The 83403-nt window shown below is 41.3% G+C and carries 66 protein-coding genes; 55 read left to right on the plus strand and 11 right to left on the minus strand.

The features are described from left to right. Positions 1–122: 122 nt before the first annotated feature. Positions 123–743, minus strand: a complete 621-nt coding sequence (locus ACFQ38_RS06780; RefSeq protein ID WP_336822416.1) for a cupin domain-containing protein — start codon at positions 741–743, stop codon at positions 123–125. Positions 744–1308: 565 nt separating this feature from the next. Between ACFQ38_RS06780 and ACFQ38_RS06785 the strand changes: the two genes are divergently transcribed. The 3 genes from ACFQ38_RS06785 (at position 1309) to ACFQ38_RS06795 (ending at position 8466) form a co-directional block, all read left to right on the plus strand. Beyond that, the gene (locus ACFQ38_RS06785; RefSeq protein ID WP_336822415.1) at positions 1309–1785 is read left to right on the plus strand and encodes a GyrI-like domain-containing protein; all 477 of its coding nucleotides are present in this window, start codon (positions 1309–1311) and stop codon (positions 1783–1785) included. Positions 1786–2763: 978 nt separating this feature from the next. Beyond that, positions 2764–6363 carry a lamin tail domain-containing protein gene (locus ACFQ38_RS06790; RefSeq protein WP_381480157.1) on the plus strand — a complete coding sequence of 1200 codons (3600 nt, stop codon included), beginning with the start codon at positions 2764–2766 and terminating at the stop codon, positions 6361–6363. Positions 6364–6780: 417 nt separating this feature from the next. Further along, positions 6781–8466 (plus strand): methyl-accepting chemotaxis protein, encoded by a 1686-nt coding sequence (locus tag ACFQ38_RS06795; protein ID WP_381480158.1) that lies wholly within the window; start codon positions 6781–6783, stop codon positions 8464–8466. A 67-nt stretch (positions 8467–8533) separates the two neighbouring features. On the opposite strand, the gene ACFQ38_RS06800 is transcribed toward ACFQ38_RS06795, so the two are convergent. Further along, positions 8534–9769 (minus strand): cytochrome P450, encoded by a 1236-nt coding sequence (locus ACFQ38_RS06800; RefSeq protein WP_336822412.1) that lies wholly within the window; start codon positions 9767–9769, stop codon positions 8534–8536. Between the two features lie 203 nt (positions 9770–9972). Between ACFQ38_RS06800 and ACFQ38_RS06805 the strand changes: the two genes are divergently transcribed. The 6 genes from ACFQ38_RS06805 to ACFQ38_RS06830 all read left to right on the plus strand — a co-directional run bounded on the left by ACFQ38_RS06805 (position 9973) and on the right by ACFQ38_RS06830 (position 16735). Then, entirely contained in the window at positions 9973–11535 is a 1563-nt protein-coding gene (locus ACFQ38_RS06805) for an ABC transporter substrate-binding protein (protein WP_381480159.1), read from the plus strand. Positions 11536–11700: 165 nt separating this feature from the next. Beyond that, entirely contained in the window at positions 11701–12618 is a 918-nt protein-coding gene (locus ACFQ38_RS06810) for an ABC transporter permease (protein WP_336822410.1), read from the plus strand. A gap of 12 nt (positions 12619–12630) precedes the next feature. After that, the gene (locus ACFQ38_RS06815) at positions 12631–13554 is read left to right on the plus strand and encodes an ABC transporter permease (RefSeq protein WP_381480160.1); all 924 of its coding nucleotides are present in this window, start codon (positions 12631–12633) and stop codon (positions 13552–13554) included. Positions 13555–13567: 13 nt separating this feature from the next. Next, positions 13568–14557, plus strand: a complete 990-nt coding sequence (locus tag ACFQ38_RS06820) for an ABC transporter ATP-binding protein (RefSeq protein WP_336822408.1) — start codon at positions 13568–13570, stop codon at positions 14555–14557. Continuing rightward, a complete protein-coding gene (locus tag ACFQ38_RS06825) occupies positions 14554–15609 on the plus strand; it encodes an ABC transporter ATP-binding protein (protein WP_381480161.1) in 1056 nt (351 codons plus the stop codon). The genes ACFQ38_RS06820 and ACFQ38_RS06825 overlap by 4 nt, the downstream gene beginning before the upstream one ends. Continuing rightward, positions 15584–16735: a M20 family metallopeptidase gene (locus ACFQ38_RS06830; RefSeq protein ID WP_336822406.1), complete on the plus strand. Its 1152-nt coding sequence runs from the start codon at positions 15584–15586 to the stop codon at positions 16733–16735. Before ACFQ38_RS06825 ends, ACFQ38_RS06830 begins: the two co-directional genes overlap by 26 nt. Positions 16736–16763: 28 nt before the next feature. Here the strand turns inward: ACFQ38_RS06830 and ACFQ38_RS06835 are convergent, their stop codons facing one another. Then, the gene (locus ACFQ38_RS06835; RefSeq protein WP_381480162.1) at positions 16764–17702 is read right to left on the minus strand and encodes an LCP family glycopolymer transferase; all 939 of its coding nucleotides are present in this window, start codon (positions 17700–17702) and stop codon (positions 16764–16766) included. Positions 17703–17896: 194 nt separating this feature from the next. On the opposite strand from ACFQ38_RS06835, the gene ACFQ38_RS06840 reads away from it, so the two are divergent. Further along, a complete protein-coding gene (locus ACFQ38_RS06840; protein WP_336822443.1) occupies positions 17897–19390 on the plus strand; it encodes a class I adenylate-forming enzyme family protein in 1494 nt (497 codons plus the stop codon). Between the two features lie 265 nt (positions 19391–19655). On the opposite strand, the gene ACFQ38_RS06845 is transcribed toward ACFQ38_RS06840, so the two are convergent. Next, positions 19656–20702, minus strand: a complete 1047-nt coding sequence (locus ACFQ38_RS06845; protein WP_336822404.1) for a 2,3-butanediol dehydrogenase — start codon at positions 20700–20702, stop codon at positions 19656–19658. A 599-nt stretch (positions 20703–21301) separates the two neighbouring features. Next, positions 21302–22450 (minus strand): polysaccharide deacetylase family protein, encoded by a 1149-nt coding sequence (locus tag ACFQ38_RS06850; protein ID WP_336822403.1) that lies wholly within the window; start codon positions 22448–22450, stop codon positions 21302–21304. A gap of 238 nt (positions 22451–22688) precedes the next feature. On the opposite strand from ACFQ38_RS06850, the gene ACFQ38_RS06855 reads away from it, so the two are divergent. From ACFQ38_RS06855 to ACFQ38_RS06870, 4 genes are all read left to right on the plus strand, one after another. Then, entirely contained in the window at positions 22689–23681 is a 993-nt protein-coding gene (locus tag ACFQ38_RS06855) for a TAXI family TRAP transporter solute-binding subunit (protein ID WP_381480163.1), read from the plus strand. A 31-nt stretch (positions 23682–23712) separates the two neighbouring features. Next, positions 23713–24171: a DUF1850 domain-containing protein gene (locus ACFQ38_RS06860; protein WP_381480193.1), complete on the plus strand. Its 459-nt coding sequence runs from the start codon at positions 23713–23715 to the stop codon at positions 24169–24171. A 10-nt stretch (positions 24172–24181) separates the two neighbouring features. Further along, entirely contained in the window at positions 24182–26158 is a 1977-nt protein-coding gene (locus ACFQ38_RS06865) for a TRAP transporter permease (RefSeq protein WP_381480194.1), read from the plus strand. 130 nt (positions 26159–26288) lie between these two features. Then, positions 26289–27668, plus strand: a complete 1380-nt coding sequence (locus ACFQ38_RS06870; protein ID WP_381480164.1) for a S41 family peptidase — start codon at positions 26289–26291, stop codon at positions 27666–27668. 48 nt (positions 27669–27716) lie between these two features. Here the strand turns inward: ACFQ38_RS06870 and sda are convergent, their stop codons facing one another. Then, entirely contained in the window at positions 27717–27854 is a 138-nt protein-coding gene (gene sda, locus ACFQ38_RS06875; protein WP_381480195.1) for a sporulation histidine kinase inhibitor Sda, read from the minus strand. Between the two features lie 397 nt (positions 27855–28251). On the opposite strand from sda, the gene ACFQ38_RS06880 reads away from it, so the two are divergent. The 25 genes from ACFQ38_RS06880 to ACFQ38_RS07000 all read left to right on the plus strand — a co-directional run bounded on the left by ACFQ38_RS06880 (position 28252) and on the right by ACFQ38_RS07000 (position 56390). Beyond that, the gene (locus tag ACFQ38_RS06880) at positions 28252–28614 is read left to right on the plus strand and encodes a sugar diacid recognition domain-containing protein (protein ID WP_381480165.1); all 363 of its coding nucleotides are present in this window, start codon (positions 28252–28254) and stop codon (positions 28612–28614) included. A gap of 53 nt (positions 28615–28667) precedes the next feature. Continuing rightward, entirely contained in the window at positions 28668–29561 is an 894-nt protein-coding gene (locus ACFQ38_RS06885; protein ID WP_381480196.1) for a helix-turn-helix domain-containing protein, read from the plus strand. A gap of 274 nt (positions 29562–29835) precedes the next feature. After that, positions 29836–31248, plus strand: coding sequence for an FAD-linked oxidase C-terminal domain-containing protein (locus ACFQ38_RS06890; RefSeq protein WP_381480166.1), 1413 nt, complete (start codon positions 29836–29838; stop codon positions 31246–31248). Next, on the plus strand, positions 31241–32563 hold the full coding sequence (locus ACFQ38_RS06895) for a (Fe-S)-binding protein (protein ID WP_381480167.1): 1323 nt from the start codon (positions 31241–31243) through the stop codon (positions 32561–32563). The genes ACFQ38_RS06890 and ACFQ38_RS06895 overlap by 8 nt, the downstream gene beginning before the upstream one ends. 1 nt (position 32564) lies before the next feature. After that, a complete protein-coding gene (locus ACFQ38_RS06900) occupies positions 32565–33590 on the plus strand; it encodes a DctP family TRAP transporter solute-binding subunit (protein ID WP_336822393.1) in 1026 nt (341 codons plus the stop codon). Between the two features lie 21 nt (positions 33591–33611). After that, entirely contained in the window at positions 33612–34097 is a 486-nt protein-coding gene (locus tag ACFQ38_RS06905) for a TRAP transporter small permease (protein WP_336822392.1), read from the plus strand. After that, entirely contained in the window at positions 34094–35416 is a 1323-nt protein-coding gene (locus tag ACFQ38_RS06910; RefSeq protein ID WP_336822391.1) for a TRAP transporter large permease, read from the plus strand. The genes ACFQ38_RS06905 and ACFQ38_RS06910 overlap by 4 nt, the downstream gene beginning before the upstream one ends. Positions 35417–35428: 12 nt before the next feature. Beyond that, positions 35429–36190, plus strand: coding sequence for an SDR family NAD(P)-dependent oxidoreductase (locus ACFQ38_RS06915; RefSeq protein ID WP_336822390.1), 762 nt, complete (start codon positions 35429–35431; stop codon positions 36188–36190). After that, positions 36183–36647 carry a PPC domain-containing DNA-binding protein gene (locus ACFQ38_RS06920; protein WP_336822389.1) on the plus strand — a complete coding sequence of 155 codons (465 nt, stop codon included), beginning with the start codon at positions 36183–36185 and terminating at the stop codon, positions 36645–36647. The genes ACFQ38_RS06915 and ACFQ38_RS06920 overlap by 8 nt, the downstream gene beginning before the upstream one ends. A 15-nt stretch (positions 36648–36662) precedes the next feature. Then, on the plus strand, positions 36663–38144 hold the full coding sequence (locus ACFQ38_RS06925; protein ID WP_381480168.1) for a class I adenylate-forming enzyme family protein: 1482 nt from the start codon (positions 36663–36665) through the stop codon (positions 38142–38144). Then, on the plus strand, positions 38141–39274 hold the full coding sequence (locus ACFQ38_RS06930) for a thiolase C-terminal domain-containing protein (RefSeq protein WP_381480169.1): 1134 nt from the start codon (positions 38141–38143) through the stop codon (positions 39272–39274). Before ACFQ38_RS06925 ends, ACFQ38_RS06930 begins: the two co-directional genes overlap by 4 nt. Positions 39275–39279: 5 nt before the next feature. Continuing rightward, positions 39280–39588, plus strand: a complete 309-nt coding sequence (locus ACFQ38_RS06935; protein ID WP_336822386.1) for a Zn-ribbon domain-containing OB-fold protein — start codon at positions 39280–39282, stop codon at positions 39586–39588. 96 nt (positions 39589–39684) lie between these two features. Beyond that, positions 39685–40656, plus strand: a complete 972-nt coding sequence (locus ACFQ38_RS06940; RefSeq protein WP_381480170.1) for a bile acid:sodium symporter family protein — start codon at positions 39685–39687, stop codon at positions 40654–40656. A 78-nt stretch (positions 40657–40734) separates the two neighbouring features. After that, positions 40735–41271 carry a DL-endopeptidase inhibitor IseA family protein gene (locus ACFQ38_RS06945; protein ID WP_381480171.1) on the plus strand — a complete coding sequence of 179 codons (537 nt, stop codon included), beginning with the start codon at positions 40735–40737 and terminating at the stop codon, positions 41269–41271. A gap of 281 nt (positions 41272–41552) precedes the next feature. After that, on the plus strand, positions 41553–43220 hold the full coding sequence (gene ilvD / locus ACFQ38_RS06950) for a dihydroxy-acid dehydratase (protein WP_336822383.1): 1668 nt from the start codon (positions 41553–41555) through the stop codon (positions 43218–43220). Between the two features lie 359 nt (positions 43221–43579). After that, a complete protein-coding gene (gene ilvB / locus ACFQ38_RS06955) occupies positions 43580–45337 on the plus strand; it encodes an acetolactate synthase large subunit (protein ID WP_381480172.1) in 1758 nt (585 codons plus the stop codon). Next, positions 45334–45849 carry an acetolactate synthase small subunit gene (ilvN, locus tag ACFQ38_RS06960; RefSeq protein ID WP_336822382.1) on the plus strand — a complete coding sequence of 172 codons (516 nt, stop codon included), beginning with the start codon at positions 45334–45336 and terminating at the stop codon, positions 45847–45849. The genes ilvB and ilvN overlap by 4 nt, the downstream gene beginning before the upstream one ends. Before the next feature lie 128 nt (positions 45850–45977). Further along, the gene (gene ilvC, locus ACFQ38_RS06965) at positions 45978–47012 is read left to right on the plus strand and encodes a ketol-acid reductoisomerase (RefSeq protein WP_381480173.1); all 1035 of its coding nucleotides are present in this window, start codon (positions 45978–45980) and stop codon (positions 47010–47012) included. Continuing rightward, positions 46999–48543: a 2-isopropylmalate synthase gene (locus ACFQ38_RS06970; protein ID WP_381480175.1), complete on the plus strand. Its 1545-nt coding sequence runs from the start codon at positions 46999–47001 to the stop codon at positions 48541–48543. The genes ilvC and ACFQ38_RS06970 overlap by 14 nt, the downstream gene beginning before the upstream one ends. Before the next feature lie 191 nt (positions 48544–48734). Then, positions 48735–49835 (plus strand): 3-isopropylmalate dehydrogenase, encoded by a 1101-nt coding sequence (gene leuB, locus ACFQ38_RS06975; protein WP_381480176.1) that lies wholly within the window; start codon positions 48735–48737, stop codon positions 49833–49835. A gap of 131 nt (positions 49836–49966) precedes the next feature. Further along, positions 49967–51376 (plus strand): 3-isopropylmalate dehydratase large subunit, encoded by a 1410-nt coding sequence (gene leuC, locus ACFQ38_RS06980; RefSeq protein ID WP_381480177.1) that lies wholly within the window; start codon positions 49967–49969, stop codon positions 51374–51376. A gap of 18 nt (positions 51377–51394) precedes the next feature. Further along, entirely contained in the window at positions 51395–51979 is a 585-nt protein-coding gene (leuD, locus tag ACFQ38_RS06985; RefSeq protein WP_381480178.1) for a 3-isopropylmalate dehydratase small subunit, read from the plus strand. 810 nt (positions 51980–52789) lie between these two features. Then, positions 52790–53068 carry a DUF4870 domain-containing protein gene (locus ACFQ38_RS06990; protein ID WP_381480197.1) on the plus strand — a complete coding sequence of 93 codons (279 nt, stop codon included), beginning with the start codon at positions 52790–52792 and terminating at the stop codon, positions 53066–53068. Positions 53069–53083: 15 nt separating this feature from the next. Beyond that, positions 53084–53821 carry a MerR family transcriptional regulator gene (locus tag ACFQ38_RS06995; protein ID WP_381480179.1) on the plus strand — a complete coding sequence of 246 codons (738 nt, stop codon included), beginning with the start codon at positions 53084–53086 and terminating at the stop codon, positions 53819–53821. A 304-nt stretch (positions 53822–54125) separates the two neighbouring features. Next, on the plus strand, positions 54126–56390 hold the full coding sequence (locus ACFQ38_RS07000) for an S-layer homology domain-containing protein (RefSeq protein WP_381480181.1): 2265 nt from the start codon (positions 54126–54128) through the stop codon (positions 56388–56390). Positions 56391–56440: 50 nt separating this feature from the next. Here the strand turns inward: ACFQ38_RS07000 and ACFQ38_RS07005 are convergent, their stop codons facing one another. Continuing rightward, positions 56441–58441, minus strand: a complete 2001-nt coding sequence (locus ACFQ38_RS07005) for an S-layer homology domain-containing protein (RefSeq protein ID WP_336822373.1) — start codon at positions 58439–58441, stop codon at positions 56441–56443. Between the two features lie 294 nt (positions 58442–58735). Between ACFQ38_RS07005 and ACFQ38_RS07010 the strand changes: the two genes are divergently transcribed. From ACFQ38_RS07010 to ACFQ38_RS07020, 3 genes are all read left to right on the plus strand, one after another. Further along, the gene (locus tag ACFQ38_RS07010) at positions 58736–60199 is read left to right on the plus strand and encodes an O-antigen ligase family protein (RefSeq protein WP_336822372.1); all 1464 of its coding nucleotides are present in this window, start codon (positions 58736–58738) and stop codon (positions 60197–60199) included. Positions 60200–60372: 173 nt separating this feature from the next. Next, positions 60373–62631, plus strand: coding sequence for an S-layer homology domain-containing protein (locus tag ACFQ38_RS07015; RefSeq protein ID WP_381480183.1), 2259 nt, complete (start codon positions 60373–60375; stop codon positions 62629–62631). Positions 62632–62896: 265 nt separating this feature from the next. Beyond that, positions 62897–64048, plus strand: coding sequence for a polysaccharide pyruvyl transferase family protein (locus ACFQ38_RS07020; protein WP_336822370.1), 1152 nt, complete (start codon positions 62897–62899; stop codon positions 64046–64048). Positions 64049–64100: 52 nt separating this feature from the next. On the opposite strand, the gene ACFQ38_RS07025 is transcribed toward ACFQ38_RS07020, so the two are convergent. Next, entirely contained in the window at positions 64101–64772 is a 672-nt protein-coding gene (locus ACFQ38_RS07025) for a LytTR family DNA-binding domain-containing protein (protein WP_336822369.1), read from the minus strand. Positions 64773–64986: 214 nt separating this feature from the next. Here ACFQ38_RS07025 and aceA point away from each other — a divergent pair, with 214 nt between their 5' ends. The 3 genes from aceA (at position 64987) to ACFQ38_RS07040 (ending at position 68468) form a co-directional block, all read left to right on the plus strand. After that, positions 64987–66270 (plus strand): isocitrate lyase, encoded by a 1284-nt coding sequence (gene aceA / locus ACFQ38_RS07030; RefSeq protein ID WP_336822368.1) that lies wholly within the window; start codon positions 64987–64989, stop codon positions 66268–66270. A 442-nt stretch (positions 66271–66712) separates the two neighbouring features. Beyond that, positions 66713–68323, plus strand: coding sequence for a malate synthase A (gene aceB, locus ACFQ38_RS07035; protein ID WP_381480184.1), 1611 nt, complete (start codon positions 66713–66715; stop codon positions 68321–68323). A gap of 16 nt (positions 68324–68339) precedes the next feature. Then, entirely contained in the window at positions 68340–68468 is a 129-nt protein-coding gene (locus ACFQ38_RS07040; RefSeq protein ID WP_336822366.1) for a YhfH family protein, read from the plus strand. Between the two features lie 183 nt (positions 68469–68651). Here ACFQ38_RS07040 and ACFQ38_RS07045 read toward each other — a convergent pair whose 3' ends face one another. Continuing rightward, positions 68652–69347 carry an exosporium glycoprotein BclB-related protein gene (locus ACFQ38_RS07045; RefSeq protein ID WP_336822365.1) on the minus strand — a complete coding sequence of 232 codons (696 nt, stop codon included), beginning with the start codon at positions 69345–69347 and terminating at the stop codon, positions 68652–68654. Positions 69348–70062: 715 nt separating this feature from the next. After that, positions 70063–70968 (minus strand): hypothetical protein, encoded by a 906-nt coding sequence (locus tag ACFQ38_RS07050; RefSeq protein WP_336822364.1) that lies wholly within the window; start codon positions 70966–70968, stop codon positions 70063–70065. Between the two features lie 199 nt (positions 70969–71167). On the opposite strand from ACFQ38_RS07050, the gene ACFQ38_RS07055 reads away from it, so the two are divergent. From ACFQ38_RS07055 to ACFQ38_RS07075, 5 genes are all read left to right on the plus strand, one after another. Then, a complete protein-coding gene (locus ACFQ38_RS07055) occupies positions 71168–71818 on the plus strand; it encodes a BMQ_0737 family morphogenetic spore coat protein (RefSeq protein ID WP_336822363.1) in 651 nt (216 codons plus the stop codon). Positions 71819–71904: 86 nt separating this feature from the next. Then, a complete protein-coding gene (locus ACFQ38_RS07060; protein WP_336822362.1) occupies positions 71905–72477 on the plus strand; it encodes a hypothetical protein in 573 nt (190 codons plus the stop codon). Then, positions 72467–72751: a hypothetical protein gene (locus tag ACFQ38_RS07065; RefSeq protein WP_381480185.1), complete on the plus strand. Its 285-nt coding sequence runs from the start codon at positions 72467–72469 to the stop codon at positions 72749–72751. Before ACFQ38_RS07060 ends, ACFQ38_RS07065 begins: the two co-directional genes overlap by 11 nt. A 24-nt stretch (positions 72752–72775) precedes the next feature. Continuing rightward, complete coding sequence (locus ACFQ38_RS07070; protein WP_381480186.1) at positions 72776–73522, plus strand: hypothetical protein; 747 nt, start codon at positions 72776–72778, stop codon at positions 73520–73522. Between the two features lie 182 nt (positions 73523–73704). Continuing rightward, complete coding sequence (locus ACFQ38_RS07075) at positions 73705–74874, plus strand: pyridoxal-phosphate-dependent aminotransferase family protein (RefSeq protein WP_381480187.1); 1170 nt, start codon at positions 73705–73707, stop codon at positions 74872–74874. A gap of 41 nt (positions 74875–74915) precedes the next feature. Here the strand turns inward: ACFQ38_RS07075 and ACFQ38_RS07080 are convergent, their stop codons facing one another. Further along, a complete protein-coding gene (locus tag ACFQ38_RS07080; RefSeq protein WP_381480188.1) occupies positions 74916–75752 on the minus strand; it encodes a glycerophosphodiester phosphodiesterase in 837 nt (278 codons plus the stop codon). A 392-nt stretch (positions 75753–76144) separates the two neighbouring features. Here ACFQ38_RS07080 and ACFQ38_RS07085 point away from each other — a divergent pair, with 392 nt between their 5' ends. The 5 genes from ACFQ38_RS07085 to ACFQ38_RS07105 all read left to right on the plus strand — a co-directional run bounded on the left by ACFQ38_RS07085 (position 76145) and on the right by ACFQ38_RS07105 (position 83234). Next, positions 76145–77278, plus strand: a complete 1134-nt coding sequence (locus ACFQ38_RS07085) for an ABC transporter ATP-binding protein (protein WP_381480189.1) — start codon at positions 76145–76147, stop codon at positions 77276–77278. Further along, positions 77275–78171 (plus strand): carbohydrate ABC transporter permease, encoded by an 897-nt coding sequence (locus ACFQ38_RS07090; RefSeq protein ID WP_381480190.1) that lies wholly within the window; start codon positions 77275–77277, stop codon positions 78169–78171. The genes ACFQ38_RS07085 and ACFQ38_RS07090 overlap by 4 nt, the downstream gene beginning before the upstream one ends. Continuing rightward, entirely contained in the window at positions 78168–78986 is an 819-nt protein-coding gene (locus ACFQ38_RS07095) for a carbohydrate ABC transporter permease (protein ID WP_336822355.1), read from the plus strand. Before ACFQ38_RS07090 ends, ACFQ38_RS07095 begins: the two co-directional genes overlap by 4 nt. Positions 78987–79020: 34 nt before the next feature. Further along, a complete protein-coding gene (locus ACFQ38_RS07100) occupies positions 79021–80403 on the plus strand; it encodes an ABC transporter substrate-binding protein (RefSeq protein ID WP_381480191.1) in 1383 nt (460 codons plus the stop codon). Positions 80404–80849: 446 nt separating this feature from the next. Continuing rightward, complete coding sequence (locus ACFQ38_RS07105) at positions 80850–83234, plus strand: bifunctional 2',3'-cyclic-nucleotide 2'-phosphodiesterase/3'-nucleotidase (protein WP_381480192.1); 2385 nt, start codon at positions 80850–80852, stop codon at positions 83232–83234. Positions 83235–83403: the final 169 nt, after the last annotated feature.

An 83403-nucleotide genomic window follows, 5' to 3' on the forward strand; every position in this document is an offset into this window, starting at 1 on the left:
TGGGTCCTTATTTTTATTCAAATATTAATCAAAGCCGGTGAACTTTTACTCGTCGTAAAAGTTCACCGGCTTTTTCAATTAGAGGTGGGTTTTGTCCCAGCCTCTTTATCACCGCACTTTTTTTACCTTTGCGCTCCATAGTAATTTTGGTATGGATATTGATATTGGTATGGATGAGGGTATGGATATTGATTTTGAGAGGGAACCGTTTTACGGCAGTCTTTAGGCGGTCCGATGATGACGGAAGATTTGATTGGCGAGATTGTTCTTTTCCATTGGTTTTCATCCAAACAATACGTATGAGCCATTATTTCAGGTGGCGTTAATGATAGTAGATCAGACCCAAGAATGATTTCCGGAGTTGGTGCATCGAAAATAGCAAATAGGTGGGTACTGTCAGCTGTTGCAACTTCATAATGCCACCAGCCTCGTGGAATATTGACGAGCTTTCCGGGAGTTAGTGAATAATGCTGAAGTTGTTTGGTGAACGGATTGAGTATAGAGACTAATGCACTGCCGGAAATGCAAAAGACGATCTCTTCGGCATTTTGATGATAATGCGGTTCAATGACATTATCTTTACTAAGGTGAATATCAAGAAATGAGACGTTTTTTAACGTGTTCAGCTGTTCAACGCCCGTGACATTTATATAATTCCGATTATCCTTCTTGAAAAAAAGACTATCCTTCATGTCAAAAACAAACTGCGCCGTAGGCAATGAATAATCGATTGAAGAACTCAATGCTACATCCTTTCTATTAAATATTGACTTCATTCTATACAGGATATGTAGGCGGATGGAAGGGAGTGAGGAAAAAGCTTTCCAAAAAGTTTTAGTGCTCTTTGAAACGGTCAGTATTCTTTTGACAATACTATTAATTATTTCCGATATAAAAGTACTATGGATTTTATAAATTCTACTATAGGACAAATTTATTTGAGTTATCCATACATTTAGTATAATCCAATATAATCCGACAATTTCTTGTTTTGAGAGATGAGTTGGTTATTAAGAGTCCCTGAACTTATTATTCTAAAAGGAGGAAGTGATCGTTATGAAATAACATGAATCCACACACACTGTCGTGAATCAGAAAGAAAAGGGTTTGTGATTCAACAACGACCTCTCAACAAGCGAACTAATTGTAATGAGCTGGAAAACCTTCTGCAGACTACTGACGAGGTAGTGCAGTACAGCGAAATGACAGGCAACATTGGTATAATCAGTCGTATAGATTCAAAAAACGTTATGAATAATGAAAAATGGAAGCATATGAATGATTAAAATGACTATGAAGGAGAGATAAATGATGGAAGTAACGTCAATTGCTACTTTTGAGTGTGAGATTGTTTCGAAGGAATTTAAATTGATTGGGCAAAGCATTACAGCGAATTATCCACAATCATTTCCGAATGCGGCGATCGAAGTCCAAGTAGAGTTCTTGAAAAAAGTGGACGAGATAAAGAATTGCAAAAACAAAAAAGTATTATTGAGTCCATATATGTGTAACGATATTATGGCAACTTATTTCGCATGCCTCGAAGTTGAAGAAATTGCTGATGTACCTGAAGACATGGTCGGTTTTGCAATTCCTTTAATGAAATACGCAAAAGTGAGCTGTTCGAATAAGACGATTGACAAAGGATATTCAAAGATCTTCGAATGGATGGGTGAAAACGGTTATAGCCAAAAATGGTATGACAAATCATTTCCAATAGAGATTTATTACTTGGAAGGTGCTGAGGAAGAAATTGTTGAAATTTTAATACCGATCAATGAATAAAAATGGACGGTCTTCTATCGATCTTGTAATACGACTAAAAAACGTTCGTTTTTAATTAGATAGGTGCACTGAAAATAAAAAAGACATCAATTCATTCTTTATTTGAATTGGTGTCTCAGCTTGTTGACAAACGCTCGCATACTGCGTTGCTCGTCTCGCTCGTCCCCTCATGAACCTAAGTTCTATTCGGGTCTTCGCTCGACTTCGCGCCTTGTCTGACAAGCGTTTTCAAGCCAAGCTGGGCAAACACCTATCTCATGACTACAAACCTTAAAAGGACTGTAGACAAAGTAAAAAGATACTTTGTCTACAGTCTGAGACATCAATTCATTCTTTATTTGAATTGATGTCTTTTTCTTTGGTAATTCAATCATGTTTTGAGTCCATATCATAGTGTAAATGGGAAAAGGCCATTTCCATCTTTCTGTTAAAATGTTATCAACCACGATAAAAGGCTATCATGTCCGCTACTCCAAGTAAAGTTGTGCTTAGCGTGTTTTATGCGAATCCATATCCAATTTTGTTTTCGTTTGATCAAGTTTCTTCAGAAGGATCAACTTGGCGGGATATTGCAATAATATTGAAAACAGGCAAAAAGGAAATTACACAAGATGAAGGACTTGAATGGATTATGCATTGTTGACGGTGCTTATGCGACCGAATTGAGAGGTTTATACGTTATTGTATGATCTTTTGCGTATTGAAAGTAAGTTTTCATGCATAGGTGCTGAGTGGAAGCTCCTATTTTATTAAAAGGTAATAAAATGTTGTCCCCATTATGCTGCTGTATGCTACTATTCTCACCTTTTTCCATTTTTAGATTGTGTCCAAAGCTATACTTGGAAGTGAAAAAATATTACAAAAAGTCTCATAGGCTAACGATTGTGAGAATGTTACGATGAAGATGATTAATAGCCTATCACTATATGTATGTAGTGGGAGTGTTTCAAAACATCCTTTTGGGAGGAGAATAGGGACATGACGAGGAGAAAATGGAAAAGACGATTAAATGGATTGTTGTCGATCGGGCTTGTGGCAAGCTTACTGTTGCCTGCCGTACTTGCGTTGGCGGAGGAAGCAGATAATGAGCGTCTGGCAAATGACTTGCTCATTTCGGAGTATGTTGAGGGAAGTGGCTTTAACAAGGCAATTGAGCTCTATAACGGAACAGGAGCAGAAATTGATTTAAGCGCGTATACGTTGGAGCTGTATGCGAACGGAGCTGTCTCGGCAAATTCCAAATACGCATTATCAGGTATGTTGGCAAATGACGAAACTATTGTACTTTATCATCGAGATGCAGTGCCTGAATTGAAAAGCAAAGGGGATGTTGAAAATTCGACGGTAACGAATTTCAACGGCGATGATGCGATTGTCTTAAAAAAATTTGGCTCTGTTATCGATTCTTTTGGACAAGTCGGTGAAAGGCAAAATTGGGGAACTGACGTAACGCTTGTTCGGAAACCGGGTGTATTGTCTGGCGATACAATTGAAGATGACCCGTTTAATCGCGATGATGAGTGGATCGTTTATCCAAAAGATACATTTGATTATTTAGGGTTCCATAAGCTATATGGAGACGGTGGCGGCGAGGAGATAGAACAACCTGAGCCAGCCGAAGTGGTGCCAATCGGAGAGGCACGTAATATGGAATTAGGTGCAACAGTGACCGTCAAAGGGATTGTCGCGGCAAATTTGAAAAATACAATTTCTGTTCAAGATGCAACGGGAGGAATTGCAGTCCGGCCTACGAGTCTTGCCATTGCAGTCGGGGATGAAGTAACGCTAACTGGCAAGTTGGCTGATTACCGCGGGCTATTGCAACTGGAACAAGCAAAAGTTGTTGAGAATGCCGGTAATGTAGGCAATCCTACATCAAAAACAGTTACTGGGGCAGAACTTGGGGAAGCGATAGAATCACAATTAGTGACGATTCATAACGTCGTTCTCTCCGATGTAGAAGTAGGTGGCGGATGGGCAAATTATCTAGCAACAGATGGCCATGAATTCATCGTTCGAGATGAAACAGCGACTTTGGATTTAACGGTAGGGACAACTTACGATTCCATTACGGGGATTGTTCAGCAATTTGATGATGCTTATCAGATTATTCCACGTTCTGCACAAGATATTGTCATCGACAGTACGGTCGTTCAGCCGGTTGTCGCAAGTCCGGACAGCGGCACATTTGTTGGCGGTGTAACGGTTTCATTGGAAACCTATACGCCGAATGCTTCTATTTTGTATACGTTAGATGGACTGGACCCAATCGAAAACGGTGCAACGTATGCTGAACCTATTTTTATTTCTGAAGATACTGCGATCAAAGCTGTTGTAAAGACAGAAGATGGCCGTTATAGCGATGTACGAACTTTTACGTATCGCATAACGGAAAGCTTGAAAATCCATGATATTCAAGGGAGTGGCCATGTCTCTCCATTTAACAATCAGATGGTAGAGGGCATTGAAGGAATTGTCACGTACAAATATGAGTTGAATGGCTCAACGTACTATCACATTCAAACGCCCGATGACGAGCGGGATGGTGACTTGAATACTTCAGAAGCCGTTGTGTTGTACAGTGGGAAAGATGTTTGGAAATTATCTATTGGGGATTTGGTTTCAGTCACTGGACAAGTGAGCGAATATGCTATAGACGGTTATGATGATCGGCAGCAAACCGATTTGAAGACGACTCAAATTAATATCCGGGATGATCGTGGAGGAAAAGTCGAAATCGTAAAACGCAATGTACCTTTGCCGAAGCCGTTTATTATTAATGAGGAGAATTTGCCAAGTCAATTTATTGCAAGCCATCAATTTGCTGAGTTTGATCGGGAAAAATATGCAGCAGACTTTTGGGAAAGCCGGGAAGCAATGATTGTACAAGTCGGCGATGTAAAAGCGGTTGGACCGCAACAGCATGGAGATCTTGTAACCGTTTTCGCAAATGAACCGACAGATACTCGAAACGGCGGCATTTTATTAGAAGAGGACGATGCCAATGCGAATCGGGTGCAGTTCAGATTAGAACCGAATAGACCGGCACGTGATTTTGAAGTCGCAACAGGAGATTATTTCAATGGACCGATTCAAGGAGTTGTCGGATATTCATATCAAAACTATAAAATCTACACATCGTTAGATGAAATGAAAAAAGTCCATGTAAAAGGCGAAGCTGCTCCTGAAACGACAACAATTGTTAAAGCGGACGATAAGCTGACAATTGCATCGTATAATTTGGAAAACTTTTCAAACAATCGGAAGACGACTACGGATGATAAAGCAAGGAAATTGGCGAGAGCTTTTGCGGTAGATATGCAAAGTCCTGACATTGTCGGAGTTACGGAAGTACAAGACAATAATGGGCCCGATGCTGGGAATTCAAGCGCAAACGAAAGTTATGAGCGACTCATAAAAGCGATTGCAGATGCCGGAGGAGCAAATTATGAGTACGTGAATATTGATCCGGTCAATAATGCGGATGGCGGTCAACCGAATGCGAATATTCGCGTTGGATTTTTATACAATCCTGACCGTGTAAAGTTATCAGAAGGAATGCCTCATGGCGATGCGACGACATCTGTCGGCTATGAAAACGGCAAGTTAACATTGAATCCGGGACGTATTGATCCGAATCATAAAGCATTCAATAATAGTAGAAAGCCTTTAGCTGCACAATTTGAGTTTCAAGGAGAATCTGTAGTGGTCATTGTCAACCATTGGAATTCGAAAAATGGCGACACACCACTGTTTGGAGCAGTGCAGCCGCCTATTAATGGCAGCGAGGTGCAACGCAAGCAAATCGCAGAAATTGTCTATCGTTTTATTCGTGACATTAAAACCGATAATCCAAATGCGAATATTGTATCTCTTGGGGACTTCAATGACTTTCAGTTTTCAGACAGCTTGAAAATCCATGAAGGGGACCTTATGACAAATCTTATTAACCATGTTGAGAAGAAAGATCGTTATTCTTACGTGTTCCAAGGCAATTCGCAAGTGTTGGACCATATTTTAGTGTCCAATAATCTTGTCGATCAAGCTTTGATTGATATTTTGCATATTAATGCCGACTTCACGGACATGGCAGGCCGTGCGAGCGACCATGACCCAGTTATGGTGCAAATCAGCTTTGAGGAACCGGTAGTGTGGGAGCCAGTGCCGATTAAAAAAACCTATACGCTCATTGGAGAACATAAGAAGAAGCTGAATATTGCTGAACCGAGTGTAGCGATCTATATGGATGGTGCTTCCTCGTTGAAAGAAGGAGTCTATTTAAAAGGAGATTATGCTGAATTGACCGGTGAAGGATTCAAAACGAATCTTGTCATCATGCAGCCGAAGAAGAAAGGCTTAATTGTTGATTTAAAAGGAACGGAAATGGGGCATATTATCGTGAAAGGCGACCATCCACTTGAAATTAGAGGCGCAGAAAACATTCATAAAATCGACTTTGTCAAAGGAGCAGATTCTTCGAAAGTGTTGTTTTATAATTCAAAAGGCAAGCAAATTGAACTACCAGTAAATGGAGTATCGAATGTTAAAGGTTCACTCGAAGAGTATCAGAACATATAAGATGATGGGGAGGAAACCAAGGGTCTAGTCCCTTGATTCAGACTGTAGACAAAGTATCTTTTTACTTTGTCTACAGTCCTTTTAAGGTTTGTAGCCACTATATAAGTGTTTGCCTATCTTGGCTTGAAAACGCTTATCAAATAAGGCAACCTAAGAACGCCACGTCCTAGAGGTGCCTTAATTTCTGCAAAGAACGCAGAAATACGGCAAATCGAACCCTTCGCTGTTCGATTCGCAGTATGCGAGCGTTTGTCAACAAGCTGGGTTTTCTATTTATATCAGTACTGCAAAGTAATGGAAATGATAGCGTTTTTAATAAATTTTTTTTACAAATATATTAATAATCTTATTGACCTAAGACCAATCTACTATTATATTAAAATTAATCGTTTAATCTGAATCCCAAGGAGAATGGTCATGTCAATAGGAAAGAAAATTTATGCGGGTTTTGGGGCTGTTTTAGTAATTTTAATTGTAATTTCAGCTTTTAGTATTTACGAGTCGCGCAATATTACGTCATCGTACGAAAAGATGCTCAACAACCGGATGAAACAATCAGAGTTATCTGAGAGAATTCAGAAGGAGATGGGAATGCAAGGCTTGTATATACGTGCTTATATCCTGCAAAATGATGAAAATCTATTACCGATGTTGCAAAATCATCAGCAAAGGTTAAAATCGGCGGTTGATGAATTATCTACATACACTCACTCGGATGAAATGAAAAGCTTAACGGCAATTGTGAAGGAAAACATATCATTGTTCGACGAAGCAGCTACCGAAGTCATTGATCTTGCCAAAGCGGGAAAGACGATGGAAGCTTTGAAAGTATTAAACGGAGAAGCTAGTGAGGCTAATATAAACATCGAAGCTGCAAGCGTTGAGATTATAGCTTATCAAGAGAATCAATTGAAGCAGGAAAGAGCAGAAGTTGAACATACCGTAAGAATAGCGGAAATTGTTCTATGGAGTGCGATCATTATTGGGCTTATATTAGGAGCATTGATTGCTGTGACGATCGCTAATGCAGTATCAAAACCAGTTCGCAGCTTAGCAAATGCAGCAGTAAGAATTGCGGAAGGGGATTTAACCGTTCCAAATATTGAAGTAAAGTCGAAAGATGAAATAAAGGAATTGGCTGTTTCTTTTAATATGATGAAAGATAATTTGCAAAAGCTTATCAGTGAAGTGAATGGAAGTGCTTTACACGTAACAGCTTCGGCGGAGCAACTTTCTGCCAGCATGGATGAGGTTGCAAGAGCTTCACAGGAACTAAGCGGCAATATGGATTTTTTATCGAACGGCTCGAAAACTGCTGCAGCCTCTGCACAAGAGAGTTCAGTTGCAATGGAAGAGACGTCCGGTGGATTACAAAAAATTGCCGAGTCTACGCAGCTTCTGAAATCTACTGCTGCTGATACAATGGTCATCGCTGAAAATAGCGAAGAGTCCATCGAGACGGCGAAGGGGCAAATGGCACTCATTTATAATTCATCCAACAAGATGAGTGAACTCATTAGAAGATTGAGCAGGCAATCAGTGGAAATCGAAAAGATTACGAAAGTGATTACAGAAATAACAGAACAGACGAATCTCCTATCGTTAAATGCTGCGATTGAGGCAGCTAGGGCGGGAGAGCATGGCAAAGGTTTTGCTGTTGTAGCAGACGAGGTCAGAAAATTAGCGGAAGAATCAAAGCAATCGGCTAGCCAAATTGTTTCGTTGATTGCAGAAATACAAAAAGATACAAAAGATGTAGAAATGGCAGTAGATGAGAGCTTGAAAAATGTTGGATCAGGTGTGGAGACGATTGAAGTAGCAGGCGAAGCATTTACTAGAATCATTGCTTCGGTTAACACGATGTCCGACCAGATTGAAGAAATTTCATCCGCTACAGAAGAAATTTCTGCAAGTGCGGAAGAAGTTGCAGCTTCAGTCCAAGAAATTTCTTCACAAGCAACCGATTCATCGAATACGACGGAACAGAACGCAGCCGCCATTGAAGAACAAATGGCAACGATTGAAGAAGTGAACGCTGTAGCTCATGATCTAAGCAAACAAGCGATGGAACTGCAGCATATGGTTCAAAGATTTACCATTTAATAAATAAAGGAAGGACTGCCAACTGCGCATTCAGCCGCTTGACAGTCCTTTTTTAAAGTTTAAAGACTTATCGGATTTCTAAAACCATCCTGCTTGCGGGCAATGTTGGCATCCGTACAAAGTTGATCGATAAGTCTTGATCTTTTACAACTACATAATCCAAGTCATTCACAAGGAATGATAATGTAGCTTTCATAATTGAAAGCGTTAAACCTTCACCAGGGCATCGGTGCCCGCGTGCTGGATCACCTCCTCCTTGAGGAACAAAATTGTAAAGATCAATTTTTTCATCTATAAATCTTTCCGGCTTAAATTCATTTGGACTTTGCCAAATAGTAGGATCGTGATTTGTACCATATAAGTCAATTAATACCGTGTCTCCCTCATGAAATGAATAACCTTTCCATTCAAAATCAGTACGTGCCTTCGCTCCTAAAAATGGAGCGAACGGATAATAACGGCGTACTTCCTGTGCGAACATCTCCAACTCACTATCTGTTGCATTTGAAAGTTTGTCTTCATATTCCGGATGATCGTGCAAGGCAAGCGCGCTGAAAACGACAAAACGGGCAACTGCTACTATGGGGCGTAGTACATTGATCAATTCTACAGCGGCGCTCTGAAGATCGAGTAATTTTCCATTTGCATCTTTGTATGTTGCAATTTTCTCAATGGCTTTGCCGACACTTTTGAATTGTCCATTGCGAAATTCAGAAAGTATATTTTTGATCCAATCCTCAGTGCGCTTCCTAGCTTTTCTGCCTTCTTGATAACGTGGGCCGACACCGCCTAAGGCGTCAATCAAAGCTCCTAAATCATATGCGCGTTTCGATACTTCGCATTCTTTAAGAGGTACGCCAGCCCATATACATGCTACTCGGCATAACACCTCTTCCGCTTCATCGAATAATATGATACGCTCTCCTTTATTCCATTTTGATGCTTGAGCATTCCATTGTTCTACAGTCAGTTTATGGATGTACTGTAGTCCTTCTTCACTCATCATAGATAGAAATAAATGTTTCAGAGCGCTATGTTGCTTTCCCTCCATCGTTTGAATTCCATTTTCTCCGAACAACGTCTTTTGCACCCTTTTCGGGATTGCCCCAATTCGTGTAAAACGGGAAGAGTCATAAAATAATTCGACAGCATCGCGTCCGACCATACAAATCATCTTTTTCCCCAATAACGTCGTTTCAATAATCTCGGAATTATATTTATCGAATCTATTGTGTAAAAAACAATAGCCTTCCGTTAACAATTGAAAAGTATGATCCAGTCCTTTATCAGCAGGTATTTGCATGATATGCCAACTCCTATTTATATGATGATACTGTAATATTCCCTAAATAATTGCTCAGTAACATCAAATTACAAGGAATTTCGATGAAATTATTTATATAAAAATAATATACAAAAATGTTGAAAAATATATTGTTTATCGAATCTTCTTAGTATACTATTAATCTAATAAATATTCATGAATTGGAATAAGGGGGAGAAATGATGAGCAAAAAGGGGTTTTTGCTATGTTTTGTCATGTTGCTATCTGCTGCATTACTTGCTGCATGCAGCGGTGACGGGTCATCGGATAGTGGATCTGCTGGCAATAAAAACAGCGAAGGAGATAACCGCACACTGACGATCGCAATGGGATCGGATATTGTTAGCTTCGATATTCATAATCATAACAATACTTCTACGGAGGCTGTCCACGACAATATGTTCAATTATCTTTTCAAAAGAGATGATAACAATGAAATCCAGCCAGAGCTTGTTGATACGTTTGAACAATTGGATGATGTGACAGTGCAGATGAAATTGAAAGAAGGCGTGAAATTCCATAATGGGGATCCACTCACTTCAGAAGATGTCAAATTTACGCTTGAGCGTGTAGCGACAGATGACACTTTAAAAGAGTTCCCGAACTATAAACAAATTAAGCAAGTAGATATTGTCGATGACCTTACATTCAATGTCGTGACGCATGCACCAGAGCCTTCATTGTTCCATAGACTGTCTCGGTTAGGTTCAGGTATGCTCCCGAAAAATTATATTGAAGAGAATGGATGGGATCATTTCCTGTCGAATCCTGTTGGAACAGGTCCATACAAATTTAAAGAATGGATTCGTGATGATCGGATTGTTTTAGTTCCATTTGAAGACTATTTCGAAGGTAAAGAAGAGGAGTGGGATGAAGTCGTATTCCGTGTTATTCCTGAAAATTCAACTCGAGTTTCAGAGTTGCTGACAGGCGGTGTAGATATTGCAGTAAACGTGCCGCCTAGTGATTGGGATCGTGTCGATAAAAATGAGGGAACGTCAATGAAGAAACAAACTTCAAATCGTACGATTATGTTGATTTTGCGTGCAACTGAAGGGTATCCAACAGCAGATGTCCGCGTTCGCCAAGCAATTGATTATGCAATTGACGATGGCTCATTGGCAGAGCATGCATTAAAAGGCGGCGGAATCCCGACACGCACACGGGTGGGGCCAGGGAACTTCGGGCATAATCCGGACTTGTACGACACATATAATTTTGACCTTGAAAAAGCGAAGGAGCTATTAACCGAAGCAGGTTATCCGGATGGATTTGAAATGACGTTGCACTCACCTAAAGGCCGCTATTTGCAAGATGCAGAAGTGACAGAAATGATCGCGGGTATGCTTGCACAAGTCGGTATTAAAGTGAATATCGAATTCATGGAGTGGAGCAATTTTGTAGAAATGCGTACTGCGAAAAAGAATAAGGATGCATATTTATTAGGTCTGGGTAATTCCATGTTTGACGGTGCTTATTCTGTTGACTGGTATCGCGCGGAACGTTTCGAAGGAGAAACGGATTATAAGAATGATGAAATCGAAGAGTTGTTGAATGCGTCTGCTACGAATATGAACCCCGAAGAGCGTGAAAAACAAATACAGCAAATAGAAGAAATTGCGGCTGAAGATGTTCCACATGTCCAGCTTTACCAAGAAACCATTAATACAGGGGTAAACGATCGAATTGAATTCAACCCGCCTCAAGATGAAATGATCTACGTCCCGAAAATCAAACGAAAATAATTGAAGCAGCCGTGGGCCGGGGTTCTTTCCTGGCCTTGCTGTTTTTCTTGAATGATTAGGGCTATAAAAAATTAGTAGCGCACGCAGAGCTTGATTCGGTGTTGATACAGCATTTCACATCATATAAAGACTTCGTAAACAAGTTGTAAGGGAGGTATCATTTGGATGCTGAAATTCCTATTAAAAAGACTGTTGGAATTCATTCCGGTGCTATTGATCATTTCATTTATCGTTTTTTCGCTCGTGTTTGTTGCAGGAAATCCAGTTGCACTAATGTTGCCAGAGGATGCGAGCCAAGAAGATATTGAACGGTTAACTGCTGCGCTCGGACTTGACCAGCCATTTATCGTGCAATATGGAAAGTATATGTTAGGGCTATTGCAAGGAGATTTTGGAAACTCATTTCGATACAACACAGAAGCATTGCCGTTAGTCCTTGAACGGTTACCTGCCACTTTGGAATTGGCTGCGGCAGCTATGCTGATTGCAATAATAATTAGCATACCGTTCGGAATTTGGTCAGCGACGAAAAAGAATACTTCAATGGATCTTTTGGCAACTGGTGGAGCGGTTCTTGGCAAAGCGATGCCGAATTTCTGGCTTGGAATAATGCTAATTTTGCTATTTTCTGTCACATTAGGATGGTTTCCAGTATCAGGAAGAGGCACTGTTGCCCATTTAATATTACCTGCTATTACATTGGGGACGGGCATTGCTGCGGAAATGACAAGGCTCATCCGCTCGAGCATGGTCGAAATCTTAAGTCAGGATTACGTCAGAACTGCGAAGAGTAAAGGAATTCGTGACTTTTTCGTTGTTTATAAACATGCTTTCCGAAATTCTCTTATACCTGTAGTAACGATTACAGCACTCCAAACTTCAACGCTTGTCGGTGGTGCTTTAATTACAGAAACGGTATTTTCATGGCCTGGATTGGGCCAGCTTCTCATTCAAGCAGTCAATACGAGGGACATGGCGATTGTACAGGCGAGTGTATTCATCATTGCTATTTTAGTCATTTTGATGAACTTATTGGCAGATGTCATTTACCGAATTTTGGACCCGCGTATTAAATACAGTTAAGGGGGGATCGAAATGTCAGCAAATATTCAACATACAGCCGATCCTATCGGAATAAAAAGCGAGAAGAAAAAAAGGAATGCGTTCGTCAGCTTGTCCAAATCGCTTTTAAAAAGCAAGACTGGAACATTCGGTTTTTTGATCATCATAATTGTGTTTTTCATAGCTGTTTTCGCTCCTCTTTTGGCACCTCATGATCCGAACGCAATTAATCCAGTCAAAATGCTGCAGCCTCCTTCCTGGTTAGATGGAGGAGAATCTGGATACTTTTTAGGAACCGACAACTTAGGACGTGATATTTTAAGCAGAATCATTTACGGATCAAGAGTGTCCTTGCTTGTTGGAATTTCATCCGTCATTTTAGCTGGCATAATTGGTATTCTCATTGGTCTTGTATCGGGATATTACGGCAAATGGATTGATGCGATTCTCATGCGACTTGTCGATTCATTTTTATCAATCCCCAATATTTTATTTGCGTTAGTTTTTTTAGCGGTATTTGGACCGAGCGTGCCAACATTAATCATCGTATTAGGCGTTACGAATTGGACTGCGTACGCGAGAATTGTAAGAGGGGAAACGCTTTCCATTAAAGAACGTGAATATGTACGGGCGGCTCGTTCATTAGGCGTTAAAAATGTAAAGATTATTGTCCGCCACATATTGCCGAATGTCATTTCATCTTTTATTGTCATTTCGACTTTAAGCGTTGCGACTACGATTATTTTGGAAGCCTCACTAAGCTTTTTAGGATTAGGCGTACAACCGCCGACCGTTTCTTGGGGCGGAATTTTGAGCGATGGCCGTGATTACTTAGCGACAAGCTGGTGGTTGGCAACATTCCCAGGCTTGGCGATTACGATTACAGTTTTGGGCATCATCTTCTTAGGAGATTGGCTGCGTGATGTCTTAGACCCTCGTTCACAAAGCCGGAGTTAAGGAGGATGGCGACATGAATACAGAAACGATCTTGAAAGTGGATAATTTGCATACGTACTTTAAGACAGAACATGGCAAGGTGCCTTCGGTAAATGGTGTTTCCTTTGAAGTGAAGGAAGGAGAGACACTTGCGATCGTAGGTGAATCGGGCTCGGGGAAAAGCGTCACATCGCTATCTATTATGGGGTTGATTGAGGCCCCGGGCAAGGTAGAAAAGGGCAGTATCCTTTTTGAGAAAACAGATTTGACAAAAATAGATAAGAAAGCGTATCGCAAATTAAGAGGGAATGAAATTGCGATGATTTTCCAAGAACCGCTTACGTCACTTAACCCTTTATTTACAATTGGCAATCAATTATCTGAAGCAATTAAATTGCATCAGAAAGTAGATAAGCGGGTTGCAAGAGTAAAAGGAATTGAAATGCTAAAGCATGTTGGAATACCAAGGGCAGAAAAAGTTTTTGATTCGTATCCGCATGTGTTGAGCGGAGGCATGCGCCAGCGGGTCATGATTGCGATGGCGTTATCATGCAATCCGAAGCTGCTCATCGCCGACGAACCGACAACAGCTTTGGACGTAACGATTCAAGCACAGATTTTAGAGTTAATGAAGAAATTATCTACTGAAAATAATACTGCGATTTTATTGATCACCCATGATTTAGGTGTAGTGGCAGAAATGGCGGATAAAGTCGTTGTCATGTATGCCGGGCAAGTAGTTGAGCATACAGACGTTTTCACGTTGTTCAGTAACCCGAAGCATCCGTATACGAAAGGGCTCTTGGACAGTACGCCGAAATTTCATGAAGCGGAAGAAGAGCTATCGTCCATTCGGGGTACGGTGCCTACGCCAGCCACAATGCCAGTCGGATGCAAGTTTCATCCGCGCTGTCCTTTTGCTACGGAACAATGTATTGTTCAAGAACCCGTTTTAGAGGAAATTTCGGATGATCATCAAGTGAGATGTTGGCTTTATGCAGAAAAGGAGGCTGTCGTTTCATGAAAGACAATTTATCTGTTCAAGAAATGGACAAACGGCCTTTATTGGAAGTGCAAAATCTAAAAAAACACTTTGAAGTGTCAGATGGGTTTAGGAAAAAGAAATTGCTGAAAGCTGTTGATGGAATCAATTTTTATCTAAATGAAGGAGAAACGTTAGGAATCGTTGGAGAATCAGGCTGCGGCAAATCGACAACAGGTAATCTATTAATTCATTTGCTTGAGAAAACCGATGGTAAAATTATTTTCAATGGAAAAGATTTAGATCAGCTGACGAAAGAGGAAATGCGAAAATCCCGTGCGGATATTCAAATGATTTTTCAGGATCCGTTTTCATCCTTAAATCCTCGTATGCGAGTCGTTGACATTATTGGCGAGCCGTTGAAAACGCATACGAAGATGAAAAAGAATGAAATTCGTGAAAAGGTTTATCAATTGATGGATGCAGTAGGCTTAGATCGTTCTTACGGCAGCCGTTATCCGCATGAATTTAGCGGTGGGCAACGCCAGCGAATTGGCATTGCAAGAGCAATAGCGTTACGGCCTAAGCTCATTATTTGCGATGAACCAGTATCCGCATTAGACGTTTCCATTCAAGCCCAAATACTGAATTTGCTTATTAAGCTGCAAAAAGAGTTTTCTTTGACGTTCATTTTTATTGCGCATGGCTTGCCAGCTGTGAAATATATTAGTGATCGGATTGCAGTTATGTACTTAGGGAAAATTGTAGAAATTACAACGAAGAATCAATTATTCAATCAACCGATGCATCCGTATACAGTAAGCTTGGTGTCAGCGGTGCCCTTGCCAGATCCTTTCATTCGAGATACGAGAGAACGGATCATTTTGGAAGGCGATATACCAAGCAACGTCGATATCCCTTCAGGATGCAGGTTTCGGACGCGTTGTCCGTATGCGCAAGAACGATGCAAGTTAGAGGAACCGGATTTAGTTGAGCTGGAAAAAGGCCATTCTGTCGCTTGCCATTTTCCGTTTAGAACGATTCAAAACAAGAAAGGGGAAGATGAGCTTGAAGGAATTTCTGCAAGCAAATGAACAAGAAATGCTGAACCTATTGGAAAGGTTAGTGAACATTGATTCGGGTTCAACAAATAAAGAGGGAATCGATGAAGTCGGAACAATTTTGAAAGCTTGCTATGAGGAAATCGGTTTTACAACAGAAGTTTTTAAGAACGATCAAAATGGAAACAATTTATTGTTCACTTATAAAGGTGCAGAGAAACCTTCACTTGTTTTTGTCGCGCATATGGATACCGTCTTCAAAAAGGGAACTGCTCAAAAGCGTCCTTTTAAAATTGAAGGGAACCGCGCCTATGGACCAGGGGTCATTGATATGAAAGCGAGCCAAGTTGCACTTTTATACGCAATGAAAGCATTGAAGGAGAACAATGAAGATGCTTTAAAATCCGTTCAAATCATCTTGAATGGAGACGAGGAAATTGGTTCGCCGACTTCAAGAGGATTAATTGAATCAACGGCGAAAGGAAAGAGCTATGCCCTAATAATGGAGCCTGCACGCAAAGATGGCTCTTTAGTAACAGCCCGACGTGGAGGAGGGCGATATTCCATATATGTGAAAGGGAAAGCAGCCCATTCGGGCATTGAACCGCAAGCTGGAATTAGTGCGATAGAGGAGCTAGCCCATAAAATTGTCAAACTGCATGCTTTAACAAATCATGAGGAAGGAATTAGCGTCAGCGTCGGTTTGATTGAAGGAGGAGAGTCGGTCAATACGATTGCTCCATCTGCGGTCGGGCATGTGGATGTTCGCATTACTTTAACAGAACAAGCAGCCATTTTGGACCGGCAAATTCGGGAAATATGTGCAACGCCGGACGTTTCAGGCACTTCTATTACATTGGAAGGCGGCATTAATCGTCCTCCAATGGTGAAAAACGACATGACAATTATGCTCTTGAATATCATTAAGGAAAAAGGCCGCGAGTTGGGGATTGACATTACCGATGTCGCAACGGGTGGGGGATCAGATGCATCGTTCACTTCGGCAGTTGGTGTACCAACAATCGACGGGTTAGGACCTGTCGGCGGCGGAGCCCATAGTGAAGAAGAATATTTGGAAGTCCCCTCTTTAATTGAAAGAACAAATTTATTGGCAGAACTATGTGTCGAATTATCGAAAAAAACAAGTGTAACTGTATAAAGAATGCAGTAGAGGCCCCGATCGCAAATCATTCGGAGCCTCTTTCTTTTTCAATCGATAAATGAAGGCGGAGATCATTACTTACATGAGCCAATTCTTCATCGTCCACTACGTAATACCAAATGCCGTCAATCCACTTGCCATGACCTTGTGTCAGCATCAATTGTTCCACGTCCTTTGCCGCTTCACGATAGTTTTTCTGAATATCGATCATATCGTCTAATGTCATATTTGTGCGTACATTCGTTTTAATTGCATCGAAAATTTCTTTCACATTTAATAGGCTGTTTAATGACGCGCTCCGGCGTAAAACCGCTTGAATGACTTCTTTTTGACGATCTTGACGGCCAAAATCGCCCCGAGGATCATGATAGCGCATCCTGACATATGCCAATGCTTCTTCACCATTCATTTGAATTAAACCTTTAGGGAATGAAAACCCTTCCTCGCTAAAAGCCATCGTATTTTCAACAGTAATGCCATCTAATGCATTAATAATCTGTTGAAAGCTTTCCATATTCACTTGTACAACATAATCGATCGGCAAATCCAATAAATGCTCCACGCTATTTAAAGACATTTCAATACCACCATATGCATAAGCGTGATTCAATTTATCTTCAATATTTTTTCCGACAATCAGTGTGTATGTATCTCTCGGAATGCTAAGCATTTTTGTCGACTTCAGTGTAGGATTCACTGTTAAGACGATCATTGTGTCGGATCGTCCTCTATCTCCATCCCGCTCATCAACGCCTAATAATAGAACAGAAAAAGGGTCTTTCTTTTGAAAAACAATAGGTTCCTCTCTTTTTTCAGAAACCTGCCGTTCCATAGGCACATGTATTTCTTTCGCTGTTTCTGTAACCTGTTTTAAGAAAAAGAGACTATAAATTGTAAGTGCCATTAGGGAAATGCCGATGATCCCGATCGCCAATCGAATTGTGAACTTAAGTTTATTGCTCATAATTACGCCCCCACTTTGAGTATGAAACATTCGTTGGTAATAGTTTACGCAATTGACTAAAAAAGTAGTCGGCGTGCTCCTTAAAATATAGTTACAGAATGTTCAATATATAACTTGTACTCTGAAATTTTGATTGATAATATGATAGTGAATGGGAGACGAATCGAAAAAAGGAGTGGTGAGGATTGGGGTTTATGACGGATGTTTTGCGCAAACATGTTGAGGAACAACCTGAAAAAATATTTACTTCTTTTAATGGCCGTAATTGGACGTACAAAGACTTTTTTGGAAAGGCAGAAAAGGTAGCAGCATATTTTCAGGAAAAGGGATATGAGAAAGAGGATATCATTGCCCTTTATACATTAAATTCGGATCTCTTTTTAGTATGTTATTTCGGAATCCAGCTAGGCGGATTTACAGTTATGCCCGTCAATACAAAGTTGACTGCCCCAGAAGTGGAATATATCTTCAACCATTCTGAAGCAAAAGCGATCATTTATGATGAGCGTTTAAATGAGATTGTTCATAAAATAAATCATTCATTCAATGAAAAGATATCACTATCTGATTTGGATAGCATATTTGAGAATGATGATCTCCTTTTCGAGCCGAAAAAACAATTTGGGGATGATGTAGCTGTTGTGATGTATACATCAGGGACGACGGGCAAGCCAAAAGGTGTCATGCTGACAAATCAAAATATCCTTTCGACAGCAACGATTTGGGCTGAAGCAATGGAGATTACTAAATCGGATCGCATGTTAATCTCCACACCACTTTTCCACTGTGCAGCAAGCCATGTTTTTGCCGTACCTGTTACGTTGAAAGGCGGAACGATCATTATCGAAGAGTCCTTCTCTCCAAAGGAAACGCTGAATTTATTGCAAGCTTCCGAAGCGACCATGTTTTTCGGTGTTCCGTCCATGTATACGATCCTATTGAATATGCCAGAAATTAAAGACGTAGAGCTGCAAGCCTTGCGCCTATTCTGTTACGGAGCGGCTCCAATGCCATATGAAATATTAAAAAAGCTGAAGGCTGCGTTCCCTCAAGTGAAAGTTCAAAATTTGTACGGTCAAACAGAAAATACGCCCGCCGCATCGACTTTGAAAGATCATTTGGCACTAAAAAAAATCGGTTCTGTCGGAGAAGCTTTGCCTCAAACTGAATTGCGCATTGTAGATGAATACGGCAACTTCCTACCTGTTGGCCAAGTAGGTGAAATTGTAATGAAAGGGCCGCAAGTGATGAAAGGCTATTTGAAAAATGAAGAGGAAACCAAAAGAGCGATTCGAGATGGGTGGCTGTACACGGGTGATCTTGGCAGAATGGATGATGACGGTTTGCTTTATATAGTTGATCGTAAAAAAGATATGATTATCCGGGGCGGTGAAAATGTCTATCCGGTTGAAGTGGAAGAAGTGCTGTATCAACTTCCGGAATTGATGGAAGCAGCGGTAATTGGAATTCCACATGAGGTATTTGGGGAAGTGCCGAAAGCGTATATCGTCGTCAAGAAGGGTCAAACATTGACAGAGCAGGATGTCTTTGCACATTGCGCAAAAAACCTTGCAAAGTATAAAATTCCTCATGAAATTGAATTTCTTGATGAGCTTCCGAGAAACGCTTCTGGCAAAGTGCTAAAGCATACGTTGAGGAAAGAGGTAAAGTCTATCGTAAATGAATGACAAATGGCTGTCGAATTAGTCCACACCAGTCCTGTTGTTTTTCACATCCAATACTGAAAGAAGTTTCAAGAATGGCACCATTTTTCAAACCAACAAAAAAAGGGCTAACACAGAAAGTCAGTTTTCACTGAGCTTCTGGATAGCCCATTTTGTGGATTTAATGATAGATCCAAATCAAACTAAATGCAACTGACCTCTAAAAGTGATACTTGAGGGGTTACGATGATACGGATTTACCTATATTTCGTTATCCAACAGACGATTTTTAATTTAAATCAATAAGTATTTTGGCATGACTTTTATCTTTTTCCAGTAATTCGAGTCCATTTTCAACTAAGTCATCTAAAGCAATTTTTTTAGTGATTACTTTCTTAACATCCATTCTTCCCGAAGCTATTAAATGAATGACTTCAGGGAAGATATTACAGTATGAAAAAGAAGCTGTAATGTTAATTTCCTTCATCATTAGATGTTGCGTTACATCGATTGATACTGGTTTTCCGAAAGCGGCTATAACCATCAGTTGACCGCGTTTCTTCAAAACAGTTAGAGCTGTATTAAATGTAATTTCAGCACCAGCCGCTTCATATGCAATGTCCACACCATGTTCGTGAAGTGATAAGATTTTTTCAGTTGGATTTTCCTCCATGCTATTGATGGTGATAGTTGCTCCAACTTCTTTTGCCAATGCTAGGCGTTCGTTTGAGATATCAACTGCAATGATTTCAGCAGCCCCTGCCGTTTTAGCAGAAATGATCGTTAATAGACCAATAGGGCCAACGCCAAAAACGACAACGGTTTGACCAACTTTTAATTGACTTTCTCGAACTGCTTGCAAAGCAACAGCTGTTGGTTCTATAAGGGCCCCTTCTTCCAAGGAGACATTTTCAGGAAGTTTGTGGACCATTCTTTCATTCATGACAGCATATTCTGCAAAGCCGCCATTCGATTGAACGCCCAAAAATGCAAATTTATTTGCCAAGTTATATCGACCTTGTCGAACGTAGACATCATCATCGGGATATATTAAGGGCTCAATTGCTACGCGATCACCAACTGCTACGTCTGTTACATCTTCGCCTATTTCAACAACGGTACCAGCGAATTCATGCCCAAGAACTAAAGGAGCTTGTACACCGGTTAACTCATTTGGTTCGGTTGGTATTCCTAACCCATAATGATACGCATGCAAGTCGCTGCCGCATATACCGGCCCAACTTACTTTTACCTTTACATCTTTTTTGGATACAGAAGGTTCGTTAACTTCCTCAATTTTCACATCTTTGACTCCATAAATAACAGCTGCTTTCATTATACTTTCCTCCTTGATGTACCTATATTGTTTAATTGCTCCGCCATCATAACAAGCCATGTCATTTCATCCGCTTGTATAGTTGCAAACTTCACAAGTCCATCTACCTCGCGAATGATCAGAACGTGTCGCCTGCATTGTATCTCATCTTGTCCATCTAAATGTTTACCTTATCTATTCGAATTTGCTCTAAAGTTAGTTCTTTCAGCGAGTCACCCTCTCTTTTTTCGAGAAATGTTCGAAAAGCTAAACGCCGTTTCATTTGTATGTACAAACGTTTATGATAAATATTGTATTCATGTAATTCTTTGTTGTAAATAAATATGCTTCAGCTCAGTCCTATTTACTTCATAATCAATGAAGAACCGAAACACAGTTGGATTGGGTATGAGGTAAAACACGCTTACGTACCGATACTAACTCCTGTATAAATATTTCCCTTTTTATAAATTCAGTGATTGCTGCTACGCTAATTGTTTTAAATACGATTAAATGTAGCGATTAAAAAACCCAGCTAATCCTCTCATGAAGATTGCTGGGTTCAGCTTGTTGCTTTACAAAATGACAGAATGGTTGCTTTGAGATGAAGTGCAACTATTTTATTTGCCATTCAATTTATTTGCAAAATCGGTCAAAGACATCGATGAGTGAACGCGTTGGCGCTGGAGAGACATAATCGGATCGCCCCGATGGACATTACCTTCATCTATTGTAAAGGCAATGGAAATTCCTACATCTTGTAATGCGTTAATAGCGTCAATACTATATTTACCATATGGATAGGCATGCGCTGTCACTTTATAGGGAGAACCTAAAATGTCTTCAATTGTATCATTCGCTTCTTTTAAATCCATCATTATTGCGAAATAAGATTCGGATTGCAAAAAGCTTAAGTTGGTAAGCGAATTGAACATATGGAATCGATGTGTGTGACTTTGATATTCGAATACATCGGCGGTTGCTTGTATGGATTCTGCTGATACCATTCCGGGTCGACCGATACGGCTCGTAATTAGGAATGAAGTCGCTTGAAAACCATTTTGTTTTAAAATTGGATAAGCGAATTCAGTTATAGATTCGTACCCATCATCGAATGTAATTAACACTGATTTTTTAGGCAGTTCCAATTGTCTACGCAGCCATAATTCTAATTGCTCCGTAGTAATCGTTGTCCAGCCATTTTTCTTTAAATAGCGCATTTGCTCTTCGAATTTTGAGATTTCAAGCACTGATACATTGTCGTCCGTTTTCACTTTTGTTAGGTCATGATACATAAGTACTGGGATACCCGCATCGACATGAACATCATTTTTATGTATATAACCCGTTTTCCCCCCAAAATTGATTGGGTAATAATCTCCTTTTGCCCGCTGTAAATCAATTGTCGTATTCGGCTGTAGCTGACCGATTTCTTTTCCTTGTTTGGAAGGAGAATGGAGAATGGAAACTCGTTTTATCGTTGTCGCTTTTACTGGATGAGCACCTTTCAATGAACCGGGAGTGTCCTTTTTTACTTTTGCTCGTTTTTTCGAAAATTTCACTTCTTCATTTCCGATTACAGTGTGATAATACCTGTCGGACTCTTTCAATATAGTATGAGATGTTCCTTTATTAAAAACAGCGACCTTTTGTGCTTCTTTATAGACAGGCGTTGTTTCTGTAATGCTAACGGTCAATGGGCTCTTCGCCTGTATTGTTGCTGGTGCTATAAATAGTAGTAGCACTATGAAATAAATGACTTTTTTCAAAATGATTGCTTCCCTTCGGCTAAATAAGTTCCAATTACTATATCGACAGGAGGCTATAAATTGTTAATGCATTTATGTATTACAAAGTGATACCAATGTAAGATGCTCATTTATTAGTTACGAAAAAAAGAAAAAAATATAATACTTTAATTTAACAGAAAAGCAGTCTTGTATTTTTAATTCAGATAATGTAAGCTTATACAAGCCAATAGATAAAAAGTAGGAAGGATGATTGGTTATGAAGTTAAGGAAATATGGTCTATTATTCGCAAGCGCTTTCATGAGCGCGTCCATTCTTTCGGCTTGTGGAGATGGAGATAAAAACGAAAGCTCTGAAGGTGGAAATGAAAGCGGTAACAGCCTTGATACAAAAATTGTTACGATTGCGACTGGTGGTTCTTCAGGTCCATACAATATCATTGGAACTACATTAGCAAATGAGTACTCGAAGGAATTTGGCGTTAACTCGAAGCCGCAGTCAACAGGAGCTTCCGTAGAAAATATCAACTTAATTAAAGAAGGAAAAGTTGAAATGGCTTTTGTCATGAGTGATGTACTCACTGAGGCAGTTGAAGGGATCGGTAACTTTTCTTCAAAAGTAGGGGAAGTTCAGCAAATCGCAGCTCTTTACCCGAACTACGTACAAATTGTTACAACAGCAGATTCAGGAATTAAATCGATTGAAGATCTGAAAGGGAAACGCGTTGCAGTAGGTGACCAAAACTCCGGGGTTGAAGTGAATGCTCGCAACTTACTGAATGGTTTCGGTATCACTTACGATGATTTGAAAGTCGACTATTTAGGCTACGCTGAAGCTGCAGATGGCTTAAAATCCGGAAGCATCGATGCAGCATTTTTGACGAGTGGTCTACCAAACTCCTCGGTGATGGAGTTGGCTGCAAGCATTGATTTGAGCCTCGTTTCAGTAGATCCAGCCAAAATCGAGGAAATTGCAAAGGATCAACCTTATTTCGTAGCATTGGATATTCCTGCTGATACATACGGCAATGCGGAAGCAGTTCCGACAGCTGCAATTATGAATGCTCTCGTCGTGAGCAGCGAATTGAGCGAGGATGATGTCTATAAAATGACAAAGAAATTCTTCGAAAGCTTAGATGCGCTTGGCAATTCTCACCAAGCAGCGACAGAAATTACACTTGATGGTGCACAGCAAGGCATGGTAGCACCTGTTCATCCTGGTGCACAAAAGTACTACGATGAGCAAAAGTAAGAAATACCTTGGCGGGGGCATGCTCTTGATCATGCTCCTGCTTGCTATTTTTGCCATCAAGATTCCTACCATTCAAATGACGTATATGGATGGTAGTTTTTATTTGACTGACAAGTCTTTTGAAATCGGATGGATACATTCAGTTGAAAAAGAGCCTTGGTATGAAACATATGGAATCGAAAAGGGCGACCTCCATTTAACGGAAACAAAATTCAAAACATTCGGAGCGGGAGTTCCTTCGGATAAAGAAGTGATCCGATCGGAAGATGGGTTTATCCATATGAGCATTCATGAAAAATTTGAGGAACTCCGTCTCACTGTATCGGAAAACACGAAAACGACATTATACACAGAAAAGAATACAATTCCGCTATATGAGTTTATCGATAATCACGAAACAGTCATCTTCCGTGTCGAAAAAACACCGTTGTGGAAGATTATAAGAGGTGAAAAAATTGACGAAATTAAAAAACAAGGAAAGTCAACTTGAAAATACAGAAATATTATCGGAAGAGCAGCAAGCTGAGCTTTTAGAGAAATTTGATACCGAATCAAAGGTAAGAAAGCTTACAGGGAAAAAGGTTGCCTTTTTTGTATCAATTGTAGCGATTCTATATTCGATTTTCCATTTATATATTACCTTTAATCCAATGCCGACACTCCAGCAGAGAGCTGTTCACGTAGCGGTAGGGATTGGGTTAATTTATCTCATTTATCCAACGTATAGTAAGCAAAACAGAAGCAAAATTGCTATTTACGACTGGGTGCTCTTCCTTTTAGGGTTAGCAACTGCCGGCTATTTAATCGTGGAATATACGGCTATCGTCACGACACGTGGCGGGATTCCAAATACATTCGATATTGTCATGGCTATTGTAACCGTTGTGCTTATTCTTGAAGCTGCAAGGAGAGTAACTGGATGGATACTCCCTCTGTTAGCTCTTCTATTTTTGGCCTATCCTTTTTTCAGCCATATGGATTGGATGCCAACGAAAATGATGACCCGCCAATATGATTTGGGCGATATTTTTGGGCAAATGTATTTGAAGACAGAAGGGCTGTATTCTACAGCAATCGGTGCTTCCGTATCGTTCATTTTTTTATTCATTTTGTTTGGTGCTTTTTTAGCCAAATCAGGAATGGGGCAGTTTTTTAACGACTTAGCTTTGGCACTAGCAGGTCATAAGCAAGGAGGACCTGCGAAAGTTGCGGTTATTTCAAGTGGATTCATGGGAAGTATTAACGGTGCCGCAGTGGCGAACGTAGTAGGTACCGGGGCATTTACAATTCCGATGATGAAACGTGTCGGCTACTCGAAAAACTTTGCAGGCGCCGTTGAAGCAAGCGCTTCCGTTGGGGGGCAAATATTGCCGCCGATCATGGGTGCAAGTGCGTTTATTATGGCGGAAACGACAGGTGTTAAATACGGAACAATTGCTCTTGCAGCTTTGATTCCTGCGGTGCTCTATTTTTTGGCTGTTATTATGCAAGTTCATTTCCGGGCAGGAAAAGAGAATTTGAAGGGAATACCGAAACCGGATCTACCACGAGTAAAAGAAGTAATGAAAGAGCGCGGGCATTTGCTGTTGCCGATTGTTTTTCTTATTTTTCTTTTGTACCGCAATGTCCCGATCGGGCATGCGGCATTCTATACGATTGTTGCAACAGTCATAGTGGCGGCATTTAGGAAATCTACCCGCATGTCCGTAAAAGATATTTTAGGAGCATTGGATAGCGGTGCACGCCAATCATTATCTGTCATGGTTGCTTGTGCTGTAGTCGGTATCATTATCGGTGTTGTTAGTTTGACGAGCTTCGGAAATGTGATGACTTCCTCGATTGCTAGCCTTGGTGCTGGTTCATTGTTCTTAACATTGTTCTTTACGATGATTGCTTCAATGGTTTTAGGTATGGGGCTTCCTTCCATCCCGGCATATATTATTACAGCGACGATGGCTGCACCTGCATTAGCAGTGTTTGACGTTCCGATCTTAGTTGCTCATATGTTTGTATTCTATTTCGGTATATTTGCGAACATTACACCTCCTGTTGCCCTCGCTGCGTTTGCAGGAGCAGGAATTTCTGGCGGAGATCCAATGAAAACTGGATTTACAGCCTTGAAGCTATCGGCTGCAGGCTTTCTAATACCGTTTATGTTCGTGTATAATCCAGCGATGTTGATGATCGACACGACAGGCGTCGCTATGAATGCTCGTGAATTTCCGATGGCTTCATTTATTGCCATTACAATGATTACTGTTACCGCCATCATCGGAATTATCGCATTAAGTGCCTCTATAGAAGGCTATTTTAAAACGCATCTTAATCCGCTTTGGCGCATAGTTCTTGGTGCGGGAGCGTTGATGTTGATCATCCCTGAAACAATTACTGATATTGTCGGCATTATCATTGTCGTTGCTATGTTTGCGTTGAATTACGCAAAAAATAAAAAAGAAGAACAGAGCTTATCTGCTTAATAATATAAAAATGGAAGTCCTGTTGCGATTGCAATGGGGCTTTTTTTTGAATTGATATACGATTACTCTATCGGAATTGTCCATGAAATCGTATAATAGAAGAAACGTATAAAGACAGGGGCTTGATGTAATGAAAAGACGCTTGTATCCATTGATTGCTTGGCTTGCACTCCTATTTGTCATATTGCCATTCACAACGACTGCTACCGCTGAGCCTCTTGAAGAAATCCGCCAGTTAGTGAAAGATCATTATGTAGATGAAGTATCGGATACGGTTCTCATGAGGGGGAGCGGCAGGCAAATTACTGACGGCCTTGATCCTTATTCCGTCTATATGTCAGCGAAAGAATTCAATACATTTTTGAATGAAATTGAGCAAAGGATTGTCGGGATCGGCGTCGTATTAGCAGAGAGCAATGAAGGAATAGTGGTCACGTCTGTCATTTTAGGAGGTCCGGCCGACAAAGGCGGCATTGTTGCTGGAGATATCATTACGCATGTGAATGGCATATCACTGCATGCTAAGCCTGTTTCAGCTGCCATTTCTTTAATTGGTGGAATTGAAGGGACTCCTGTCAAGTTATCTATTATTCATCAACAAGAAAAGAGAGACGTCACGATAAAACGTGCTGAAATCCATTTGCCGACCGTAGAAGCTGAAAAATTGGGTGGAAATGTAGGCTATATTCGACTCAATAGCTTCGCGACAGATTCTGCAAGAGAAATGTCGCGAGTCATTCAAGCAATGCAAGATGCAGAAAGTTTTATTATTGATTTGCGGGACAATGGCGGTGGCTATATCATAGCCGCCCAAGAAGTGACGGGGTTTTTTCCAAATGTACCAAATGCTTTTCAATTGAGAGAGCGGAATAAGGAACCGGAAGTGTACACTGCCATTAAGCAGAAAGTGAATTTGAAAGGCAGAATCTCTTTGCTCATCAATCAGAATAGCGCAAGTGCGTCTGAAATGTTAGCCGTGAACGTAAAAGAAATGGGTGCCGCAAAATTATATGGGCAAACGACCTATGGCAAAGGAACAATGCAGTCCATGTATAGTTTTCAGGATGGAAGTGCTTTAAAACTGACGACAGCCCGTTTTTATTCGCCAAAAGGCCAAGCGGTTGACGCGTTAGGCGTAAAACCTGATGTTCTAACGGATATTGGTAAAGAGGTAGAAAGAGCACATTATGACCATCTTAAGGAAAAATATAAGACATATAAAGAACTGCCGACATTGAAAGAAGTGTCTTCGGACAAAGTATTTACCGTAAATTTGACTACAATGATGGATCAGAAGACGATGGATGCGTCCGCTATAGAACTTATCCAATTAGGTGGACAAGAAGTGAGTGTGCATGTAGAAGTAGTTGATGGGCAAACGGTGAAAATTATTCCGGATGAACTTTTGGAGTCAGAGCAATCTTATTTGCTTGTCATTCATCCACAATGGAAAGATCTTAAAGGAAAGCAAGTGAAAGATGGAATTCAATTGAAAGTCACGATAAAATAAAGAAGGAGTGAGAGCCAAGCTGCCGATGTTGTGGTAGGATGGCTCTCATTATTTATTTCCGACAAGGTCAATGTGAAGAGGCAAATTACGTCGCTGGATTTCAAGTTCTAATAGTTTAATGAACTGAGGACAAAGGTTTAGACTGACAGCCTTTTTATAGGCATCTAATAGCAAATCATCCGGCATTTCTAACAATGGCGGGGCACCTCCATACATAGTAATAATGATTAAGATCGATGCATATACTAGGCGTTTCGAATTCTTACTCTCACCGTACCAAAATTTTTCACATGGAACAACCGTTCTTTTATCCACATGATTTCGTGGATAACTTGTGGTTAACTTGTTTGTAAATGTAGAAAGTCAATTGCTTCAATGGGGGTAATGTGGAAAAGGTTATCCACAGTCATGAGAAACTCGAAATTTGTCGAACGATTTTCTTGATTTTTGGAATAATCGGGGCCATTCTTCTTCTGATTGAATAGAAATCTAAAGTCTTTTCAGTATGAATTAAATATTGTGACTATTATGTAATTAAGGTAGTATAGTAGGAACAAATTTTCATTCATTCGGGGGGATGGTCATGTTCAAATTTGATAGGTTAGGAGAGGAAATTGTAAGTGAAATAGCAGAGCTCATCAAAGAAGATGTCATTTTAACTGACCGTAGAGGATTTATTCAAGCAAGTACAGATAAAGAGCGGATTAACCAGTTTCATGAGGGTGCATTAATTAGTTTGAGAGAGAAAAAGATCTTGCACATGTCTGATAAGGAAGTAAAGACATTACAAGGGGTGCGTAATGGGGTCGTTATGCCAATTGTCATTGATGGCCAAGCGATTGCGGGATTGGGGATTACAGGAGATCCACAAGTTATTCATCCACAAGCTCAATTAATAACAATAGATAAAGATTTCATTTTGATTGAACTTGCGATGTGCTATTAAGAAGATTCGCAACTTCTATCAAAAATCTTGATGATTCATTCGCTATAATCATGATGACAAAGGAGGGGAGTTTCTTGGAAGATGAACAGACAATTCAACGCGCAGTCGAATGGATTGAAGAGAATTTGGATAAGGAAATCCAACTAACAGACGTTGCCAATTTTTCGGGTTATTCGAAGTACCATTTCCATAGATTGTTTCAGTCGGTTTTGAATATGACTGTGGATCAATACATTCGTACACGGAGACTTGCAGCAGCTGCGGTATTATTACTGCATTCGAATGAGCGAATCATAGACATTGCTTTCCATGCTCTGTTCAACTCCCAAGAAGCATTCAGCCGGGCCTTTAAGAAAGCATATCATCTGTCGCCGGGGGAGTATCGACGGATTATGAGAAGCATTATTTTGAGAAAGGAGGAATGTTTTATGCAGGAAATAAAAGGCTGGTTTTTAAGTGGCAGTCACCCACAAAATTATCGAATGGGAATTGACAGACAAATTGTCCATATAGGAAAAGCTTCAGGGTTTCTGCATTCTGAATTCGTAACTGGGGCAGATGAGTTTGCAACGATGATGCAACAATTTAAAGCGGATCAATTTATTGGCAAACGCGTGAAATTATCGTGTTTTATCAAATGTGAAGAAGTACAACAATTTGCAGGGGCTTGGATGCGCGTAGACAATCAAATAGGAGATGTGCTGCAGTTTGATAATATGAGCAATCGACCTATAAGCGGTACAATGGATTGGAATTTTTATTCACTTGTATTAGATGTACCAGCTAATAGTAGTGTCATTTCGTTCGGGGTTCTATTGCAAGGAAAGGGAAAGCTATGGGTAAATCAATTTCATTTTGAAGAGGTGGCGGAAACGACTGCCACTACAAATTTGGAGCTTGTGCCTAAGTTATTGGACGAGCCTGTAAATTTATCATTTGAGGAATAGCATTGTATCGACCAAACGGGTCTTGGTATTTATTATGCCAAGATCCGTTTGTTTTTCACATTTTACGACAGTGATCTTCTTACTGATTGGAGCGCAGTTTCAAGTGAGACAAAAATCAAAGAGTTTTGCGGTTTTATTGTTGTTTTGTGATAGTAAACAAAAAAACATGCCGAAAAGTATGTAAACATTGTTCATATAGCTATATATTCGGAGTTATTGAACTATTACAATGTGATAGTAAATATAGAATTATTTGATAGAAGGAGGCTGTTGAATGGATGCGCATATAAAGGAACAATTGATTGCCATAACAGGCAGTGCGCATGTCAGGACAACGGTAGCACAAAAATTAGCCTATTCGTATGATGCAACTGCTAATTTTCAAGCGCTTCCGGACCTGATCATATCGCCTGCTTCCATAAATGAAATACAAGCGATTGTCAAAGTGTGCGCAGAGCACAATGTTCCGATCATTTCAAGAGGGTCAGGGACGAACCTTGCTGCAGGCACAACTCCAACAGCTGGAGGGGTTGTACTGTTGTTCAACCGAATGAATAACATATTGGAATTGGACACTGAGAATTTGACATTGACTGTGCAACCCGGCGTTATCACTCAAGAAATCAATGAATATGTAGCCGATGCAGGATTGTTTTATCCTCCTGATCCAAGCTCGATGAGTGTGTCTACGATAGGTGGAAACGTAAGCGAAAATTCAGGCGGACTTCGCGGATTGAAATATGGAGTGACGAGAGATTATGTAAAGGCATTAAAGATTGTGTTACCGAATGGGGAATTGTTGACGACGGGTGGCAAATTGGCGAAAGATGTGGCGGGCTATGATTTAACGAGCCTGTTTGTCGGGGCTGAGGGCACATTAGGTATCGTTGTCGAAATTACACTCAGTTTAATTCCCGCTCCAGAATCGAAAAAAACATTATTGGTCTCTTACGACACACTTGAAAAAGCTGCACTAACTGTTTCCTCAATCATTGCAGCAAAAATTGTGCCTGCAGCACTTGAATTCATGGATAAAGGGACAATTGAAGCGGTGGAGGAATTCATGAAAATAGGACTGCCAACGAATTGCGAGGCAATGTTGCTTATAGAGCAGGACGGAGATCCGGCAGTTGTTGAGAAAGATATGGAACTTGTACATAAGCTTTGCATGGAACACGGCGCGACGTCTACTCAAATGGCACAATCCGTGGAGGAAGCCGCTAATTTAAGTGTTGCACGTCGGGTTGCCTTGTCGGCATTGGCAAGAAAACGTCCATCAACCATTTTGGAAGACGCTACTGTTCCGAGGTCAGAGATTGCCAAAATGGTAAAGGCAGTGCAGGAAATTGCCCAAAAATATGATTTGCTCATTTGTACGTTTGGTCATGCAGGAGATGGAAATTTACATCCTACAATATTGACTGACGTTAGAGACGAGGAGGAGATGGCAAGGGTTGAAATGGCCTTTGCGGAAATATTTCACTATGCAATCCAATTGGGAGGCACGATCACAGGCGAACACGGTGTCGGGGAAATGAAAGCGCCCTATCTCGAATGGAAAATAGGCAAAGCAGGAATTGATGTTATGAAAAGGCTTAAACAAGCAATTGATCCTTTCAATATTATGAATCCAAATAAAATTTTTGCGAAATCCACGAAAAAGAGAGTTGTGGTACATCATGGTTAGCCATGCGGAAACGATGAGGAAGTCTTTCATTGAGCATGTTGATGAAGATCGGATTATGGATTGCATGCGTTGTGGTTTTTGTCTTCTATCTTGTCCTACTTATATTCATTCAGATTTTGATGAGACGCAATCGCCACGCGGAAGAATTGCGCTCATGAAAGCTGTTCGAGATGGCGTCGTAGAATGGGACGGCTCTATAGAAGAGGCGTTCGACTTATGTTTAGGTTGTCGGGCGTGTGAACCTGTCTGTCCGGCAGGGGTGCAATACGGCACTTTGATCGAAGAAACGAGAGAAGCGATCGTATCTGTAAAAAAACAGTCGCTGAAAGAAAAGACGATTCGCAAAGGGGCATTTGATCATTTATTTGCAGATCATCAAAAAATGAAGAAAGCCGTTGGACTTGTCCATTTTTATCAGCGTTCAGGATTGCAGAAGGTGGTACGGAAAATTGGTTTTTTAGAATTATTTCCTCCCTTTATTAAAGAAATGGAGAAAGCGCTTCCGAAGCCTCCGTCAAAAGAGATAAATACTGTCCAGAATGTACCGGTCAAAACGAAAGTTGCATTTTTCACAGGCTGCCTAATGGATACGATATTCAAAGAGACGAACCGACATACAATCGAGCTTTTGAACTCCTTAGGCTGTGAAGTGATTATTCCTGAAAATCAGCAATGCTGCGGTGCGCTGCAAGGGCATAGTGGAGAGATGGAACGTGCAACAAGAAATGCAAAGGTGAATATTGAAGCGTTTGATTTAGAGGCAATTGACTACATCGTCAATAATGCTGGTGGCTGCGGTGCATTTCTATCGGAATATGATCGGTTGTTTGCAGACGATCCAGCTTATTCAATTAAGGCAAGGCAATTTGTGGACAAGCAAATTGATATATCCTCCCTGCTTTTGAAACTTGGGATGGCTGAGAAATTGAAATTGATGCCCAATTTGCCACAAAACGAAATTGTAACGTACCAAGATTCTTGCCATTTGAGAAACGTAAATGGCGTCAAGGAAGAGCCAAGGAATCTTTTAAAATCCGTGAAGGGTAGTGTCTTTGTTGAATTACCCGGTGCGCATCAATGCTGCGGTTCTGCCGGTATTTATAATTTATTGCAACCCGAAATGGCATCCAGAATTTTGAGAACGAAAATGGAAGAGGTGAAACGGATTCGCGCAAGTACCATTGTCACGACAAATCCAGGCTGTTTGCTTCAAATGCAAGTCGGAGTAGAGAAAGAAGGCTTTACTAACATCCGGGCTGTCCACTTAGTAGATTATATTCACGAAAAAATATGGAGAGAAGATGGAGGGGATTGAAATGAAGTTGAAAAGAGGAAGGATCTTAGGAGCAATTGGGCTAACCGCAATGCTTATGTTAGGTGCTTGTTCAGATGCGAAAGGCGATACGAAGGATGGGGCAGATGGAAAAACATATAATTTGAAAATGTCTGTCACAGTAAATGACTCCTCAACTTGGTATAAAGCAGCTGAAAAGTTAGCGAACGATCTGAAAGAAGAAACCGATGGGCGTATCAATATTGAAGTGTATCCAAACGAACAGCTGTCCGGAGGAGACCAAGGAAAAGGGGTCGAGCTTCTAGCGAAAGGGCAAACCGATTTGAGCTTCCACTCGACGATCATTTACTCAATTTTGGATGACCGTTTCGGTGTTCCAAGTGCACCGTTCCTGTTCAAAGATAAAGAAGGAGTGGACAAGGTATTTAATGGAGCAGGAGGAGAAATGATCGCCGACATTTTGAATGAAAAAGGCGTTGAGCTGTTAGGGTATGGGGAAAACGGCTTTCGCCAAATTACAAATAGTAAAAAGACGATTCAAACGCCTACAGATATGGCAGGGATGAAAGTTCGCATTCCGGGCATTACGATGTATACCGATTTGTATCGTGCATTAGGCGCTGATCCGACAACAATGGCCTTTTCAGAAGTATTCACATCATTGCAGCAAGGCACGATCCATGGACAAGAAAACCCAATCGATGTCATTCATTCTTCCAAGCTGAACGAAGTGCAGGATTATTTGACGTCTTGGAACTATTCTTACGATCCGTTAGTATTGGGCATTAACAAAAAATTATTCGATTCAATGAGCGCAGAAGATCAGGAATTAATTAAGAAATTAGGTAAAGAAGCTGCTGACTATCAAGTGGAATTGGCTCGTGAAAAAGAGGCTCAGCAAATTGAGGAATTGAAAGCGGCTGGTATGGAATTCTATGAACCGACGGAGGATGAAATGGAGCAATTCAGAGAAGCTGTTCAACCTGTTTACGATAAATATACGGATATTTGGGGCGAGGACTTGCTCAAAGCATTTCAAGATCAATGATAGTAGACGGAGGTTACATGAATGGAAAAGGTGATTAGCAGATTAGAAGAGTGGATAGTTGCGATCGTTTTATCCATCATGTCCACCATTGCATTTGTCAATATTGTTTCAAGAGGGGTAGCGAACTATTCATTTTCATTTACTGAGGAAATTACAGTGAATTTATTTGTTGCTTTAACATTTGTCGGTACTGCCATAGGTGTGCGTCAACACGCACATCTTGGCTTTACATTGATTTATGACCGTTCGAATAAAGTGATTAAAAATATGATTACCGTTCTTGTCGGTTTAATGATGTCCTTGCTCTTTGTCATTTTGATCTATTTCGGTATTCAAATGGTGCTGTTCCAAGTTCAAATGGGGCAGAAGACACCTTCCTTAGGATGGCCTCAATGGTATTTTTCCATAATGATGCCGATTGGAGCTTGTCTATGCTTGCTTAGAACGATTCAAGTGACGGTTAAGGAATTACTTGAACAGAACAGGAAAGGGGAGCGAACGGTATGATGGCATTTATTTTATTCGGATTATTCATCGTGCTCGTAATGCTCAGACTGCCGATTGCGGTAGCGCTTGCTATATCTTCCATAGCCGTCCTCTTTACGGGTAGCGGGATGTTCGGGCTGGAATTGGTTGCGGATATTATGTATTCAAGCGTATCCAAATTTACACTTTTAGCCATTCCGTTTTTTATTTTAGCTGGTGTCATTTTGGAACAGGCAGGTATTTCAAAGAGATTGATTGACTTTGCCCAATCCCTCGTTGGGCACCGGAAAAGTGGCATTGTCTTCGTAACGGTGATGACCGCTATCTTTTTTGCGGCGATTTCCGGTTCAGGGCCAGCAACTGTCGCTGCGATCGGCGGAATCTTAATACCGGCGATGGTGAAAAACGGCTATAAAAAAGAGACAGCCGGAGGACTTGTTGCAAGTTCGGGTGCAATCGGCATTATCATTCCGCCAAGCATTGCTTTTATCGTCTTTGCGGTCGTTGCGGGCGATCAAATCCCGGTATCAATCGGCAGAATGTTTATTGCAGGTGTAATTCCAGGTCTATTATTGGGCGTTGGATTTATTGTAGCCGCCATGTATGTCCGATGGAAGCAAGAAAGGACGGCAGGGCCACTACTATCGGTAGCTGTACGAAAACGTGCAACATTGATGGAACAGTTAAAAGCATTTTTAGGCGCTTTTTGGGGGCTGTTAATACCGATCATCATTTTAGGCGGTATTTATGGCGGTTTTTTCACACCTACTGAGGCAGCTGTTGTTGCAGTATTTTATGGGTTATTTGTAGGGTTTTTCGTCTATCGTGAATTGAATATGAAAAAGCTTTTTGACATTTTAGTGTCAGCATCTGTACAAACTGCGGTCGTCATGTTCATTGTCAGTGCGGCATCCGTCTATGCGTATATTATTACGACCGAGCAGATTGCGCGGCAAATTTCGACTGCCATGCTTAGTATTTCAGATAATCCGATTATCATTCTATTATTGGTGAATATTTTATTGCTTATTGCAGGAATGTTCATCGATGCGATTTCAGCTTATTACATTTTCATTCCGATTTTATTGCCAATCATGATTTCATTTGACGTGGATCCGACAGTTTTCGGGGTTTTTATGACAGTCAACTTGGCAATCGGTTTATTTACACCTCCGGTCGGACTGAATTTATTTGTTGCGGCGGGCATTTCGGGTAATTCCATCGGAGAAATTTCAAAAGGAGTATTTCCGTTTGTCGTATCATCCGTTATTATCCTCTTGCTCATTACGTATATACCGCAGCTATCGACATTTTTACCAGACCTACTCAAAGTTAAATAAGGGGATGAGGAAGTGAGATTGAAAGAGCAGACTGCCATTATTACCGGTGCAGCAAGCGGAATTGGGGCAAGTGCGGCTTGCAGGTTGGCAAATGAAGGTGCCAATGTCGTTTTAGTAGATATAAATTCATGCAGTAAAACGATTGAATCTATTCGGCAGCTTCAGCCAGATGCCAATGTTTTAGAATGCTTAGGGGATATAAGGGATCCTGAATTTGTAAAAGCGGCAGTGGCACGTGCTTCGGATACATTTGGGGAGCTGCATATTTTAGTGAACAATGCGGGCACATGTGGCAGGGTAGGGATTAAAGATATGGTGTTAGATGTGTGGGATCGTGATTTAGATACGAATGTGAAGGCGACATTTCTATTTATACAATCAGTTGTCTATCCACATATGCTTGAGCAGCAATACGGAAGGATTATTAATATAAGCTCCATTTCCGGCATTAACGGAGGGGCGGTTTCAGGAGAAGATGGCAAACATAATCGATCGGGCCCTGCTTATGCCGCTTCTAAAGGCGCTGTAATTGCTTTAACGAAATGGGTCGCAAAAGAGTTGGGTCCAATGGGAATTACGTGTAATTCGGTTGCGCCAGGCGCCACTGAGACAGCTATCACAGCAAATGTTGCTTATGATTTGAAGAGACAAGTGATCAAAAGAATGGGCACGCCGGATGATATTGCAGAAGCGATCAATTATTTTGCTCTTCCTGAGTCGGGTTATACAACGGGGCAAGTGCTCAGGGTAGATGGGGGCTACAACTTTGGATAATCGAATTCAAGCGGTGCGCGACGAAAAGTCGAATCGAATTATTGGCAGGCTTATGAAGGACGTTGACTTTTTCCAAGGCATTAAAGAAGTATGCCGATTATTCAGCGTGCAAGCGGCCCAATTTCAATGTATCGGTTCGCTCCAATACGCTACATACGTGCAATTGGATCAACAATCAGACGGGTCTCTTGTCTATTCAGAGAAGGTAAAAACGGATACGCCGGTAGAACTCTTGTCTGGGACGGGGTTTGTCGGATTGGATATGGAGGAGGAGCTTGAAGTTCATTTCCACGGAATGTTTGTTGATTGTAATAAGAACTTGAATGGCGGCCATTTTTTAGATGGGGAAAATCCGGTCGCAGTTACAGTTGAGTTCTTATTACTTCCACTCAATAATGTACGGATGCAACGTGAAGTGGATGAGATTTGGGGCATTCCTGTTTTTCAATTTAGGTAGAAGGGGTGTTGAAGAATGGAAACGATCGGGAAATTAGTCATTAAATCTGCGAATGCCTATCCCACCAAAATTGCAGTGAAAGATCGACATAGGACATTGACTTATGCAGAGTTAATGGAAAGAGCTTATGCGCTGACAGCTTTTTTTCAAAAGGTTGGTTTGAGAAAAGGAGACCGTCTCGGCATCCTGATGTCCAATCGCTTCGAACATATCGAGTTGGATGTAGCCGTTGCTCTGTCAGGTATTATTAAAGTTCCTTTGAATTATCGTCTTCATCCGAAAGAACACGAATATATGCTTAAAGACGCGGGTGTCAATTTAGTGATTGGGGAAGCAGTTTTAATTGAAGCGATTGATCTGAAAATGAACGTCTTGCCTGTTGGAGAGCAATATGAACGGGTGATTCAACAGTATAGAGGCATGAGAAATAATGAAGATATCGGGGAAGACGATCTTTTCGCCATTATGTATACATCTGGAACAACCGGCAATCCGAAAGGGGTTATGCTGACGCATCGCAATATTCTTGCTGGCGCATTATCATTGGCCGTTGCTTGTGATGCAAACTATGGCGATGTCATTGGACATGTTGCCCCTTTGACACACGGGAGCAATTTCCTATCGCATGTTGCATGGCTTTACGGACTGACACAAGTCGTTTTTGATAAGTTCGAGCCGGAAGAATTCGTCAATGATTTGGAGAGGGAGCAAGTCTCCATCATTTTCTTAGTGCCAACGATGGTGAATTTGATGATCCAGCATCCCAATTTCGATCCTTCCAAACTATCGACGTTAAAATCCATCAATATGGCTGGCTCGCCGATCGCTGCAAGCAAATTGAAGCAAGCGATCTCCCTGACAGGCCCAATTTATGCACAAACGTACGGACAAGTTGAGGCGCCCATGTGCATTACGATGATGCCAAAGGACGAAATGGCAGACAAGCTGGAGTCTTGTGGCCGAACGGGTCTATTTGTTGATGTGAAAATTGTTGACGGTGCGAACGTTGAATTAGCGGATGGGGAAGTTGGAGAGATCATTTGCAAAGGTTCGCTCGTCATGAAAGGCTACTGGAATAATAAGCAGACGACAGCGGACACATTGAAGGACGGTTGGCTTCATACGGGGGATTTAGGATGGAAATCTCCGGAAGGCTATATACACATTGTTGACCGCAAAAAAGACGTCATTATTTCTGGAGGAGTCAATATTTATCCACGTGAAGTGGAAGAGGTTCTCAATTTGCATGCCGGCGTGAAAGAAACATGTGTGATCGGCGTTCCGGATGATAAATGGGGCGAGAATGTCGTTGCATATGTTGTGCCAAATGGAACGGTGCCTGTGACATCGGAAGAATTGTTGGCGCTTTGTTTGGAGAATATGGCAAGCTTTAAAAAACCGAAAGAGATTCATATTGTGAATGCGCTTCCAAAAAGCTCTTACGGAAAAATATTGAAGAGGGAGCTTCGCGAGCAGCATGAGGAGGTCCAAGCATGACAAATGTATATATTCATGGAATCGGCATGACCCGTTTCGGAACGTTCATCGAGAAATCGATGAAAGAACTGCTGATTGCAGCTTGCCTTGAAGCGTTGAAAGATGCAGGCAATCCGAAAGTGGACGCGGTCTATGTCGGAAATTTCATGGGTGGTTCGATTTGCAATCAAGAAATTTTAGGTGCGATTGTGGCAAATGAATTGGGCCTTGGTCCTGTCCCGACCGCAAAGGTTGAAGGCGCATGCGCTTCCGGGGGCATTGCGATTAGACAAGGGATCATGGGCATTTTAAGTGGTGAATATGACACGGTGTTAGTAGCTGGTGTGGAAAAGATGAAACATGCTTCGACTGCTGATGTAACCCATGCAATTAATGCTGCGATGGACAATGACTCTAATGAAAAGCTTGCCGGATTGACTTTTCCTGGTTTTTTCGGCGTTCTTGCTAATCGGTATTTTCATGAAACGGGAGCTTCGAAAGAGCATTTGGCAATGGTTGCTTTGAAAAATCGTGAACATGCTGTAAACAACCCGTTAGCTCAATTCCAAAAGGCAGCGACATTCGAAGAAATTATGAATGCTCGCATGATTACGAGCCCATTAGGTTTATTCGACTGCTCGCCTATGACGGATGGAGCGGCAGCACTGGTCATTTCGAAGAATAAATCTAATGTCCATATTCGGTCTTCAGCTCAAAGTTCGGGGCCAACACAAATGCAGGATGCTGACGATCTACTGTCTATCCCGGCAATTCGCGAGTCTGGAAAGCTTGCTTATGAAAAAGCCGGTGTTGGGCCAGAAGATATTGATGTTGTGGAAATTCATGATTGTTTTTCGATGACTGAAATAATCGCAATTGAGGAACTATGTTTTTTCGAGAAACGCCAAGGATGGATAGCGGTACAAGAGGGCAAGACGAAATCTACAGGAATTAGGCCCGTAAACCCAAGCGGTGGGCTATTATCACGGGGCCACCCGATTGGGGCGACCGGCATCGCACAAATATATGAGCTTGTTCGACAATTGAGAGGAACTGCATCGAACCAAGTCGCTGGCGCGAGGTTAGCATTATCGCAAAACTTAGGCGGAACGGGCTCCTATTCAACTGTGCATATTTTGGAAAGGGTGTGACCGGAATGATCGTTTTTCAGTGCGATGTATGCGATTATGCGAGCGTATCTAAGAAATATACTTGTCCGAAGTGCATGAAAGGTAAATTAGCGGAAATAGAAGTTTCCTCGAAAGGAAAAGTGTATAGTTTTACGAATATTCATATCGCACCTGTTGAATTTACGAACCTTGCACCTTACACAATTGCACTCATCCAACTTGACGAAGCAAATGCAAAAGTGACAGTTCGAATGGAGCAATCTGCGCAGATTGGAGATGCGGTTGATATGGAACGCATTGAGGATGGGGCATTCATTTATCAGAAAGCAAAATAAATCGAAAGCTTGTGCATGAAGGCAATCTGCGTCCGTGCACAGGTTTATTTTTTTACGATTTCGTATCAGCATGTAACAAGTTCGAGGGGGATATTGATGAAACTATTACAAGCAGCAACGAAAATCATATCAAAATATTTGGCGATTTGGATTGTGCTGCTTTCAGTGATCGCTTATTTACTGCCAGAGCTATTTATTCCAATCCAAAGTTTAACGGGAGCGGGGTTAGGTACGATCTTTTTATTGATGGGAATGTCCTTGTCAACGGACAAATTGCTCCAAGTAATCCGCCGTCCGAAGTTTGCTTTAATCGGTGTCGGCTTAAAATGGACGATGACCGTCTTCGTTTCAATCGTTATTGCCTATTTATTTTTCAGCAAGGAAGCAGAAATTGCAACAGGCATCATATTGGCGGGAACTGTTCCAAGTGGAACATCTGCCAATATTTATACATTTATCGCCGGAGGAGAAGTAGCGCTTAGCATTACGATGGCGACAATGGATACATTCATATCTCCTCTATTGACGCCCACATTCGTGCAGATGTTCGCAGGTCAATTCATTCCCATAGCTTTTTTGCCATTGTTTTTAAACATTTTATACATTGTATTTCTACCTTTGCTGGTCGGCCTTTTCCTACAATGGAAATGGACTGAAAAAGTAGAGGGCATTAAGCCTTATACTTCCGTCTTATCGCAATTGGCTTTGTTCGTAGTTATTCTTTCTGTTATTTCAAATGCCCAGCAGTCGCTTGCAGCAAATATTGCTGTTTTGCCTACTATTTTTCTTGCGGTAACTTTACAAGTTTGCATTCCAATGGCAGGAGGTTATGCAGTTGCTAAAGCGTTAAAGGTTCGTGAAGTCAATGCACGTGCCATTCTATTCCATACCGGCATTTGCAACACCGCCTTAGCGGCGACACTTGCAATGGAACATGTCAGTTCACTTGCGGCTGTCCCAGCTGTTGCCAATATGGTCGTCAATTTGACTGTTGGTGCTGCGGTCGCAAGTCTTTTCGAAAATAAGTTCAAGTTGGGTGATGAAAAAGCGAGCCTTCATGAAAAATAATTCGAATTTCAAAAGCGCAGGATTTTCATTTTGCATTTCTCATATCTTTAATTATTAGACAATCAGGAGGATTGCAAAATGAAAAGACTATGTTTGCTCACTTTGTTTACATTTATGGTGTTGTTCTTGGTCTCTTGTTCAAACGGTTCAACCGAAATAGAGGAATTGACACCAGTAGAGTCCGTTGAACTCACGATCCAAATGTTTGAAACAGAAAGGATTATATTGAACGGCGGCATGTATGAAGAAGGGGAGTATGAGACGTTTACTTACAAAGGCGGAAGGTATCGATATCTTGCAGCTCATTTGAATACGAAAAAGAAACTGATGGCAACTCTTCAAGAAACAATGACGAAAAAAGCTGCGAAACGGTTTATTAAAGAAAACGGCATTATAAAGCATAAACGGAAAATGGCTCAGCTGGACACAGTTATTCGTTCAGAGGACCCTTTATACCGTTATGATTCAGCTACCGCTAAAGAATTGAAAGCGAAAAAGAAAAAAAAGACGGTACAACTAACAGTGCCGATTGGAGAGACGAGAACTGCAGCAACTTTAACCGTTTTTTTTAAGTATGATGGAAATGGATGGCGGATTGATAAGATTGAAAGTTAAAGGGCGGGGAGGAAGTTTTATCCAAAGAAATAAAATGATGAAAAGTAGTAAAGAAAATATTTTTAAAAAATCATGTTTTTTAGGAATTGCAACATGGCGCGAATGTAAGCGTATACAATTTAAATTATAATTCATAATTGATAAATAATTAGAAAAAGACTGTTGACGTTCGCAGTTTTCCGATATATGATTACAATCAATCTATTAGGAAATGCGATTGTTCGGACAATTGCAGTGCAAGAGAATAATTCCTTATAGATATTTGATTAGGAGAGATTGCCATGAGAAGTGACATGATTAAAAAAGGGATTGACCGTGCCCCGCATAGAAGTTTGCTATACGCGACAGGGGTTAAGACGAAAGATCTTGAGAAACCATTCATCGGAGTGTGCAACTCTTATATAGACATTATTCCAGGTCATAAGCATTTAAACGTCTTTGCAGAAATTGTCAAAGATGCGATCCGAGAAGCTGGAGGCATTCCGTTTGAATTCAATACGATCGGTGTCGATGACGGCATTGCAATGGGGCATATCGGAATGCGCTATTCGCTTCCAAGCAGGGAACTTATCGCCGACTCAGCTGAAACGGTCATTAACGCTCACTGGTTCGATGGTGTGTTTTACATACCGAACTGTGACAAAATTACGCCAGGCATGTTGATGGCAGCAGTTCGAACGAATGTGCCATCTGTATTCGTTTCGGGTGGACCGATGGAAGCCGGTGTTTCCTCAAGTGGTGCACCATTATCCTTAACGTCTGTTTTTGAAGGGGTCGGTGCTTATAAATCGGGGAAAATGACGGCAGAGGAATTGTTAGATATTGAAAATAACGCCTGTCCGACATGCGGTTCCTGTTCAGGAATGTTCACTGCGAACTCGATGAACTGCTTAATGGAAATGATTGGCTTAGCTCTTCCGGGCAACGGAACGATCGTTGCCACATCGGATGAACGCCATAAACTGATCAAAGATGCTGCCAAACATCTTATCCGAATGGTAAAAGAAGACGTAAAACCGCGAGATATCGTAACGAAAGAAGCGATCGATGATGCTTTCGCACTGGATATGGCAATGGGCGGTTCCACAAATACAGTTTTACATACGTTGGCAATTGCGCATGAAGCTGAAATCGAATATAGCGTACAAGACATTAATAAAGTAGCCGAACGAGTTCCATATTTGGCGAAAATTATGCCGGCGTCAGACATTTCAATGGACGATATATTTAAAGCTGGCGGTGTAAGTGCCATTATTAATGAATTGACGAAAATTCCTGGAGCAATCCATCCGGAAAGGATTACTGTGACAGGTAAAACGATCGGTGAAGATGTGAAGGATTATCACATTACAAATGAGCAAGTGATCCGGACAAAAGACAATCCATACAGTCCGGTTGGAGGCCTATCTGTTTTATTTGGTAATATAGCGCCCGACGGTGGAGTGATTAAGGTTGGAGCGGTTGATCCGTCCATTAAAAAATTTGTTGGAGAGGCAATCGTCTTTGATTCCCAAGAAGATGCACAAGCGAACATCGACAATGGAACAGTGAAAGAAGGCCATGTCGTTGTCATCCGCTACGAAGGTCCGAAAGGCGGACCGGGGATGCCTGAAATGTTAGCACCAACTTCAGCGATCCAAGGGCGGGGCTTAGGAACAAAGGTCGCTTTAATTACAGATGGACGGTTTTCGGGAGCTTCGCGAGGGATATCCATCGGCCATATTTCCCCGGAAGCGGCTGAAGGAGGACCAATCGCGTTAGTCGAAAACGGCGATACAATTTCGATCGACTTAACGAACCGTACAATTGAGCTGTTCGTTTCCGATGAACAATTGGCAGAGCGTAGGCTAAAGCTCAAGCCGTTTGAACCCAAAATTAAAAAAGGCTATTTAGCAAGGTATTCGAAATTAGTAACTTCTGCCAGTACAGGCGGAGTTATGAAAATATAATTATATAATGAACTCGATGATGAGGTAAAAGTGAATGGACTTCTGCATTTACAGAGAGCCGGTCGTGCTGGAAGCCGGCAATGCAGCCATTCGCGACATCCCCTCGGAGTGGAATGCTGAAAAGGAAACTGTTTAGGCATTTCCGGGCGCAACAGAATGTGCTCGTTATAAGCGAATGGACAGTTGTTTCTGTCCGTTCAAGAGGCGGCATATATTGTCGTGAACAAGGGTGGTACCATGAAAAGCATTTTCATCCCTTACATAAGGAACAGTGTTCTTTGTGTGGGGTGGAAATGCTTTTCTTTTTATTTATAAACAGCAATGAATGAAATGATTATTCAGTTAGGAGGAGTTTGCAAATGAGTGCTGAAGTTCAAACGAAGCAAGCAGTAATGGAATTGGCGCCAAAGCCGGTTGAACAATCGAACCAACAACCTTGTAATGGGTCGGCTGTTCTGATTAAGGCGTTAAAGGATTTAGGTGTCGAAGTGATTTTCGGTTACCCGGGTGGAGCAGTCTTGCCGATTTACGACGCATTGTACAAAGATCCGATTCCGCATGTGCTTGCGCGTCATGAACAAGGAGCGATCCATGCAGCGGAAGGTTATGCGCGTGTATCGGGTAAGCCGGGGGTTGTCATTGCGACGTCTGGACCTGGCGCAACGAATTTGGTGACGGGGATCACGGATGCCATGATGGATTCATTGCCACTAGTTGTCTTTACGGGACAGGTGGCAAGTCAAGTCATAGGGACGGATGCTTTCCAAGAGGCAGACGTCATCGGCATTACACAACCGATTACGAAGCATAATTATCAAGTGCAAGATGTGGCGGATTTACCTCGCATTATAAAAGAAGCATTCCACATTGCTTCTACGGGCCGCAGAGGGCCGGTCGTCGTCGACATTCCGAAAAACGTGTCGACCGAAATCTTTGTCAATGCGGATGCGTTCGATGCCGAGGTAAATTTACCAGGCTATCAGCCAACGACGACTCCAAACTTTTTACAAATACAAAAAGCAGTTCAAGCAATCTCACATGCAAAAAGACCGATCATCTTAGCTGGAGCAGGAATATTGCATGCACAGGCGATGGACCAGTTGAAAGCTTTTGCGGAATCCCATCGTATCCCGATTACAAACACTTTATTGGGGTTAGGTAGCATTCCGGGAGATCATGAATTGTTCTTAGGAATGGCAGGTATGCACGGAACTTATGCGGCAAACATGGCACTTAGCGAATGTGATGTGCTACTTAATATCGGAGCTCGCTTTGATGACCGGCTTACCGGAAATCTATCGACTTTTGCACCGCATGCAAAGGTGATCCATATTGACATCGACCCAGCAGAGATCGGAAAAAATGTACCAACCGAAATTCCGATAGTAGCAGATGCAAAAGAAGCATTGTCCGCTTTGTTGGATCAACAATTTGATTCGCCTGATACAGCTGAATGGATTACATCGCTCCAATATAAATCAGAAAATTATCCATTGTGGTACAAAACTGACAATAACGAGCTATTGCCACAGCAGGCGCTTGAAATCATCCATCGAGTGACAAAAGGAGATGCCATTGTTACGACAGATGTCGGGCAACACCAAATGTGGGCTGCTCAATATTATTCATTAAACAAACCGGATCATTGGGTCACTTCCGGAGGACTTGGAACGATGGGCTTCGGATTCCCGGCAGCAATCGGAGCGCAAATTGCAAAACCGGACGCCCGTGTTGTAGCCATTGTAGGTGATGGTGGATTCCAAATGACAGCGCAAGAGTTATCTCTGTTGCAAGAAATGAGAATACCGGTGAAAGTCGTTATTTTGAACAATGGCGCACTCGGCATGGTCCGTCAATGGCAAGAGACATTCTATGAAGAAAGGTATTCCCAATCATTAATTCCCGTGCAGCCCGATTTCGTGAAATTGGCAGAGGCATACAACATTAAAGGATACCGGATTAAGACTATGGAAGAAGCGGAACAAGTTTTCCAAGAAGCGCTCCTTTCAGATGAGCCAGTCTTAATTGATTGTCGAGTGAAAATGCAGGAAAACGTCTATCCGATGGTAGCGCCAGGCACAGGATTACATGAAATGATCGGGGTGAAGCCGGAATGAAACGAGTTATTACAGTAACCGTTATTAATCAAAGTGGAGTGCTCAACCGAGTGACCGGCTTGCTAATGAAAAGGCAATTCAATATTGAAAGCATAACAGTCGGTCATTCAGAGCAAATAGGCATGTCGAAGATGACTTTCATTGTTCATGTGGAGGATGAAAGAAAGATCGAGCAATTAGTAAAACAGCTGCAAAAGCAAATAGATGTCATTAAGGTGAATGACATTACAGACAAGTCGATCGTCATGAGGGAACTGGCTTTAGTAAAAGTTGTATCCCCACCTCAAGTACGCAGTGAAATTAATAGCATCGTCGAACCGTTCAGAGCTACGATTATCGACTCCGGCAAAAACGTTGTTACCTATCAAGTGACAGGAGATCCGGATAAAATTGAAGCTTTCATCGATTTAGTAAAGCCCTATGGCATTAAAGAACTATCAAGAACAGGCGCTACAGCGTTCGTTCGAGAAATCCAGAAGCTTCAAACACCTCATCTATCAATTTTAAAATGATGGAAAAAGCATATTTCAGTATAGGGAAAACCTTGGCTAAATTCAGTTATTCTTTCGGTTGGGGCTTACAGATCCTTCACCGAATTGAAGTCAAATAAATGAAAACAAAATTAGGGAGGAATTTTACAATGGCTAAAATGTATTACAATCAGGACATCAATGAAGGACGATTACAAGGAAAAACAATCGCAGTTATCGGATATGGTTCACAAGGTCATGCACATGCACAAAACTTGAAGGATTCAGGATTCAATGTAGTAGTTGGCGTACGTCCGGGGAAATCATTCGATCAAGCGAAAGAAGATGGCATGGAAGTGGCGACTGTGCGGGAAGCGTCTGAAAAAGCAGATGTTATCATGATTTTACTGCCGGATGAAAGGCAAAAGAAAGTTTACGAAGAAGAAATCAAACCAGCATTGACAGCAGGCAAATCACTCGTTTTCGCACACGGATTCAATGTTCATTTCAATGAAATCGTACCCCCATCGGACGTAGACGTATTCTTAGTCGCTCCGAAAGGACCGGGACATTTAGTGCGCCGCACGTATGAAGCTGGCGCTGGCGTACCTGCATTATTCGCAGTTCACCAAGATGTTTCTGGCCAAGCGAAAGATGTTGCATTGGCTTATGCGAAAGGAATCGGTGCTGCGCGTGCTGGTGTCTTGGAAACATCCTTCAAAGAAGAGACCGAAACAGATTTGTTCGGCGAGCAGGCAGTGCTTTGCGGAGGATTGACTTCTCTTGTAAAAGCCGGTTTCGAAACGCTAACAGAGGCAGGATACCAACCTGAATTGGCATATTTTGAAACGATGCATGAATTGAAACTAATTGTCGACCTAATGTACGATGGTGGAATGTCCGGAATGCGCTATTCTATTTCCGATACAGCAGAGTGGGGAGACTTCGTATCTGGTCCTCGTGTAGTTGACGCAAATACAAAAGCGCGAATGAAAGACATCTTGACAGAAATTCAGGAAGGTAAGTTTGCAAAAGGGTGGATCGAGGAGAATGAAAATGGCCGTCCGAACTTTAATGCAATTGAAAAGGCGGAAGCCGAACATCAAATCGAAGTTGTTGGTAAAAAACTCCGTGCGATGATGCCGTTTGTAAACGAAGGATCAAAAACAAAAGAGGAAGAAGTGGTGGGTAGTGCGAACAATTGACATCTTTGATACGACGCTACGCGATGGAGAGCAATCAGCGGGCATCAATTTAAATACAGCAGAGAAATTGGAGATCGCACGCCAACTTGAACGTTTTGGCGCAACCGTGATTGAAGCAGGATTCCCTGCTTCTTCACCGGGCGATTTCGAAGCAGTGGAGAAAATTGCTTCTATAGTAAAAAATTCTACAGTGACCGGGCTTGCGAGGGCGATGAAAAGCGATATCGATACTTCATGGGAAGCGCTCCGGGTTGCACAGCAGCCACATATCCATATTTTCTTGGCAACTTCACCGATCCATATGGAATATAAGTTGAAAAAATCACCTGAACAAGTAGTGGATATTGCAGTGGAGGCCGTAAAATATGCCAAAAAATATTTTCCACTCGTCCAATGGTCAGCTGAAGATGCATTTCGATCGGACCCTGAATTCCTTGTCCAAATCATTAATAAAGTTATTCAGGCTGGCGCAACGACAATCAATATTCCAGATACGGTAGGCTATGCAACTCCGCAAGAATACGGCGCACTCTTTAAATTTTTGAAAGAAAATGTGACGGGTATTGATCGAGTGAAGCTCTCTGCGCATTGCCATAACGATTTGGGCATGGCTGTGGCGAATTCCATTGCTGCCATTGAAAATGGAGCGGACCAAGTGGAAGGAACAATTAACGGCATCGGAGAGCGGGCAGGGAATGCAGCACTTGAGGAAATCGCGGTTGCTCTTCATATACGTAAGGATTTTTACAAGATCGACACAGGAGTGAATTTGCAGGAAATTAAACGCACAAGTCAGCTTGTGAGCCGTTTGACAGGTGTAGCAATCCAACCAAATAAAGCTGTTGTCGGAAAGAATGCATTTGCGCATGAATCTGGAATTCACCAGGACGGAATGCTGAAAAACCGTGAAACTTATGAAATCATCACACCTGAATTGATCGGAGAAACGGTTGCTCCTCTATCATTAGGTAAGCATTCCGGGCGTCATGCATTCAAAGATCGTGCAATCTCTATGGGCTTTGATTTGACGGATGAACAAATCAATGAGGCATTCGCACAGTTTAAGAAGTTAGCTGACCGGAAAAAAGAGATTACTGAAGAAGATCTTTTCGTTCTCTTTACAGGAAAACAAATCGAATCTGCTGATGTTCCGATTTATGACCTGCAAAACGTTCAAGTGCAGTATGGCACGTCCAATATTCCAACTGCCACAGTCTCCGCAGTCGTCCCGACAGGAGAAGAGGTTACTGTTGCTACTACAGGCTCAGGTTCCGTTGAAGCAATTTTTAATACGTTGGAACTGTTAGTAAAAGGTGAAGTTCATATTTTAGACTACCGAGTAACTTCAATCGGCAAAGGTCGCGATGCATTGGGTGAAGCATTAGTCAATTTAAGCTTTAATGGTGAAGTATTTGCAGGTCGCGATGTTTCACAGGATGTATTGGAAGCTTCAGCGAAAGCTTATTTGAACGCAATCAATCGAAAGCTGTTAAAGGAAAAGTTGAAAATAAAAGAGCCGGCAATCGGTTAAAGGATTTTTACAATCCGCTTGTATCAGAATATTCAATTTTATTAACGATTGTTTGTAAGCTGTCAATGCAATGAGTGAAGTAGCAGGCGGCAATCATTGCAGGAGTGTCTTGAAGCAGCAGTAAAATTACAAGTCAAATTTATTTAAAAGTATTTTTAAGCATCAAAGACCAATAGAGGAGGAGAAGTTCGATGGAAAAAAGAGTGGCAGTACTACCTGGCGATGGAATTGGACCTGAAGTGATGGAAGCGGCTGTGAAAGTGTTAGAAGTAGTAGGAAGAAGATTCAATCATACTTTCGAGTTCAGTTATGGATCGATCGGAGGGGATGCAATTGATCGGCACCGCAATCCGTTGCCTGACGAAACGATCGCACTTTGTGAGTCAAGTGATGCTGTCCTTTTAGGAGCAGTCGGCGGACCGAAATGGGATAACAATCCATCTGAATTGCGTCCGGAAAAAGGGTTGTTAGCCATCCGTAAGCATTTTGATCTGTTTGCCAATTTACGACCAGTGAAAGCAGTGCCTTCCTTGCTCCAAGCTTCTCCTCTGAAGGAAGAAGTTGTACGGGAAGTAGATATGATAATTGTTCGTGAATTGACTGGCGGCCTTTATTTCGGAGAACCGAGCAATCATACAAATCAGTCAGGTGTCGATACATTGATCTACACTCGAGAAGAGATTGAGCGGATTGTAGAAAAAGCATTTGAGCTAGCACGTCTCAGAAAAGGCAAATTAACTTCTGTTGATAAAGCAAATGTTTTAGAGTCAAGCAAGCTGTGGAGAAAAATCGTAGATGAGAAGAGAAAAATGTTTCCAGATGTTGAAGTAGAGCATCAGCTTGTCGATTCCGCGGCGATGAAAATCATTACGAATCCTGCTGCATTCGATGTTATTGTAACAGAAAATATGTTTGGCGACATTTTAAGCGATGAAGCATCTGTCATTACAGGTTCGTTAGGCCTATTGCCATCCGCAAGTGTTCGCTCAGACCGTTTCGGTTTATATGAGCCAGTGCACGGATCAGCCCCTGATGTTGCAGGAAAAGGCATTGCCAACCCGGCAGCGGCCATTCTATCTGCAGCGATGATGCTGCGATATTCATTCGGAATGGAAGATGAAGCTGCTGCAGTAGAGAAGGCAGTCAATACAGTGTTCGAGGATGGCTGCTTCACGAAGGATTTGGCATCTAATCAAGAAAGGGCTCTTACTACAACCGAGTGGACAGATAAAGTCGTAGATGAGTTGGATTTGCAATTCGTTTCGAACAGCATCATGTTCTCGTACGTTTAATGAAATAAAATCAATCAATGGAGGGATATCCTGCCTCCATTGATTGTTCGTTAAATAATGCATGTAAACAAAATATAAATCATTATTGGCATCCTTTCGTTGTAATTGGATGTCTGAAAGGAGAAAGTCGAATGGCAAAAACGATTATAGAGAAAATCTGGGACCGACATGTAGTATACGAAGAGCAGGGGAAGCCTGATTTATTGTATATCGACCTCCATTTATTGCATGAAGTCACTTCACCACAAGCATTTGAAGGTCTTCGTCTTGCGGGTCGCAAAGTACGCCGTCCAGATCTTTGCTACGCCACAATGGATCATAATGTGCCGACAAAAAATTTACCTACGATCCACGATCCGATTGCGAAAAAGCAAATTACCACTTTGGAAAAGAACTGTGAAGAGTTTGGCATTCCGTTAGCCCATATGGAACATCCCGATCAAGGAATTGTCCATATTATCGGACCTGAATTGGGACTTACACAGCCTGGAAAAACGATTGTTTGCGGAGATAGCCATACATCGACACATGGCGCTTTTGGCGCGATTGCTTTCGGAATCGGAACGAGTGAAGTTGAGCATGTCCTTTCTACTCAAACGCTTTGGCAATCCAAGCCGAAAACGATGGAAATCAAAATCGAAGGCAAGTTAGGATTCGGCGTCACTTCAAAAGATGTCATTTTGGCGATTATAGCTAAATTTGGCATTGATGTTGGAACTGGTCACATCATCGAATATACAGGGGAAGCCATTCGTAACATGACGATGGAGGAACGTATGACGATTTGCAATATGTCAATCGAAGCAGGCGCGAAAGCGGGTTTGATCAGTCCTGATGAGACGACGATAAATTATTTGAGAAACCGCCGCTATGTACCGGAAGGAGAAGCTTTTGATGAAGCTGCGGCGGAGTGGCTTGCCCTATCTTCTGACGAAGGAGCGGTGTATGACAAAACATTGACAATCAATGCAACTGAAATTGAGCCATTCGTTACATGGGGAACAAATCCATCTATGGGTGCGGGCATTAGTTCAACAGTTCCTACAGTAAATGACTTTGAAAAAGAATCCGACAAGGAAGCGCTGAAAAAAGCACTAACATATATGGGATTGGAAGAAGGAACTCCGTTAACTTCAATTGCGATTCAACACGTATTTATCGGTTCTTGCACAAACGCCCGATTAAGCGATTTGCGCAATGCAGCAGAAGTGATTAAAGGAAGAAAAGTTCATCCATCTGTTACCGCGATTGTCGTTCCAGGATCAAGAACGGTCAAGCAGAAGGCCGAGCAAGAAGGGCTTGATCAAATTTTCAAAGATGCAGGCTTTGAATGGAGAGAGTCTGGCTGCAGCATGTGTTTGGCTATGAATGATGATGTCGTTCCGGCAGGAGAACGTTGCGCTTCAACTTCTAACCGGAATTTTGAAGGCAGGCAAGGAGCCGGCTCAAGAACTCATCTCATGAGTCCAGCTATGGCAGCGGCAGCGGCAATCGCAGGCCATTTCGTAGATGTACGTAAGGAACAGGTCGCTATTGCATAATAGAAAGGATGGGAAAGTATGAAGCCAATTAATGAAGTAACAAGCGTTTTAACTCCCTTGGATCGCAAAAATGTTGATACGGATCAAATTATATCGAAAGAATTTTTAAAACGGATTGAACGTACTGGATTTGGAAAATATTTATTTTATCATTGGCGATACCTTCCGGATGGTTCAATCAATGAAGATTTTGTACTGAATGATAAGCGCTATGAACGCTCTACAATTTTAGTAGCTCACGAAAACTTCGGCTGTGGATCATCAAGAGAGCACGCGCCTTGGGCAATTATGGATTATGGATTTCAAGTTGTCATTGCGCCATCATTTGCAGATATCTTCCATAATAACTGCTTTAAAAATGGCATTTTGCCGATTCGTTTGCAAGTAGATGAAGTAGAGGAGCTGTTGCGAAAAGGGCAGCAATCGGCATACACATTAACGGTTAATTTGGAACAGCAAACGATCAACGGAGAAGACGGCAGCAAATATACTTTTGACATCGATCCGTATTATAAACAAATGCTTCTCAATGGATGGGATGAAATTTCTTTAACCTTCCAATATGAAGAGCATATTGCGGCTTATGAAAAAAAGCATGCTTAAGTTTCTTCTATTATATAGATGTGGGCTATAGCATTCAAAAATAGTATTTGCACTTAATTAACGGAAGTTCTTCGGTTGCTTCACTGCAAAATGGATAGCGAGTTTAATTCAAAATTTAATTTTATATATAGAAGCAGGGGCTGTCGAGAAAGTCAGTGAAAATTGACTATCTACGACAGTTCCTTTTTTATGTGAAAATTTTATTGCTGTCGCTTTCTGTTTTAGGCGTACGTTTTCCATGAAAGGCGGGTGAGCCTCGAACAAGAAGAGTTCAATTTGCCGTATTTCTCGTTTTTTCGGAAACTAAGGTATCTTTTACTCGCAAAGCCTGTATTGTGTGACAGGCTTCGCAGGACATTGAATAGCATCACCGATATCACATCCCACGAAGGAAATGCACAGCAATTTCGTGGAATCTCCATCATCCACTATAGAACATCATATGAAAATCTTTATGTTAAAAGAAATTGTATGTCATGCTCTTTATTCACTTGATACTCTCCTTACGTCACCTATTAAACTGTTAATTGAATCTTGATCATCATTCGGTTACACACTCCCGGCCGCATTAAATTCTGTTCTAGACGGATGCTTTTTAAGGGCTTGTCGGAAAGTCTACCTGTCGATCGCTCCTTTAAAATTCGCGTTTCAGGAGCGCCGCCATCCTCTTCAATAAACAAATTACCTTTGTTTAGGAGAGATATTAAAATGATAAACTAACCGATTATGAAATTGACTCAGTGAAAAACAGAAAGAAAGGTGTTAAAGATGAACAAACCGTTGAAAAAAGAAGTTGTAATTGTTGAGCTAATGCTTGGAATTTCACTAATACTTGGTGTCATTCCGCCCTTAATTATGTATTTCATTACAAAAAGGAAAAACATGTTTTACAATGAGTCGAGTCGCAAGGCACTGAATTTCCACTTAACGATATTTCCCTTTTTTATAATAAGTAGATTTTTCCCCATTTGGTTTATGTTTGCTGTATTGGCAATCGAAACAGTTATTATCATGTATGCTATGAGTAGAATAGCTTTTCAGAAGCCATATAGTTATCCGGCGATTCCCTATATTAAAAGCGGAAAATAGAGAGGAGGCATTCAAATGTCAGGCAATATGTTGACGATTGGGCAGTTAGCTAAACGAGCAGGCGTTACGATCAGGACACTTCGATATTATGATAAAATCGGATTAATAGTGCCATCTGACTATAAAGAAGGTGGCCATCGGCTCTATAGTATTGATGATCTTATACGTTTACAGCAAATTCAATCTCTAAAATTCATTGGATTTTCACTTAAAGATATTAATAATTTATTAGAACTATCTGTTATAGAAGAACACGATCTCACCCGCTCGATCGCTTTCAAAAAAAGAGAGCTTATTGCTGAACAAGAGAGAATTCTACAAATGATTGATCAGTTAGACCATATGACAAAGATTATTACAGGATATGAAAAAATAGATGTAAAATTATTTTGTTTTATCATTCATTCGATCCTTTTTGAAGAGGAAAATCTTAATGAGGCTCAGGAGAAAGGTTCTATTCATAATTTTAGAAGCGAAGCAAGAGTGAAAATAGATAAAGCGTTTTTTTCAATGTTTATGCAGTTGAAAAAGCTTGTAGAAAACGATATAAGCCCAGAGTCTGAAGAAGCATTCCATTTTTGCAGCCAGTTGACGAACCTTACGAATGAAATGTTATCAACTGTGGAAATGGCAGACTTAAAATCTGCACTTCCATTTGACGAATTCAATATACTCAATCCTCTTACGGATGAAGAAAGTACTTTTCTTAGAGATGCTTTTGCTTATATGTCGAAGAAGTTCGGTTCTCAATAGAAAGTAAATACAAACTCAGTTAGGAATCAATTATAAGCTATTCGTTAATTTTAATGTTGACAATTCCATGAAAGATTAGATAACAGAAGAATTGGGACAAATTATTGACGAAAATAGAAGAAAAATATCCGTGATATAAAATTGGTATTCAAGCTCATAAAAAAGGTGAATTAATTGTACAAAAATCAAAAAACGAATCATAGAAAGATTCATTTGAAAGCCTCTCTTATATGGGAGGTTTTTTTGTCGATTTGTATGTTATTATAAGAAAAGATAAGGACAAGAAACTACAGGAGGACATGAAATGCCGAATAGGAAAGTAATGAATGGTATGATTTGCAGTTTTTTGGTAATTGTCTTGTCGCTATTCGGATGCAGCTCGACGGATGCACAAACAAATGCAATCTATCAAAACTTTACAGATGTACATAACCAATTTTGGGCGAAAGATGAAGTGACTCAGTTAGTAGATATGGGAATTATTAACGGCTATCCTGACAAGCAATTTCGCCCTTCGGTTGAAGTGAATCGGGGCCAAGCAGCCAATCTGCTTGCGGGCGCGTTAAAATTGCCGGAACCTGCTTATGAACCGGTTTTTAAAGACATAAGCAACAAATCATCTTTTGTCAAAGGTGCCATGGCTACTTTCAAGGCAGGGATTTTCATCGGTAAGGAAGATGGCACGTTTGGCGCCGGTGATTCATTGACGAGAGAACAAATGGCGACTGTTCTTGTTAGAGCGTTTAACCTTGAGGATACAGGAGAACATATTGAATTCAAGGACGAGGCGCGCATTAGCGAATCCCATAAAGAGGGCGTTAAAATTTTAGCGCAGCATGGCATTACAACAGGGAAAGAAGACGGTACATTCGATCCTAAGACACCTGTAAATCGGGCGACATACGCGGTATTCCTACACCGCGCGATGGTGAAGGAAGGTTTGATCGAAGAAGTGCCGGAAGTGACGTTCATTGAGCCGAAAGTATTTGGCTCCTATCAAGACACTCGTTTCGATCAAAATTTTGTCGAAGTGCCAGTATCCAATAAAGCAAAAACATATTTACGTTCGACTGTCCATTTGCAATATGCTGGCAATAAAACTGTCAACCACCGACATGCTAAAGATATTATCTATACGTATAAAGTTGGAGGATTGTCACCGGCGGTTGTAAATGTAACGAAGAGAGAACTTGAAAACGGGGACTACTTCCTATTTACGGAAATACGCAATCCACAGCGGATGCCAATCAGAGTCGATGTCATCCAAACGGAAGGCGAGTTAGAGAAAGGAATTTTACGTGAATATAGTCGATTCCCAATTAAGAAAGAAACGGATGACACTTTCGGTTTCGATGGGACAACATATCCTACCGGCGTGTTTGAAATTACATCAAAAGAGGGAACGAAAGCGCAAAAAATGATCGGGAAAGCATATCGCTCAAAAGAGTTAGAACTAAAGTATCCTAACGGCGAAAGTAGCCATACGAGAGAGCTGTTGGATGAGAGCGAAGCATTTAGCGGTGTTACTTTGGGTGATATACAATTATCCGTCTATACACTTAGCTCGAGAGGGTATGACATCGTCGATCAATGGATCTTACATTCCGATCAGCAACTATTTTCGACAAACGAAAGAATGGATGCGTGGATGTTAGAATCCGCTACTTATTATAAAAAAAGGAACAAATGGTATACGGCAAACGGACCGTACAATAAAATGGCAACAACGATTGAGCCGATGCCAAAGTCCGGTCGTGGCTACGGTAGGAATCTTCTTTTAGTAAAAGAAGATCGGGTCATGGCGCTTTATAATGAAACGCAAGAGCGATATTACGAAAGCTTGCTCTATAATTCATTTGCCAACCTTGATATTTTCAGAGGGAAAAAAACCTATTGGGAAACTGAAGTGACAAGCACGTATTTGAAAGGTCTTTTCGGCATAACAGCGCCATTTGTCGATACGAGATTCAATGAGCAGATTGCATTGTTCCTGTATAATGGCGGTAAAGCGTTCGGTCATGCAGACTATAATTTAGGTCTGAAAAATTATGCGGATTTGTTAGCATCGCAAAAGGACAAAGGGAATATTATAAAAGTCGATGCCACTTCCTATTATGTGCAAGACTATTTCCCAACCAAGCAGAAAGTGAATACACATACGTCCATGAACCATCTTTTAGGCGGCATGAACATTCTGCTCCTTGCATATGAAGAGTTTGGCGATGAAAAATACTTGAAAACTGCTAATGCACAGTTTTCTGCAATTGAAAAAGATGTAAACCGTTGGATCCGTCCTGATGGCGATATTTGGTATAAAACATCTCCAGACCGCACGTTCGTTGGTCGCGATTATACACATTTGACATTGGAAGATTTAATTCATTCCTATGAAATGTGGACGAATATTGATCCTTCAAAACTGCCATTGTTTGAAAAATTGATCCGATCAAAAGCAGGTTATCTGAATGCGAATCAATTAGGCTATACTACGAAAATTAAAAAGGGACTTGAGCGAATCGGAATGCCGGAACTTTTGCCGGCGGGCGAGGAGCATACAGACGCTTTATAAAAAAAATCCCCATGGAGGAGGCATACGCCGTATCCATGGGGATTTTTACGTTAATCTATTTTCCGGACAAGGTCTGAACGGATCCAGCCATAGTCCGATGGCGGGTTTATATCTGCCAATACTTTGTACCAAACATATCCATCGCTGCCAGTCGTTTCGTCAACGATGACGAGTGGATAGCCGAAAGCAGCGTTCGCTCCGGGATCTTTCGGTTTGTAAGTGAACAATTTGTTGGAGGCAGTCACTTCAGGGCTTGTCCGAACATTAACGCCGGTGGACCCTTCATAAATGATGCTTCCTAACTGTACTTGTTTATAGTCGCGTTTGCCTAAGAACTTATCGATTCTCCACATATGTCCGGCTACTTTGCTGCCCCAATGTGGATCTGATGCATATTTTACGTTGAATCCAACAGATTTATTTCCAGGCACAGCGCCGTTTGAGTGTGCACCTAACGGGTTCGCATAATTCAAGTTCATATAACGTTGAATAAATGCCGTAATGCTGTTTTCTGGTGTTGCATAAATCTCACCTAATTCTGGAGAAGAGTCAAATACTTGAATGCCGAATAAGTTGTTTTTCGTCTGTGCATTCGTGCTCATGCCGTAATCACTTTCGTGGATGGCAGTGGCTAATATGTACATAGCATTGACACGATATGTTTCTTCGACAGATTTAATAAATTCTCCAAGACCAATAAGTTTAGACTTTGTCGTAGCGTCTTTATAGCGGGCAATGCCTGTATTTTGACGCTCTACTAAAGCTTTTTGAATATAAGACTCAAGCTCTGCTCCTGTGTAGGAAGTCGGTTGGCGAACAGAAAGAAACTGGAAGTACGGATAATAAGTAATGACATTTTTTGTTCCTACTTCGCTGAAATGAACGCCATCAAAACTCGTATACCGTTGGCCGATCCGCATGGAAGATGATGCAGGTCCGACTGTATAGACGGCAGATGTTTTGCTTATATTATCGTACGTATGATGAGCCAAAGTTCCGTCTGTAGCTACTTCATAATAGTCATAGCCTGTGACAAGCTCGGTAGGGACAAGGTCCACTTCGTTATGTTTTGCATAAAATGTTTTTCCAGCAATCTCTAAAATGACATGATCTGCACTGCTGCCGATGTATTTCATTTCTCTTCCTTTTTGCACATACGTCACTTCGTTACGTAGTGAAGAGTCGCTGTAAAGGGAAGTGTATTGCTTCGGATTTTGCGCTCCAAAAGCACGTCCAGATTTCATTTTCACAACTTTATTATTCTTTTGGATCACTCTGATAGATGAAGATGCATTGTAGGCTATCAACGCATCTTCAAAGTTTTTGTATAGAGCTGTCGTCGGTATTACTTGGCCGTTTGAAATCGTGCTCACTTTATAAATTTCAGGATCTACATCCGGCACCGGTGGAGTGGACGGATTTGTTGGTTCGTCTGGCTTGAGCAATTTGGCAGCTGCCTCCATGCGATAAAGGAAAGCTGCTGCATGAGCAATTGTCGCGCTGTCTAATGGCTTAAAATAAACTCCTTTTTTCTGATGATCACCGCGGATAATGTTCAAGTTTGCGGCCGCAGCGACTGCGTCATGGAAATTCGGTGAAATCAAATGATTATCTTTAAAATTCAAACTTGATTTTTGAACCGGTAAATCCATATATCTGAACGCTTTATAAATCATCCCGGCCATTTGTTGACGAGTGATTTTTTGATCAGGCTTGAAGGTGCCATCAGGATATCCGCCTAAAATACCGGCACCGGCAGCATTTTGGATTTCGATTGTTAGTCTTGAATTTGGTTTCAAATCTTTGAATGTATATTTTGTTGAATCAGGCAGTTGGAGCGCTCGAGTTAAATACGATGCAAACTCTCCACGTGTCACTGCTTTGTCCGGATTGAACTTGCTATCCGTCAAAATGACATTCTTTTGAATCCAATACGTCAATTCTGTTTCCATTTGATGTCCTTTGACACCGGTAGCTGCTTGGGCAGTGCCTTGGAAAAGAGAGGTGGACATAAGGATCAAGACTAAAGCGAAAGATAGTAGTTTTTTCAACTGAAAACCTCCTTTTATCTATCTTCTATGATAGTAACAGATTCTTTATAGAATAATAACCCATTTACGAGAAAAAGAGATTGTTCAATTGAAAAGTTTTAGAAAATGGTTCAAGAATTCATTTGGTGGAGGAGGTATAATTAAATTGGCACTCGGTGGGCATATTGAAAGAGAAACAGTTTTTTTGAAAATGAAACTAAACAGTCCTCCGCAACGTCGTATAAGATGCTATAATGTCAGAGGGTCTACCGAACTTAAAAATGGCTTTTAGTCGTGGAAAGGGAAACGTTTTGAATGACTACAATTCTTAGTAAATTGAAAGAAAAAGATACACTGCTTTTATTGATTTCCTTATTGGTTGTCATCGTATCATTGTTTTTGCCGACAAAAATAACACTTGTCATCACATCATTGGTTTTCGCAGCATTTGCGTTTTTTAGAACGCAGCATAGCTTGCTCTTCCTAATCATCTATGTCAGCATACGGCCTTTGTTAGTGGAAGTGAATTCCGGTGTGAAACTAATCGGAGATTTAATCACTTTCATTGCATTTATCAAAATTGTGCTTTCAAGCAGGAAAGACTGGAAAACATTATTTCATTTCAAATGGTTTGAATGGGCATTTTTTGCCCTTATGATCGCAGGTTCTATTAGTGGCTTATATCACGGAGTGCTACCTGCAGCCGTGCTGTTCCAAGTAAGGACGTTCTTGATTATGTACCTTCTTTATTATGTCATTTCAAGAATGTTCTTGCCGGAAGGCTGGCTGAAGCAAATTGCATGGGTGACCGTTATAACTGGCATGATTTCATCCATTCATGGGCTCATTGAAAAACTCTCGATGAGGCAATGGCTGTTGCCAGATGTTTGGAAATATAAGACATTGTCTGCGACGAATGCTGTTCGGATCTACGGGCTACCTGGAAATCCGAACTCTCTCGCATTGCTGTTGTTTTTTGGCATTATGTCAATCCTCTTTCTGCAGTCGATCTACAAAGGTGAAAAGTATAAATGGTTTTTGAATATTAACTTAGTGCTGTTCACAGGTGTGTTTATTTTGACGTACTCGCGAGGAACGTGGATCTCTGCAATTGTATTCGGTGCGATTTTTATCGTGCTTACAAAAAATTGGAAAATGTTGAAGAGGCTAGTGATAGCTGGAATTGCGGCTATATTGCTCATTTACTATCCGGTGAATCTCAGCGTTAAGTTTTTAGCGTCACTTGGATTCCAAACTCCGACTGAAGAACCAGGCAGTATCGGTGGTCGGTTTGGTGAAACGTTTGATGAGAAGAATTTAGCACTTATGTCTGAGAGCGGACGCTTTTTCTATATTAAAAAAGGGTTTGAAATCTTTAAAGTATATCCGGTTGCTGGATCAGGATTTGGTTCATTCGGGGGCTCGGCAACGTTGTCGTATGGTTCGCCGATTTATGACCATTACGGCATTCGATCCGATATTTACGGCGGAAAATACTTCTACTCGGACAACCAATATATTCAAATCATTACCGAGACCGGCGTTATCGGCGTCATCTTATTTGCCGCTTTCCTACTATGCATGTTGGCGATTTTCTGGAAAGAACGGAAAACGACGTTCGGTAAATTTATGATTGCGCTCTGGTTCGCAACCGGATTCTCAGGATTTTATTACAATATTTGGGAACTGAAGTTTTATACGATGTTCTATTTCATCCTGTTCGGCACATTCGCCTCTATGACAGGGCAATATACAAAGTTCAAAATGAAAAATTTGTAAAGAAGTGTAAAAAGCGAAGGAAGCTTCATTTCCTTCGCTTTTTCTATTGCTCAATTTATATAAATATATTATTTCCTTCTTATGTATGATGGTAATTTTTCGACACCTCTGTTAAGCTAAACATTGATTCATAGAAAGGAAGGTGTCGACTTATCAATAAGCAAGTAGAATCAGTGAGAAAAATCGGTAAAAAAGTTGCTATGACTGCTGTCGCTTTCTCACTGCTGTTAACTGTCCCAACAGGTGTTTCGGCAAAAACAAATACGGTTGAAAGTTACCCGGTATCTTCAGGTGTAACGTATTCTCATTATACGCATTCAGGAACAAATCATATTAATCATCTGAGTGTCAATTTGAATGATCCTCATACGCAGCTATCAGTAGGATTGCCTTCTCCACTCGCAAAGAGGGAAGCAACGACAACGTTAGCAAATCGGGATTCCAAAGATGGCCATCGGGTGGTCGGCGCTGTGAATGCATCTTTCTTTGACATGAAATCAGGCTTGCCGATGTATTTAATTTCCCAAGGAAACGAAATCATCAATGGCGGTGTTATTTCAAGTTCACCAGATTACTATGTTAGCAAACCAATTGCTTTTGGTGTAATGAGAGACGGGCGAGCTGAAATCGATGAGTTTAATTTTGATGTACGCATTAATGCCAATGGCAATGATTATAAAATGACAGGACTTAACCGTGAACGTCAAGCAGGGGAAACGATCGTCTTCACGCCACAACATATATCGAAAACGACAGGGTCGAACGAATTCGGCATTGAAATTGTCGTCGATACAAAATCTCCAATTACGTCTACATATTACGGACAACAGCTTAAAGGCAACGTTGTAAAAGTACGTGGTTACGGTTCAAAGGAGAAAGTGGAGATTCCTTCAACGGGGTTCGTCATTTCTGCACACGGTGAAAAAGCATTGGAACGTTTGAAAGGGATCAATGTTGGCGATGCCGTGTCACTCTCAATTACGATCGATGATAAGTGGAAAGATTCTTCTTTCATGTTAGCGAGTGGACCAATGCTTTTGAAAGATGGTAAACCGCATATAACAATGAACACAAACAATTGGCGCGCAAAAGCGATGACAGCTCGTACAGCTGTAGCAATCAGCAAAGATAAGAAAAAAGTAGATTTGGTTACAGTAGATAGTAAAAAAGGATACAGCAACGGCATGACGCTAACCCAATTCGCTAACTATTTGGCTTCCCAAGGATATGATCGTGCCATCAACTTCGACGGTGGCGGTTCTACGACTATGGGATTAAGAAAGTATGGTAGCAATACGGTTGTTCTTGGAAATCGTACAACTGATTCAAGCCAGCGTAAAGTATCCGCAATTATTGAAGCGATTAGTACTGCTCCGTTAGGCGATCCAGCTCACATAAGTGTTTCACGTGGACAAGTTGGTGATATGTTGGTAGGTGCAAGTGTTCCATTGACAGTGAACTATGTTTTGGATTCATCTTACAACCCATTGAAAGTGGATACATCACTCATCTCTGTCACTTCTGAAAACGGCAAAGTGACCGGCTCAGGAGCGTCATTCAAGGCAGTGGCGGCAGGTACGGACCGCGTTACGATTCATTATGGAGGAGCGAAACAATCGTTCCCGATCACAGTTGTAGAGGCTCCTGCGAAGTTAACGATCCAACCTCCAACGACATCGATTAAACCGAACGCATCCGTGACATTTAAAGCGAATGCAACAGATGCACAAGGAAAACCGATCATTTATTCTCCAGAACAATTGAAGTGGAGTGTTACAGGAAATATTGGAACGATTACACAATCGGGTACTTTCAAAGCTTCATCTGTTTTAGGTAAAGGTTCGATCAATGTGACGTTAGGCAATAAAACTACTTCATTGCCGATAGAATTGTCTGATGGAACTCCGGCATTCACGGACATTCCGGCGGATCATGCTTATTATAATGAAATCCGCTTCTTGAAAGATTTAGGCTATATTAAAGGTGATATTGACGGTAAATTCAATCCTGGCCAAACATTGTCAAGAGAACATGCTGCTGTGATTTTAAGCCGTGTATTCAATTTGGACACTTCCGTTAACAGCGGTCAGAAATTCAGCGATGTACCGAAATCCCATCGCTATTACAATGAAATCAATGCAATCGCCAGTGCAAACTTAGTAGGCGGCAAAGGGGACGGCACATTCGATCCTACCGGCCAATTAACACGTGCTCAAATGGCGGCAATTCTTGTAAAAGCTTATGATCTAAAAGGAGAATCTGCAAAAAAATTCAAAGACGTTCCTTCAGATCATTGGGCATACAAGCAAGTGCATATTTTAGCAAATCATGGCATTACAACAGGAAATGAAAAAGGCAATTTTGAACCGAACAAACCGGTAAATCGTGCCCAATTCAGTGCTTTCCTATATAGAAGCATTAACAATAAGTAATAGAAGAAAAGATGGAGAGACAGCAGTTGTTTCTTCATCTTTTTTATTTAATGAACTCTCAAATGATCCGCTTAAGTATGCGTACAACTGCTCAATATAGCTTTAAACTACCTGAACCAGCCGGACAACTGCTTGTGAAAAAGGTATTTCTCTACTAGCAATCGCCTTATTCCAACCTGTGATCATTCGGAGCAGTGTATGGATGGTTGTCGCATATTGTAACATGTTATACTATAAGTATTATTTTGGAGAAGGAAGTTGGGAAATGAAAATAGGAATTGTCGGTAACTATGGAAATAATAATAATGGGGATGAAGCAATTCTCTTAGGTTTAATTAAGCAAGTTACCTCTACTTTGCATATTGATACGAACCAAATTACCGTTTTCAGCAATAACCCGGAACAGACATCAAAACGATATGGTGTTGAAAGTTATCCGCTATACTACAGAACAGGAAATCCAGCAACGACATTTTTAAAGACGTATAAAATGAATAAGAAAATTGTACAAACATTTGATATGCTCATCATCGGTGGCGGTGGTATCTTAATGGATCTCTATAAAAGAGAGGCGCCTTTGTATGGATCGTATGCGATGATGGCGCAACGTTCCAATGTACCTTATGCGATTTATGCATGTGGAGCTGGTCCGTTACATACTAAATTAGGTAAATGGTTCATTCGCCAAATGAGTATGAAAGCAAATTATGTTTCCGTTCGTGATCCTGAATCTGCTGCATTGCTCTACAGTCTTGGCATAGAAAAAAACATTCGTGTTTTCGGAGATCCCGCTTTTTATTTAAGAAGGGAGAACACGCCACAGAAGTCAGACAAGCCAAAGAAAATTGGTGTTACAGCTGTTCCTTATTACAATAAAGATTACTGGCCGGAAGGGAACGAGGAACTGTACCAAAATTATATTGAAGGAATGGCACGAAACTTAGATGCACTTGCTGAAGAAAACGAAGATGTGGAGATTACATTTTTTGCGACGAAGTTTCCGCAAGATGCCAATGTAACGAAGGACATTCAGCGGTTGATGCAGCATCGTGATAAGACGATGATCATCGATGAAAATCTTTTGCCGGAAGATATTTTGGATGTCGTAGAGAAGCAAGATGTTGTAATTGGAACGAGATTGCATTCATTGATTTTATCTTTATGCACTTCAACGCCAATTATCGCAATCTCTTATCACCACAAAGTGAAGGACTTCATGGATCATGTTGGATTGTCGGCATTCAATGTACCGATGGAACAGCTGCATGAGAACAACGAATTTTTTGCAGAAGCGTTTGGTGAAATGAAGTTAAATTGGCAATCGACAGTGTTAGAGACAGAAGAGCTGTCCAAGAAACTATATAGTGAATCTGAAAAGGCGACTTTGCAATTAACAGGCGAAATCGCTGAATCTTAATTGACACATGCCGTAGAAAGGGTGAAAATCATCCGATCTACGGCCTTTTTCATTAAAAACATAGAGTGCTTTTCACATCGTTCAAGTACGTTTGGCTAATCGGCAGCTCTGCTCCATCCTTCATTTTCATAAGCAGGTTGGAGGAGAAGTCACGTGAAATTTTATCGATGCAAGAAAGATTAATAATATAAGAACGGTGAATTCGCAAGAAAGAGCTTGGCAATTTCAGATGGAGTTCTTTGAGGGTGCAGTTCGTGGTGTATTGTTCTCCTTCCGTATAAAAGAACGTCTTTTTTTGATAGCTTTCGATATGAGTAATTTGCTCAAGTGGTACAGGATACCATTCATCATGTAGCTTGCCTGTAAGCATACGGATTGGTTCATTTTTCAAGACATGATAATTAGGCGGCAAAATAATGATAAGTGCGCCTGCTTTCCCACGTATTTCGATTGGATAGCCAATGCCATAATACGGTTTTCCAAACAACGTACGATCTACAATTAAATCGACTTTTTTTCTTGTTTGCAGCACTGTATCGGCGATGCTGCCTTTTTTTATTGGCTGGCCTTCCTTCAATTGAATATCATGCAAACCTGACATGTAGTACACGTAATGATTGTCGAGTGCGATGGCCATTGAAGCATCCTTTGGTATCCAATCTTCCAACAGACAAGTGTACTGCTGTAAAAACCCTCTTTCGACTTCCACATTTTCGATCGACATTCATATGCCTCCTTCAGTTTGCTTCCCTATTAAAAAACCATTTCGTCTTGCTATTTTGCTATTCATCCGATAAAAACTGCTTTTTATCGGAATGCACAGACAATTAAAATATTCTGTTATATAGTAATGTATAACAAGTTCGACTGTTATGGAACAGTAATAAAGTATCATTTACACAATCAGTTGAACAAAACAATAGAAAGGTGTGGACGAAATGACAACGCGTACAGAGCAGGCGGCATTATTAGAAAAGAAGTGGCAGGAGGATGAAAGATGGAAAGGGATTGAACGTGGGTATTCCGCAGAAGAAGTTATTAAATTGCAAGGCTCTGTTGTGATCGAGCAAACATTAGCAAAACGCGGGGCAAATCGGTTATGGAAATCACTACATGAAGAAGACTTCGTCAATGCATTAGGGGCTTTGACAGGGAATCAGGCGGTGCAGCAAGTAAAAGCGGGATTGAAAGCCATTTATTTAAGCGGTTGGCAAGTTGCAGCAGATGCGAACTTAGCGGGACAAATGTATCCGGATCAAAGCTTGTATCCAGTGAATAGCGTGCCTTCTGTTGTAAAGCGCATTAATCAAGCATTGCAACGGGCAGACCAAATTGATCATGCAGAAGGAAGAAATGATGGGTTTGATTGGTTCGCTCCAATCGTTGCAGATGCCGAAGCAGGTTTTGGAGGTCCATTAAACGTTTTTGAATTAATGAAAGCGATGATTGAAGCAGGTGCTGCAGCCGTTCATTTTGAAGATCAATTGGCGTCCGAGAAAAAATGTGGCCATCTTGGCGGTAAAGTGTTGCTCCCTACACAAAATGCAGTGCGCAACTTGATTTCAGCTCGTTTGGCAGCGGATGTATTGGATGTGCCAACAATCATCATTGCACGGACAGACGCAGACGCAGCAGATTTAATTACAAGTGATATCGATCCACGAGATCAAGAATTCATTACGGGAGAGCGAACTCCAGAAGGATTTTTCCGTACGAGAGCAGGAATTGACCAGGCAATTGCTCGCGGTCTTGCTTACGCACCATATGCCGATTTGATTTGGTGTGAAACATCAACGCCTGATTTAGAGGAAGCGAAGCGTTTTGCTGAGGCGATTCACGAAAAGTATCCAGGGAAAATGTTGGCTTACAATTGTTCACCCTCCTTCAACTGGAAAGCAAACTTGGATGATGAAACGATCGCTGAATTTCAGCGTGAGTTAGGAAAGATGGGCTATAAATTCCAATTTGTTACGCTTGCGGGCTTCCACTCATTGAATCATAGCATGTTCGAGCTTGCATATGGCTATAAAGATCATGGCATGGCTGCTTATTCAAAACTACAAGAAGCGGAATTTGCAAATGAATCGAAAGGCTATACGGCAACGCGCCATCAGCGTGAAGTCGGCACAGGCTATTTTGATGAAGTTGCACAAGTGATTTCTGGCGGCACTTCATCTACAACAGCTATGAAAGGTTCGACGGAAGTCGCACAATTCGTTTGATTGGCGGTAATCGGAAATGCTCCCCGTTTAGTAATGGGGAGGTTTCCCGCCATGAACCGGTCCGCGCGGGGCAGGCCGGTTAGTGGCGGGAAGCCTCTCTATAAGGGGAGCAAGTGTTGCAACGAGGAAGAATGTGTGAACCTAAAGCAGGTTATGCGCATCTTAGGAGGGAATGCATGTGGGGCGGCTTTATAAGCGCTTTAGCAAGCATCTATGAGTTGCTGTAAACAGTTATGTGTGTTGTGAGGGATTTATGCGTAGAAGTAGCAGCTTCTGCGTCTATTGGGAGCTTTATCCTTGGAATGAGGCAGTTAAGCTCACGCAAAAAAAAGGTTATGCTTGAAATTAGATTTTGTCAGCTATTATGTGTTATTCACAGCTTTATGCTAAGAAGGCATCCTGCAAGCTGCGATGTCATAAAGGAAAGTTAAAAAAAGAAAGGATGATTCAACTGACTACTCAACAAATGCGATTCAATTTAGAGATTGTTGGTGAGCTGACGGCTGGGACAGAGGAGATATTAACGCCGGAAGCATTGGAGTTTCTATATAGTTTGCATGAACAATTTAATGGCAGAAGATTGCAATTGATGGAAGAGCGGATACAGCGGCAAGAGCGTCTTGATCGAGGAGAGAAACTATGTTTTTTGGAAGAGACAAAACCTATTCGCGAAAGTGATTGGACAGTTGCCCCGGCTCCGGCAGATTTACAAGATCGGCGCGTAGAAATTACCGGGCCAGTAGATCGGAAAATGATCATTAACGCGTTAAATTCTGGAGCAAAAGCGTTCATGGCGGATTTTGAAGACGCGACTTCACCGACATGGTCCAATATGATTGATGGCCAGGTGAATTTAAAAGATGCAGTACGCCGGACGATTGAGTTTGAACAGGCTTCAAATGGCAAGACGTACAAGTTGAATGATAGGACAGCGGTATTAATCGTCAGGACACGCGGGCTGCATTTAGATGAAAAGCATATTCAAATAGACGGAGAGCCAATGGCGGGTGGGCTGTTCGATTTCGGGCTTTACTTTTTCCATAATGCACAGGAATTGATCGACCGAGGAACTGGTCCATATTTCTACTTGCCAAAGCTTGAAAGTCATTTGGAAGCGCGCTTTTGGAATGATGTATTTCTTTTTGCGCAGGAAAGGTTAGGCATTCCAAGAGGGACGATTCGAGCGACGATTTTAATTGAAACGATTACGGCTGCTTTTGAAATGGATGAGATTTTATATGAATTACGTGAGCATGCGGCAGGGTTGAATTGCGGCAGATGGGATTATATTTTCAGTTTCTTGAAAAGGCTGCGAAATGACCCCAATGTTATTTTGCCAGATCGAGAACAGGTGACAATGACTTCGCCGTTCATGCGTGCTTATACCCAACTATGCGTTCAAACATGCCATAAGCGAAATGCTTTTGCGATGGGAGGGATGGCAGCACAAATTCCGATCCGTAACAATCCTGAGGCAAATGATGAAGCTTTCAGGAAAGTAGCGGATGATAAGCGGAGAGAGGTAATGGATGGCCATGATGGCACGTGGGTTGCGCATCCAGGGCTAGTATCAGTAGCGCTTGCAGAGTTCGATGAGCATATGCAGACGCCAAATCAAGTTCACCGTAAGCGGGAAGATGTCCGCGTGACTGAAGAAGACTTACTTCAAGTGCCGACTGGTACGATTACAGAAAAGGGCTTGAGGATGAACTGTAGTGTTGGAGTGCAATATATTGCTTCTTGGCTCAGTGGCAACGGGGCTGCGCCAATCAATAATTTAATGGAAGATGCGGCTACAGCAGAAATTTCACGTTCGCAAGTATGGCAATGGATCCGACATCCGGAAGGTAAATTTGAAGATGGAAGAAAGATTACAGTTGATCTTTTCAAACAAATCTTTGATGACGAGATGGAAAAGCTGAAGCAGTCTATTGGAGAGAGGAATTTTCAAAAAGGGAAGTTTAATGAAGCTGCACAGCTTTTTGCAGATTTGACACTGTCTGATGAGTTTGAGGAGTTTCTAACATTGCCTGCATATGAACAATTACAATGAACTGGAGGAGATTCAAATGGAAATGATGAATAACCAACAAAGTGAATCGAAAAAGTATTGCCAAGAGTGTGGTTGCGAAATCATAGAGAAAGTCGAATCTCTTCTTTATGAATGCGAGCGCTGTATTGGAAAATATAAAGAATGAAAACATGCGGCCTATTCCTTATTGGGGAATACGCCGCATGTTTTGTTTCGAGAATAGGGTCTTTCGCATACATATAAGGAAAGAGGGTGAATGGTTGGTAAAAAAAGACGGCGAGAGGAAGGGATGGAACTCTCTCACCGACAAAGGAATATATTTTATTTATTGAAATGGGAGGTGTTCGAATTATTCGATTGTAATACCAGCGCTTGCAGCACCAGTGACAGTTGCAGCCAAATCGCCAAGACCTGTTGCTGTAATTGAGTAAACCATCAATAGACGGTCTCCAGCAGCAACTGGAACTGGTGGAACTGTTGTTGTACCGCTCACTAAGTCTCCAATCGCAATTAGGCCCGTCAATGTAGGTGTTAAATCGACAGTTGCGGCTGTTGCTGTAAATGTATTGCTTCCAGCAGGTGCTCTGAAAACAGTTGCATGGACAGTGACTGTACCTAATAAAGTAACAGCAGCCAAAATTCTTAATGATGCAGAGATAGAAGTAATATTTCCTGCCCGAGGAACAGAGAATGCCTCAGTAGTGAGAAGTGCAGTCGTGTCAATTGTATTCCCTAATAGCGTTACGCCGGGAACAGCTGTACCGAATCCAACGAGGGAAGTCGTTCCTACTAAACCTCCAGCAAGCGAAGTCAAAACAACATCTGTTATACCAGAGGAGAATGGAATAATGGAACCAGTAGCAGCTGCAGGAGGTACAATTGGTAGGCACGCTGCATCAACTGCACGGAATGGACCTAAAATACCGCAAGGATTTGGTTCACCCATAACTGGTGCACATCCTTCTCCAACTTGTGCGATTCTGTTCCCACCTTTTCTTCCGCTGCATCCGGCACATCCCCGATCTCGATAATTACTTAACAGCATATTTACACCTCCTTTCTCCAATAGCTTATTCAAATGTTTACTGTTCTGACGGGCTAGCAACTATTGCTTTTATTGGTTTTTCATCATGATTTATAGTGAGGATAGGTGATTGTCCCAAACCTTTCTTCAAAATTAGAACTACTCTCAATTTAAGTGTAGCGACCAATTCGCTAACAATAGCTCGCATTTTTTAAAATGAACAGCGAATCGAACAACAAAGAGTTCGATTCGCCGTATTTCTGCGTCTTCTGCAGTCAAGTCCTTAATCTTGAGTAATTTCCTTTTGCCTGTTTTTAATAGAAACTATTCATAAAATTGAAATCGCAATATCCCGCTAAGTTGATTTCCGTTTCAGTCGGAAGCTTCCGCGGCATGGCTTGAGACTCCTCGTCCGCTGCGCTCTCTGTAGTGTCTCAAGGCTCATGCTCCTAACGCTTCGCTTTTACTCGCAGAAAAACATTTGCTTTTCCCGCAGGAGTCGGCGCCTGCACTCCAATCAACGTTGATCCTTTTGAAGAAACTTGATCAAACGAAGACAAAATTGGGTATAGATTCGCATGAAACACACTAAGCACAACTTTACTTGGAGTAGCGGGCATGATAGCCTTGTCGGAACAAGCCAGTCCAATTGGCTGGGTTTCCTGGCATGGGACTCATCCCCGCGAAGGCCCCATGCCAAGTTGTTAACTTCATTATAAGGAAGCATCCACTACTTTCATTCGTTTTTTCTTTTGAACCAATTTCGGATAGAGAATCCCCCTTTTTTCTCCTTATCGTCAGGATTATCTTCTTGCGCTTGACTTTCAAATGTTGGCATTGGCGCCGGAACTGGGACTGGAACAGTCATTTCTTTATTTTCACTTTGTTGAATAGGCGGCTCGAGTTGTTCTATGCTTGGTGACGGTTCTTTTTCCACTTTTGCCTCCGTCTCTACTTTGATTTCCAAATGATCTTGGTCTAGTGAAGAACGGGGGATGATGCCATCTATGTTTTCATTAAACGGAATTGGAACGGATGAATTTGAGTTTTTATAATGGAATGTTGATCTTTTATTCATATTTCGGTGAAAATGTTCAGGCAATTTGCTTGTAGATGGGAAGTTCTGTTTTGTTGGAAATTCATTAATTTGAGGCTGATGGCGTGAAAGACTGTTGTGCTGACCAGATGTTGCTTCTTGTGGATCATTTGCTTGATTGATAAGATTTCGAAGGACGTGATAGGAAGGGGGAGCAGAAACGGAAAAATTGATCGGTAAAGGTGAAGCTATGCTTTTGCGTTTATTCGCTTTTTCAATTATGAGCTTCTCCTTTACAGAAGCAATCTCTTGATCCATTTCTTCTATCGTTCTATTTAAAAAGCGAAATTGCATTGCAACATGCTTCATGAGCTTATCGTATTCCTCTGAGATGGTATGTTGCTTGTCAGTCGTTTGCTTTATGACCTCCTCCAAGTTAGCGATTTGTTCTTGAAGCGCTGTGAGATCGTGAAATCCGATTGGAGGTTCGATTGTTGTTTTATCCGATTTTAAGGCTATTAGCAAGTTTTTATAGCCTTCGATCTTCTCTTTGAGAGATTCGATATCATCGGTTTGCAGTTGATTCGTTTCATGGTTGTTCTTCATTGCGATTCACTCCTTTGTATACACTACTATTCTATTAAAAAAAATTTCATTACGTGACATCAGTTTATAGACCATTTGGCAAATAACAGTATAAAAAAATGGACGAAAGAACAGTTCTGTCAAGCGATTCTTGCCTATGCAATGCGTGTATTGTTACATATGATACGGTTGACAGAAAAAATTGGAGGTGTCTACAAACATGAAAGAAAATAAGCTTGTGCAGCAAGAAGAAGTAATCTGTATTAACGTAGATAAGGTGTATGACTGGATTGTTAAAGAAAACAATTTTGATATTTCACCGACTGGGGCAATCCCTTTCACAGGCGTAACAGCTACAACTGATTTTACTGGCGCTGTTGTCACTTGCGAAGTAACTCCTGCAGCGGATAATCCAGTTGTCATTTTATCACGTGAAAATCGTCCATTTTGCTTCGATGGCACAAATGTCATGCTTCAACAGCTTACAATCCAAAAGAACTTTGATGTCACGCTCATTGTCACATTACCGGGTGGAGTCGTCTTTACAAGTGCAGTAATTCCGGTTACACGTTGCGAACAAGTTACACTATGTGCTCCAGATAATACGAGCGTAGATGTTACGTATACAGATTTGGATTGCTTCGTTTGCACAACTGGTATTCTTACACCGGGTGCTGGAACGATTACTTTTTCAGCTTTAACAATTTCTGTAGCAACTTGCCAAAGCATCCAATCAACGTTCCCGGTCACAGTCGAGTTCGTTGCAAACTTCTGCGAACCGAGACCAGAATTGCCGACATCATGCCCTGCACCGATCCGTCCGCTGCAATGTCCGGCAGTTTTTCCGGATTTTACTGGCGGCTGCCAATAATTCATTAATAGTAGGGCATGCGCAAACATATGGTTAAAGAGAGGGATAAGGCTCCTCTCTTTATTTTTTTGGAAAAGAGGGATGATTTGGGCAAGGAAGCAGTAGAGCGTAAGTTGAAAGAGCTTCGGGTGCAAACAAAAGCGTATATAAGTGAAATAGAAACGTTGATTGCTGGAATAGCAAAGGGCAATGCATATAATATGGTCTGCTATTTCACACATGCTTTCAGAATTGATCATGCGGAAGGTGGAGAATGCCTTTGCTTAGCATCTTTTCATTTATTGAACTTAGGAAGCGAGCAAATCACGAATCCATCGATTTGTATCCAAATGCCGCCAGATTCACTTTTTGAATTCTCTGGGAGATACGTTGTGGAAGGTAATAATAGCACTTTAAAAATTCCTAACAGCTGGGAACGGTTCAACAACGATAGAAGCCCAAATGAGATATGGCTGAGACCGATTGAACAGAATAGCATCCAGCCAAATGAATCCATTGCATTTACCAATTTTCAAGTGAAATGGTCTCCTGCTTCAGACTATGCTGGAAGCATTATTGGAGTTGTGTATTGCGATCAAAATGAAAAAGGAAGCAGAGTGTTAAACCCGATTAATTTGAACGGCAGTATTCCAAAACAGGAGGATAAAATTGACAAATAGCAATGAAAATGGCTCGGACATTTCTGTGAAAAAGATATTGCAGGATTTTATGGCCAAGCAATTAAACGAGGTGAAAGAAGAAAACAATAGCTATCTATTTTTGGAAAAAGGTTCGCTAAATATGTTGTTAAGCTATTTCATGCTGAATGAGAAAAAAACGACCGCCATAGAACCGATAGAATACTTTCAATCATTATGCAATGAATTAGATGAAATGGCGGAAGAGAATAAACAAAACTTTGAGCATCTGATAGCACAATTGAAAGCAAAATAGTAATTGTGTGAAAGAGGTGTCATGATGAATGATGAACCAATGAAAAATAACGATCCGATCCAATTGCAGCAAATTATCCTTTCATTGAGATCGGAAATAGCAAAATATAAAAGAGAATTGTATGAAAAAGAAATAGAATACGATTATATCATGCGCTTGGAGCTTGAAAGGGAAAATGGAAAGCTTAAAATGGAACGAAAAGAATTGAAGTGGCAGCTGTATCGGCTGAAAAAGGAAACTAAAGAGTTGAAGAGCGTTAATCGACTCATCTACATAACAAACGAACGAGATAAAGAAAAGAAAATCGCTTCAATTAAAAAACTATTGAATAAAAATAATTCCTTAAAACTCATGAACGGAGCATTACAAAAACAGATCGAACAGATGTCTATCCACGATGAAAGTTTGCTGCAGGAATTAAAAAATAAAAATGAGGAACATCTGAAAATGAGAAAGGCACTGGTAGAACTTCAAAAACAAAATGCCGAATGGGAGTTAGAAAATAGTCGCATGAGAAACATGGTGGAAGACTTGGAACATCAACTAATGGAGTGCGAAAAAAAAGCTTTCACTTCAGAAATAAAGAGGACGATGCATAAATTAGACGTCCAATTGCAACAAATCGTTGATCAAGCAATTGCGTATGAGCAAATGATTGAGGGGAAAGTGAAAGTGTTGGAAGCTTTAGAAATGCATCTGGACACATTGACGGATCAAGTTGGACAGCTAACAACAGAGAAGCCGGATAGACAGAATGAAGATATAGAGTAACATAGGTCTTAGATAAATAAAGGAAATGTAAGGTCACAGTATTGAATACGACTCAAAAATTTATAGAACAGACGAAGATGAGATCACATCTTCGTCAATTTTATTTTATCAGAAAAATAAGAGGACTTCTGGGAAGCTTTCTCGAAAGATAGTATAACAAAGAAAAAAGGGGTTGCTGCAATATGAAAAATGAAGAATTGTTATTAATTCCTGGACCGACTCCTGTCGTCGATTCGATTTATGATGCGATGGCAAGTGAAACGAGAGGACATACCGATCAAAGATTTGTAGAAATTTACAAGAATTCAATCAAGCAGACGCGTGAATTGCTGAAGACGGATGGTGAAGTGTTTGTCATTGCGGGCTCTGGCACGATTGGAATGGAAATGGCTATCGTGAACACAGTTAGTGCAGGTGAGCGGCTATTGGTTATTAGCCATGGCTATTTCGGTGATCGCTTCATTACATTATGTGAAGCTTTTGGAATTGAAGTTGATGTGCTGCAGGCAGAATGGGGCCAGCAAGTACGTGCTGAAGACGTAGAAAAGAAACTGAAGGAGCATACATATAAGGCGGTGACGATCACTCATGCAGATACGTCAACTGGCGTAGCGGCGGATTTAGACGTTCTTGTGCCGATTGTGAAAAAACATGGTGCGCTCGCCATTTTAGATGGTGTATGTGCGACTGCAGCGATGGAAGAAGATATGAGCAGAGGTTACGGTGCGCAAAATGCTCGGATCGACGTCGTTTTAACAGGATCGCAAAAGGCGATTGGAGTGCCTCCAGGGTTAGCAATTGTTGCATTCAATAAAACAGCACTGAATGCACGGGAACAATTAGGGAAAATTCCTGCTTATTATTGTGATATTTACAACTGGATGCCGATTATGCAAAATCCAGCCAACTATTTCGCAACACCGCCCGTCAATTTGATCTATGCCTATGAAGAGGGCATGAAACTTGTTTTATCTGAAGGGCTTGAGGAAAGATATGCCCGCCACACCGCATACGGAAGGGCGGTACGCGGCGCACTTAGAGAATATGGCATGACGCCGCTCGCAAATGAAGATGTCGCTGCATCGACTTTGAGTTGCATTCTGTATCCGGAAGGCGTTGATGATCGTCAATTCCGAGCTTCATTATCTAAAAAAGGGATCATTGTTGCCGGCGCTTTGTCACATCTATCGGGAAAAGCATTCCGAATCGGCCATATGGGCAATACGACGGAAGGAATGTTGCAAATGGCAATTGAAGAAATCGGCAATACATTGAATGAAATCGGATATACTGCTAATATTAAACAAGCATTGGAACGGTTCCATTTAGAAATGGCGGCTGTTACAGCATAATAGATAAGCCCAATTATCGGACTGAGATAATTGGGCTCATTTTATTTTTTCAAGAATATGGCGGGGTCGTCTGTAAAAATGCCATTAACGCCAAGCTCTATCAGTCGCTGGGCTTCTTCGGCGTCATTCACCGTGAACGGGTGTACATGAAGGCCCGCATCATGCAAGGAACGGACGAACTCCTCCGTGACAAAGTCTGCGGGTACTCCAACACCGGATGCGTATTTGCTCAATGCTCTTATTTCTTTTTTCGGAATGCTTCCTTTTTCGTAGGAATACAGTTGTATAAGTGGGATGGATTCATCCAGCTGATGAATTTTCAGCAATGACTCTTTGTCAAAGGATTGGATGATCACATTTGCCTCACTATCTTTATTTGGCAATAAACCGCTTTCCGTCAATTGGTGAACGACCTCTTCTTCCATTCCTTTGTAGGATGAAGGCGTCTTTAATTCAATATAATATTTCGCATCATCGCCGAAATGGAGCAACACCTCTTTTAGACTGACAATGCGCAATAAATCCTCTTCTTTTGGCAATGAAACCGGGTGCTTTTCCATAAACTCCTTTTCATATAGATCTATCTGCTGTACTTCATTGAAAGAGAGCTTACCTACTGCCTGTTCACCCGAATCTGTGGGCAAATATCCATCATGAATTACGACAAGCTCCTCATCTTTTGTCATATGCAAATCAAGTTCAATATAATCTGCATTCATTTGCAACGCCAATTCATATGCATATAAGGAGTGCTCTGGAGCATAGGCAGATGCACCGCGGTGTGCAATGACTAAAAAATCATCAGGCAATGGAGCACGGTCGGTTTGTGCTGAACAACCAGCCATAAAAAGAAAGATTGCAATGGCCCATTTTTTCATTTGTTTCACTCCATTTTTACTCGTTTTACCAGAAATCTTTATTTTTAGATGAATGCTTCATTGTATAAATGAAAGGCGGAATGGGTTCTTGCGTGACTGAGACCCTATTCGAAAGTAACTTGATTAAGAGAATGTAAAGATTTCACGAAAAGGAAGGAATTAAGCTACCTTTTATCGAAGTCTGTTTACGAACCCTATTTAGAAAATTTCAAGAATTAAAAAGGGTGGTGATTTGACTCTATAGAGATTAATAGAAAATAGCAAGGAAAACAAAGTTTTCACATCGCAATTTTACATAGCATTCGCATGTAGTATGAAAATAAGGTTCTAAAGCTGGATGAATTGTTCTTTATTTTCAAGCAGACAATGTGAAATGGAAAGGAATTTGATGCATGAAAAAAGTGGAACTGATCAATGTATCTAAATCATACGATAAACAAGTAAATGTTATTTCTTCTATTAATGTAACGATTGAGCCAGGAGAATTTTTCGTACTCGTTGGTCCTTCGGGCTGTGGGAAAAGTACGATGCTTCGAATGATTGCTGGTCTTGAAGAAATTACAGAAGGTACGCTGAAAATTGGTGATCGTGTTGCCAATGATTTGCCGGCGAGCCGAAGAGATTTATCGATGGTCTTTCAAAACTATGCACTTTATCCTCATTTGACAGTACAGCAAAATATTACGTTTGGGTTAGACGTTAAGCGCATGAAAAAAGAGGAGCAACGTGCAAAAGCGAAAGAAGTTGCTGAAATGTTAGGTCTTACTGAATACTTGGGACGCAAGCCGAGGGAACTTTCCGGAGGGCAGCGACAACGGGTAGCCTTGGCGCGTGCTATCGTGGGTGAAACGCCTATTTGCCTTATGGACGAACCGTTATCTAATTTGGATGCGAAATTGCGAGCCCATATGCGTTCCGAAATAAGGAGACTGCAGCGAAAATTGGGCATTACGATGATTTATGTAACCCATGATCAAGTAGAAGCAATGACAATGGGAGATAGGATCATGATTCTCCATGAAGGAAAAATTCAACAGGTAGGCAAGCCAATCGACATTTACAATTACCCTGCAAATCCGTTCGTGGCAACGTTCATCGGTTCACCGCCTATGAATCTAGCACCTGCTACCTTTGATAAGAAGACAAATGAATTGAACGTTGCAAATCAAATAAAAGTGAGTGTACAAACAGACGATTTGGAGTTAGGAGAAGGGCAAAACATTACGGTCGGTGTGAGACCTGAGCACTTGCAACCAGTTACGAGCAACGATGATATAAAAGAACAATTTGAAGTTGAAGTAACGAATGTTGAAATATTAGGGAATGAAACCGTGTTCTCTTTCCAAATGGGAGAGTCCGAATGGATGGCGAAATGGAGTGGGCAATGGCATATCGAAATTGGCGATCAATTGCCGGTGAAATTAAGCTATGATTCATTTTCAATTTTTGATAGCGCAAGCGGGCAACTAATGAAGAAGGCGGTTGACCATGGCCATTACGCCTCACAAAGCGGGGTGTCGCCATGACTTCTTGGAAACGATTTTGGAAAAGGTCCATCGATGGTAGAACCGCTATCCTTTATTTATTGCCGTCTGTCATCCTCTTTTCAGTTTTTGTGTTTTACCCGATGTTCCGGACAATCTATTTAAGCTTTTTCTTGACAGATCAAGCAGGAAATGCGGCGATTAATGTCGGATTTGAGAACTATGAGTATTTAATGGGGTCTTCGGAATTTCGCAACAGTATGAAAGCGACTGTTTTGTTTGTTTTATATACCGTGCCGATCGGCATCATCCTCGCGCTCTTTTTTGCCTTATTGGCGAACGAGAAGCTAAAGGGGATTGGCTTTTTCCGGACAATGTATTCCTCGACAATGGGCATTTCTGTTGCCGCTTCATCGGTTATATGGCTTTTCATGTTCAATCCAAGCATTGGGATGTTCAATCGGCTGTTAGGCGTCTTCAATTTGCCTCAAATTCAATGGTTGTTGGATCCAGAATGGGCATTGTTATCTGTGTCCATCTCAACAATTTGGATGAACATCGGTTTTTCGTTTCTCATATTGCTTGGCGGCTTGCAAAACATCGACGAACACCTATATGAGAGTGCCAAAATCGATGGGGCAGGGTATTTTTATCGGCTAAGGCGTATTACGTTGCCGATGCTATCACCAACTCTGTTTTTTATTATAACAATTTCATTGATCAATGCTTTCCAGACATTCGGGCAAATCGATATTTTAACGAAAGGCGGCCCTTCCCAATCAACGAATTTAATCGTTTATTCCATTTATCGGGAGGCATTCATCAACTATCAATTTGGAACAGCAAGTGCACAGGCAGTCATTTTATTCATTATTATCCTCATCGTCACCATTTTGCAATTTAAGTTAGGTGAGAGGAAGGTGCATTACCAATGAGAACAAGCCTTCCACAAAAAATATGGCTTTATTTTTTGCTCATTGTGACATCTGCATTCGTTTTTTTTCCAGTCGCTTATGCGTTTATGATTTCTTTTATGACAGGGCCTGAAATCATCCAAGGGAAGTTCTTCCCGGAATCGTTTAACTTTGATAATTATATAAAGGTGTTTTCAAGGCTTCCTTTGCTTAATTATTTGTTGAATAGTTTCATAGTCTCGTTAAGTGTTATGGTCGGACAATTGGTCGTTTGCAGTTTGGCCGCTTATGCATTTGTCTTTTTTAAATTCAAAGGAAGGGATTTTATTTTCTTTCTATTCATCTCAACGATGATGATTCCTTGGGAAGCGACAATGATACCGAACGTCTTTACAATCCGCAAATTGGATTGGTTTAACACATACCAAGGGTTGACATTGCCATTCTTCGCGCTGGCATTTGGAACCTTTCTGTTGCGCCAACATTTTTTAACAATCCCGAAAGAATTGCATGAGGCATCGCAAATTGCCGGCCTGAGCAGATTCAAGTTTTTCTGGAAAGTCGTCCTGCCTATATCGAAAACAAGTTTAGTTACTTTAGGAGCTTATGGCTTTTTGACGACTTGGAATATGTATTTATGGCCGCTGCTCATTACGACGAACCAATCCGTACGCACAGTCCAAATCGGATTGAAGCAATTGCAATCACAAGAAATTGCAACCGAATGGGGGGTGGTCATGGCTGGTGTAATCGTAGTCATCATACCGACGCTGCTTCTTTTATTCATCGGACAGAAGCAGCTGCAAAAAGGGCTTTCTCAAGGAGCGCTGAAGTAATAAAACAATTACTCATAAAAGGGGTGCTATGAAAGTGAAAAAGACATTTCGTCTCGGTTTATTTTTCTTATTCGTCTTCACGCTTACCGTTTTGTCTGCTTGCACGAATAGCGATAGCAGCAACAATAGTAGCTCAAGTTCATCGAATTCGAACGGAGAATCAAGCAGCAGTTCGGAAAATGGCAGCGGCGAGGATAAAGTGACGATCGAGTTTTGGCATGCGATGTCTGGTTCCGGACAAGAATCAATCGATGAAATTGTTAAAGGCTTCAATGAATCACAAGACAAATATCAAGTGAACGCAGAATTCCAAGGTTCTTATGAAGAATCATTGACGAAATTGCGCGGCGTTGGGGGCACGAAAGATGCACCAGCCATTACACAAGTTTTCGAAGTAGGGACGAAGTATATGATTGACAGTGGCTATATTGAGCCGATGCAGTCTTTCATCGATAAGGATAATTATGACTTGTCGCAGCTTGAAGAAAATATTTTGAACTATTACCGCGTAGATGGAAAATTGTATTCAATGCCGTTCAATTCTTCAACTCCAGTTATGATTTACAATAAAGATGCGTTTAAAGAAGCTGGATTGGATCCTGAGAAAGCGCCTGAAACCTTCTCCGAAGTGATCGATGCAGCTGCAAAGTTAAAAACGGATGAAATGTATGGTTTCTCTATGCTGACGTACGGCTGGTTTTTTGAGCAATTGGTCGCAACGCAAGGAGGCTTATATGTCAATGAAGACAATGGACGGTCGGGTGATGCAACTGAAGCACTTTTCAACGGTCCTGAAGGCTTGAATGTTTTCAGATTTTTGGACACGATGAATAAAGCAGGCACATTCGGAAACTTTGGTACGAATTGGGACGATATCCGGTCTGCATTCGCAACAGGAAAAGTCGCCATGTATATGGATTCATCGGCTGGAGTTGCTGGCGCTATCAATAATGCACCATTTGAAGTAGGTGTCGCATACATTCCACACGCTGATGAAGTACAACGCAATGGAGTTGTTATCGGTGGGGCCTCTCTTTGGATGTCTAAAGGAATTGCAGAAGAAGAGCAAGAAGCCGCTTGGGAATTTATGAAGTACTTGACAACACATGAAGTGCAGGCAAAATGGCATTTGGATACAGGCTATTTCGCTATTAACCCGAAAGCATATGACGAAGAAATTGTTAAAGAGAAATGGGCTGAGTATCCACAGTACAAAGTGACTGTTGACCAGCTACAAGACACTATTCCAGGTTTAGCGACTCAAGGCGCGCTCATCTCCGTCTTTCCGGAATCAAGACAACAGATCGTCACTGCATTGGAAGAGCTATACCAAGGCAAAGATCCTCAAGAAGTGTTGGATAAAGCAGCAGAAGGAACAAATCGAGCGATGGAAATTGCCAACAAAACGAAAGAATAATTTCATTTAACGTCAATAGCTTCGAAACAGATGAGGAAACAGTACTCGTTTCTTCATCTGTATTTTCACTTTTAAAGTATGGAGGATTAAACAGTTGTGTTTTTGTGCAGTGAAGTCGGGTCTGTGCTAAAACTAATGCTACTTGCGCCAGTAAAACGGATCAATGCGCCAGAAGAGTTCATCTCGCACCAGTAAAACAGATCATTGCGCCAGAAAGGGTCATCCCACGCAAGTAAAAATCGATACTCGGCAGTTATCTATTAATTCGAATGTATTTCCCTTTCACTCGTTCGTGAATGGGCCTACCATCATTTCACGAAGTGATACTGCCCGAATGCATCTACTATAATAAAGAGTTAGACATCTAATCGTCTATAGGCTGGCAGATTGATAGAACTATTTTTCATAATCGTGCATTTTTTAAAATTATTTAAGGGGTTGAAAGCATGTCTTTACTTAAAAAAGTAGCTATGTGGATTGTCATGGTAGCGCTGATCCTTAGCGGTGGCCTTTCTTACACAGCGAATGCAAGCGCTGCGAATGCACAAGACGTTACACGTGGCGAGTTTATCAAAGCGATTGTCGAGGCATTAAGCTATGAGATTGGAGACGGTAGCACACAGCCGTTCACAGACGTTGATGAAAAATTGGCGCCAATCGTGGAAGCGGCGTTGCAGCATGGACTAATAAAAGGATCGACTGCAACTGAATTCAAGCCTGATGAAAAATTGACTCGCGAACACGCATTTCTGATCGCTTCACGGGCAATTGCAACAGACGAGCACTTTGATGTTGCATTGCTGAACAAATTTAAAGATCGGGACCAATTTATAACGAACGAGGTAGCTGAGCTATCTAAAAGTGTTGGTTTGGGATTGTTAAAAGGTTATGAAGATGGCACTGTAAAACCTCAGCAAGTCGTTTCAAAAAGGCAAATGAACAAAATTATTAACCGTCTGTTAGATGTATATCAAAAGCCGACGGAGGAACAGGCGGACGATACCGTTACTGTTGCGCTTCGAATCTTAGGGACGAGCGATTTGCATACGAACTTTGTAAACTACGATTATTATCAAGATAAAGAAACGCAGGAATTTGGACTTGCGAAAACTGCTCTGTTAATTGATGAAGCAAGGGCAGAAAATCCGAATAGCTTGTTATTTGATAATGGAGATTTGATTCAAGGGACTCCGCTTGGCGCCTATAAAGTGTCTGTGGATCCATTAGAAAAGGGCGAGATACACCCTGCACTATCGGCACTTCAATCTGTTGATTTTGATGCCAGTACATTGGGCAACCATGAATTTAACTTTGGATTAGATTATTTGGATAGGGTGTTGGAAGGTTCGCCATTCCCGATTGTCAATGCGAATGTCTATGATGCCAAGACTGGTGAAAACCGATACACGCCATATGTAATTTTAGATCGCGATGTGAAGGATGGCAATGGTGCTTCCCATGAATTAAAAGTGGGCGTTATTGGCGTTGTAGCACCCGGTATTATGCGCTGGGATCGTGCTTTATTGGAAGGGAAAGTGACAGCGGAAGATGCAGCGCATACAGTAGAGAAGTTCATTCCTGAAATGAAGCAAGCAGGCGCAGATATTATCGTTGTCCTTGCGCATTCTGGAATGGGTGATGAAGTGCATACGGAAAAAGAAGACGATGTAACGTACCAAATTTCACAGCTTGACGGTGTGGATGCAATACTTACAGGCCATAATCATTCCGTTTTCCCTGGAGATTATGGAGATTTAAAAAATGTAGACTCAGAAGCTGGTACAGTGAATGGTACGCCTGTCGTCATGCCAGGTAAATTCGGAAGCCATTTAGGTGTTATTGACTTGATTTTGGAACAAGATGAAACGGGCTGGAAGGTTATAGAAGGAACTGGTTCTGTACGAGAAATTGACAAGGATTCTAATAAAGCGTCCGAAAAAGTGATTGCAGCCGTTAAAGATGCACATGAAGGAACGATTGACTACGTAAGAAGCCCAGTTGGCAAAACAACTGCTGAAATTACAAGCTATTTTGCTCTTGTACAAGATGATCCATCGATTCAAATTGTGACAAATGCACAAAAATGGTTTGTTGAAAAAGAAATAGCCGGTACTCAGTATGCTGATTTGCCAGTATTATCTGCTGGGGCACCATTTAAAGCAGGAGGACGTAATGGTGCAAGCTATTATACTGAAATCCCTGCTGGCGAGATTGCGATTAAAAACGTAGCAGACCTGTATGTTTACGATAATACGGTTGCTGCGCTAGTGCTGACAGGAGCAGATTTGAAAGAGTGGCTCGAAATGTCTGCAGGACAATTCAACCAAATCGACCCATCTTCTGCTGAAGAGCAAAACTTAGTAAACGATGAATTCCGAACGTACAATTTTGACGTAATCGATGGCATCACATATGAGATTGACGTGACGCAACCTGCGAAATATGATGCAGCAGGCGAAACGATCAATGCGGATGCGAGCCGTATCGTGAATCTTCAATATGATGGAAAAGCAATTGATATGGATCAAAAGTTCATTGTTGTTACAAACAATTACCGTGCGAGCGGAAACTTCCCTGGTGTGAGAAATGCGATTGATACAATTGAATATGCATATGAAAACCGGGAAGCGATTATGGATTATATGATTGAGCAAGAAACAATCGATCCATCTGCAGACGGAAACTGGAAGTTGTCTGCAATCGAAGGCTCTCATAGCTTGATATTCATCACTTCAGGAAAGGCCGAGAAGTTCATTCCAGAAGGAAGTGCAATTCAATATATTGGCCCTGCCGAAGATGGATTTGCGAAATTCAGCATTGAGTTGAAGTAATAACTTCATCACTTGTTGTATAGTGCCGATGAATAAAACCAGTGAAGGTATACAGGGGACTGTTTGGAACTGACCTAAGAAAATGAGACAAATAAAAACACCTTTCGTTGAAAATAGGGTATTGAACCTTATGAAATCAATTCGGAGGTGTTTTTTTAATGGCGACTAG

The organism is Sporosarcina contaminans (genome assembly GCF_042679045.1).
GTDB lineage: Bacteria > Bacillota > Bacilli > Bacillales_A > Planococcaceae > Sporosarcina > Sporosarcina contaminans.

Coding starts and splice junctions, on each gene's coding strand:
- ACFQ38_RS06930 (WP_381480169.1), top strand. CDS start 38,141: ATGACAAATGTATATATTCATGGAATCGGCATGACCCGTTTCGGAACG.
- ACFQ38_RS06895 (WP_381480167.1), top strand. CDS start 31,241: ATGGTTAGCCATGCGGAAACGATGAGGAAGTCTTTCATTGAGCATGTT.
- ACFQ38_RS06805 (WP_381480159.1), top strand. CDS start 9,973: ATGAGCAAAAAGGGGTTTTTGCTATGTTTTGTCATGTTGCTATCTGCT.
- ACFQ38_RS06990 (WP_381480197.1), top strand. CDS start 52,790: ATGCTTGGAATTTCACTAATACTTGGTGTCATTCCGCCCTTAATTATG.
- ACFQ38_RS06905 (WP_336822392.1), top strand. CDS start 33,612: ATGGAAAAGGTGATTAGCAGATTAGAAGAGTGGATAGTTGCGATCGTT.
- ACFQ38_RS06815 (WP_381480160.1), top strand. CDS start 12,631: ATGTCAGCAAATATTCAACATACAGCCGATCCTATCGGAATAAAAAGC.
- ilvB (WP_381480172.1), top strand. CDS start 43,580: ATGAGTGCTGAAGTTCAAACGAAGCAAGCAGTAATGGAATTGGCGCCA.
- leuD (WP_381480178.1), top strand. CDS start 51,395: ATGAAGCCAATTAATGAAGTAACAAGCGTTTTAACTCCCTTGGATCGC.
- ACFQ38_RS07025 (WP_336822369.1), bottom strand. CDS start 64,772: ATGTCGATCGAAAATGTGGAAGTCGAAAGAGGGTTTTTACAGCAGTAC.
- ACFQ38_RS07055 (WP_336822363.1), top strand. CDS start 71,168: ATGAAAGAAAATAAGCTTGTGCAGCAAGAAGAAGTAATCTGTATTAAC.
- ACFQ38_RS06880 (WP_381480165.1), top strand. CDS start 28,252: ATGTTCAAATTTGATAGGTTAGGAGAGGAAATTGTAAGTGAAATAGCA.
- leuC (WP_381480177.1), top strand. CDS start 49,967: ATGGCAAAAACGATTATAGAGAAAATCTGGGACCGACATGTAGTATAC.
- ACFQ38_RS06820 (WP_336822408.1), top strand. CDS start 13,568: ATGAATACAGAAACGATCTTGAAAGTGGATAATTTGCATACGTACTTT.
- ACFQ38_RS06795 (WP_381480158.1), top strand. CDS start 6,781: ATGTCAATAGGAAAGAAAATTTATGCGGGTTTTGGGGCTGTTTTAGTA.
- ilvN (WP_336822382.1), top strand. CDS start 45,334: ATGAAACGAGTTATTACAGTAACCGTTATTAATCAAAGTGGAGTGCTC.
- ACFQ38_RS06995 (WP_381480179.1), top strand. CDS start 53,084: ATGTCAGGCAATATGTTGACGATTGGGCAGTTAGCTAAACGAGCAGGC.
- ACFQ38_RS06890 (WP_381480166.1), top strand. CDS start 29,836: ATGGATGCGCATATAAAGGAACAATTGATTGCCATAACAGGCAGTGCG.
- ACFQ38_RS07040 (WP_336822366.1), top strand. CDS start 68,340: ATGGAAATGATGAATAACCAACAAAGTGAATCGAAAAAGTATTGCCAA.
- sda (WP_381480195.1), bottom strand. CDS start 27,854: ATGCCGGATGATTTGCTATTAGATGCCTATAAAAAGGCTGTCAGTCTA.
- ilvC (WP_381480173.1), top strand. CDS start 45,978: ATGGCTAAAATGTATTACAATCAGGACATCAATGAAGGACGATTACAA.
- ACFQ38_RS06785 (WP_336822415.1), top strand. CDS start 1,309: ATGATGGAAGTAACGTCAATTGCTACTTTTGAGTGTGAGATTGTTTCG.
- ACFQ38_RS06845 (WP_336822404.1), bottom strand. CDS start 20,702: ATGAAAGCAGCTGTTATTTATGGAGTCAAAGATGTGAAAATTGAGGAA.
- ACFQ38_RS06790 (WP_381480157.1), top strand. CDS start 2,764: ATGACGAGGAGAAAATGGAAAAGACGATTAAATGGATTGTTGTCGATC.
- ACFQ38_RS06885 (WP_381480196.1), top strand. CDS start 28,668: ATGACAAAGGAGGGGAGTTTCTTGGAAGATGAACAGACAATTCAACGC.
- ACFQ38_RS06800 (WP_336822412.1), bottom strand. CDS start 9,769: ATGCAAATACCTGCTGATAAAGGACTGGATCATACTTTTCAATTGTTA.
- ACFQ38_RS07000 (WP_381480181.1), top strand. CDS start 54,126: ATGCCGAATAGGAAAGTAATGAATGGTATGATTTGCAGTTTTTTGGTA.
- ACFQ38_RS06900 (WP_336822393.1), top strand. CDS start 32,565: ATGAAGTTGAAAAGAGGAAGGATCTTAGGAGCAATTGGGCTAACCGCA.
- ACFQ38_RS06935 (WP_336822386.1), top strand. CDS start 39,280: ATGATCGTTTTTCAGTGCGATGTATGCGATTATGCGAGCGTATCTAAG.
- ACFQ38_RS07010 (WP_336822372.1), top strand. CDS start 58,736: ATGACTACAATTCTTAGTAAATTGAAAGAAAAAGATACACTGCTTTTA.
- ACFQ38_RS07050 (WP_336822364.1), bottom strand. CDS start 70,968: ATGAAGAACAACCATGAAACGAATCAACTGCAAACCGATGATATCGAA.
- ACFQ38_RS06840 (WP_336822443.1), top strand. CDS start 17,897: ATGACGGATGTTTTGCGCAAACATGTTGAGGAACAACCTGAAAAAATA.
- ACFQ38_RS06825 (WP_381480161.1), top strand. CDS start 14,554: ATGAAAGACAATTTATCTGTTCAAGAAATGGACAAACGGCCTTTATTG.
- ACFQ38_RS07105 (WP_381480192.1), top strand. CDS start 80,850: ATGTCTTTACTTAAAAAAGTAGCTATGTGGATTGTCATGGTAGCGCTG.
- ilvD (WP_336822383.1), top strand. CDS start 41,553: ATGAGAAGTGACATGATTAAAAAAGGGATTGACCGTGCCCCGCATAGA.
- ACFQ38_RS07070 (WP_381480186.1), top strand. CDS start 72,776: ATGAATGATGAACCAATGAAAAATAACGATCCGATCCAATTGCAGCAA.
- aceB (WP_381480184.1), top strand. CDS start 66,713: ATGATTCAACTGACTACTCAACAAATGCGATTCAATTTAGAGATTGTT.
- ACFQ38_RS06910 (WP_336822391.1), top strand. CDS start 34,094: ATGATGGCATTTATTTTATTCGGATTATTCATCGTGCTCGTAATGCTC.
- ACFQ38_RS06810 (WP_336822410.1), top strand. CDS start 11,701: ATGCTGAAATTCCTATTAAAAAGACTGTTGGAATTCATTCCGGTGCTA.
- ACFQ38_RS07090 (WP_381480190.1), top strand. CDS start 77,275: ATGACTTCTTGGAAACGATTTTGGAAAAGGTCCATCGATGGTAGAACC.
- leuB (WP_381480176.1), top strand. CDS start 48,735: ATGGAAAAAAGAGTGGCAGTACTACCTGGCGATGGAATTGGACCTGAA.
- ACFQ38_RS06835 (WP_381480162.1), bottom strand. CDS start 17,702: ATGAGCAATAAACTTAAGTTCACAATTCGATTGGCGATCGGGATCATC.
- ACFQ38_RS06860 (WP_381480193.1), top strand. CDS start 23,713: ATGCTCCTGCTTGCTATTTTTGCCATCAAGATTCCTACCATTCAAATG.
- ACFQ38_RS06870 (WP_381480164.1), top strand. CDS start 26,289: ATGAAAAGACGCTTGTATCCATTGATTGCTTGGCTTGCACTCCTATTT.
- ACFQ38_RS07075 (WP_381480187.1), top strand. CDS start 73,705: ATGAAAAATGAAGAATTGTTATTAATTCCTGGACCGACTCCTGTCGTC.
- ACFQ38_RS06940 (WP_381480170.1), top strand. CDS start 39,685: ATGAAACTATTACAAGCAGCAACGAAAATCATATCAAAATATTTGGCG.
- ACFQ38_RS06945 (WP_381480171.1), top strand. CDS start 40,735: ATGAAAAGACTATGTTTGCTCACTTTGTTTACATTTATGGTGTTGTTC.
- ACFQ38_RS07045 (WP_336822365.1), bottom strand. CDS start 69,347: ATGCTGTTAAGTAATTATCGAGATCGGGGATGTGCCGGATGCAGCGGA.
- ACFQ38_RS06925 (WP_381480168.1), top strand. CDS start 36,663: ATGGAAACGATCGGGAAATTAGTCATTAAATCTGCGAATGCCTATCCC.
- aceA (WP_336822368.1), top strand. CDS start 64,987: ATGACAACGCGTACAGAGCAGGCGGCATTATTAGAAAAGAAGTGGCAG.
- ACFQ38_RS07095 (WP_336822355.1), top strand. CDS start 78,168: ATGAGAACAAGCCTTCCACAAAAAATATGGCTTTATTTTTTGCTCATT.
- ACFQ38_RS07020 (WP_336822370.1), top strand. CDS start 62,897: ATGAAAATAGGAATTGTCGGTAACTATGGAAATAATAATAATGGGGAT.
- ACFQ38_RS07085 (WP_381480189.1), top strand. CDS start 76,145: ATGAAAAAAGTGGAACTGATCAATGTATCTAAATCATACGATAAACAA.
- ACFQ38_RS07080 (WP_381480188.1), bottom strand. CDS start 75,752: ATGAAAAAATGGGCCATTGCAATCTTTCTTTTTATGGCTGGTTGTTCA.
- ACFQ38_RS06855 (WP_381480163.1), top strand. CDS start 22,689: ATGAAGTTAAGGAAATATGGTCTATTATTCGCAAGCGCTTTCATGAGC.